The sequence below is a fragment of the Pseudomonas sp. ArH3a genome, from assembly GCF_022648765.1.
Classification (GTDB): domain Bacteria; phylum Pseudomonadota; class Gammaproteobacteria; order Pseudomonadales; family Pseudomonadaceae; genus Aquipseudomonas.
This window is the reverse complement of record NZ_CP080330.1, coordinates 56419-171508: the sequence shown is the minus strand read 5'-3', so window position 1 is coordinate 171508 and position 115090 is coordinate 56419. Positions and strand designations below refer to the sequence as shown.

Sequence of the window (115090 nt, the reverse complement as noted above, 5' to 3'; positions counted from 1 at the left end):
TCGGCTTGGGCATGATGGTGTTTGTCGGCGTGAAGGTGGAACGGCATAACGACACCGAGGCGAATGCGTTTCGTGAGGCGGTGACGGCGTTGCCCGAGGTGATCTCGGCTTTTTTAGTGTCGGGCGAGTCGGATTTTCTATTGCAGGTGGTGGTGCCGGATTTGCGTGGGTATGAGCGGTTTGTTACTGGGAGCCTGCTGAAGCTGCCGGGCGTGAGGGATATCCGCAGCAACTTCGCGATCCAGACCGTGAAAACCCCAGGCGCCTTGCCCCTGGGGCATTTGCCAGGCTGAATACTTGGAAACACCGCAAAACAACCGTGGGAGCTGGCTTGCCTGCGATAGAGGTGTATCAGTCAACAGATGAGTTGCTGACCCACCGCCATCGCAGGCAAGCCAGCTCCCACAGTTGATCCGCTTTGGGCTTGAGGGTGTATTTCTCAGGTCCACCAGTACCGCACTAGGTGAAAGAAAATCGGCGCGGCAAAACACACCGAATCCAGCCGATCCAGCATGCCGCCGTGCCCTTCGATCATATGCCCCCAATCCTTCACGCCGCGGTCGCGCTTGATGGCTGACATCACAATGCCGCCGGCAAACCCGAGCAGGTTGATCAGCAGCGCGATCAAGAACGACTGCCACGGGTTAAACGGCGTGGTCCACCACAGCGCTGCGCCGATCAGGGAGGACAGCAGAATCCCGCCAACAAAGCCTTCGACGGTTTTGGACGGTGACAGGTTGGGCGCGATCTTGTGTTTGCCGAACAGCTTGCCGCACACGTACTGCAGCACGTCCGACAGTTGCACCACGATCACCAGGTAGGCGATCAGCAACAGGTTGCGGCCTTCGTAGCCAGGGATGTCGAGGGTCAGCAGGGCCGGTACGAACGACACGCAGAACACTGCGATCATCAGGCCCCATTGCACCTTCGATGCGCGTTCCAGGAAGTGTGTGCTGTCGCCGCCCAGCGAAGCGAGGATCGGCAGCAGCAGGAACAGGTACACCGGGATGAAGATCGAGAACAGCCCGTACCAGTCGGCATAGATCAGCAGGTATTGCAGCGGCAACGCCAAGTAGAACGCGGCCACCAGCGCCGGGTAGTCACTGCGGCGGGTTGGGGTGAGGGTGAGGAACTCGCGCAGGGCGTAGAACGACACCGCGTAGAACAGCAGGATCACCGCGCCGGTGCCGAGCCAGAAGGCGATGCCAATCACCACCACCATCACCCACCAGGCGTTGATGCGGGCGTTGAGGTTGTCGATTACCGCATTTGGCGTGCCACGGGTGCGCAGCTTGAGGATCAGGCCGATCAGCGAGGCGAGCACCAGGATGGCGCCGATTCCGCCGAACAACATCAGGGTTTGGCTATCCATGTCAGACATGCTCCGGGGCAAGGGCGAGCAGGGCGTCGCGGGTGCGGGCGAGGAAGGCGGATTTGTCTTCGTCGTCTTCCAATTGCAGCGGCGCGCCGAAGCTCGTGGTGCACAACAAAGGCAGCGGCAAGACCCGGCCCTTGGGCATGACCCGGTTGAGGTTGGCGATCCACACCGGGATCAGTTCGGCCTGTGGGTAACTTTTTGCCAGGTGATACAAGCCGCTCTTGAAGGGCAGCAAGCCGTCTTCGAGATTGCGCGTGCCCTCGGGGAAGATGATCAACGAGTCACCGCCTTCCAGCGCGGCGAGCATGGGCTGCAAAGGGTTATCCACAGGGTCTTTGCGTTCGCGATCGATCAGCACGCCGTTGAACACGCGGTTGATGATGTAGCGGCGCAGCGCGCTTTTGTTCCAGTAGTCGCTGCCGGCCACCGGGCGCGTGAATTTGCGCAGGTTCTGTGGCAACGACGCCCACACCAGCACAAAGTCGCCGTGGCTGCTGTGGTTGGCAAAATAGATGCGTTGCACCGGCACCGGCGCGCAACCCAGCCACAGGCTGCGGGCGCCGGTCACGGTGCGGGCCATTGAGGTAATCAGGGTGGCAACCACGGGTTCGAACATGGGGATTCCTTATCCGGCGAAAGGTAGCCAAGGGCTGGCGAGGATCACGGCCAGGGTCAGCAATACTTGCGCGCCCAAGAGCCAGGCTTGCTTGCGCAGCAGTTTGAGGGCGCCGCGACGGCGTTCGATCCAAGGCCGGCCGACGCGTTTGGCCGATTGCAAGCCAAGGGTTTGCAGGGCTTGATCGAGGTCCGGGGTGCGCTCGGTGTCACGCGCCAGCAGGGCGAATAGATCCGCATCGAAGGCTACCCGCAGCGCCCAGTACTTTTGCAGCAGCCCGAGGGTAATCATCCACAGGCTGAGCAGCAGGCAGATCGGCGAAATACTCGCCAACAGCAGTTGGGCCAGGCCGAATAACACGCCGAGCAGCGTCAGGCCTGTGGATAACTGATCCAGCGAGCGGCCGCGACGCAGCAGGCTGGCAACCACTTGGAGTTCCATATCAGCGGGCATGGGCTAAACCCTCCAGAGCTTCACGGTGAGCGGGATGCAGGACCACGTTGGCGCGCGCTGTACGAATAACAGCCAGTGCCTCATCCACCGTTGCCGCGCGCCCGCTGTGCAGCAGCCACGCGGCGACGGCCGTGGCGCTGCGTGAATAGCCGAGGGCGCAACACACCAATAACGGCCCGCTTGCGCGCAGGCGTTCAATGGCCTGGGCGGCTTGCAGGCATTCGGCGGGTGTCGGCGCGATCAGGTCCAGCACGGGGACGCATTCATAAGAGCGGCCCTGTGGATTAATCGGCAATTCGGCGCACAGATCGACGATGGCCTTGAATGAACCTTGCTCACCCACCGTAGGGATTCGCCCAAGCCAAACGTTATCCACAACCAGGTCCGGCTGTGGATGTTTACGTGTCCACAGGCGCGAGTTGACCCACGCCGCCGCCAAGTAGGGCGCATACAGCCAGCGCGCGGCAGGCGTCAGGGTGCCGTCGGCGCGTTTCTGAAAGCCCGGCGCGCCGAGTACGAAGTAATTGGCCTTGACCAACCCCAGGGAAACCGCTGGCCACAGCAGCCACAGCCACCCACCGCCGAGCACCAACGCGAGAATCACCAAGGCCAAGGCGCCCAGGCCGTAGCGCACGCCTAGCCGCCAGCGTTTTCTATCCCGCGTAAGCCGCGCATTCAGCAGCGGGCTCGGGTGTTCCAACGGCCACAGCCACACGCTAACCCAGCCGGCGAGCGCGCCTGTGGGTAAGTCGATAAAGTGATGTTGATAAGTGGTCAGCACCGAAATACCGATCAACGCGAACCAACCGTGGACCACCCAGCGCCAAACGCCTTGGCTGTGGCGTTGGTACATGATCCACAGGATCACCAGCAATGCGATGTGCAGCGATGGCGCCTGATTGAACGGCTTGTCGAAGCCCGCCAGCACGGCAAACAGCCAGCCGAACACGCCATCCAGCTCCGGCCGTTCAAACGTGAAGCGCAGCGGCCAGATCAGGAAGCAGCTCACGGCAATCACCTGGGCCGTCAGCAGGCGCAACGCGTGTTGTTTCAGTTCATGGCGGCTATTGGGCAGCAGCAGGGAGAAGCCGTAGAGCAGGTCGATGGACCAGTAGGGCACGATGGTCCAGGCCCAGAACGGCATATGGGTTTCCCAGCCGAACACCAGCGTGCCGACGTCGCTGCGCTGGCTGGTGACCCAAGTGGCGAAGCCGTAGGTGCTGAAAAACAGCGGTGCCAACAGCAACAGCCACAGGACTGCAGGTTTCAATAAACCGGGTTCGCGCATGCTCAGATCTTCTGTGCCAGGGACACGGTGAAAATGCCCCACTCATCCACACGCTGGGTGATCTTGCGAAAGCCTGCCGCCTCGACCAGTTGATCCATCTCCGCCTGGCTGCGTCGGCGCATCACCCAGGCCTGGCCCTGGCGGTGGCTGGTCAACGCGCGGGCGATCAGTTCCAGTTGCGGGTGCCACGGCTGGCCGGTGTAGACCAGATAACCGCCGGGCTCCACGGCTTCGGCAAGGCCGGCCAACGAGCCACCGACCATGGCGTTGTCGGCAAACAATTCATACAGGCCGGACACCACCGCCAACGTCGGCTTGGGGTCGAGCGCCGCCAGGTCCGCGCGATCAAAAGCATCACCTTTGACGAACTGGGCGATATCCCCCAGGCCTTTCTCACGAATCAATGCGCTACCGTCACGCACGTTGATGTCGCTGTAGTCGCGCAGCAGGATCGATTCCGGCAACGGCGACACACCCTGCAAGGCTTCCAGAATGTAGCGGCCGTGGCCCGCAGCGATGTCGACAATGCGCACTTCGCGATCATCGCTGCGCAACTTGGCCATGGCCAGGCGCAGCAGTTCTTCGACGTTCAACTTGCGCTGGCGAATGCCGCGCCAGCCGATGGAGTTGAGGTAGTTGGTGTCGATCATCCGCCCCAACCCGCCCTTGCCGGTGGGAGTGTTGCGGTACACATAATCGAGGGTGCTGCCGGAGTCGAAGCCGGTGTCGAAGCCCAGCTTCACCCCGTCCGACAAGTTCTTGCCCAGGCCCATGCTGGCGCGGGTCATGCGCCAGTACAGGTCGCGCAGGGAATTGCGCGGCAGCGGCGCGGCGAGGGATTCGGACTCGGCGCAGGTGGCGCCGAGTTTGTCGGCGTCGAGCAGGGCGGCACGGTCCAGCGGGTGCGCAAAGTTCTGCAGGATAAAGCGCTTGGCGCTGCTCACGGCCACGGCGCGGTCGCGCTCGCCGAGGGTGTCGTGGAAGAAGCCGGGCAGGATGTGCAGTTCTTTTTTCAGGCTGCCGAGGCGGTCGAAAAATTGCTGCTGGGGTTTGCGGTGCACCACAAAGTCGGAGCCGGAGATCAGCAGTTGGGTCGGTACCTGGATCGCCTGGGCATCGGCTACAACGCGGTCGGCGGCTTCGTACAGGCCAAGCAGCACATTCACCGAAATCGCCTTGGTGATCAGCGGGTCGCTGTCGTAGGACGCCACGCGTTCAGGGTCATGGCTGAGGAACTTGGCCTTGACGTAGCTGTTGACGAAAAAGTTGCCGCGAAACTTGCGCATCAACGCCAGGCCCGGCCGTGCGAACGGCACGTAGAGCTTGACCTTGAAGGCCGGGGAGGCGAGCACCAACGCGCGGATTTTCGGCGCGTAATCGTGCACCCACGTGGCCGCGATCACTGCGCCGACGCTTTGGGCGATCACTGCGCTATTTTCTTCTTCAATGCCGTAAGTGGCGCCGATGTGGTCGCGAAAGGTCTGCACGTCGCGGGCACTGGTGGCGAAGCTGGGGCTGTCACCGCGTGCGCCGGGGGATTGACCGTGGCCACGAGCGTCCCAGGCGAAGAAGTCGAACTGCGGCAGGTCGAGTTCATCGACCAAGTGGGCAATACGCCCCGAATGCTCGTGGCCGCGATGGAACAGTAGGATCGCCTTGCGCGGCTCATCGCCAAGCGGCGCGGTGGCCGGCCAGTGCCGGTAGAAAAGCTCGACGCCATCGTGGGTACTGAAGCTGTGCTCTTGCTGTTCGCGCATCGCAAATTCCTTATGCAGAAGGGGACGTCGTTTCTTTAAGGCCTTGGCGTACACGGTTGACCAAGGTGTAGGCGAGCAGGGCGGCAACCAGCCACATCACCGTGTCGACCCAACCCGCGCCGAGCCAGCCCAAGGCCACGCCGGTGGCCAACACGCCGAGTACAAACGCGCGATCACTCTTGCCCATCGGGCCGTCGTAGCGCCGCGACGCACCGACCATTGGCCCGAGCACACCAGCGTATTCGCTGAACACCGCCAGCAACGTGACCAGCAGCACCGGCGCCAGGCTCACGCCGGGGATTAATGCAAAGGGCAGGATCAGCGCGCTGTCGGCGATCACGTCGCACAGTTCATTGAGGTAGGCGCCCAGGCACGACTGCTGGCCGAATTCGCGGGCGAGCATGCCGTCAATGGCGTTGAGGGCCATGCGCAGGATCATCCACAGCGGGATCAGCGCAAACAGCCAGAGGTGTTGGGCAAAGCCTGCGATCAGCAAGCCGACCAACAAGGAAACCAAGCCAGCCAGCACGGTGATCTGGTTGGCAGTGGTGCCGTTGTCGTAGAGACGTTGCACCAGAGGGCGCAGCAGGTTTTGAAAACGCGGCTTGAGCTGATAGATCGAAATCATGAGAGGTGACGCTTCCTAGTCCATGGACCCGCGAAAAACTGTTTGGAGTGTGCCGATTTATCCGTGCTTACACCAGTGATGGCTCGTGTTTCTGGGGGGTTAGTCACGATCTCGAATGCAATGAAGGGCAAATATGGGAGCGGGCTTGCCCACGATAGCGGTGTATCAGACTAAACATCGATAAGCGGCAGACCGCCATCGCGAGCAAGCCCGCTGCCACAGGGGGTTTGTGGTGTTTTCGAACAAAAATTTCACGCTGCGTGTTATATCGTAACGAATTGTGTGCGAGCGGGCGTTGAGTGGATGCAAGTGGATCTAGAGGCTGACGGCGCTTCGGTGGAAGGCCTGCCGCGTTTTCAGCAGGGGCTGTTTCATGCCCGTCGATTGCGCCAGGCCGGTATCAGCCTGACGGCGCTGGCCGTTTCCGGTTGGGTGCTGGCGTTGTTTGTCGCCCTGTTTGCGCCGCTGTCAATCTGGCCGGTGGTGCTGATCAACTGCGCGTCGGCCTTGTGGGTGTTGGTGGCGGGCCTGCAGTCGGCATGGTGGGTCGCCGATTGGCGGGCCCAGGCGCTGGAAGAACCGACGGTTGAGTTGATCGAACCGCCCGTTGAAGACGCCGGCTGGTACGCGCGATTTGTCGCACGTTTTGGCCGCGGCCTGCTGGCGCAGATTGGCGCGCCGGTGTTGTGGTTGAGCGGCTGGTCGTTGCTGGCGTTGGTCAGCATTATCGAGTTCTGGAACCTGGCGCTGCCCGCTGCAGCCGTAGGGCAATCGGCGAGTATTGGCGCCGCGTTGGGGCTGGCATTGGCCTTTGGTTTGTTGGTGTTCGAGCGCCGCCTGGCTCAGGAAACTGCCGCGCAATGGCCGGAGGCGTCACAGCTGGCGCAGTTGAGCCGGGTGGCGATTGCCTGTTTGGTGGTCAGTGCGATCTGCCTGCTGTTTGCCGGCGCGGAATCTGTTTGGCCATTGCGCCTGGCCGTGCTGATCGGCCTGCTGCCCGGGCTGGTCGCCGTGGAGTTTTTGCTCAGGGCCGTACTGTCGCTGTTCAGCCCACGCCAGCCGCGCCTCGAACCGCGCTTGATGGCGCAAAGTTTTATCGCCGACTTGCTGCGCTGGCCGCCACGACCCTTGCTGGCGTTGCAGCACGAATTGCACAACCGCTTCGGCATCGACCTGCGCCAGATCTGGGCGTTTACCTACATGCGCAGGGCTTTCCTGCCGGTGTTGCTGGTCGTATCGGCGGTCGGCTGGGCGCTGACCGGTGTGCATGAAGTGCCCCTGCAAGGCCGTGGGATTTATGAGCGCTTCGGCAAACCGGTGGAAGTGTTCGGCCCTGGCTTGCATGCCGGGTTGCCCTGGCCGTTGGGCCGCGTCATCAACATCGAAAATGGCGTGGTGCATGAACTGGCCACCAGCGTCAGCGACGGCTCCCCACCTGAGCTGGTTTCTGCTGAAGGCCCGGCGCCACTGATCGCCAACCGGCTGTGGGACGCCAGCCATGTGAATGACAAAGCCCAGGTAATTGCCAGCAGCAGCGGCGACAAGCAGAGCTTCCAGATCGTCAATATGGACGTGCGTTTCGTCTACCGCATTGGCCTGACTGATCAGGCCGCGCTGGCCGCCACCTATAACAGCGCGGATGTGCCGACGCTGATCCGCAGCACCGCCAGCCGTATCCTGGTTCACGATTTTGCCTCGCGCACCCTCGACGAATTGCTCGGTGAGCAACGCACCCAACTGGCCGATGAAATCGGCCGCTCGGTGCAGGCGGATTTGCAGAAACTCAACAGTGGCGTAGAAATTTTAGCCACGGTGGTGGAAGCGATTCACCCACCGGCCGGCGCCGCCAATGCCTACCACGCCGTGCAGGCTGCCCAGATCGGCGCCCAGGCGCTGATCTCCCGCGAGCGCGGCGCCGCCAGCGAACAGACCAACCAAGCCTTGCTGCAAGCCAGCACCGCGCGCGATCAGGCGTTGGCCACCGCGCGCGAAGTGAATGCCGGTGCCCAAGCGGCCGACCTGCGTTTTACCGCTGAGCAAAAGGCCTACGCCGCTGCAGGCCAGGCCTTCGTGCTGGAACAGTACCTCGGCCAACTCAGCCAAGGCTTGGCCCACGCCAAGCTGCTTATTCTGGATCACCGCCTGGGCGCCGATGGCGCACCGACGATTGATCTGCGTTCTTTTACTTTGCCGGCCGACCCGATGGCGCCGCGTAAAGCCGTTCAATAAGGAGTCTGTCTGTTGAGCGCTCATTCTCACGATCACGGTCATCATCACGGCCACCACCATCACCACCACGGTGATGAGCAAGCGGCTGGCCCGTTCCCTTGGCGACGCATGGCCTGGGCGGTGTTGCTGGTGCTGTTTGCGGTAGCAGCCGCCAGCCTGGTGCAGGTGCGTTCCGGCGAAGCCACGGTGATTACGCGGTTCGGCAACCCGTCGCGGGTGCTGCTGGAACCGGGCCTGGGCTGGCGCTGGCCGGCGCCGTTCGAAGCGGCGATCCCGGTGGACCTGCGCTTGCGCACCACCTCCAGCGGTTTGCAGGATGTGGGCACTCGCGATGGCCTGCGCATCATCGTGCAAGCCTATGTGGCGTGGCAGGTGCAGGGTGATGCCGACAATGTGCAGCGCTTTATGCGTGCGGTGCAGAACCAGCCGGATGAAGCGGCGCGGCAGATTCGCACGTTCGTCGGCTCGGCGCTGGAAACCACCGCCGCGAGTTTCGACCTGTCCAGCCTGATCAACACCGACGCCAGCCAAGTGCGCATCACTGATTTCGAGGCGCAGTTGCGCCAGCAGATTGATCAACAATTGCTCACCACTTATGGCGTGCGCGTGGTGCAAGTCGGTGTCGAGCGCCTGACGCTGCCGTCGGTGACGCTCACCGCCACCGTCGACCGCATGCGTGCCGAGCGCGAAACCATCGCCACCGAGCGCACGGCCGTGGGCAAACGTGAAGCGGCGCAGATTCGCTCCGCCGCCGAGCGTGATGCGCGCATCGTGCAGGCTGATGCCACCGTGAAAGCCGCCGACATCGAGGCGCAGTCGCGGGTCGAAGCCGCACAGATTTATGGGCGTGCCTACGCCGGTAATCCGCAGCTGTATAACTTGCTGCGCTCGCTGGACACTTTGGGCACGGTGGTGACGCCGGGCACCAAGATCATCCTGCGCACCGACGCTGCGCCGTTCCGCGCGCTGGTCGATGGGCCGAAGGATGTTCAACCATGAGTGAGCGTGACAGCCCGGACAGCCCATGGATCCAGGCTGGGCGCCTGACTTTCCTGGCGCTGTACGCGGTGACCGTGTTGGCGGCGTTGGCCTGGGCGTTTTCCAATGTGCGCCAGATCGACCCGCAGAACCGTGCGGTGGTGTTGCACTTCGGCGCGCTGGACCGTATTCAAAATGCCGGGCTGTTGCTGGCGTGGCCGCAGCCGTTCGAGCACGTGGTGCTGTTGCCGGCGGCGGACCGCGTGATCGAACGTCGCGTGGAGAACCTTCTGCGCTCCGACGCGGCAACGCAGGCCGACCGCGTGGCCAGTTTTGCCACGCCGTTGAGCGACGCACTGGCCGGCTCCGGCTACCTGCTGACCGGCGATGCCGGGGTGGTGCAGCTGGATGTGCGGGTGTTCTACAAGGTCACCGAACCCTACGCGTTTGTGTTGCAAGGCGAGCATGTGCTGCCGGCGTTGGACCGCCTGGTGACGCGCAGCGCCGTGGCCCTGACGGCCGCGCGCGATCTGGACACGATTCTGGTGGCGCGCCCGGAATTGATCGGCAGCGATAATGGCGCCGCCGAGCGCCGTGAGCGGCTGCGTGGTGATCTGGTGCAAGGCATCAATAAGCGTCTGGCGGAGTTGGCTTCCACCGGTTTGGGACTGGGCATCGAAGTGACCCGTGTCGATGTGCAATCGAGCCTGCCGGGCCCGGCGGTGAATGCATTCAACGCAGTGCTGACTGCCAGCCAGCAAGCCGACAAAGCCGTGGCCAATGCGCGTACCGACGCGGAAAAACTCACCCAAACCGCCAACCAAGAGGCCGACCGCGTGGTGCAAGTCGCCCACGCCCAGGCCAGTGAGCGCCTGGCCAATGCCCAGGCGCAAACCGCCACCGTCGCAAGCCTGGCCCAGGTCAAAGACCCGGGCTTGATGCTACGGCTGTACCGCGAGCGCCTGCCGAAGATTCTCGGCCAGGCCGGTTCCGTGACCACGGTCGATCCTAAAGACGACTCCCGTTTGATCATTCAGGGAGCCGAACAATGAGCGCGCCTATGCTGACGTCCGCCGAGCAGCGCAGTGCTGCCCGGCAATTGACCCTGGCCATGTTGGCGTTGGGCTTGCTGGTATTGGGGTTGGTGTGGCGCTGGCTGGCGCCGGACCAGAACGGTGTGAGCCAACTGCTGCTCGGCGTCGCCTCCTTACTGGTGGCCGTGCCGGTGATGCGCTCGGCCTGGTACAGCCTGCGTTACCCGAGCCTGCATGGCATCACCGACCAGTTGATCGCCCTGGCGATGATTGGCGCGTGGGCCACGGGCGACCTGCTGACCGCCGCCTTGCTGCCGATCATCATGATTTTCGGCCATGTGCTGGAAGAGCGCAGCGTCATCGGCTCCCAGGAAGCGATTCATGCGCTGGGCAAGCTGACCCGCAGCCACGCGCGTTTGGTGCAGGCTGACGGCAGCATTGTGGAAGTGGATAACGGCACGCTGAACACGGGCGATATCGTCGAAGTGCGTGCCGGTGACCGCGTGCCCGCCGATGGCGTGGTGCTGTCGGGCCAGGCGAGCCTGGACACGGCGCCCATTACGGGTGAGTCGGTGCCGCTGGAAGCCAGTGTCGGCGTGCAGGTGTTTGGTGGCGCGATCAACCTCGACGGTTTGCTGCGCCTTGAAGTGACCCGCACGGGTAATGAATCGACCTTGGGCAAGGTTATCGCGCTGATGCAGAACGCCGAGCGTTCCAAGCCGCCGATCACGCGGCTGCTTGAGCGTTACGCCGGCAGCTATATGGTGCTGGTGTTGCTGCTGGCGGCGGTGACCTGGTTTGTGACCAATGACGCGCAGGCAATGCTCGCCGTGCTGGTGGCGGCGTGCCCGTGTGCGTTGGTGCTGTCGGCACCGGCCACGGCGATTGCCGGGATTGCGGTGGCGGCGCGGCACGGGATTTTGATTCGCAGCTCGGCGTTCCTCGAAGAGCTGGCGGACCTGACGTCGTTGGTTGTGGATAAGACCGGCACGCTGACTTTTGGCACGCTGCGCCTGCAATCTGTCGAAACCACGGCGCCGGATCGGCAGGTGCTGCTGAACCTGGCGGCCAGCCTGGGTTCGGCCAGCAGTCACCCGGTCAGCCGTGCGCTGGCGGGGTTGGCGACGCAGGAACAAATGCTGGGGCTCACGGATATCCGCGAACGTCAGGGGCTTGGCGTGGTGGCGCAGACCGAGCAGGGCGAAGCGGCCTTGGGGCGCCCGGAGTTGTTTGAGCAACTGGGTATTACCACTACCGCAGTCCCGAACCATGACGGGCCGATTGCCGGGTTGGCACTGAACGGGCAATTTCTCGCCTGGCTGTTGCTGGCTGACAGCGTCAAGCCGGAAGCGCGTCAGGCACTGCAAGAACTGCGGGACTTGGGCCTGGGCCGCCAACTGCTGCTGACCGGCGACCGTCAAAGCGTGGCGGACAGCCTGGCGCTGGACGTGGGCATCAGCGACGTCGAAGCCCAGGCGCTGCCGGAAGACAAACTCAACCGCGTGCTGGGGGAAATCAGCAGCGGCTTCCGCCCGATGGTGGTCGGTGACGGTATCAACGACTCGCTGGCGCTCAAGGCGGGCGTGGTCGGCGTGGCGATGGGCGCGGGCGGGGCGGACATTGCACTCGCTTCGGCGGATGTGGTGTTGATCGGTAGCGATCTGCGCCGCCTGGGCACCTGTGTGCGTTTGAGTCGCCAGTGCCGCCATACGTTGCAGGTCAACGTGATCATCGGTTTGGGTTGGACCTTGGCCATCGTCGTGTTCGCCGCGTTTGGCTGGCTGGGGGCCGCAGGCGCGATGATTGCGGCGGTGTTGCATAACCTCAGCACCTTGCTGGTACTGGGCAACGCCGGGCGTTTGCTGCGCTTTCAGGAGCCGCTTTTGAAGCTCGACGATTAATTTTAGAAATATTTGCACACGGCTGTAACGCGGATAAGGGACCTCACTCTAGTGGTATGTCGAGACTGAACAATCCGTTCAGACCGGCTCCACTACCGATCATGAGGAATACACGATGAACATCAAATCCGCTGCTGCTGGTGCCGCCCTCGCAATGGCCGCCGCTACTATGTTTGCTGGTGTTGCCACTCAGGCTCAAGCCGCTGATACCGCTGTGCATTGCTATGGCGTCAACGCTTGCAAAGGCCAGAACGACTGCAAAACCAAAGACCACGCGTGCAAAGGTCAGGGTTCTTGCAAAGGCCAGGGCTTCCTCTCCATGAGCAAAGCCATGTGCGACCAGAAAGGCGGCACCGTCGGCGAATAACCGGCAACCAAGTGCACCCGCAGCGGATGCCCCCCCACCGCTGCGGACACTTTGCCTTGGAGTGAGTCATGTCCGCGTCCCTTCCAAGTCTGGGTTACGGCCTGGGTTTACGCAGTGAGTACTACCAGCAGATCCTTGAACAATCGCCGGCCGTGGATTGGTTCGAAGTGATCTCCGAGAATTATCTGGTCCAGGGCGGTAAAGCCTTGTATTACCTGGACGCGATAGCCGAGCGTTATCCCTTGGTGATGCACGGTGTGTCCCTGTCCATCGGTGGGCCGCATGCCCTCGATATCGATTACCTCAAACAAATCAAACAGCTCGCCGAGCGCATTCAGCCCGCGTGGATTTCCGATCACCTGTGCTGGAGCCGTGGCAGTGCGCACCAATTGCACGACTTGCTGCCACTGCCTTACACCGAAGAAAGCCTTTATCACGTAGCCGGCCGCGTGCGCCAAGTGCAGGACGTGTTACAGCGCCCATTAGTATTGGAAAATGTCTCCAGCTACGTGCGCTCCAAGGCGGATGAATTCACCGAGTGGGAATTCCTCAATGCCTTGGCTCATCTCACGGGCTGCCAGCTGTTGCTGGACGTCAACAATGTGTATGTCAGCTCGCGTAATCACGGGTTCGACGCCTGGACCTTTATCCGCAGCCTGCCGCCCGAAAGCATTCGCCAGCTGCACTTGGCCGGGCATATGGATTACGGCGATTACGTGGTCGATACCCACGACCATCCGGTCTGCGACCCGGTGTGGGCGCTTTATCAGCAAACGCTGGAGCTGTTGGGGCCTGTGTCGACGTTGTTGGAGCGCGATGACCATTTCCCACCTTTCGAAGAGCTGCTCACCGAGCTGAGCAAGGCCCGTGAACTGGGCGCTGCCGCGTTGGCCAGGAGGGCGTTATGCGCCTGATTGATTGGCAGCTGGCCTTTGAACAGCATCTATTGTGTGAAACCTCGGTGGCCAACCATTGTTTTGCCGCCACCTTGCTGGGCGGGCCGACCCTGGACGTGGACACGGGCCTGGCGATTTATCACAACGCCTATGTCGCCCGACTGCAAGAAGTGTTGCGGCATGACTTCGGCGCCATCTGGTATTGGCTGGGGGACGATGAATTCGCGTTACTGACACACGCCTATGTGCGGCGTTATCCGTCTGCCCATTACAGCCTGCGATGGCTGGGCGAGCGGTTCCCGGCGTTTCTCGTTGAGCATCTGGTGGCTGAGCAAAGCGCGCCGCTGGCCGAGCTGGCGCGGTTGGAGTGGGCGTTTACCCTGGCCTTTGACGCGCCGCAGGGCGAGCCGCTGAGCCTGAATGACATGGCGCAATTGGCACCCGAAGACTGGCCGGGTTTGCAGGTCACCCTGGCGCCGTCGGTGCAGCAGGTGCTGTGCCATTTCAACAGCGTGGCGATCTGGCGAGCCAGCAAAGATGAGTCGGATTTCCCTGACAGCCAGGCATTGGAATTGGCGCAGATTTGCCTGGTGTGGCGTCACCAGAACGTGTGCCATTACCGCAGCCTGGAGCCGGCCGAAGCCTGCGCGTTGGCGGGAATGGTGACCACTGGCTGGAGTTTTTCAGAACTGTGCGCAGAGTTGGCAGTCACTACTGGAGAGGGTGCGCCACTGCAAGCGGTTACGTGGCTGAAACAGTGGATCCAGGACGGTTTGCTCGAGCGACGAGGCCTATAGAATAGCGCTATCAATTCGATAGCCTCCTACTTTGTCTTCGGATGGTCTACCCTCAAACCAGACGTCTGAAACAAGGGGGATTACTCATGCTCGCGCAACTTCCACCGGCCTTACAGAATCTTAAGCTACCGCTACGTCTTCGACTCTGGGACGGCCATGAATTCAACTTGGGCCCCGAGCCCAGTGTGACCATCGTGGTGAAGGACCCCACGTTTGTGTCCAGTCTGACCCATCCAACGCTCGACTCATTGGGCGAAGCCTTCGTCGAGGGCAAATTGGAGCTGGAAGGCTCCATCACCGAAGTGATCCGGGTGTGTGACGAGTTGAGTCACGCCCTGATTGATGACGACGAGGGGAGTCGTCCGGTGCGCTCGATCCACGACAAGGCCACTGACGCAGCGGCCATTTCCTACCATTACGACCTGTCCAACGAGTTCTACCAGCTGTGGCTGGACCAGGACATGGCGTACTCCTGCGGTTATTTCGAAACCGGCAGCGAATCCATCGATCAAGCTCAACAAGACAAATTTCGCCATCTGTGCCGCAAGTTGCGCTTGCAGCCGGGTGAGTATTTGCTCGACGTAGGCTGCGGTTGGGGCGGGCTGGCGCGGTTTGCGGCGCGTGAGTTCGGGGTCAAAGTGTTTGGCATCACCCTGAGCAAGGAACAACTGGAGTTGGCCCGGGAACGGGTCAAAGCCGAGGGCCTGGAAGGCCAGGTGGACCTGCAACTGCTCGACTACCGCGACCTGCCGCAAGACGGTCGTTTCGACAAAGTGGTGAGCGTGGGCATGTTTGAACACGTCGGCCACGCCAACCTGGCGCAGTACTGCAAGGTCCTGTTTGGCGCAGTGCGTGAAGGCGGCCTGGTGATGAACCATGGCATTACTGCTAAACACATCGACGGCCGCCCAGTTGGCCGTGGCGCCGGGGAGTTTATCGAGCGTTATGTGTTCCCCAACGGCGAGCTGCCGCACCTGGCGATGATGACGGCGGAAATCAGCGAGGTCGGGCTGGAAGTGGTCGACGTCGAAAGCCTGCGCCTGCACTACGCGCGCACGCTGGACCATTGGAGCGAGCGCCTGGAAGACAACCTGGAAGCGGCGGCGAAGAGGGTGCCGGAGCAAGCGTTACGCATCTGGCGGCTGTATTTGGCGGGTTGCGCGTATGCGTTTGCGCGGGGCTGGATCAATTTGCACCAGATATTGGCGGTAAAACCGCATGCCGATGGCAGCCATGAACTGCCGTGGACGCGGGAAGATATCTACCGCTGACTTAGGAACACCGAAGGTCTAAAAAACGTGGGAGCTGGCTTGCCAGCTCCCACGTTTGTTCTGTTGTGTTCAGAGGATGGGTGAAATAAGCCGTGCTACCCGCATGCCCAGATGTTGCAGGCGGCGGGTCTCAAGGCTTTCTTCCTGGCTGACCTCATGGGCCAAGGCGAAGTCATCCAGCAGCATCTGCTCCACCTCGCTGGCAAAGGCTTCATCGACCGTCAGCAACATCACTTCAAAATTCAGCCGGAACGAACGGTTGTCCATGTTCGCACTGCCGATGGCGCTGATTTCGCTGTCCACCAACACCACTTTCTGATGCAGGAAGCCCGGCTTGTAGCGGAACACCCGCACGCCGGCGCGTACCGCTTCGATCGCATACAGGCTGGAAGCGGCATAGACGATGCGGTGGTCCGGCCGCGACGGCAGCAGTAGGCGCACATCCACGCCGCGCAGCACCGCCAGGCGCAGGGCCGCGAACACGGCTTCATCGGGCACGAAATACGGGCTGGTGATCCACACCCGCTCGGTCGCTGCGTGAATGGCCTCGACGAAAAACAGTGAGCAGGTTTCATACGGGTCGGCCGGCCCACTGGCGAGCAACTGGCAGAGCACACCGTCTTCGGGGTAAGCGTCCGGCAGGATCAGCGGCGGCAATTCTCGTGCGGCCCAGAACCAGTCTTCGGCAAACGACTCCTGCAGGCATGCCACTACAGGGCCTGTGACCTGCACATGGGTATCGCGCCACGGTGCCAGCGGCGGCTTTTTGCCCAAGTACTCATCACCGACATTATGCCCACCGACAAACCCGGTGATGCCGTCCACCACCACGATCTTGCGGTGGTTGCGGAAGTTGACCTGAAAGCGATTGAGCCAACCGCTGCGGGTGGCGAACGCTTTGACTTTGACCCCAGCGTTGCGCAGCGACTGCACATAACTGTAGGGCAGGGCGTGGCTGCCGATGCGGTCGTAGAGCACGTAAATATCTACGCCTTCGGCAGCTTTTTCCTTCAGCAAGGCATGCAACTGCCTGCCAAGATCGTCGTCATGAATGATGAAAAACTGGAACAGCACGGCGGTCTTGGCGTTGCGAATCGCCTCGAAAATCGCGCTGAACGTGGCTTCGCCATTGATCAGCAAGCGCACTTCATTGTTGGCCAGGCACGGCATGCGGCCCAGCTTGGGCATGGCGCGCAGGGACGCGTAGGCGCTGGAGTTGCGCGCGGCCAGGGCTTCTTCGACCCAAGGGCGCCAGTTCAGCTCGGTAATGGCGGTGTGCATTTCCTGGTTGGCTTGGCGACGGGCCTGGATGTACGCGTCGAAGGTGCTGCGGCCGAAGATCAGGTAAGGGATCAGCGTCAGGTAGGGCATGAACATCAGCGACAAGGCCCAGGCGATAGAGCCTTGGGCGGTCCTGACGGTCAGCACGGCGTGGATCGCGGCCAGAGTCCCGAGAAAATGCAGCGTGGCAATGAAGTAGGCGAGCAGGTGCGGGCCAAAAAAATCCATGAACGACGTAACTCCAGGCAATCCAGTGCCTAACAGACCATGAACAGCGGTGAATGTCGCTATTTTATTTGCCGTGCAACACTGGCAACTTTACGGCGTCTAACGCCGACAATTACCCAGGAGTTACCCGATGAATGCTCGTCTGCTTGGTTTGGCCATGGTTGTTGGATTGACGCTGCCCGTGGCGGCTCAGGCGCAGATGCTGGCGCCGGGCTTGTGGGAATTGACCACCAGCAATATGAAAGTCGATAACCAGGACTTGCCGGACCTGTCGCTGATCCTCGGTCAGCTCAAGCAACAGATGACGCCTGAACAGCGCGCCATGCTCGAAAAACAGGGTATCACCATGGCGGGTAAAGGCGTGCAGGTGTGCCTCACGCCCGCCCAGGTTGCTTCTGATTCGATCCCGTTGACCGACCCTCAATCGGGCTGCAAACAGGAAGTGACCGACAAAACCGGCAACCAATGGAAATTCCGCTTCAGTTGTCCGAAAGCCCAAGGCACTGGCGTTGCGACCTTCCGGAGCCAGCAGGAATTCACCACCACCGTTAACGGCACCTTCAATGCCACCGGCATCCAGCAGAAGGGCAGCCTGGACACGCACGCCCAGTGGCTGGGCAACGATTGCGGTACGGTCAAACCCCGCGCTTAACCCAGAAAATGCAGGGGCAACCCCTGGCAACTGTCGACCACCTGGCCGTTGTGCCACGCCAGGTGGCCGGACACCAGCGTGGTGCTGACGCTGTGGCGAAAGCTGCGCTCGGCAAAGGGCGTCCAGCCGCAGCGCGCGAGGATCGGTTGGCTGCTGACGGGTTTGCCTTCGGGCTCGGGTTTGATCAGCACCAAGTCGGCCCAATAGCCTTCGCGTAGATAACCTCGGTCCGGGATGGCGAACAAGTCGGCCACACGGTGACTGGTCTTCGCCACCAGCGTGGTCAGCGGCAAATGCCCGTCGATCACCAACTCCAACAACGCCGGCAACGCGTGCTGCACAAGCGGCAGGCCTGACGGCGCTTCGCGATAGCCCAACTGTTTCTGCGCCCAGGTATGCGGCGCATGATCACTGCCAATCACATCCAGACGGTCACTCAGCAGGGCCAGGCGCAGGGCGTCGCGGTCGGCGCGGGTCTTGATCGCCGGGTTGCATTTGATCTGGTGGCCGAGGCGGTGATAGTCGCGGTCATCGAACAGCAAGTGGTGCAGGCAGACCTCGGCGGTGATGCGTTTTTCCGATAAGGGTTTGTCCTCGAACAGGGCCAGCTCGCGGGCGCTGGTCAGGTGCAGCACGTGCAGACGCGTGCCGTGACGCTTGGCCAGTTCCACCGCAAAAGACGATGAGCGATAACAGGCTTCGGCATCGCGGATCAGCGGGTGGGCGACGGCGGGAATGTGCTCGCCGAAGCGCTCACGCAGGCGCTGCTCGTTCGCCAGGATGCTCGGCGTGTGTTCGCAGTGGGCGAGGAGGATGGTCGGTACTTCGGCAAACAGCCGCTCCAGAATCCGCGGGTCGTCCACCAGCATGTTGCCGGTGGAGGCGCCCATGAACACTTTGACCCCGGCCACTTCGCGCGGGTCGAGGGCGGCGACGGTGTCCAGGTTGTCGTTGCTCACGCCAAAGTGAAAGCCGTAGTTGGCCACCGAATTCAATGCGGCCTTTCGCTTCTTATCGGCCAGGGCTTGGAGGTTCAGGGTGGCGGGGTTGGTGTTGGGCATGTCCATGAAGCTGGTAATGCCACCGGCCACCGCCGCGCGGGACTCGCTGTAGAAACTGCCTTTGTCGGGCGCGCCAGGTTCGCGAAAGTGCACCTGGTCATCGATCATGCCGGGCAGCAGCCATTGACCCTGGGCGTCGATTTCTACCGGTTCGTTGTAGCCTTCGAGGCTGGCGGCAATCTTCTCGATGCGGCCGTTGGCGACCAGTACATCGGCATCGAACTCCCGGCCTTCATTCACCAGGCGGGCATTGCGAATCAGCAGGCGGCTCATGGTTCAGAACTCGTTTTGCAGGGCTTTGTAACCGCGCACCAGGTCGACGTTGGTGCGCGCCACGTCTTCGGAAAACTCCGAAGCGCTGACACTCACCGGCGGGAATTGCGACAGGTCGGTGTTCGGCCCGATGCGGGTGGTGGAGGGCACATAGAAGGCGGCGGGCAGGTCGCGGCCATCGACCACTGAGTTGTGGCGCACCACGCAGCCATCGCCGACGGCGCAGTTGAACAGCACGCTGTTGAAACCGATAAACACGCGGTCGCCAACGGTGCACGGGCCGTGGACGATGGAGCGATGCGCGATGGACGTGAATTCACCGATCGTCACCGCCGCGCCAGATTTGGAGTGGATGACCACGCCGTCCTGGATATTCGAATTGGCACCGATGGTGATCGGGTCCATGTCGCCGGTGGCGTCGACTTCGTCGGCACGGATCACCGCGTAAGGGCCGACAAACACGTTCTCGCCGATGATGACCTTGCCGCAGATGATCGCGGTTTTGTCGACGTAGGCCGACTCGGCAATCACCGGCAGATCGCCGGAAGGGTTCTTGCGGATCATGCAGTGGGCTCCTTTTTAAGGGGCGAGGTGATGATATGAACGTAGGCGCCGTCGATGGCGTTGTAGAAACAGGTCGGCCGGCCGGTGTGGCAGGCCGGGCCTTGTTGGTCGACGATCAGCAGTACCGCGTCGCCGTCGCAGTCCAAACGTGCCTCGAGCAGTCGTTGCCGGTGGCCGGAGCGTTCGCCTTTGCGCCACAGCTGCCGTCGCGAGCGCGACCAGTAGCAGACCTGCCCGGTGGCCAGGGTTTCGCTGAGGGCCTGTGGGTTCATCCAGGCCAGCATCAACACTTCGCCGCTGCCGTGCTGCTGGGCGATGGCAGCAATCAGGCCGTCGCTGTTCCACGGCAGGGCGTTGAGCACCGGTTCGAGTGGGAAGCGGCTGCCGATGGCAGCCGCTTCCAGGTCGGGCATGCTCAAGGTCATGGCTTGCTCAGGGCGGCGCACAGGGTGTTGAGGTTGTACTCGAACAGCCCGGTGAAGGTGCTGGCCGGGCCTTCGGCGGCAAGGGCGTCGGAGTACAGCGTGCCGCCGATCTGTGCGCCGCTTTCGTCAGCAATCTGCTTGAGCAGGCGCGAGTCCTTGATGTTTTCCACGAACACGGCTTTGACCTTGTCCTTGCGGATCTGGGTGATCAGCGCAGCGACTTCGGCGGCCGACGGCTCACGTTCAGTCGACAGACCTTGGGGCGCCAGGAACTGGATGCCATAAGCCTGGCCCAGGTAACCGAAGGCGTCATGGGAGGTGACGATGCGACGGTTGCCCGGTGGCAGCGCGCCGAACTTGGTCTTGGCTTCGGCCAGCAGGCGGTAGATTTCTTTCAGGTAGGTTTGGCTGTTGCGCAGGTAGTCCGCCTTGTTGCTTGGGTCGGCCGTCACCAGTGCCTTGGTGATGTTATTCACATAGATTTCGGCGTTGGCCAAGTTGTGCCAGGCGTGCGGGTCGGGGATGGTTTCGCCGTCTTCGTCCATGGTGTGGGAGATCACGCCCTTGCTGGCGGTCACGACCGTGGCTTTGGTTTCTGTGCTGGTTACCAGGCGGTCCAGCCAAGGTTCAAAGCCCAGGCCGTTCTTGATGATGAGCTTGGCCTTGAGCAGCGCTTTGGCGTCATCCGGCGTGGGTTCGTAGGTGTGGGCGTCAGCGTCCGGGCCAACCATGTTGCTGATCTGGATGTGGTCGCCACCGATCTGGTGGGTGATGTCATCGAGAATACTGAAGCTGGTAACCACTTGGAGCTTGTCGGCGGCCTGGGCCATCGACAAAGGCAGCAGCAGGCTGAACAGCACGAGTAGAGCGCGCATCGGGAAACACCTCATTGGGATGTAAGCAAAGGCGGGCGGCGCAGCAAGCCGTGCACCGGACCGAAGATCACGGACAGCAAATACCCACCGCCAGCCACCAGCACGATGGCCGGGCCGCTGGGCAGCGAGTAGTAGAACGACAGCAACAAACCGAACCACACCGACAGGCATCCCAGCACCGCCGATACCGCGATCAACACCGGCAGGCGCCGGCTCCAGAAGCGTGAAGCAATCGCCGGCAACATCATCAAACCCACCACCATCAACGCGCCGATGGCCTGGAAACCAATCACCAGATTCAGCACCACCAAGGTCAGGAACAACCCGTGGGCGATCGGGCCGAGACGGCTGACGGTTTGCAGGAACAGCGGGTCGAGGGTGTCCAGCAGCAGCGGTTTGTAGATCAGCGCCATGGCGATCAGGCTGAAACCGGAGACCCAAAGCATGCCGGTGAGGGTGGTTTCATCCACCGCCAGGGCTGAGCCGAATAGCAGGTGCAGCAGGTCCAGGCGCTTACCGGCGAGGCCGAGGATCAGCACACCGGCGGCCAGCGAGATGGGGTAGATGGCGGCGAGGCTGGCGTCTTCGCGCAGGCCGGTGCGGCGCGTGATCCACGCGGCCAAGCCGGCCATGCTCAGGCCCGCGCCGAGGCCGCCGATGGTCAGCGCGGGCAGGCTGAGGCCAGCAAACCAGAAGCCCAATGCGGCGCCAGGCAGGATGCCGTGGGCCACGGCGTCACCGATCAGGCTCATGCGCCGCAGGATCAGAAACACACCCAGCGGCGCGGTGCTGCACGCGAGCACCAGCCCGCCAATGAGTGCACGGCGCATAAACACGAAGTCGAGGAACGGCATCCACAAGTGGGCGGCGAAGTGCATCAGGCCACCTGCATGTGAGGTTGCGGGCGGATCAGTTCTTTACTGGGGCCGAACACGCAGCCAGTGCTTTTGATCTGCACCACGTGCTGGGTGTGATGGCGCACCGATGCCAGGTCGTGACAGACGACGATGATCGTGCGGCCTTGATCGTGCCAGGCGTGGATGTGTTTCCAGCACAGCGCCTGGCCGTCTTCGTCGAGGGCGGCGTGGGGTTCGTCGAGCAACAACACGGGCGCTTCGGCAAGGCTCATGCGGGCGAGCAGGGCGCGTTGCAGTTCGCCGCCGGACAATGCCATCAACGGGCGATGCTCCAGGCCACTGAGGCACCAATCCTCCAAGACGGCTTGCAGGCGTTCGTTGCGTTGTGGCGGGGTTAGCTGAGTGCCCCAGAAACCGGCGGCGACCAACGCCTGCAGGCTGATTGGGAACTGCCGATCCAGGTGTTGTTGCTGTGGCAGGAACGACAGGCCACCGCGGCGTGGGACCGCCACGCTGACTTTTCCCGCCAGCGGTTTTTGCAGGCCTGCGATGACTTTGAGCAGGCTGCTTTTGCCAGTGCCGTTGGCGCCGATGATGCCGGTGAGGCTGCCTTTTTCCAGGGTCAAATCCAGCGCTGGAGTGAGTGGTTGCCCAGGTGCGCCCCAACGCAAAGCGTTACAGGTGATCATGCAGAGTCTCTCGTCCAGCGGCTTTCAGCCACGGCATCGTGCGCGTGCAGGCTTTCGGCATGGATCACTTTCAGGTGGAAGGCTTTGACGGCATCCGAGCGTTTCAAGGCGAGGTTCAGGCGGCGGGCGGCGTCTTCGCAGAACATCAGGTTCTGCCCGTTGGCCAAGGCGAAGGCTTGTTCGTCCGCACGTTTCACAGCGGTTTGCACGGCGGTGCCGAGGGCGGCCTCGACATCGTCGATCAGGTTGGTGAGCGGCAAGGTGGACTGGTTGGCGTCCAACTGGATGGAAAGCTCTGCGCTGCTGCGTTGGCTGTGGGGTGTGGCGACGATGCCGTTGGCGCTGCCGAGCCAGGTCAGCACGTCTTCGTGTTGCAGCGGCGTATTGGCGAAATCTTGAACAAATTGCTGCTGAATCAATTGCCTGGCGAGCGCAGCGGAGCAGGGGCAGGTTGAGGAGTATGTAACGTCAATTTTTAGTTCCACGTGGAACATCTGGTTTTCCAGACGCGCCTCGATGCACACCGGGTAGCTTTTCCAGCCAGCTAATGGGCTGACCAGCGCCGGACGTTTTAGCAGCAAATCCGTGTGAATTCGCAGGTACGCGTTCTTAGATAAACCTTCATGACTCTCCAGAAAGCGCTGCAGTACATTACGCAGAAGTGCAGGCGTAAGAAGCTGCTGGTCGAGCATTTCCAGGGCCAGGTACAGGCGTGACATATGAATGCCACGGGCCTCGCCGTCGTCCAGGCTGACGCCCGCATCGGCAGTGGCAGCCAGGCGTTGGCCGTCGACGAGGATGGGCAAGGCGATGCCGCACATGCCCACCCAGTCGAGCGGCAAGGCTTGGCGTGAAGCCTGCGCGGCGATATCCGGCAGAGTCAGCGCATTCATGAGCAGGTCCATCGTTGGAAATAAAAAGACATGTTATATTATAACTATTGAGTCGACGATGCTTTTTCTGTTCCAGCCTTTCTTCAGTCATGTCGAGCAGGGACGCTCCTCTATTTGCGGTACATGTCATGCACAGACGTCAGCTCCTCAACCTGCTGCTGGTCAGCCCTCTGTTCACCTTTCCATTGGGGGCCTTCGCCACACAGATTCGTAATGCGCGCCTGTGGCGCTCCGACGACAAACTGCGGCTGGTGTTCGACCTCAGCGGCCCGGTGCAATACAAGACCTTTTCCCTGACCGCGCCGGAACGCCTGATCATCGACTTGAGCGGCGCCGGGCTCAGCGGTGATTTCTCGCAGCTGGCGCTGAAAAACAGCGGGATTACCTCGATCCGTTCCGGGCATTTCGGCAAAGGTGATACGCGTATCGTGCTGGACCTGGCCGCGCCAATGCAGCTCAACAGCTTCTTGTTGCCGCCGCAGGATGGCCAAGGCCATCGCCTGGTACTCGACCTGACCAACGCTACCCACGCGCCGCGCCAAATCGCCGCCGAACCGCCGCCCTTGATTGCGCCGGTGGATAAAGCCCATCCCAAGCGCGACATCATCGTGGTGGTCGACCCCGGCCACGGCGGCAAAGACCCAGGCGCGATCGGCTCCAAGGGCCAGCGCGAGAAAGACGTGGTGCTGTCCATCGCCCAATTGCTGGCCAAACGTTTGAAGCGCGAGAAGGGTTTTGACGTGAAACTGGTGCGCAACGACGACTTCTTCGTGCCGCTGCGCAAGCGCGTGGAGATTGCTCGTCAGCACAAGGCCGATATGTTTATTTCGGTGCACGCCGATGCCGCGCCACGGCTCACAGCATCCGGAGCGTCGGTGTATGCGTTGTCTGAAGGCGGCGCCACCTCCGCCACCGCGCGCTTCATGGCGCAGCGTGAAAACGGTGCGGATTTGCTGGGCGCCACTACGTTGCTCAATCTCAAGGACAAGGACCCGATGCTGGCCGGGGTGATTCTCGACATGTCGATGAACGCCACCATCGCCTCCAGCCTGCAACTGGGCAGCTCGGTGTTGGGCAGCTTGCAAAGCATCACCACGCTGCACCAGAAGCGCGTGGAGCAAGCAGGTTTCGCGGTGCTCAAATCACCGGACGTGCCGTCGATCCTGGTCGAGACCGGGTTTATCTCCAACACCCAGGACGCCCAGCGGCTGGTGACGGCGCGCCATCAACAGGCGGTGGCGGATGGGCTGTTCGAGGGCTTGAAAAAATACTTCGAGAAGAACCCGCCGATGAACAGCTACATGGCCTGGGTTCAGGAGCAGAAGAACGGCCAGGTCTAACAGCCGGTCATACGGCTGCAGGTGAACGTCGCGCGGGTGCCGCCTGAACTGGAAAACCGGTTGATCGTGGTCCAGCCCACGCGGCGCGTATAGCCGACCCACGCCTCACCATCGGACGCCAACCCGGTAAAGAACGTCAGCTGCCCATAGCGGCTGTTGGTCTGTGCCCAGTAGCGTTTGCCGATCACCTCGAAACCTCGCAAGTACGTGGTGCTGCCCACAGTCGCCACGCTATAGGCATTGCCCAACGGGTCCACACAGGCCAGCAGGTTGGCGCTGCGCGTGCAGTTTGCCAACAGGCTCGGCGCTTGGGCGCAGGCCGGTCCTGCCACCGCCAACAACAGTGCGCACACCAGGTATTTCATAGGGCTTCTCGGGACAAGAAAGTGTTCAAGCATTGCGCCCTTCGTCGTGACGAGCAAGGGAGATTGGCTTATTAGCATTGTTATACTATAACATCGTAGCGCAGCCTGACCCGTGAACCGCTCTCCATGACTGAACAAGACCTGCTGGCGCAACCGCCCTGCGACTACATGAATGAAGCCCAGCAAGGTTTCTTCCGCGAACTGCTGCTGACCCAGCGCTACGAACTGCAGGCGCGCATCCAAGCCGAGTTCCTGGTGCTACGTGAGCAAGAAACCAACAGCGACCCCGCGGATGTGGGCAGCGCCGAAGAACAGCGCCAATGGCAACTGCGCCTGCTGGAGCGTGAAAAGAAGCTGCTGGACAAGATCGACGACGCCCTGGAATTGCTCGCCCGTGGTGAGTACGGCTGGTGCCGTGAAACCGACGACCCCATCGGCCTGAAACGCCTGCTGCTACGCCCCACCGCGACCCTGAGTATCGAAGCCAAAGAACGTGAAGAGCTGCGCGAACGCCATAAACGGGCGATTTGACCGGCCACCCCTGATGAGGAATACCTGATGCCCAATCGTCTCCCCGTTACTGTGTTGTCCGGTTTTCTCGGCGCCGGTAAAAGCACGCTGCTCAACTACGTCCTGCGCAACCGCGACAACCTGCGGGTGGCGGTGATCGTCAACGACATGAGCGAAATCAACATCGACGGCAGCGAGGTGCAGCGCGACGTCACCCTTAACCGCTCCGAAGAAAAACTGGTGGAGATGAGCAACGGCTGCATCTGCTGCACCTTGCGGGAAGACTTGCTGGAAGAAGTCGGAAAACTCGCCAAGGAAGGTCGGTTTGATTACCTGCTGATCGAATCCACTGGTATTTCCGAGCCGTTGCCCGTGGCCGAAACCTTCACCTTTCGCGATGAAAACGAGCAAAGCCTGGCCGATGTCGCGCGCCTGGACACTATGGTCACCGTGGTCGATGGCATGAACTTCCTGCTCGATTATCAGGCCGCTGAAAGCCTGGCCTCACGCGGTGAAACCTTGGGTGAAGAGGACGAACGCTCGATCACCGACCTGCTGATCGAGCAGATCGAGTTTGCCGACGTGATCCTGATCAGCAAGATCGATCTGATCAGCAGCCGCGAGCGCGAAGAATTAATGGCGATCCTCGAGCGCCTCAACGCCCAGGCGCAAATCATCCCGATGGTCATGGGCGAAGTACCGCTGAACAAGATCCTCAACACTGGCCGCTTCGACTTCGAACGTGCCGCCCAGGCGCCGGGTTGGTTGCGGGAACTGCGCGGTGAACATGTGCCGGAAACCGAAGAATACGGCATCGCCTCCACGGCTTATCGCGCGCGCCGCCCGTTTCACCCACAGCGTTTTTTCGACTTTATCGACCGCCCGTGGGTGAACGGCAAGTTGCTGCGCTCCAAGGGGTTTTTCTGGCTGGCGAGCAAGCATCAGGATGCGGGCAGTTGGTCTCAGGCCGGCGGCCTGATGCGCCATGGTTTTGCCGGGCGCTGGTGGCGCTTTGTGCCGAAAAGCCAATGGCCCCAGGACGAAGAAAGCGCGGCGGCGATCATGGGCAACTGGCAGCTGAGCACCGGCGATTGCCGCCAGGAGCTGGTGTTTATCGGGCAAAACATCGACTTCACCCAGATGCGTGCCGAGCTGGACGCCTGCTTGCTCACCGATGAAGAAATGGCCCTGGGCGTCGAGGGTTGGCGCCAGTTGGCCGACCCGTTTGGCCCTTGGTTCGAGGAGGTCGCCTGATGCTGGCCCCGGTTATCCCGCTGCGCCCGGTGATCCGCCAGACTCGTGGTGAAACCCCGCTGGCGCTGGCTGACGTGCTCAATGACGGCGTGAACCTCGCGGTTTGGCAACGCCAGTTGCCCCTGCATATCGCCCAGTTTGGTGCTTTGCTGGTGGCGCTTAACGAGCCGTTGGCTGAGTCCTTGGTGATTGAACTCAATACCGAGGACGCAGTGCCGAACTTGCAGGGTTTGGCGTCCAGTTGCCGTGATCTTGAAGGCTACGACGGCTTTATCGCCGATGTGTCGTGGCTGGTCAGCGCGTTTGCCTGTTTGCTTGGCGCCAAGCGCATTGGCGTGCGTTTGCGGCTGCTGGACAAGGCCATGTGCCCGCGTTTTCACGTTGACCACGTGCCGGTGCGGCTGATCACTACTTACGCGGGCATCGGCAGCCAGTGGCTGCGCGAAGGCGTGATGGACCGCCGCAAACTGGCCCAGCCGGACGCGGAACCCACTGAGCGTATCGAGCAGATTCTCTGCGGCGAAGTGGCGATGCTTAAGGGCACCAAATGGCATGGCAACGAAGGTCATGGTTTGATTCACCGTTCGCCAGCACTCAAGGCCGATGAGCGCCGCTTGATCCTGACGCTGGATTGGCTCGCATAACCGGGTAGGATCAAACGCTCTACACGGTCTGAAAGATGCCCAACATGCTGCAGAACATTCCCACCCACGTGATTGCCGGGCCTTTGGGCGCCGGCAAGACCAGCCTGATCAAGCACCTGCTTGCCCAACGCCCGGCCAACGAGCGCTGGGCGGTGTTGATCAACGAGTTCGGGCAGATCGGCCTGGACGCCGCCTTGCTGACCCAGGATGACGACGGCATTGCCCTGGGCGAAGTAGCGGGCGGCTGCCTGTGTTGTGTGAATGGTGCACCGTTCCAGGTAGGCCTGGGCCGCCTGCTGCGTAAGGCCAAGCCGGATCGGCTGTTTATCGAACCCTCGGGCCTTGGCCACCCGGCGCAATTGCTCAAGCAATTGCGGCAGGCGCCGTGGCAGGGCGTGTTGGCGGTTCAGCCGTGCGTGCTGGTGCTGGATGCCGAGGCGCTGGCGGCGGGCAAACCGTTGCCTGATGCGCAACGCGAGACGCTGGCCAGTGCCGGGCTGTTGGTGTTGAACAAGGATGAGTCGCTGGATGCCGCGCAGCGCCAGGCCATTGAACAGCAATTACCCGACTGCCCGCTTTACTGGACGCGCCAGGCGCAATTGCCGCTCGAACGGTTGCCGGGCCTGAATGCGCAGGCCAACGCGGCTGTGGATAACTTCGACGTGCCCAAAGGCTTGGCGCAGCTGCCGGCTATCTGGACCGACCCCGCGCAGCCCATCTGCCTCAGCCAGGCTCAAGAAGGCGGGTGGAGTATTGGATGGCGCTGGCACCCGAGCCAGCACTTTGCCACCCAGCGCTTGCATCACTGGCTGACAAGTCTTGAGTGGCGCCGTGCCAAACTGGTTATCCACAGCACCGAAGGTTGGGTCAGCGCCAATGCTGTGGATAACAGCACCCTCACCTGGCAACCCAGCGAATGGCGTCGCGACTCACGTATTGAATTGATCTTTGGCCAGCCACAGGACGTGGCCGCCTTGCAGCGTGCGTTAGCGGCCTGCCGTCAGTGACGGTTCTTGCTGGCGTGGTCCTGGCGCCATTGGCTCAGCTCGATCACTTCAGCGCTGGGCAGCGGCGTTTTGATCTCGAACGGGTAGGGCGCCAGTTCGATCTGCGCGCTGTGGGCGCCAAATTGGGTGATTGTCCCAGGATGGCGGGCTTCGCCGGTCACGGTGAACTCAAAGTTATAGATGCGCGCCAGACGGCGCCGACCATTGGCATCTTTCACAAAACCGATGCGCTTTAGCGCTACTGCGCCGTCGAGCAGTTCGATATCAAGCTTGGCGCAATGCTGCTTGACCCGCTCCAGCGCCCGCTCGCGCAGGCCGTGGTTGTGCCACACCCAAGCGGCGCCGGTCGCCAACAGCATCAATACGAAGATGTTTCCCAGGGTCAGCATGCAGTGAACTCCAACAAAGTGAGAGCAGCTTAACTGTGTCGCCGGCCTGTCGTATAGGCTGTGTTTAGTCGCATACTGCGCGGCCAGAATTTCAACGGCTTTACGGAAATCTCCCGCATGAAACGCACACCTCATCTGCTTGCGATCCAGTCTCATGTGGTCTTTGGCCACGCCGGAAACAGCGCCGCCGTATTCCCCATGCAGCGGGTCGGGGTGAACGTCTGGCCGCTCAACACGGTGCAGTTCTCCAACCACACCCAGTATGGTCAGTGGGCGGGCGAAGTGTTGGCGTCGCAGCAAATTCCGGCGCTGGTGGAAGGCATTGCCGCGATTGGCGAGCTGGGTAACTGCGATGCGGTGCTGTCCGGCTACCTGGGCAGTGCCGACCAAGGCCGTGCGATTCTTACCGGCGTGGCGCGCATCAAGGCCATCAACCCCAAGGCCTTGTACCTGTGCGACCCGGTGATGGGCCACCCGGAAAAGGGCTGCATCGTGCCCCAGGAAGTCAGCGATTTTCTGCTGGACGAGGCGGCGGCCATGGCGGATTTCCTCTGCCCCAACCAGCTGGAGCTGGACAGCTTTTCCGGGCGCAAGCCGCAATCGCTGTTTGATTGCCTGGGCATGGCCAGGGCGCTGCTGGCTCTCGGGCCCAAGGCCGTGCTGGTCAAGCACTTGGATTATCCGGGCAAGCTACCGGATGGCTTTGAGATGCTGCTGGTAACGGCTGAAGGCAGCTGGCACTTGCGTCGGCCGCTGTTGGCCTTCCCGCGTCAGCCGGTGGGCGTGGGCGACTTGACGTCGGGATTGTTCCTGGCGCGGGTGCTGTTGGGCGACAGCCTGTTGGCGGCCTTTGAGTTCACGGCGGCGGCGGTGCATGAAGTGCTGCTGGAAACCCAGGCCTGCGCGAGCTACGAGCTGGAACTGGTGCGCGCCCAGGACCGCATAGCCCATCCTCGAGTACGTTTTGAGGCGACACCGATCAGCTTTTAGGGATTAGTCTGATCGAGTACCGCAAGGGGCAGCGATAGGCTTCCGGGCTTTTGGCCCCTTACGCTCAATGAGGACGACCATGTCGCATTCGTCACTGAGTTCTGCTGCGCTGGCCCTGACCTTGCTTCTGGGCGGTTGCAGCCCTCACGTCAGTGAGTCTGGCGTGACCGAGCGCCCCGTCATACCCGGTCAATTACCGGACACCCTGAAGCGTACGGCGATGATGGATAAGATCATCGAGGCCAGCGTGCAATCGATCGAGCATCGCGAGCCCAACGTTACTGATCGCCAGCCGATCTCGCCGGCACTGCTTGAGGATGAGTCCGTTGCCGATCGCAAGGCGTTCCTGGGCAGTTTTACTCTGCCTGAGGACTACTGGAATCAGTTTCGGCAGAACTTCCGATTGTTCTATAAAGGTGTCACGGAACAACACGCACGCACGTTGGGCATTTATCGCGACAAGTACCGTTCATACCTGCGCGATACCGAGAGTGCTGTGCTTGAGCAATGGCTGCAACCGGTGGGCCCTGCCGTACGCACTCGGGTAGCTGCGATCGATAGCCTCATGGCCCAGTTCTACCGTGACACCAACGAGAAAGTCGGGCGAGACACGATCGAAGATCACGTGAAACGCATGAACCAGCTGGATCAGCGCTTCGGCGTGTGTGCTCACTTTCCTCTTTGCGTGTTGGAATGAGCCTTACGGCCCGTCGGCTTTGATTTCCTGGTAGCGTTTTTCCAGCTCTTGGCGAATCTGCCGACGCTGCTGCGCCTGCACGAACCGGCGTTTGTCTTCGCTGTTCTGCGGCTGCAGCGGCGGTACGACGGCGGGTTTGCGCTGGTCGTCCACGGCCACCATGGTGAAGAAGCAGCTGTTGGTATGGCGCACCGAGCGCTCGCGGATGTTCTCGGTCACCACTTTGATCCCCACTTCCATCGACGTGTTGCCGGTGTAGTTGACCGAGGCGAGGAAGGTCACCAGTTCACCGACATGGATCGGCTCACGAAAAATCACCTGGTCGACCGACAAGGTCACCACATAGCGGCCGGCATAACGGCTCGCGCAGGCGTAGGCCACTTCGTCGAGGTACTTGAGCAGGGTGCCGCCGTGCACATTGCCTGAGAAGTTGGCCATGTCAGGGGTCATCAATACCGTCATCGACAGCTGGGCGTTTCCGGGTTCCATAGCACACTCACGGGTTGTAGGCATCGGTTGGGGAGGCACCTCTGTGGGTGCTGGAATCTTTGCAGCGCTCTCCCTTACGGGACGCCAGTGGGCGGCTTGCCGTCACGCGGGCACCGATCTGTTTCCATATATTGCACCGGCTTTTTGCCGGAAGTCGCGGTGTTAACCTTCAAAAGCCCGTCTCAGGGCATTTCTTACGACAAAGGCCGACTTTTCCTTCCGCTTATTGCGACCGTTCCAAGGTCCGGGTGGAAGTGGGAAAAGCGCCAGTACCCTTAAGGAGCCCCTCGCCATGCACGCCATCAGTTTTATCCAGGACTTGGCCGTGATCATGCTGGTGGCGGGGGTTGTCACCATCCTGTTTCACCGCCTCAAGCAGCCCGTGGTGCTGGGGTATATCGTTGCCGGGTTCATCATCGGCCCCCACACCCCGCCCTTCGGCCTGATCCACGACGAAGACACGATCAAGACCCTCGCCGAGCTGGGGGTGATCTTCCTGATGTTCTGCCTGGGCCTGGAGTTCAGCCTGCGCAAGCTGTTCAAGGTCGGCGCCACGGCGTTTATCGCCGCGTTCCTCGAGATCATTCTGATGATCTGGATCGGCTACGAAATCGGCCGCTGGTTCGACTGGAACACCATGGACTCGCTGTTCCTCGGCGCGATCCTGGCGATTTCCTCGACCACCATCATCGTCAAGGCGCTCAACGACCTGAAGATGAAAAACCAGCGCTTCGCCCAGCTGATTTTCGGCGTGCTGATCGTTGAGGACATCCTCGGTATCGGCATCATCGCCTTGCTGTCGAGCATTGCCGTGAGCGGTACGGTCAGTTCCGGAGAGGTATTCTCCACGGTCGGCAAGCTCTCGCTGTTCATGATCGTCGCGCTGGTGATTGGCATTCTGCTGGTGCCGCGCCTGCTGGCCTACGTGGCCAAGTTCGAAAGTAACGAGATGCTGTTGATCACCGTATTGGGCCTGTGTTTCGGCTTCTGCCTGCTGGTGGTGAAGCTCGAATACAGCATGGTGCTGGGCGCGTTCCTGATTGGCGCGATCATGGCCGAATCTCGTCAGTTGATTAAGATTGAGCGCCTGATCGAACCCGTTCGCGACATGTTCAGCGCGATCTTCTTTGTGGCGATTGGCTTGATGATCGACCCACAGATCCTGCTGCAATACGCGTGGCCGATCGCGGTCATTACCGTGGCGGTGGTGCTGGGCAAGATGTTGTCCTGCGGTCTGGGGGCGTTTATCGCCGGCAACGACGGCCGCACCTCGTTGCGGGTGGGCATGGGGCTGTCACAGATTGGCGAGTTTTCCTTCATCATCGCCGCGTTGGGCATGACCTTGCAGGTGACCAGCGATTTCCTCTATCCAGTGGCCGTGGCCGTGTCGGCAATCACCACGTTGCTCACGCCGTACCTGATTCGCGGCGCCGACCCGTTGTCGTTGAAGATTGCGGCGGTGATGCCCAAACGCATGAGCCGGGTGTTTGGCATGTATGGCGAGTGGCTGCGCAGCATTCAGCCTCAGGGTGAGGGTGCAATGCTTGCGTCGATGATTCGCAAGATCATCCTGCAAGTGGGTGTAAACCTGGCGTTGGTGGTGGCGATCTTCTTTACTGGCAGCTTCTTCGCGGCACGCATCGGTGGGTACCTGGAGGGTTGGATCAGTGACCCAAGTTGGCAGAAGGCGTTGATCTGGGGCGGGGCGTTGTTGTTGTCGCTGCCGTTTTTGATTGCGGCGTATCGCAAGCTCAAGGCGCTGTCGATGTTGCTGGCGGAGATGAGCGTGAAGCCGGAAATGGCCGGGCGGCATACCCAGCGCGTGCGACGAGTGATCGCCGAACTGATCCCCATCCTCTCGCTGCTGGTGATTTTCCTGCTACTGGCAGCCTTGTCGGCCAGTATTTTGCCGACCAACAAGTTGCTGGTGCTGATCGCCGTGGTGGCGGCAGCGGTGGCGGCGGTGCTCTGGCGGTGGTTCATCCGCGTGCATACGCGGATGCAGGTCGCCTTGCTGGAGACCCTGGATAACCACAAAGATACGCCGGAGCACTAGAGGCCGGGGTGTGGGGCTCAGCTTTCCAGCCAGACGTCCCGCGCCCAGTGCCACACCGATTCCCAAGTTTCTTCGGTGACCAGTTCTTCTTCGCCGGACCACAGCACCACGGTGCCGTCTTCTTCGACGCAGTAGTAGTCGTCGCCGTCCTGGCAGATCGGGATCATGCTGCGGTCAACGCCGGCATCCCAGGCGTTGGCGGCAACGTCTGGCAGGTAGGTGTGGGACTGCGGGTCGGTGACGGTCACCGGCTCCAGGCTGCCATACACCACGTCGCTGACGGTCAGCAGGAATTCGCGGAAGACAAACGGGATGTCGATGAACAGTTGTTCCTCGATTTCCACCAGTTGGTCTTCGTCAGGCAGCTCCAGAGGCACCGGGACCGGTTCGTTGGCTTCACGCAATTGTTCGATGATTTCTTCCACGGCCGGGATCCTCTTGCTAGATGGCGCGGTTAATAGGGGCGTTTTATACAGTAGCTCGCTATAAGTGCAACCGTGAAATAGAAAACCCCGGAACATGTCCGGGGTTTTTATTACCAAGTGCTCAAACGCGCAGCGATCAGCCGTTCTGGCGGATACCGGCAACCAGCCATGGCTGGTTGTCGCCTTGCGGGCGTTCCATGTTCCAGCTTTCGCTGAACACTTCACCCTGGTCGAAACGCGAAGTCTTCGACACGCCGCTGAAGGTCAAAGTTGCGATGGTCTTGTCGGCGCGATCATCCACACCTTCCAGCTGTACGCGCAGGTCGTCGATGTAAGTCGACTGGAACGCATCGCCCAGGTCAGCGCGTTCGCGCTTGAGGAACTCCAGCAGTTGCGGGGTCACGAACTCGGAGATCTTATCCATTTCGTTGGCGTCCCAGTGTTGCTGCAGGGACTGGAAGTGGCTGCGTGCCGCTTCGACGAAACGCTCTTCGTTGAACCAGGCCGGTGCGTTGATAACCGGACGAGCGGCAGCAGGTGCAGCCGAACCGCCGAAGATCGAACCCATGGCTGGTTTTTGCTCGAACGCTTCACGCTGCATCGGCGCGCCGGCTGGAGCCAAGTGCTCCTGCTGCTTGCGGCGACGGGCGGCGATAAAGCGGAAGATCAGGAAGGCGATGACCGCCATGATCAGGATGTCGAAGATCTGCATACCCTGGAAGCCGCCGCCCATGAACATGGACGCGAGCAGGCCACCGGCAGCGATACCGGCCAGAGGGCCCAACCAGCGCGAAGCACCGCCAGCTTTGGCTGCTGCGCCAGCCGCACCGGCTGCACCCGCCGTTGCCGCTGCACCGCCGGCACCGGCGGCTGGAGCCATTTGGCTGGTCTGGTGAGTCGGCGCCGAGCCCATGCTTTTGCCGCCACCGAAGCGCTTGGCGTTGGCGTCGAGGCTCATCGTCAGGCCGATGCACAACGCCATGGCGATGCTAAGAAAACGTTTCATCAAGGGAATTCCCATTTGTGGATTGCACGCGCGCCATGTTGCACAGGTGTCGTGACACTGGCTAGCGGCATAATGTTTCGGGCTTTTACGTAAGACAAATCCCGAAAGGTCTGTAGGACTAGTTACAGATATTGGCCCGCGTTCCTCAAAAACAAGGGCCAGCCTACCGATCGATCGTTCCCACGCTCCGCGTGGTAACGCATCCTGTGACGCTCCGAGTCACGAGGTTAAAGCGCGACGCAGAGCGTCCCGGGCGGAATTCCCACGCGGAGCGTGGGAATGCTCAGGTCAGACGGCTTCGAGCTTCGCGTAGCCCATCATCAGCCACTTGCTGCCTTCGGCGAAGTTCACCTGCACCCGTGCCTGGGCACCGGCGCCTTCGAAGTTGAGGATCACACCCTCGCCGAAGACCGCATGCTTGACCTGCTGGCCAAGGCTGAACGGCGTTTCCGGAATTTCGGAGCCGGCAAACATGCTGCTGGAGTTCTGCTGCTGGCCGCCGCCGAACGGGCGGCTGACGCTGTTGGACAAGCGCACTTCCTGGATCAAACCTTTCGGCACTTCACGTACGAAGCGCGACACCTTGTTGTAGGTCTCGCTGCCGTACAGGCGTCGTGTCTCGGCGTAGGTCATCACCAGGTTCTGCATGGCCCGGGTGATGCCCACGTAAGCCAGGCGGCGTTCTTCTTCAAGGCGGCCGGGCTCTTCCAGGCTCATCTTGTGCGGGAACAGGCCTTCTTCCATGCCCACCAGGAACACGTAAGGGAATTCCAGGCCCTTGGCGCTGTGCAAGGTCATCAACTGGACGCTGTCTTCATGCTCATCGGCCTGGGTATCACCCGCTTCCAGCGAAGCATGGCCGAGGAAGGCGGCGAGCGGGGTCAGCTCTTCATCGTCCTCAGTGTTCTCGAACGCGCGGGCGGCGCTGACCAGTTCCTCAAGGTTTTCTACCCGGGCCTGGCCTTTCTCGCCTTTTTCCGCTTCGTGATAGGCAATCAGCCCGGACTGTTCGATCACGGTCTGGGTCATCAAGTGCAGGGGCATTTCTGCGCACTTGGCGGCCAGGTTCTCGATCAGCTCGACAAACACACCCAAGGCACCGGCGGCGCGGCCGGTCAGGCCTTTATTGGCGATCAGCAAGCGCATGGCTTCCCACATCGACACATCGGCGTGGCGTGCGTGGTCGCGAATGGCCTCGACGGTTTTCTCGCCAATGCCACGCGCCGGGATATTGATCACCCGCTCCAGCGCCGCGTCATTGCCACGGCCCTCCAGCAGGCGCAGGTAGGCCATGGCGTTCTTGATTTCCGCACGCTCGAAGAAGCGCTGGCCGCCATAGATGCGGTACGGGATGCGCTCGCGCAGCAAGGCTTCTTCCAATACACGTGATTGGGCGTTGGAACGGTACAGAATGGCGATATCGCTGCGCGCCAAGCCGGTTTTCAGCGCGCTTTCGATGGTTTCCACCACATAGCGCGCTTCATCGTGCTCGTTGAACGCGGCGTACAAGTTGATCGCTTCGCCTTCGCCGCCGTCCGTCCACAGCTCTTTGCCCATGCGCCCGGTGTTATTGGCGATCAGTGCGTTGGCAGCCTTGAGGATGCCGGCGGTGGAGCGGTAGTTCTGCTCCAGACGGATAGTGATCGCGTCCGGGAAGTCGTCGGAATACTGGTAGATGTTCTCGATCTTCGCGCCACGCCAGCCGTAGATCGACTGGTCGTCATCGCCCACCACCATCAGGCTGTCGCCGCCTTTGGCCAGCAAGCGCAGCCAAGCGTATTGCACGGCGTTGGTGTCCTGGAACTCGTCCACCAGAATGTGCCGGAAGCGCTTCTGGTAATGGGCCAGCAAGCCTGGGTTGTCTCGCCACAGGTCGAGCGCGCGCAGCAGCAGCTCGGAGAAGTCGATCACGCCGGCGCGCACGCAGGCGGCCTCGTACGCTTCATAAATGCTGCGCATGGTGGCCAGGAACAAATCGCCGCTGGCCTGGATATGTTGCGGGCGCAGGCCTTCGTCTTTCTGACCGTTGATAAACCACTGCGCCTGGCGGGCGGGCCAGCGCTGTTCATCGAGGCCCAGCTCGCGGATCACGCGCTTGACCAAGCGTTGCTGGTCATCGCTGTCGAGGATCTGGAAGGTCTGGCTCAGCCCCGCTTCCTGCCAATGCGCCCGCAACAGGCGGTGCGCCAGGCCGTGGAAAGTGCCCACCCACATGCCGGCCGGGCTGATGCCCATCAGCTGCTCGATGCGGTGGCGCATCTCGGCAGCGGCCTTGTTGGTGAAGGTCACCGACAGGATGGAGTGTGGGGACGCGTTTTCGACCTGGATCAACCAGGCGATACGGTGCACCAGCACACGGGTTTTACCGGAACCAGCACCGGCCAGGACCAACTGACGGCCAACGGGGGCTGCTACGGCCTGGCGTTGGGCATCGTTGAGGGAGTTCAGCAAAAGGGAGAGATCATCGCGCATCGGCGCATTCTAGGGTGCCCGGGGGAGTGGGGCAAATCCCAATGCCGGGTGGTCGCAAGAAACCTCAGGAAGCGCTTCGGGCGGGGGGAAACATTCTGCCGAGATGGATGACCGGTTGGTCATAGGCTGCAGCCCGCGCAGTGCCTCGCTCGAGGTGTCTGGCTCCGGAGTTTGCGGCGGTTTGTCGCGCGGGTTTTATGACGTGGGGCAGTTTGGCCCACGCGCTTGCTTGTGTATGCTCCGTGCACGTTTCGGGCTCACCATTATAAGAACACTGCCTATGACTCTCAGTCCCGACCTGTTCGGCCCCTCGGTGGCGCCTGCGCAGATCATCCGTAAACATTACGCAACCGAGATGGCGGTCGAACGCACTCGCCTGCTGTACCAAGGGTCATTGCTGCCGACTTTATTGATGTTGGTGAATGGCCTGGTCTGCGCCTGGTTGCTGTGGAACCCCAAACAATATCTGTTGGACAGCGTCTGGCTGATCTGGCTGCTCGCGCTGGTGGCGTTGCGCGTGATCCAGGTGGCGGCCTTTGATTCGGCGATGCCCAGCCGTCAGGCCCAACCGATCTGGCGGCGCATGTTCATGCTCGGCTCGGCGGTCAGCGGCCTGACCTTAGCCACTGCCGCCATCGCCCTGGTGCCGGCGGACAGCTTCATGCAGCAGGCCTGGGTGTTCGGCCTGCTCGGTGCGGCGACGCTGTCGGCCAGCGTCGCCTATGCAGTGAGCCTGCCCGCGTTCCTGTCCTTTGCCGTGCCGTGTCTGGTGCCGGCCATCCTTTATCTGTTCTGGAAGGGCGCGCCTGCGCAACAAGGTTGGGGCGTGCTCGGCCTAATCCTGCTGGGCTCTTTGAGCCTGGTGGCGTGGCAGGTCAACCGCCTGACCCAGCGCGGGTTGTTGCGACGTTTCCAGAACCAGGCACTGATCGAGCATCTACAGCAGGCGCAGCAGCGCAGCGAACGGTTGAATCAGGAACTGGTGCGCGAAGTTGAGCAGCGGCGCCAGGTCGAACAGGAATTGCGCGAAGCCCAGACCGGCCTGCAAGACCGCATGGCGCAACGCAGCCAGGAACTGGACGCCGCCAGCCTCGCCCTGAATAAAAGTGAAGCGCGCCTGGCCATGGCCCTGCAAGCCAGCGAACTGGGGCTGTGGGACTGGAACATGCAAACCGACGAAGTCCACCACACCCAACTCAAGGAACTGTTCGGCCTGGAACCTGAATACGTCACGGCGATGCTCAGCCACCTCAAGCCGCGCCTGCACCCTGACGACTTGCCGCTGCTCAAGCGCGCGCTGGTGGAGCACCTTAAGGGCCGCAGCGAGGACTATCAGGTCGAATACCGCGTGCGGCATGGCGATGGCCATTGGGTGTGGATCGAAGACCGTGGCCGCGCCGTGGAGCGCACGCCCGGCGGACGGGTCACGCGCATGCTCGGTACTCGCCGCGACATTAGCGCCGGCAAGGTCCTGGAGGAACAGCAGCGTCTGGCGTCGACCGTGTTCGAAGCGGCCAGCGAAGGCATCGTGATTCTTGACCCGGACTACGCGCTGATCGCCGTTAACCAGGCCTTCAGCCGCGTCACCGGTTTTGAAATCGATGACATGCTCGGGCGCAACGTGGTGGAGCTGCCCAGCACTCGCGATGCCCGCCGCCATTTCCCGGTGATTCGCCAGGCATTGCTCAGCCACGGCACCTGGCAGGGCGAGCTGGTGGAAACGCGCAAGAACGGCGAGCTGTACCCGCAATGGCTGCAACTGAACGTGGTGCGCGATGCTCGGGGAAAAGTCAGCCATATTGTGGGCTTCTTCGCCGATCTTTCGGCGCGGCGTGAATCCGAGGAGCGCATGCGCTACCTCACCCACTATGACGAGTTGACCGGCCTGGCCAACCGTTCGCTGTTCCGCGAACGCCTGCGCGAAGCCCATGCGCGCGTGCGCCAAGGCGGGCGCAGCCTGGCGCTGCTGCATATCAACCTGGACCGCTTCAAGTTGCTCAACGACAGCCTCGGCCATGAAGTCGCCGACCAGTTGTTGCAGAAAATGGCGCGCCGGCTGATCAACGCCTTGCCCGAAGCCGACACCATCGCGCGTCTGTCCGGGGATGAGTTCGCCGTGCTGTTCGACGCCTATGGCAACCTGTCGAGCCTCGCGCGTGTGGCTACTCGGCTTCTCGCCAAGCTGCGCGTGCCGGTGACGGTGGAAGGGCATGAGCTGGTGGTCAGCGCCTCTATTGGCGTCAGCCTGCTGCCGGATAATGCGCGGGAAATTTCCGCACTGGTCACCCAGTCGAACATGGCCATGCAACACGCCAAGCACTTGGGCGGCAATAACTTCCAGTTCTACACCGACAGCCTGCAGGCCAGCACGCTGGAGCGTTTGCAGCTGGAGAACCACCTGCGCAAGGCCATCGAAGAACGCCAGCTGGCGGTGTTCTACCAGCCGAAACTGTGCCTGGCTACCGGCAAGCTGAACGCCGCCGAGGCGCTGATTCGCTGGGAACACCCGCAGTGGGGCATGGTGCCGCCGGCGGACTTTATCGGCCTGGCCGAAGAAACTGGCTTGATCGTACCGCTGGGCGAATTCGTGCTGCGCCAAGCCTGCTGGCAAGCCTGTGAGTGGCAGCGCCAGGGGCTGGCGCCGATTCGGGTGTCGGTGAACCTTTCCGTGCATCAACTGCGCCAAGGCAAGCTGGTCAGCCTGGTGCGTCAGGTGCTCGAAGAGACCGGCCTGGACCCGCAATACCTCGAGCTGGAGCTGACCGAAAGCCAACTGCTCGACAGTGTCGAACACATCATCGCCACCTTCCAGCAACTGCGCGACCTGGGCGTGAAGCTGGCCATCGATGACTTTGGCACCGGCTATTCGTCCCTCAGCTACCTCAAGCGCATCCCCGTGGACTACGTGAAGATCGACCAGACGTTTATTCGCGGGCTGGGCCAGGGCCGCGAGGACGCCGCCATTACCCGCGCCATCATCGCCATGGCCCATGGGCTGGCGCTCAAGGTGGTTGCCGAAGGAGTGGAAGATCAGCAGCAGTTGGATTTCCTGCGCGGGGAACACTGCGATGAAGTGCAGGGCTACCTGATCAGCCGGCCGATGGAGGCGCAAGGGCTAGCAGAATTGTTACGCAAAAATGCAGACTTTCCTTAAAGCGCGCCAGGCCGCCCGTGTGGCTACATGCCGGCCCCCCGCTGATTCAAAGGGCATCAGGGCGATTTAGTGATGCATCGGACGGGCAAAACGGTAATTCTTGTAGTATAACTACAAGCTTGCTACATCCCTGGCACCTGCCAATAACAAGAGTCCTGCCCTTTGAACCTGTTGCAACATATCGCCCAGTCGCGCCACCTGTTACGCAAATCGGAACTCAAGGTTGCCGATCACGTGCTGCTTGACCCTGCGGCCGTGATGCACAGTTCCATGGCCGACCTGGCCCACAGCGTGGGCATTAGTGAGCCGACCATCGTGCGCTTTTGCCGCGCCATCGGTTGCTCCGGGTTCCAGGACTTGAAACTCAAGCTGGCCCAGAGCCTGGCAGCGGGGGCGAGCTTCGGGCAGTTTGCGATTCACGAAGACGATTCTGTTGCTGACTACAGCCTGAAAATCTTCGACACCACTTTGCACACCCTCATGGAAGTGCGCGAGAAGCTCGACCCGGTGGAGTTGCAGAAGGCCGTGACCGCGATGTCCCAGGCCCAGCGCGTCGAGTTTTACGGCTTCGGTGCTTCCGGCGCCGTGGCTGCCGATGCCCAGCACAAATTCTTCCGCCTGTTGCTCACCGCAGCGGCCTACAGCGACCCGCACATGCAGGCGATGTCGGCGGTTACGTTGAAACCGACCGATGTGGCCATCTGCATTTCCCAGTCCGGCCGCTCCAAAGACCTGCTGATCACCGCCAACCTGGTGCGTGAAAGCGGCGCGACGCTGATTACCTTGTGCCCAAGCCAGACGCCGTTGGCGGAGCTGTCTACCGTCAACCTTGCGATCGATGTGCACGAAGACACCGAAATCTACACGCCGCTGACCTCGCGCATCGCCCACTTGGTGGTGATTGACGTGCTGGCGATGGGTGTAGCCATGGCGCGCGGGCCGAGCCTGGTCAACCACCTCAAGAGCGTGAAGCGCAGCTTGCGCAGCCTGCGGTTGTCGCCTAAGTCCGTCAAAGCCCTCGACGACTGATCAAAGGCTGAGCGCGGTCAAAAATGTGGGAGCTGGCGTGCCTGCGATTACGGTCTGTCAGTTGCCATATTGGGTGGCTGATGCATCGCCATCGCAGGCAAGCCAGCTCCCACATTGGCTTTGCGCCAATTTCCGAATATTCATCGTCCTGTAACCCGCGCGCCGCCAAACCGTCATCCCCCGCGCCCATCCTGACCTCCCCGTACTCGCATTGGGAGACTCAACATGGCCCGGCAATACGAAGACAGCAGCACCGTCAAAACCCGTCGTCAGCAGGAAGACCAGCGCCGCATGGCGTTCCGTCGTGCAATCGAAGACCGTTGTGAGGAGCGCCAATTACTCCAGAGCATCAGTGACTACCCGGAACTCCACTGGCAGGCACCCGCGGCTGCCCAGCGAAGCGTTCAGCCAACGCGCTGATCTGCACCCGCTCGCTGCGGATAAAGCCCAGGAACGCATGGGCCACTGGTGACAGGCGCTTGGCCTTGGCCTGCACCAGGCACCAGCTGCGGTACAGCGGCAGTTCTTCCACCGGCAGCTCCTTGAGCCCGCCGATGGCCAGTTCCAGGTTGACCGCGTGGCGCGTCAGCAGCGCCACGCCCAACCCCGCGCTCACACACTCACGCTGCGCCTCGGCCGACGCCACTTCCACCGTCTGGGTGAAGTGCACGCGTTTCTCCTTGAAGTACTCCTCGCAAGCCAGCCGCGTGCCGGAACCCGGCTCGCGCAGCAGCAGCGTGTAAGGCTCCAGGTCCTGCAAGCGCAGCGGGCCTTGCAGGCTCAAAGGATGATCGAGCGGCGCCACGGCGACAATCGGGTTGTTCAGAAACGGCAGAAATTCCAATCCCATGTCCTGGGGCACCATGGACATGATCACCAGATCATCGCGGTTATCCGAAAGCCGGCGAATCACCTGGGCGCGGTTGACCACCGTCAGGTGCAATTGCACTTCCGGGTGCTGGCGCTTGAAGGCGGCAAACAGGTGGGGCACGAAGTACTTGGCGCTGGATTCGATCGCCAACTTCAGCTGGCCCTGCAGCGAGCCTTGCATGTCCGACAGCTGCATATCGAGGTTTTCCAGGCGCCCGAAAATGTCGCGGCTGGCCCGTTGCAAGGCTTCGGCGGCTTCGGTCATGTAGAGCTTTTTGCCGACGTAATCGAACAGCGGCTGGCCGACCAGCTCTTCTAGCTGGCGAATTTGTAGGCTAACGGCTGGTTGTGTGAGGGACATTTCCTCGGCGGCACGGCTGTAGGAACGCAAATCACAGACTTCATTGAAGATCTGCAATTGCCGTAATGTCATACGCATCAATGACTTACGCACTATTTAAATCCTCTCGCCCCAGGCTGTCCGGCCAACTATAAGTCTTTACTTATACACAACCCAATAATTATTGATTTTTGTTAATCCTCCGGTGCGCATAGTGTGTGTCTCGCGACTGTCATGAAACATTTGGTCACGCGCCGACTCGGATCCAGCGGGTCGAAGAACGCAGCAATCGGCTCAAGGGAATTTCCAAGTGATAAAAAAGATCCTGATCGCCAACCGGGGTGAGATTGCCGTACGAATCGTGCGTGCCTGCGCCGAGATGGGCATTCGCTCGGTCGCGGTTTACTCGGACGCCGACCGCCATGCGTTGCACGTAAAACGTGCTGACGAAGCCCACAGCATTGGTGCCGAGCCCCTGGCCGGCTACCTGAACCCGCGCAAGCTGGTGAACCTGGCCGTGGAAACCGGCTGTGATGCGCTGCACCCCGGCTACGGTTTCCTATCGGAAAACGCCGAGCTGGCAGACATCTGCGCCGAACGTGGGATCAAATTCATCGGCCCGTCGGCGGAAGTGATCCGCCGCATGGGCGACAAGACCGAAGCGCGCCGCAGCATGATCAAGGCCGGCGTGCCAGTGACGCCCGGCACTGAAGGCAACGTTGCCGACATCGCTGAAGCCCTCACCGAAGGCGACCGCATTGGTTACCCGGTGATGCTCAAGGCCACCTCCGGTGGCGGCGGTCGTGGTATTCGTCGTTGCAACAGCCGCGAAGAACTCGAACAAGCCTTCCCTCGCGTGATCTCCGAAGCCACCAAGGCGTTCGGCTCGGCGGAAGTGTTCCTGGAAAAATGCATCGTCAATCCCAAGCACATCGAGGCGCAGATCCTCGGTGACAGCTTCGGCAATGTGGTGCATTTGTTCGAGCGCGACTGCTCGATCCAGCGCCGTAACCAGAAGCTCATCGAAATCGCCCCAAGCCCGCAACTCACCCCGGAACAGCGCGCTTACATCGGCGACCTGTCGGTGCGCGCGGCCAAGGCCGTGGGCTACGAGAACGCCGGTACCGTGGAGTTCCTGCTCGCCGAGGGCGAGGTGTACTTCATGGAAATGAACACCCGGGTGCAGGTGGAACACACCATCACCGAAGAAATCACCGGCATCGACATCGTTCGCGAGCAGATCCGCATCGCCTCGGGCCTGCCGCTGTCAGTGAAACAGGAAGACATCCAGCACCGTGGTTTCGCGTTGCAGTTCCGTATCAACGCCGAAGACCCGAAGAACAACTTCCTGCCAAGTTTCGGCAAGATTACCCGTTACTACGCGCCCGGCGGCCCCGGCGTGCGTACCGACACGGCGATCTATACCGGCTACACCATCCCGCCGTTCTACGACTCCATGTGCCTGAAACTGGTGGTGTGGGCGTTGACCTGGGAAGAAGCCATGGACCGCGGCCTGCGTGCCCTGGACGACATGCGCCTGCAGGGCGTGAAGACCACCGCCGCCTACTACCAAGAAATCCTGCGCAACCCGGAATTCCGCAGCGGCCAATTTAATACAAGCTTTGTGGAAAGCCACCCTGAGCTGACCAACTACTCGATCAAGCGCAAACCCGAAGAGCTGGCCCTGGCCATCGCCGCCGCCATCGCCGCCCACGCAGGCCTGTGAGGAATATTCCAATGTCTAAAAAAATCTTCGTAACCGACACCATCCTGCGCGACGCCCACCAATCGTTGCTGGCGACCCGCATGCGCACCGACGACATGCTGCCGATCTGCGACAAGCTCGACAAAGTTGGCTACTGGTCTCTGGAAGTTTGGGGCGGCGCAACCTTCGACGCCTGCGTACGCTTCCTCAAAGAAGACCCGTGGGAGCGCCTGCGCCAGCTGCGCGCCGCGTTGCCCAACACCCGCCTGCAGATGCTGCTGCGCGGCCAGAACCTGCTGGGCTACCGCCACTACAGCGACGACGTGGTCAAAGCCTTCGTCGCCAAGGCTGCCGTGAATGGCATCGACGTGTTCCGCATCTTCGACGCGATGAACGATGTGCGTAACCTGCGCGTGGCTATCGAGGCGGTGAAAGCCGCCGGCAAACACGCCCAAGGCACCATCGCCTACACCACCAGCCCGGTGCACACCATCGAAGCCTTTGTGGCCCAGGCCAAGCAACTGGAGTCGATGGGTTGCGACTCGATCGCGATCAAGGACATGGCCGGCCTGCTGACCCCGTACGCCACCGGTGAACTGGTCAAGGCGCTGAAAGCCGAACAAAGTCTGCCCATCTTTATTCACTCCCATGACACGGCCGGCTTGGCCGCGATGTGCCAACTCAAGGCCATCGAAAACGGTGCCGACCACATCGACACGGCGATCTCCAGCTTCGCTTGGGGCACCAGCCACCCGGGCACCGAGTCGATGGTTGCCGCCCTCAAAGGCAGCGAATTCGACACCGGCCTCGACCTGGAACTGCTGCAGGAAATTGGCCTGTACTTCTACGCCGTGCGTAAGAAGTACCACCAGTTCGAAAGCGAGTTCACCGCCGTCGACACCCGCGTGCAAGTCAACCAGGTACCGGGCGGGATGATCTCCAACCTGGCCAACCAGTTGAAAGAGCAGGGTGCTCTGAACCGCATGAGCGAAGTGCTGGCCGAAATCCCACGGGTACGGGAAGACCTCGGCTTCCCGCCGCTGGTGACGCCGACCTCGCAGATTGTCGGCACCCAGGCGTTCTTCAACGTGCTGGCCGGCGAGCGCTACAAGACCATCACCAACGAAGTGAAGCTCTACCTGCAAGGCGGCTACGGCAAGGCGCCGGGCACTGTGAACGAAAAACTGCGTCGCCAGGCCATCGGCAGCGAAGAAGTGATCGACGTGCGCCCAGCCGACTTGCTCAAGCCGGAAATGACCAAGCTGCGCGGCGAAATCGGTGCGTTGGCCAAGTCCGAAGAAGACGTGCTGACCTACGCAATGTTCCCGGACATCGGCCGCAAGTTCCTCGAAGAACGTGACGCCGGCACCCTGACGCCCGAAGTGCTGCTGCCGATTCCGGAAGCCGGCGGCGTGGCCCGTGCCGGTGGCGAAGGTGTACCGACTGAGTTCGTTATCGACGTACACGGCGAAAGCTACCGCGTCGATATCACCGGTGTCGGCGTCAAGGCCGAAGGTAAGCGCCACTTCTACCTGTCCATCGATGGCATGCCGGAAGAAGTGGTGTTCGAACCGCTCAACGAGTTTGTCAGCAGTGGCGGCAGCAAGCGCAAGCACGCCACCGAGCCCGGCCATGTCAGCACGGCGATGCCGGGCAACATCGTCGACGTGCTGGTCAAGGAGGGCGACGTGGTGAAAGCCGGCCAGGCCGTGTTGATTACCGAAGCCATGAAGATGGAAACCGAAGTGCAGGCTGCGATTGCCGGCAAGGTCAGCGCCGTTCATGTGGCCAAGGGCGACCGGGTAAACCCTGGCGAAATACTGATTGAAATCGAAGGCTGATTAACAGTCTTCGAGGCTAACGTTTAATCCTCGGGGGGGCAGGTGCCCCCCTTTTTTTTCGCCTGCGTATTGAGGGCGTGCTCGGTTAAGTGTGGCTTGCCTGCGATGGCCTCGACGCAGTGCCTGACACTGCGAGGTGCCTGCATCGCAGGCAAGCCGGCTCCCACAACAAAGCACGTCTGCCTTGACTGCCCGGCGGGTTTAAAAACTCATTTTCCACTGCCCCATCAGGCCCTGGCTGCGGCTGTTGGTACCGGCTTGGGCGCTGTAGGTTAGACCGACGCTATGTTGTGTCGACAAGGCAAGGTCCAGGCCGGTTTGCAGGTCCAGGCTGTTACGGTCCAGAGACGTACCTGTGATGGTGAACGCATCAATGAGCGGCGCAGCGCGAGAGGATTGGCGTACTTGGCTTTCGACTTCGCCGTAGAGGTGTTTCCAGCTCGTACTCAAGTGTGGTGTGAGGCTCATCCGGTTGTCGAAGTGGTACACCGTGGCCAGGCGCAGGCCGAAGGTGCTGCTCAGGTTTTTCTGAGTTTGTGAGCCAACGTTCAGTGCGGCCAGGCCACCTGTCTCCTTGAAGCTGTCGCGGTGATAGCGCTGAAACCCAAGGCCTGCGAAGGGCTCCATGTACAAGTCTTCACTGCCCAGTAGATAGCCCAGCTCGGAGAACACGGTTTGGCTTTGGGCGTTGTAGTTGCCCTTGAGCTGCTCCTTGTATTCAAACAGGGTGACGTTGCGCTTGTTCTGCCCGGTATGGTCGCTGTAGACCGCACCCAGGCGCAGGGCCAACGGCCCATCCTGACGCACGGCGTATCCACCCAGGTGCCAGCTGTCCAGGTCGGCGGAAAAGCGTTTTGCGTCAAAGTGGCTGGTGGATTTTGCACCCATCACACCTACGCGCCAGGCGTGATCCAGCGCCCAGTCGGCGCCCAGCAACAAACCTTGGGTGCCATATTTCAGACCGGCGCTGCCGCGTTGTTTGTCGAGGCTGGCGTCGTTGCCAAGGCCTTGCGCCCAGAAATGTCCGTTGTCGTCAGTGGGCAGGGTGCGCAGGGTTGAGAGCAGTTGGGTACCGAGCTGCTGCGTGGCGTTTTGGGTGGCGGCAGCCAAGTTGGCATTCTGGCTGCCGGCTAACTGTTCGAGGATGGCGCCGATCCCACCGGGGTGTTTGCTCAACGTGTCCGTGAGTGTCTCTAAGTCCTTGAGGTCTTGCGAGTCCAAATCATCAGGCTCCAGCAAGCCCATCAACGCAGGTTCCAGAACCTTCGCGATTTGCAGGCCATTGTACGAGGTGGCCTGGCCGGTAAGGTCCCCTTTGACCGGTGCTGCTTGCTGTGGGGGCTTTTGCAGCCAGTTGTCGTCAATCGCGTCGTAGGGGTGAGATGTGTACGGCGCGTACTCGATATCGCCTCGCGCCTGTGCGTAGGGAAGGCTGGTGGCGCTGAGCGCAAGGGCCAGGACAAGGGCAAGTCTGTGATGTGTAAAGGGCATGTAATCCCAACCTCTGATGAGTGAGGCCGGGAATTTAGCGAGATGGCGAGGTGATAACTGTCAGGTCATCGACCCCTGTTTTGCGGGAGTTGTCTCTAGTACGGCGCGATTAAAAACGCATCAGCCATTGGCCTGTCAGCGCATGGTTGCGGCTGTTGCTGCCCAGTTCGCTGGTGTAGCCAAGGCCCAGGCTGTGGCGGGCCGACAAGCCGACGTCCAGCCCGGCTTCGAGCAGCAGGCTGTTGCGGTCCAGGGCGCTGCCTTCGACGTTGAACGCCGTGCCGCCAGCCAGGAAAGCCTGGCGCGTGTTGCTGTCGACATCACCGTAGGTGTGCTTCCAGCCGGCGCTCACGCGTGGCGTGAGGCTGATGCCGTTGTCCAGCTGGCTCAGGTGCGCCAGGCGCACACCGAACGTGCTGCTGAAATTATCCTGGGTCTGGCCGTCGACATGCAGCGCGGCGGCGCCGCCTTTTTCGTTGTAGCTGTCACGCTGGTAGCGCTGGTAGCCGAGGTTGGCAAACGGCTCGGCACTCAGGCGGCCACTGCCCATGGCGTAACCCAGTTCGGCGAAGGCTTGCTGGCTGTTGGCGTCATAGTCGCCTGTGGGGCGGTCGCTGAAACCGTTGAAGGCCACCGTGCGCTTGCTGTCGCCCTGGTGCCCGCTGTAGGCCGCGCCCAGGCGCAAGGCCAGCGGCCCGTTTTGGCGCAGGGCGTAGACGCCGGCGTGCCAGCTGTCGACACTGCCATCGACACCGGTGGTGTTCAGGTCGGTTTTCGAATAGCCACCCAGCACGCCCACGCGCCAGTCGCTGTCGAGCGCCCAGTCGGCACCGAGCACAGTACCTTTGGTACGTTGGGTCAGGCCATTGCTGCCGTGGTCGCCGTCGAGTTTGCCGTAGCTCCCGATGCCTTGCAGCCACAGACGGCCACGGGCGTTCGGGTCGTTGAGGTTGCGTGCTTGCGCGGGTACACCAGTGGCGGCGAGCACGGGTGTGTCTTTTTGCTCAAGCCCGACCAGCAAGCCTGCGCCGCCGCCTAGCTGGTGCATCGCCGCCAGCATGCTGCTGCCCACTTGGGCACTGGCACCGAGGGTGGCGCTGGTGAGGTTGGCGGTGCTGCTGCCGGCCAGTTGCTCGATGGCTGAGCCTGCGATGGCCGTGGTGGTATTGAGCAGGGCGTTGTACAGCGGGTTGTTCTTGCCCAGCCCCGCCAGGCTGTTGGCCGCGCTGGCACCGTTACTGGTGCTGGCGAACTGGCTGAAAGCGATGTCATTACGGGCGTACGTCAGGCCGACTTGGGTGGGGCTGTAATCCAGGCTCGGGGTCAGGAATGCATAGTCGCTGGTGACCTTGCCAAAGGTGCCGTTGATGCTGGCGGCTTGCAGCACGGTGTAGTGGCTTTGCCAGGGGTATGTGCCCTCACCGGGGTTGACCGCCAAGGTCGCGCCATTGAGGTTGGCCGTGCCGCCGACCTTGATCGGTGCGCTGCTGCCGTCGGCGTTCACACCATAGGCCAGGGTGGCGCCGCTGCCCAGGGTCAGGTCGCGGGTGATGGTCGCGGTGCCCAGCGCCGTGTTGGTCTGCAGCGTGCCATTGACCACCAGGCTGCCCACCGTGCCGCCACCGGCATAAATACCGCCGGCATCGACCGTCACGTGACCGGCAATGCCGCCTTGGTTGATCAGCTTGGCGCCACTGAAAATCTCGCCGCCATCGCTGAAATCGCCGCTGCCGGTGAGGGTCCAAGTGCCTTGTTTCACGTCCAGCCATTCGAAGTTGCGGCTGTCACCGAAACTGCCGCCTGCGGCGTCATCCATGCTCAGCCGGTCATAGCCGGCGCCACCGTCCACCAGCCCGACAAAGCGGCTGCCGCCGAGCAACACCAACGTGTCATTGCCGCCGCCCAGATCCAGGGCCAGGCCGTTGCTGCCGCTGATGGTGCCGCCGTTGATCACGGTGTCGGCGAAGTTGCCGACGAACTTCACGCCAAAGCCGTTCAGGCCTTGGATGGTGCCGTGGTTTTCCAGCGTGGTGGCGGCAAGGCCCGGGCCGTCGCTGCCGTCGTCCACCAGAATCGCGTTATTGGCGCCGCTGACCAACGCGCCGCCGGCGTTGTACACATAGCCGCCGCCCAGGGCGATGCCTTCACTGCCGTTGGCAAAGCCGTTTTTGTCGACGCCACCGGCGCCGATGCCTTGGATGATTCCGTAGTTTTCGACATGCGCGATTTTGTCGATGTCCACGCCATCGCCGTCGCCGTCCGGTTGCAGCCCGGAGTAGGCGCCGGTGATGGTGCCGTGGTTGATCACCGTGCCGTCGCCATCAGAGCCAAAGCCCGAACCGTTGCGGCCGATCACCGTGCCGTAGTTGGTCAGCGTCGCGCCCAGGTCGGTGGTGATGCCGTGGCGGCCACCGGAAATCAGGCCATAGTTGGTCACCGTCACGCCGGTGGCGGAGTCGATATCGACGCCGTCGAATTTGTCGTCGCGCGAGAACGTATCGCCGGTCGAAATCTCGCCATCGTTGGTGATGCTGGCGTTGGCGCCGGTCTTCATGCCGTCACTGGCATCGCCACGAATCAACCCGCCTGCGCGGTTGATGATAGTGGTCGTGACGTTGGCGCTGCGGATCGCATCCAGGTCCAGCCCTTGGCCGGTGGCCGAGCGAATGGTGCCGCTGTTGTCGATCAACAATCTGCCGCTGGCAAAGTTGCTGTTGATGCGCAGCGCGTCGTTGGCGCCCTGAATCACGCCACCCGCGAGGTTATAGAGGCTGTAGTTGCGCGCCCCGGTGATAGTCCCCGAACTGTCGATACCACGCCCGCCGGAGGAGACCAGCTTGCCCGCGTTGGTGATCACCACGCCCGCGCCGCTGGTGCCATCCTTGAGCGTGACGGCCACGCCGGGCGTGGTAATGCTGCCCGGCCCCGAGGTCGTCAACGAATCACTGCCGGTCAGGGTTTGCGCCGTGGTGGTCGGTGTGTCGATCTGCAAGGTTTTGGTCGGCGTGGGCGCCGCCTCAGCGAGACCGCTGGCCAATAAAGTGATGGCGAGTGCGAGGCGGTGGGGCGACGGTGGCATGGCAGACGACCTTGTTATGGAAACGAGTCGACCTGTATAGCGGAGGGGGATTGCAGGAGTGTGTCGGGGAGATGACAGGGGGTAATCTGCAATATAATGCAGATATCCGTGCTTGTTTGATCTCGCAACTGCATTACATTGCAGTTTTTCCGTCAGCCTCCATTGATACGAGAAAGTTGCTGCCTTATGACGATGAGTATTGATGAGCGAATGCTGTTGATGGATAGCATTCTGGAGGGACTTTCTGAAGGAACTATAGAGATCGGTGAAGCAGTTCGCCGTCTACGTGTCGAGGTGACGGCGTTGAATCAAATTAAGTTTGCGCGAATGTGCAAAATCTCGGTGCGTACTTTGGTGCATATCGAACAGGGCGAGGGAAATCAGACGTTGAAGTCGCTGAATGCCGTGTTCCGCCCCTTTGGATGGAAGATGGGTGTGATGAAGGTTCGCAGAAGTTTGTAGGAAAAGGAGTTATCTGCGTTTATCGTCTCCTTGGGCGTTTGTATCCCTTCATGGCTCACCTATAGTTCAGTCGTCGCCGAATTATCGGTGACCGACTTTAGCCGGTCGGGAAAAAATGATGCACAAGCGCCCGTTCAGACGTGGCGCTTTTTGTTGCCTGGCAGTTTTGTCTATGGCGGCTGTGCGCGGGACACCTTCGGGTGTGCCGGGTTTTTCATTTTTCCCGGTCGGCTAACCCTCGTACAGCTGCCACCTAATTTGTTTAGCCGCAATGGGTGGTCGTTTTCATTTAAATAAATGAGATAGAGCCATGCCTACCTACACCCCGCTAGACAGCAATATCAGCTGCAATCCCGTTTTCTTCATCAATGACGACGTCGAAGCCTGTGAGTTGTTTGAAACCGCCACTCAGCGCATTCAGGCGGCCCGCGATCTGCTCAATAGCATCACCTGTTTAAGTACCGAGTTGGCCGAAGGCGCTGACCTGCAACATGTCGCTTCGGCAGCGCATCTGTTGTTGCAGTATGGGTGTGATGCCTTGAAGGCGTTGGGCTGGAAGGTGGGTAAAGGCGGCTGAGCCCAAAGCTTGGAATCGCTGAAATCTAATGTGGGAGTCGGGCTTGCCCGCGATGGCGGTGTGTCAGCCAGCATCTGCAGTGCTGACCGGCCGCCATCGCGGGCAAGCCCGGCTCCCACATTAATCTAGAGTGTTTTGCAACGTCAGGCTCGGCACTCGGCCAGTGTTTTCAGTTGGCCGGAACCACTCTGGTTCGCCTGCGACAACCACTCCTCAAACCCTGCCCCAACCGTCGGCCATTCCGAATCCAGGATCGAATACCATGCGGTATCGCGGTTCTGCCCCTTGACCACCATGTGCTGGCGGAACACGCCTTCAAAACTGAAGCCCAAGCGCTCCGCCGCGTATTTGGAGCGGGCATTGCCGTTGTTGCACTTCCATTCCAGGCGACGGTAGCCCTGCTCGAACGCGTACTTGGCCAGCAGGTAGACCGCCTCGGTGCTTTTCGGCGAGCGCTGCATCGGTGCGCCGAAGGTGACGTGGCCGATTTCGATGCGGCCCTGGGCCGGGACGATGGACATCAGGCTGAGGATGCCCTGCACGTCGCCGCTTTGGCGGTCGATCACGCTGAAGAAATACGGTTCGCTGTGCTGGGCATGGTTGTTGAGCCAGGCATCGAACGCGGTGCGTTCGGCAAACGGGCCGTAGGGCAAATAGTCCCAGAGCTTCGGGTCGGCGCCGGGGCCTTCGAGGGCTTGCCACAGGCCGTCGCCATGGCGCGCGGGGTCGAGTTTTTCCAGGCGGATAAAACGCCCTTCGAGCAGTTCAACGGTGGGCGCTGGGACGCCTTTCCAGTCGGCGGGTGAGATAGGCATGCTGCGCTCCTTAAAGACCTTTGCGAAATTGGATAAAGCCAGGACGTTCGGCAATGCGTTCGTAGAGTTGGATCGCCGTGGCATTGGTCTCGTGGGTCAACCAGTGGACCTTGCAGCAACCATCGGCCTTGGCGGTGGCGTAGACGAATTCGATCAGCTTGCGGCCCACGCCGGTGCCGCGTTGGGCCGGGTCCACCAGCAGGTCCTGCAGGTAGCAGGAATTCTCGATGCTCCAGTTGGAGCGGTGGTAGATGAAGTTGACCATGCCCACCGCCTTGCCGTCCTGCCAGGCCAGGGCCGAGTGCGTCGGCTCGTTGGCATCGATCAAGCGTTGCCAGGTGCTTTGGCTAACGGCGTCGGGCAGTTCGGTGTTGTAGAACGTCAAGTACGCCTGCCACAGCGGCAGCCACGCGGCGTGGTCGGAGGCAGTGACCTGGCGGATGTCGATCTGGCTCATTCTGAAGCTCCTTGGGGAATAAAGCGCGCGAGGGTCTGGTCGCGCACATCGATGCTGGCAGCCAGGCCCTCGCGCACGCCGTTGATATCGGCTTGGCTGCGGTTCTGGCTGAGTTTGCGCTTGCCGATCAGGCGCTCGATGGGCAGGGCGAAACCGACGATGGCCTTGAGCATGCCGTCAATGTAGTCGGCCGGGGCGTCGCTGACTTTCCACGGCTGGGCGCGGCCGCCTTCGTGGCGATCGGTGAGTGCCGTGACCAAGGCGAGTAAACGCTCGGCGTCGGTAAATACTTCTGCCTTGCCGTACGCATGCACCGCGATGTAATTCCAGGTCGGCACCACTTTGCCGTGCTCGGCCTTGGCCGGGTAGAACGCCGGGCTGATATAGGCATCGGCGCCGGCAAAAATGACCAGGGCTTCGCTGCCGTTTTGCAGGTCACGCCACTGCGGGTTGGCTTTGGCCAGGTGCCCGTAGAGCGTGCCGTTCGGGCCTTCATCAGGGTTCAGCAGCAGCGGCAAGTGGCTGGCTTGCAGGCCTTGCTCACCAAAGGTCACCAACTGCGCCAAGCGCGCGTGCTGGATCAGCTGGTGCAGTTCGGGCAAATCGTCGAGAGCAAAAGCGCGGGGTCTGTACATGGAAATATTCCTTGGCGAATGCCTGCATCCTAGGCAGGCTAATGGTTCGTTGTAAGAGCCATCTAGCGCCAATTTCATAGGTCCAATATGCCGTCGATCTCGCCGCCACTGTCATTCAACCCCGCAGGTATCGAGCTGGATCGCCGCCAGGGGCTGACGCGCCAACTGTATGACGCCTTGCGCCAGCGGGTGCTGGATGGGCGGCTGGTCAGCGGCACACGCTTGCCCGCCACCCGTGACTTGGCGGCCGCGCTGTCGATCTCGCGTAACAGCGTGGTGCGTGCCTACGATCAGCTGTATGCGGAGGGGTTTATTGAGAGCCGGGTCGGCGATGGTACTTATGTAGCCCAACTGCCCACGGCAAAAAAACTATCCACAAAACTATCCACAGGGTTTTCAACAGGCTTATCCCCAACCTTATCCACAAAGTGGGCGGATTTGCCGGAAGATCTGGACAGTGAAGTTATCCACAGCGCGGGTTTGACGCGGGTAAAAAATAACCACCTGTCCCTGCCTCCCTCGGGGCCGCCTCGGGCGTTTCGTGTGGGTGTGCCGGCCTTTGATCTGTTTCCGTTTGAGGTATGGGCCAAGCTGAATGGGGCATTCTGGCGCAAGCCTGACTTGCAACAGCTCTGCTACGGTGACCCGGCAGGTGACGGCCGTCTGCGCGGTTTGATCGCCGCTTACCTGCGCAGCTCGCGAGGCATGCAGTGCACCGCTGAGCAAATTGTGATCACCTGCGGCGCGCAACAGGCAATTAGCCTTTGTGCACAGTTGCTGGTAGAGCCCGGCGATGGGGTGGCGGTGGAGAATCCGGGCTATCGTGCGGCAGGCCACGCGTTCGCTTTGGCCGGCGGGCGATTGCAGGGTGTGCCGGTGGATGGCGAGGGCATCGACTGCCAGGTGCTAAACACGCTCAAGGATTGTCGTGTGGCGTATGTCACGCCGTCCCATCAATACCCATTGGGCGTGGTAATGAGCCTGGCGCGACGTTTGGAATTGCTGGCCTGGGCCGAGCGTGCAGGCGGCTGGATCATCGAGGACGACTACGACGGCGAATACCGCTACAGCGGCGCGCCTCTGTCACCTTTGGCGGCGCTGGATCGCAGTGGGCGAGTGCTGTACGTCGGCACCTTCGGCAAGGTGGCGTTCCCCGCCTTGCGTCTGGGTTACCTGGTACTGCCGCAAGGATTGGTGGACGCCTTTACCCGCCGGCGCGCCGTGGACATGCGCCATTCCGAAGTCAGTACCCAGGCGGTGATGGCGGAGTTCATGGCGGCCGGGCATTTCCAGCGGCACATTCGCCGGATGCGGCGTGCCGCATTGAGCCGACGCAACGCCTTGCTCGCCGGTTGGCCCAGTGGCTTGCCAGGTGTCGGCGAACTGCCCAGTGTCGCCGCCGGGCTGCACTTGACGGTGCGCGTGGACAGCTTGGCGCGCGAGCAGCAATTGCTGGCCCAGGCGCATGCGGCGGACGTCGAGGTCAACGGTTTGAGCAGCTATTGGCTACCCCAATCCACCACGCCCGCCGATCAGCGTGCCGGGCTGGTGCTGGGCTTCGCCGCGGTGCCTGAGGCGGACATCGCCCTGGCGCTGACGCGCTTACGGCAGGCATGGGGCACCCGCCGTTCGCCTATCGGTTCAGGTCCCTGACTTGATCTTGGTCCAGGCCCGCGTCCGGGCTCGTTCCGCGTCACGCCCCAGTGGCTTGAGGGTGTAGAGCGTGTTCATGGCGGCTTCGGTCGGGTACAGGTTGGGGTTATTGCGGATCGCCGGGTCGACCAGTTCGGTGGCGTCCTTGTTCGGGTTGGGGTAGCCGACAAAGTCGCTGACCGGTGCGATCACCTGCGGTTGCAGCAGGTAGTTGATAAAGGTGTAGGCGTCCTGCGGGTTTTGCGCGCCCTTGGGAATGGCGAGCATGTCGAACCAGATCGGCGCGCCTTCTTTGGGCAGGCGCATGTCCACGGTCACGCCATTTTTGGCCTCTTTGGCGCGGTTGGCGGCCTGGGAAAAACTGCCCGAATAACCAACAGCCACGCAGATGTCGCCGTTGGCGATATCGGCCATGTATTTGGACGAGTGGAAGTAGGTGATGTACGGGCGGATCTTCATCAGCAGCGCTTCGGCCTTGACGTAATCCTTGGGGTTGCTGCTGTTGGGGTCCAGGCCCAGGTGCTGCAAGGCCAGGGGCAGGATCTCCGAAGGTGAATCCAGCAACGCCACACCGCATTGCTTGAGCTTGCTGATGTTCTCTTCCTTGAAGATCAGGTCCCAACTGTTTACCGGCGCGTTATCGCCCAGCGCTGCTTTGACTTTGGCCGGGTTGAAGCCGATGAGGATGGTGCCGTACATGTAGGGCACGGCAAATTTATTGCCGGGGTCGTTAGCCTCGATCAGCTTCATCAGCTTGGGGTCGAGGTGGTTCCAGTTCGGCAACTGGCTGCGATCCAATGGCTGGAACACGCCAGCTTCGATCTGTTTGGCCAGGAACACATTGGAGGGCACCACCACGTCATAGCCGGAGTTGCCGGTGAGCAGCTTGGCTTCCAGGGCTTCGTTAGTGTCGAAGATGTCGTACACCAGCTTGATCTTGGGGTTCTGTGCCTTGAAGTCTTCAAGCGCCTTGGGCGTGATGTAATCGAACCAGTTGTAGACCTTCAGGGGTTTCTCTTCGGCGTGGGCCGCGCCGCCGATAACCGCAGCACAGAGGACGAGCGACTTGAGCATGTTCATTGGGCGGACTCCTCAAAACCTTCGAGCACGTTGACGGCGTTGATGCCGATTTCTTCCACGGCGTAGCCACCTTCCATCACAAACAGCGTCGGCTTGCCCAGTTGGGCGATGCGCGCACCCATCGCCAGGTAGTCGGGGCTGTCGAGTTTGAACTGTGAAATGGGGTCGTCCTTGAACGTGTCCACACCCAAGGACACCACGATGACATCGGCGCCGTAGCGCTCGATCTCCCGGCAGGCTTGCTCTAGGGCTGCGCTCCAGCGCTCCCAGCCGGAACCTGCGGCCAGCGGATAGTTGAAGTTGAAACCAACGCCTGCGCCTTCACCCAGCTCATCGGCGTAGCCCAGGAAGAACGGGAACTCCGCCTCCGGGTGGCCGTGGATCGAGGTGAAGAGCACGTCGCTGCGGGCATAAAAAATCGACTGGGTGCCGTTACCGTGGTGGTAATCCACATCGAGGATCGCGACTTTTTTATAGCCTTGGTCGAGAAACGCCTGGGCGGCAATCGCCGCGTTGTTGAGGTAGCAATAACCGCCCATCAAATCGCTGGCGGCGTGATGCCCAGGCGGGCGACACAGGGCAAAGGCGGCGTTGGCACCTTGCGCGATGGCCTGCTGTGCCGTGAGCGCCACTTGCGCCGCGCTATACGCCGCTTGCCAAGTGCCGGCGGTAATCGGCGCGCCGCCATCAAAGCTGTAATAACCCAGCTGGCCGTGCAGGCTGGTGGGGATTACCCGGCGCAAGGTGCGGGCGGGCCAGGTGTAGGGCAACAGGTCGCCGTCCTTACCGAATTGGGTCCAGCGCTGCCAGGCACCTTTGAAAAAGTCGAGGTAGTCGCGGCTATGAATGCGGTGCAGCGGCGCCAGGCCAAAGTCCTGCGGCGCCTGCACCGGGCCCAGGTCGCGGTCCTTGACCCGTTGCAGCACATGGTCGGCGCGCGAGGGCATTTCGAAGCAGGGCATCAGTTGCCCGTCCATCAATTCGCAACGGCCGTGATGCAGGTGGTGATCGTCCGAGTAGATCGTCAGCATTTGTTGTTCTCCGCAGGCTGTATCAGTGGATGCAGTCTTGCGGCGGATGCGGTTTATGAGAATGGCAGGAGCGGCCAAAAGGGGATGAATATGGCCAAATTGTCTGTCCGAAATTCGCCCCTCAATGGGGCATCATGGTCGAAATTGGCTCGGCGCCACGCCGCTCCAGCGCACAAAGGCATGCCTGAAACTGGCGGTTTCACTGAAGCCCAACAGCTCGGAAATTCGATAGATCGGCAGTTCATCGGCGCCCAGCAACTGTTTGGCGCGTTCAAAGCGCAGGTCGTCCAGCAGCCCCTGATAGCTGCAACCCAACTCATGCAGGTGTCGGCGCAAGGTGCGCGGTGAGCAGTTCATCTGCTCGGCCAGCCCATCAACACCTGGCGCGGCGTGCAGCTGTGCGCTGAGCAATTGGCGAACCCGTTCCAGCCACGCCTGGCGCCCGGTGAACTCGGTGTTCTGTTTGCGGCAGCGTTCGGCGATTGCCCGGTGGGTGATGGCATCCGCCAACGGCAGCGGGTGGTCGAGCCAGCGCCGATCGAAAGCGAACCCATTGGCGTGGGCTGAAAATTCCAGCGGGCAGTCGAAGTACTCTGCATAACGCCCCTGATAGTCGGGGCTTGAGTATTCAAAACGCGCGCGCAGCAGCGGTAGAGGCTGGCCGAGCAGGTCGTCACAAATGACTTTCAGCGAGACCAGGCACAGCTCGACATTGAACGCAGCCAGCGCGGGGGCCTCGCGGTAATCGCTGGCGGTGAACCAGATGCGTTGTCCGTCTTGCTCCAGGCTCAATTCAAACAGTGTTCCCAGTAGCGCCGGGTAGCGCAGCGCGAGGCGCAAAGCGTCACCGAAGGTGGCACTGGTGAGCAGGGCGTAACCGAGCATGCCATAGGACGACACATGCATGCGTCGCCCCAGTTCCAGGCCAACGTCCCGGCGCAAGGCCACTGCGTTGGCACACACGCGCATCTCTTGGTGGGTGGTGATACGTGTGTCGGCGCGCTGCAGGTCGGCGCTGCAGATGCCGCTGCCGGCCAGCAACGCTTCGAAGGCCACGCCTTCGGCCTTGAAGGTGTCCAACACCCGCGAGACGGCATTGAGGGTAGTCAGGTGTGAATGCAGCATGCTGGCTCCAGCCCGGGTTTACCTGGCTGGAGCAAGTTATATGCCGTTACCGCAGGCGCCTGTTATTCGGGCTTAAGGCGGAAAAACAAGCGCTTGGCTTGTGTCAGGTTAATGGTACTGCGGTAGAACGCGACTCGTTGCTGTGCGTTGAGCCCTTGAACATCATCAGCCGCCGTGCCCTGTGCTTGCTCTTGTGGGGTTTTCAAGCGGGCGGATAAAAATCTATCGGCCGGTGCGTCGGTGCTTGAGTAATGGAAATGCGCATACCAGAGGGTTGTGCCGGTGGTCTCATCGGTGAGGGTGTACTCATCCAAATAATCTTTCTTGGCACTTTTGAGACGGTGCCGCTTTACGGTTTTTTTGATAGTGATGATGTTGTTGTTCTTGAGCCATTCAACACCTGACAGGGTGGGCGCCTGTTGCATGATCATCTTCTGCACCTGCTGTTTGGCTTGCTCGTAAAGCGCTTGAGCTGCGGTGTCGAGTTGTTTGCGCAGCCTGGCTGCCGACGGCTGGTGGCTTTCCGTGACATTGGCTTGGGTCAGCGCATCTTCGATGGCCTGATCGGCCTTCTCAAGCACTTGGGCATGTTGATGAAACATGTGTTCGATGCCGATGGGTGTGCGCGAGGGTTTGTTTATTTGCTCATCGGCACGCGCCTGAAACGTAGGCAGTTGGTCCAATAACGCTTGGCCGTTGGCCAGACTGGTTTCAATGGTAGGTGCGGCGGGTGCGGGCGTGGTGTGGCCCTCAATGTGCTCGACCCACACTCCTGGGGTTTTCTCATGAAAGGTGGCCAGGGTCTTATGGGTCAGCGGAGACTTGATATCGACAAATTCGGTCTCCAGACCCACTGCGGTCAAGCGCGGCTCGCCTATCAACACACCGTTGAAGCGTGTGTGAATGAACTGTTTGACTGCTCTTGGCGGTGTAGGCGGCGGTGTGGGGCGGATGCGCCGGTGCTCCTGCTGAACGTGCAGAGGCGCAAGTTCGGCGGTGGCCCTATCAGCGAAGCTGCGGAGCATTTCACGCAGGTTTCCAACAGGCGCGGTCAGGGTTTGTTCGGAATAGTCCTCAGGAAAATCCTGCAGGCGCTCATCAATGAATTGGAATTGCTCGACCAGGCTGCTCAACGTTTCAATACGCTCGTCCAAACGTACTTCGCTACGTTCTTGCAGGGCGTCACGCAGGGTCTGCACGGCAAGGTCTGCACCATCGACAATGTCGCCGATCAGGGTCCAGGCCGCAGGTTCAGTAGTGATGGAGTGCGGTTGCAGGCATAAATTTCGCGCCAGCGTCACTTTCAAGGCTCGAAGGTCGTCGCTGGTGTAGGTGGGCAGCCGGCTTTTGCTGCTCTGAATCATGTGCAAGCCTTGGCGTGCCAGGGGCCGTAGCTCAGCGAAGCGCGATTTTGCGTAATCCAGGCGCATGATGATGTCGTCACTCATGTCAGTGACTAATCGCGCGTCCGCTACGCGGCTTGCCTGGCTTGATGCTGACGGGGTTTCGAGCTGGTCCAAGACGGTATTGAGTTGCGGAGTGAACGTGGTTTGCAGCTCTCTGAGGCCCGCCTCGTTGAGCTCCATTTGCGCCTTTACATAACCCAGCGCTGTTTTCTGAAAGTCAGCGACCGGGGTAAAGACATGCAAGGTCATCAGCTGTTGTCGTGCCTCTTCGTAGTCCGAACGTTGACTGTCGAGTTTACCCAGGTAGGCCTGGCGTTTGGCCTGGGCCTGGGCCGAAGTGCTGGGGCCTTCGGTCATGGCATCGAAAGCCTGTTGCAGGTCGCGCTGTGCAACTTTTTTGGTGGTTTCGAATGCTGCCAATTTTGTGCGTAGCTCAATGGCCTTGGCCTTTGCCTCCTCCAAGGCGCTTTTCTGTGTGCTTTTACGCCCGCCACCGCGCAGGCGTAACCGGGTGTCGATGAACCACTCGCCCTTGGCACTGTTAATCAGCGGTGGTCCCGTCCGATTGGGCTGCTTGGGGTCGACGATAACGACGGTATCGTCGCCGTCCAGCGTCACTTCAAACCAGCGTGTGCCCACTGGGGCGTAGTAGTGGTTTTCCAGCAGATAAAGATGTCGGTATGCACTGCCTTCTGCGGTGATGACTGCGGGCAGGTCAGTGGGTCTGTCAGTGTTGAAACTGTCCAGCAAGGTCGCCAGGCTGCTGGCGGTACGAGTGAGCGCGCCACTGTTGTTCAGTGCGAGTTCGTGACCAGAAGGCGCCTGTTCTGTGGTGCGCGTAGGTAATTGCTCTACGGTAACCGGCTTTTCAGCGGGGAGATGAGGTGTTTGTGGCTCAACCTTAGTAGAGGCCGCGCCAGGATGGGCACGGGTGGCGACATGTAAGGTGATGGCCATGCCCAGGTTGAGCAATACATCGGTAAGCGCCGACCATTGCGCTTGCTGTTCGTCGTGTTCATGTGCGTCGACCAGCGTTTGCACTTGATCGACGATCTGCCAGATCCAGGCCCCGGTGCCGGCGATACGGCCCAAAAACGGCAAGGCTGAATTGAAGATCAGCCAGCCGGCCTGTTTGAGCGTGGCCCAGCGGTTTTCGGCATTGGAGACCGATTGGCGGTCCGCCAGCTCGACCAGTGCCTGGGCGTTGGCATCAAACAACGTGGTGAACGGATCGTCGTTGAGGGCTTGTTGGCCAAGGCTCATGGGGCCGGTGAAGGTCCAGAGCTTGTCAGGTTCTACCAGAAGATCGGCCACGGCCCAAGGTGACGGCAGGTCGCCGGGAAATACGTAGTTGGTGTAATCAGAGCGCACCGAGTCCGGCAGCCAGGCGAGCACCGAGTTTCGTAGATCCCGAGACTGTGCGATGGCGTACAGCAGGTTTGCCTGTGACGGATATTGAATCAGCACCGGATCGAACAGCGGGCGATACAGCAGGCAGGGACCGGCTTCGGCATTTTGTGGGCCGATGACGTACATGTTGCTCACCACGTCCTGGACACTGGGCTGCCGACGTTTGGGCACAAAGGCCAGATACCTGATGACGATGGCTTGCCCGTCGACATAACGGTCGCTGGCGTCAGCTCGCATGACGGCGGCCACATAGCGATAGCCACGCTCGTCGATCCCGGCTTCTTGGCGGATTTTGTATTGCAAAGCCAGCAGCGGCAGTTGGATGCGCAGGTGTTGGGTGTACAAGATTTTACGCCGCGCCGATTCGGCAGCGTCGTCTATCAATTTGCGGTGTATCAGTGCGGGGTAGGCGGTGCCGATATCGACTTGGGCAATGAGCGTTTTCACGTAGTCGACGGTCAGCCACACAGGCAGGGCTTTGCGCGTGTGCATGCGCAGGCTTTGGTTACCGACGGGCAACGCGATCAGGTTTTGCAGGGCCAGATCGGCCAGGCTGAAGGTGGTGGTTTCGAACTGCCCCGGGACTGTGAACAAGCCCCAGACAATCAGGCTTTTGATCTCGATGGTCAGGGTGTCCAGGGGCAGGTTCGCAGCGTCGGGATGTTCCTTGATGATCTGAGCCTTGAGCCTGTCCTGAGCGTACCGTTGGATAGAGGGGATGTCGTCCTGGTAGGTTTTTCCCGCATTCAGGCTGTTCAGCGCGGCCAGGTCCTTGAGATGCCGTGAATAAAACGCCTGGTCCGACGTGGAGGCCTGGGCGAGCCAGTCCGGCAGTGATTGCTGATACCACGCAAGATCCGGCCCCTTGGGAGTTACCTGTCCAGGCGTCCCCGCCAGTGCGCCCAGTGGGTGTGTGCTCGGCGTGGCCGACGTGCCAGGGGAGGTGGTGGTGAGAGCGTCGATTTGCAATGCGACCAGGGAGCAGGCCAAGTGCTCGAAAAAATTCTCGGTGGGTTCGTACAGTTGCCACTGCAGGCGCTCATAGGGTACGGGCTGGTACACCAGCGTCGCCAGGTACTCGCCCAGTTGATCCAAGGTGGCGAATTTTTTGTATCCATCGAGCGAGTGGCAGAGGATGACGGGTTTCCCCGCGGACTGCCCCAGCAGCACGGCGATAAATACCTGTGGGGTGTGGGTGACTTTGGTGCCGCTCATAAGGTCAACGTCGATCATGCATGCGCGAAGCTGCAGTGGATCGTCGGGCTTTCGGTTCGCCGGTGTGGGAGAGAGGTACAAACTGCGAGCCAATTGACAGTCTGCGTCGGTCCACTCGTCCACGTGTTGCACATTCCAGGCTTTGCGCAGTGTATTGGCAAGTTCTCGCCAGCGAGGGCCACTGCCGTTGCTGGTGTTCCAGAAAACCACCAGCTGTTCCTTGAGCGCCTGGAACAGGACGGGTGCCAACCTGTTGATCGTGTTGGCGACTTCAACAATGCGTACCGGCAAGTTAACTGCAGGTTCGGTCAGCGGGAGCCGGGTGAGAAAATGTTCGCCTTCGATGCACAGCGTCGGCACTTGCCGCACGGCTTGCCTGGCCAGCACAGCGCTGAGGGTTTGATAATGCGCGGGGGCAGAGATGATCTTGTCGTCGACGAGCTCCCAGGCCGGCGTACCCAGTACAGTGGTATCCGGGTTGATATGCAGGTCTGGATACTGTTTGTCTAACGCTTCGCGCAGCAGTTCGCCAGCAGCCTCCGTTATCGAGGGACCGACACACAGCTGGGTGATCAGCTTCTGTGTGATGTCTTCGGACTCTGCATCCTGCGTGGTGGTGCTTGGAGTGGTCATGGTGCATCCCTGTCTTGCCGATTGATGGGAACAACCCGGTAATTACGCTCGGGGTTTCCATGCTAGAAAGCGGCAAGACGGGATGGGAGGTACTTATCTAGGGTGCGAGTCCGTACCCAGGTCCAGCTCCACCAAGCGGCGGATTTCGTGTGTGGCAAGGCCTGCGCCGATCAACGCATGGAGCTTGCCGAAGGCTGCTTCGCGGGTCATGCCGCCGCCGGACAGTACGCCAACGCCGCGCAAACGGCTGCCGGCTTCGTACACATCCAGCTCCACGCCGCCTTCATGGCATTGGGTGATTGCCACCACTGCAATCCCTTTATCCCGTGCGCGCTGCAGGCCGGCGAGAAACGCCGGGTTGTCGCTGGGCCCTGTGCCGCTGCCAAAACATTCGAGGACCAACGCCTGGATGCCACTGTCGATCAACGCATCCAGTTGCCCGGCGGCGATGCCTGGTACCAGCGGCAATACACCGACGTTGGCCAGGGCCTTGGGTTGGCGATAATCCAGAGCTGCTGGAAGTGCATCGGCCTTGGCTGCGCCGCCGTTGCGTTGCAGTGCGGCAAATGGATGGCGGCCGAAGCTGCGGATTTTTGCGCAGCGGGTCGGCGCCATCAGCGCGCCGTGGAAGTACAGGTGCACGCCCGGTGTCAGGCCTTCGCCCAAGGCTTGCAGGGCGCCGCTGACGTTTTCCCAGGCATCGCTGTCGGGCACGCCGGCGGGCAACATGGAGCCGGTGAACACCACCGGTGCCGGCAGGCCCAGCAATTGGAAACTCATGGCCGCTGCGCTGTAGGCCAGGGTGTCGGTGCCGTGCAGGATCAGCACCGCGTCGCAGCCCTCGTCCACGGCCTCGATCACGGCGACGCGCAGGCGCTGCCAATAGGCCGGGGTCATGTTGGCGCTGTCAATCAGTGGCGACATTTCGCGAAAGCGCCAGGTGGGCACTGGCAGGTTGGCAAGCTGTTCGCGCATGCGCGCTTCAAAACCCGACGCAGGCGCCAGGCCGTTGGCGCTGGCCTGCATGCCGATGGTGCCACCGGTGTAGAGCACCATCACGTTGTTAGCTGGTTGCATTGAACAATCTCCTGAACGAAAAACGCCGCCGGGCCCTGAGCATGCCCAAGGCCGGGCGGCGTGTCATCTATCTAGGCTTACGACGCTTAGCGTTGCGCTTGAGCGTTGAGTTCAGCCGATGCTTGAGCGCCAGGCTCAGGCTTCGCCGGGTTCGCAGGCCAGGCCTTGCGGTCCAGGTCCAGGTCAGGGAACTGGCTGGAGTCGAACACCGGGGTCTTGATGCCCGCTGCGCGCTGGTTGTCGTAGTCATTCAGGATGCGCATGGCGATCTTGAACAGGAACGCCAGGGCGAACAGGTTGACGAACGCGAGCATGGTCATGGTGATGTCGGCGAAGGCGAACACGGTGCCAAGGTTCTCGATGGAACCCCAGAAAATCAGCACCAGCACCAGTGCGCGGTAGCCCATCAACACCTTGCGGTTGTTGCCGACCAGGAAGCGCAGGTTGCTCTCGCCCAAGTAGTAGTTGTACATGATCGAGGTGAATACGAACAACGCCAGGGCCACCGAGATGAACATCCGGCCCCAGTCGCCGACCACGGCCGCCAGGGAGTTCTGGGTCAGGGCAATGCCGTCGCCTTCAAAGCCTGGGGTGTAGAAACCGGAGAGCAGGATCAGCAGCGCGGTGCAGGTGCAGATCACGAAGGTGTCGAGGAACACGCTGAACGCTTGCACCACGCCTTGGGCGATCGGGTGTTCTACCGAAGCCACTGCGGCCACGTTAGGCGCACTGCCCAAACCGGCTTCGTTGGCGAACACGCCGCGCTTCACGCCCATGATGATCGCGCTGCCTACCAGGCCACCGAAGGCTTGGTCGAGGCCGAACGCGCTCTTGACGATGGTCGCGAGCATGGCCGGCACGTGGTCGAATTGCAGCACGATCACGTACAGGGTCACAGCGATGTAGACCAGGGTCTTGACCGGCACCAGCAGGTCGGCAATCGAGGCGATGCGCTTGATCCCACCGATGAACACCAGGCCCAGCAATACGGCCAGCGCGAGGCCGGTGTAGGTGGTGTCGAGGCCGAAGGCGTTGTTCAGCGAGTGCGTCACGGCGTGGGCTTGCAGGCCGTTGAAGGCGAAACCGAAGGTCACCAGCAACAGGAACGCCATGACCATGCCCAACCAGCGTTTGTGCAGGCCGTGCTGAATGTAATAGGCCGGGCCGCCACGGTAAGTGCCTTCAGCGTCAGTGCGCTTGTACAGCTGGCCGAGGGAGCATTCGATAAAGCTCGAAGACATGCCCACCAGTGCGGTGACCCACATCCAGAACACGGCACCCGGGCCACCCAGGGTCACGGCAATGCCGACACCGGCGATATTACCGGCACCCACGCGGCCGGCCAGGCTGAGCATCAGCGCCTGGAACGAACTGAGTTGGCCGGCGCTGCTCTTCAGGCTGTCTTTAAACACCGAGAACATGTGGAAAAAGTGACGCAACTGTACGAAACGCGAGCGGATCGTGAAGTAACCGCCGAGCCCGACAATGAGCACGATCAGTACTTTCCCTGAGAGGAAGTCGTTGATGACTTCGAGCATGGAGTGTTCCTCGCTGATTTTTCTAATGGCAAACGCAGGACGGTTCGACGCATCGCTCAGCACCAGGCAGTGCACGACGCTTCGACCCAATCCTTTTGCGGGTGTTGTTATTCATGCGGTTTCGCGCTGTATCCGGGCCTCGTTACCGACGGCCGCAGACGCGAAGAGGGGCGGCACTATACCTAGGCGAGCGTGATCCGTCTGCACGGGGCGATTAAAGGTTTCAGCCAAGCTGTTGCAGGCAAGGAGGGTTTGCAGGGCGATATTGGAGTTTTTATGCGCGTCATTTCACAACCTGGAGGCAAAAAAAAGGGCCTGAAGAACGAGCCTTCAGGCCCTCAAAAGGTGAGAGGTGTCTAGTCCCTCATCCTGGTGAGCAGTGCAACAAACGTTAGGCCTTCAGCGGGACCAAACGTGGGGCAATCATGTTTTCGGGGCGCAGGATGTCGTCGAGCATGGCGTCGTCGAGCAAGCCTTCTTCGCGCACCAGTTCCAGCACGCCGCGGCCGCTTTCAAGGGCGATGCGGGCGATGCGGGTGGCGTTTTCATAGCCGATGTACGGGTTCAGCGCAGTCACCAGACCGATGGAGTGCTCCACCAGTTCGCGGCAGCGCGCTTCGTTGGCGGTGATGCCGACGATGCAGTGTTCGCGCAGCATGTCCATGGCGCGTTGCAGCAGGCGGATCGAGTCGAAGATCTTGAAAGCGATCAGCGGCTCCATCACGTTCAGCTGCAATTGGCCGCCTTCGGCTGCCATGGTCAGGGCCAGGTCGTTACCGATAACTTGGAACGCGACTTGGTTGACCGCTTCCGGGATCACCGGGTTGACCTTGCCGGGCATGATCGAGCTGCCTGGCTGGCGTGCCGGCAGGTTGATCTCGTTGATGCCGGTGCGTGGGCCGCTGGACAACAGGCGCAGGTCGTTGCAGATCTTCGACAGCTTCACCGCAGTACGCTTGAGCATGCCGGAGAACAGCACGAAGGCGCCCATGTCGGAGGTGGCTTCGATCAAGTCGGCAGCCGGTACCAGCGGCTGGCCGCTGATCAGGGCCAGGCGCTGTACGGCCAGGGCCTGGTAACGCGGGTCGGCGTTGATGCCGGTGCCGATGGCGGTGCCGCCCAGGTTAACTTCGGTCAACAGCTCCGGAGCCAGGGTTTTCAGGCGGGCCAAGTCTTCACCAAGGGTGGTGGCGAAGGCACGGAATTCCTGGCCGAGGGTCATCGGCACGGCGTCTTGCAATTGGGTGCGGCCCATTTTCAGCACGTGGCTGAACTCGACGCCTTTGGCGGCGAACGCCTGGATCAGGCTGTCGAGGCTGGCGAGCAGCGCGTCATGGCCCAGCAGCAGACCCAAACGGATCGCAGTCGGGTAGGCGTCGTTGGTCGACTGCGCCATGTTCACGTCGTTGTTAGGGTGCAGGTACTGGTACTCGCCCTTGTTGTGGCCCATGGCCTCCAACGCGATGTTGGCGATGACTTCGTTGGCATTCATGTTGGTTGAAGTGCCAGCGCCGCCTTGAATCATGTCCACCACGAACTCTTCGTGGAAATCGCCGCGGATCAGGCGGGCACAGGCTTCGCTGATGGCAGCGTGCTTGGCTTCGCTGAGCTGGCCCAACTCGCGGTTGGCGTCAGCGGCTGCCTGCTTGACCATTGCCAGGCCGACCACCAATTTCGGGTAATGCGAAATCGGAACGCCCGAGAGGCGGAAGTTATTCACCGCTCGCAGGGTTTGGATGCCGTAATACGCTTGAGCAGGTACTTCAAGTACGCCAAGCAGGTCTTTTTCTGTGCGGAATGATGCAGCGGAGGACATGACGGAAATCATCTCGATATGGACCCGGAACTGGCCGGAACGCTGCGAATGCTAGGCTTGTGGGAGTTTTTGGGCCAATGCTGTTAAACACTGGCCTATGCACAAACGGCATAATGTAGGTGTGACCCAGCTATCATGACGGGCGTGTGTGCCAAAATGGTGCGTACCCGTGGGAGGAAGTGATGAACCTTGAGAGCAAATGGCTGGAAGACTTCAGCGCCTTGGCGGCTACCCGCAGCTTTTCCCAGGCGGCGGAGCGGCGCTTTGTCACTCAGCCGGCGTTCAGCCGACGTATCCGCAGCCTGGAGGCCGCACTGGGCCTGACCTTGGTCAACCGCTCGCGCACGCCAGTCGAACTGACGGCGGCGGGGCAACTGTTCCTGGTCACCGCGCGCACGGTGGTCGAACAGCTCGGTGAAGTCCTGCGCCATTTGCATCACTTGGAAGGCGGTCAGGGCGAGGTCATGCAAGTGGCGGCGGCCCACTCCCTGGCGCTGGGCTTCTTCCCGCGCTGGATCGCGCAACTGCGCAACGAGGGCCTCAACATCGCCACACGGCTGGTCGCCACCAACGTCGGCGACGCCGTGCACGCCCTGCGCGAAGGCGGCTGCGATTTGATGCTGGCGTTCTACGACCCCGACGCGGCCTTGCAGATGGACCCGGAGATCTTCCCGTCGCTGCACTTGGGCAATACCGAAATGCTCCCGGTGTGCGCCGCGGATGCCGAGGGCAAGCCATTGTTCGACCTGGAAGGCGAGGGCAGTGTGCCGCTGCTGGCCTACAGTGCCGGTGCATTTCTCGGGCGCTCGGTGAACCTGTTGCTGCGTCAGCGCGCCCTGCGGTTTACCACTATCTATGAGACCGCCATGGCCGACAGCCTCAAGAGCATGGCGCTAGAAGGGTTGGGCATCGCCTGGGTGCCGCAACTGAGTGTGCGGGCAGAGTTGGCCCGAGGCGAGTTGGTGGTGTGTGGCGGCCCGCAATGGCACGTGCCGCTGGAGATTCGCCTGTATCGCTGCGCGTTGGTGCGTAAGGCGAACGTGCGGTTGTTGTGGCGCAAGTTGGAAGGTGGGGCGGCGCAGAGTCCTCCCGTTGAGCGCGGTTAGTGTGGGCGCTGGCTTGCCTGCGATGCGCGCACCTCGGTACATCAGGCATATTGAGGTGATGCTATCGCAGGCAAGCCAGCTCCCACATTGATCCCGTTCCCATGGTTTATCGGCGGTGTTTTCGCTGACCTGAAAGTCAATAAAACCGCCGGTTTGCACGGCTAGACAGATGGTCATTCCAGGGGCTGTTTATCTGAATTATTACGGTATACTGCGCGGCCTTCGGCCGGTCCAACCGGCCAAATTTCGTACAACAAGCCACGCCGGATTTCCCGCGTGGCTTGTTGTTTTTTGACGCGCCTGCGGGCGCCCAGAGAGAAGAGGCACGACGATGAGTGCATTGGTTGGCGTGATCATGGGCTCCAAGTCCGATTGGTCCACCCTTAGCCACACCGCCGATATGCTGGAAAAACTCGGCATTCCGTATGAAGTGAAAGTGGTCTCTGCCCACCGCACCCCGGATTTGCTGTTCCAGTATGCCGATGAAGCAGAATCCCGTGGCATCGAGGTGATCATCGCCGGTGCCGGCGGTGCAGCGCACCTGCCAGGCATGTGTGCGGCCAAGACCCACCTGCCGGTGCTCGGTGTGCCGGTGCAGTCGTCGATGCTCTCGGGTGTGGATTCGCTGTTGTCCATCGTGCAGATGCCCGCCGGTATTCCAGTGGCCACCTTGGCGATCGGCAAGGCCGGCGCGATCAACGCGGCTTTGCTGTCCGCCAGCATCCTGGGCGCCAAGCACCCGCAGTTCCACGCGGTGCTGAAAAAATTCCGTGCTGAGCAGACAGACAGCGTCCTGGACAATCCAGACCCACGCATCGCCTGAGGTTATTGATTGATGAAAATCGGTGTAATCGGTGGCGGCCAACTGGGTCGCATGCTGGCTTTGGCGGGAACCCCGTTGGGGATGAACTTCGCTTTCCTGGACCCGGCGCCGGACGCTTGCGCGGCGGCCCTCGGTGAACACCTGCGCGCTGACTACAGCGACCCGGACCATCTGCGCCAACTGGCCGATGAAGTCGACTTGGTGACTTTCGAATTCGAAAGCGTCCCGGCCGAAACCGTGGCCTTCCTGTCGCAGTTCGTACCGGTGTACCCGAGCGCTGAAGCCTTGCGCATCGCTCGCGACCGCTGGTTCGAAAAGAGCATGTTCAAGGACCTGGGCATTCCGACCCCGGCCTTCGCCGACATCCAGTCCCAGGCTGACCTGGACGCTGCTGTTGCCAGCATCGGCCTGCCGGCTGTGCTGAAAACCCGCACCTTGGGTTACGACGGCAAGGGCCAAAAAGTCCTGCGCACCGCCGCCGATGTGGTCGGTACCTTTGCCGAATTGGGCAGCGTCGCCTGCCTGCTGGAAGGCTTCGTGCCGTTCACCGGTGAAGTCTCGCTGATCGCCGTGCGTGCCCGTGATGGCGAAACCCGCTTCTACCCGTTGGTGCACAACACCCACGATAGCGGCATCCTCAAGCTGTCCGTGGCCAGCACCGACCACCCACTGCAAGCCCTGGCCGAAGACTATTCCAGCCGTGTGCTCAAGCAGCTGGATTACGTCGGTGTGATGGCGTTCGAGTTCTTTGAAGTCGACGGTGGCCTCAAGGCCAACGAAATCGCCCCGCGCGTGCACAACTCCGGGCACTGGACCACCGAAGGCGCCGAGTGCAGCCAGTTCGAAAACCACCTGCGGGCGGTGGCGGGGTTGCCGTTGGGCTCCACGGCCAAGGTCGGCGAGAGCGCCATGCTCAACTTCATCGGTGTTGTGCCGCCGGTTGAGCGTGTGATTGCGATCGATGACTGCCACCTGCACCACTACGGCAAGGCTTTCAAAGCCGGGCGCAAGGTCGGTCATGCCAACCTGCGCTGCAAGGACCGCGCGACGCTGCAAGCGCAAATCCTCAAGGTCGAAGCGCTGATCGCCGAGCAATAAGCCAAGGGTCGTCGGGAACCATTGGTCACCGTCGTCTCTCTGATTGCAGGATGCCAAAGCCTGACTAGGCTTTGGCATGGCTCACATTCAATCAGAGGGAAATGCCATGGGTATCATCGGAACCATCTTCATCGGCTTGATCGTCGGTCTGCTCGCGCGTTTCCTTAAGCCTGGCGACGACAGCATGGGCTGGATCATGACCATCCTGCTGGGTATCGCAGGTTCCTTGGTCGCCACTTACGGTGGCCAGGCTCTGGGCATCTACCAGGCGGGCCAGGGCGCAGGCTTCATCGGCGCGCTGATCGGCGCCATCGTGCTGCTGGTGATCTACGGTCTGCTGCGAAAAAAATAATTTAGCCACAAAGCCCTCTGCGCTGCGCAGGCGCAGAGGGCTAGAATGCTCGCCACCTGTATTTGTCGAGCCTTTCCATGCGCCGTCTTCTGTTGACTCTCCTCTTGCTGGGCTCTGGCCTGGCGCACGCTGGCGAACTGCCGGAAACCGACTGGCTCGACCTGATGCCGCTGTCGGACCAGAAAGCTCTCGAAGCCATGCCCGAGATCGACCACAACTCGCCCGAAGCCCAAGGCACGTTCACCGACACCGGTGGCTTGAAACAAAGCAAGGGCTTGCCGGCGGTGATGTATTCGACCAAAACCGTGGCCGCCATGAACGGCAAGAACATCCGTATCGGCGGCTACCCGGTGCCGCTGGAAACCGATGCCAAGGGCCGCAGCACGCTGTTCTTCCTCGTGCCGTACCCGGGTGCCTGCATCCACGTGCCGCCACCGCCGCCTAACCAGTTGGTGCTGGTGCGTTATCCCAAGGGGCTGAAGCTGGATGATATCTACACGCCGCTGTGGGTCACCGGCACCTTGAAGGTGGAGAAGGTCAATAACGACCTCGCCGATGCGGCGTATGCGTTGGATGCGGGGAAGGTGCGGGTGGTGAAGGAATCGGATCTCTAAGCCCACAACACCCCTCTATGTGGGGGCAGGCTTGTGTGGGCGCTGGCTTGCCTGCGATAGCATCGCCTCGGTCTCACTGATGCACCGAGGTGCCTGCATCGCGGGCAAGTCGAAGCGCCGAACCGCCGGCTGCCACACAAGCCAGCTCTCACATTTTTGATTGGGTTTACAGGGCGATACCGGCGATGCTCACGCCAAGCGTATGGCTTTCACCCGGCGCCAAGCTCACCACGTCATCCAGCACATTCGCCGTCTCGATGCACAGCATGCCCTGCCAGCCATCATCGGCCATGTCGTCAAAGGCCTTGGCACGTTCGGTCCAGGGGTTCCAGACCACCGTCGAGTTCGAACCCTGGCTGGTCAGCTGGATGCGGCGCTGCCAGTCTTTATCGACAATGCTCAACTGCGCCGGGGTATCCAGGTAAATACGGTCGGTCTCGGCACTGAAGTGCAGCAGGCCGGATTGCTGTTTGTGGCTCCAGCCATCGGCGGTGTCGATATACGCCCGCCCGTCGAGGCCTTCGACCTGCACGTTGCGCACATCGCTCACGGCGAAATAGGTGTGCAGCGCCTGGCTGAGGGTCACCGTGTCGGTGCCACGGTTGTGGCTGGTCAGGCGGATATGCAGTTGCTCGTCCAGCAGCAGGCTCAGCTTCAGGTCGACCTGATGCGGCCAGGCAGGGAAGCCGCCCGCAGGCACCGGCAGTACCAGGTCGACGCGCAATGCCTCGCCTTCAAACGCGGTCCCGGCCAGTTCCCACAGTGCCGTGCGCACAAAACCGTGGGCACCGGCAGGCTGATCGCTCTGGCGCATCGCCTTGACGCTCTGCGGGTTGCGGTCGAACACGCCAAACCACGGCCAGCACACCGGCACGCCGGTACGAATGCCTTTGCCCTGTTTGAACACGGCCTCAGGGTTAGGCCAGATCAGCGGCTGCTCGCCCTGGCGCTGGTAACTGAAGATGTGCGCGCCTTGTTGGGCCACCATCACTTCGGCGCCGTTGTGGCGGATGCGCCAGCAGTCCAGCGCGTCGATTTTCACGGTTTCAACGTGGGGCGTAGGCATAGCAGTGCTCTCAAATGGCAGGCAATGGGGCAATTGACCGTCAAAACCCGGCGATGTTTAACGCGCGCGCGATGGCACCGAGCGCGTACGGCCGCTGCCGTCGATGGCGACGAACACAAAAACCGCCTCGGTGACCTTGCGCCATTCGCTGGACAACGGGTCGTCGCTCCACACTTCGACCATCATCTGGATCGAGCTGCGGCCGATTTCCAAGGCCTGGGTATAGAAGGACAGTTGCGCGCCGACGGCTACCGGCACCAGGAACGCCATGCGATCTATCGCCACGGTGGCAACACGCCCACCGGCAACCTTACTGGCCATGGCCGTGCCGGCCAGGTCCATCTGTGAGACCAGCCAACCGCCGAAGATATCGCCAAAACCGTTGGTTTCACGCGGCAGCGCGGTGATTTGCAGGGCGAGATCGCCTTGCGGAATTGGATCTTCTTGTTCGAGTTCGATCATGCGAGGGTGCCTCTGACCCGTGACGCGTCATGGGTAGTTCAAGTGGATAGCCGTCTTCTGGAAAAACGTTTCAGCACCAACATACACCGCTCGATGCGTTTCTCGTAAGGCGTACTAAAGGGAAACTCTGCCAAATCGGCTGGATGGCACCAACGACGTTTTGGCACAGCAGCCTCTCAAGACTGCGGGTCTTGCGCTTGCAGGGGCCGAGTATATCGAGACGCCGGCGCCGCGACGACCTCCCGATACTCATTTGGTCGGCAAATCGCGGCTGTTATGCGGCTTTTTCGCGCAACTGTGTTTCTGATTGCGGTGAAAGCGCAGGAATGGGGAATATTTCGCCCTTCTGAACTGTTATTCGGTAGGCGCTGTGCTTTTTCAAGCGATTTGCTATCTTGCCAAACCTGCCGCAAGTCCCGGGCTTGCCGTTCTGATTACTATAAGAGAAGCCTTGCCATGTCCTCCGTGCCCGCAAGCAGCGCGCAACCGTCGCGCCCGCTGACCCGCAACGACTACAAAACTCTGTCGCTGTCTGCTTTGGGCGGGGCGCTGGAGTTTTACGACTTCATCATCTTCGTGTTTTTCGCCACCGTGGTCGGAAAACTGTTCTTCCCCGCCGACATGCCTGAATGGCTGCGCATGATGCAGACCTTCGGCATCTTCGCAGCCGGCTACCTGGCACGCCCGCTGGGCGGCATCATCATGGCGCACTTCGGCGACCTGCTGGGCCGCAAGAAAATGTTCACCCTGAGCATCTTCATGATGGCCGTGCCGACCCTGATCATGGGCCTGCTGCCGACCTACGCGCAGATCGGCCTGTGGGCGCCGATCCTGCTGCTGTTGATGCGCGTCATTCAGGGCGCGGCGATTGGCGGTGAAGTACCGGGCGCCTGGGTGTTCGTCTCCGAACACGTGCCGCCGCGCCACATCGGCTACGCCTGCGGCACCCTGACCAGCGGCCTGACCGCGGGCATCCTGCTGGGCTCGCTGGTGGCCACCGCCATCAACACGCTTTACAGCCCGGAGCAGGTGTCGGATTACGCCTGGCGTATCCCGTTCCTGCTGGGTGGTGTGTTCGGCCTGCTCTCTGTGTACCTGCGCCGCTGGCTGCATGAAACGCCGATTTTCGCCGAGATGCAGCAACGCAAGACCCTGGCTGCCGAACTGCCGTTGCGTGCGGTATTGCGCGATCACCGTGGCGCCATCGTGCTGTCGATGCTGCTGACCTGGTTGCTGTCGGCCGGTGTTGTCGTGGTCATCCTGATGACGCCAACCGTGCTGCAAACCGTCTACCACTTCAGCCCCACCGTTGCGTTGCAAGCCAACAGCATGGCCATCGTCACCCTGAGCCTGGGCTGCATCGCCTCCGGCGCCCTGGCCGACCGCTTTGGCGCGGGCCGTGTGCTGGTCAGCGGTTGCCTGTTGTTATTGGCGACGTCATGGACGCTGTACCACAGCCTTCTTGACCACCCGACCTGGCTCTTCCCGCTGTACACCCTGACCGGCCTGTTTGTTGGTGTGATCGGCGTGGTGCCTTACGTGATGGTGAAAGCCTTCCCGCCGGTGGTGCGTTTCAGCGGGTTGTCGTTTTCCTACAACGTCGCCTACGCCGTGTTTGGTGGTTTGACGCCGCTGGCAGTGTCGCTGCTGATGAAGGAAAGCCCGATGGGCCCTGCTTACTATGTCGCCGTGCTGTGCGTGATGGGGATGTTGGTGGGTGGGTACCTGTGGAAGCGCGGACGCTAACCCGCAGCTTGAAGACCATTCCTACACAGAGGTGTAGGAATGGTCATAGATTACAGCGTATTTCTGAAACACCGCTTCAAGCGCTCCAACCTCCTCGCAAGCCCCAGCTCTATTGATCTTTATCCTTCCTGCCAGGTTTTTCACGAATACTGGCCTTTCATCTAATTGTCACATTCCGGACATAGAGTGTTCACACGGCCTACCGATACTTGGCCCCGATCCAACTATCCCTATCTGCTAGGAGCAAGGCATGAAACTGAAACGTTTGATGGCGGCAATGACTTTTGTCGCTGCTGGCGTTGCGACCGCTAACGCGGTAGCCGCTGGTGTTGACCCGGCAATGCCGGCTTACACCAAGACCACCGGTGTCTCGGGCAACCTGTCCAGCGTTGGTTCCGACACTCTGGCTAACCTGATGACCCTGTGGGCTGAGTCCTATAAAAAGGAATACCCGAACGTCAACATCCAGATTCAGGCTGCCGGCTCCGCCACTGCTCCACCTGCGCTGACTGAAGGCACCTCTAACCTGGGCCCGATGAGCCGCAAGATGAAGGACACCGAACTGGCTGCCTTCGAGCAGAAGTACGGCTACAAGCCAACCGCTATCCCGGTAGCTGTGGATGCCCTGGCCGTGTTCGTGCACAAGGACAACCCGATCCAGCACCTGACCATGGAACAAGTCGACGCGATCTTCTCCTCGACTCGCCTGTGCGGTGCTAAAGCCGACGTGAAAACCTGGGGCGACCTGGGTGTGACCGGCGACCTGGCCAACAAGCCAGTTCAGCTGTTCGGTCGTAACTCGGTATCCGGCACCTACGGCTACTTCAAAGAAGAAGCCCTGTGCAAAGGCGACTACAAGCCAAACGTGAACGAACAACCAGGCTCGGCTTCGGTTGTGCAGTCGATCAGCTCCTCGCTGAACGGCATCGGTTACTCGGGCATTGGCTACAAAACCGCTAGCGTGAAGACAGTAGCCCTGGCCAAGAAAGGCAGCACTGACTTCATCGAAGACACCGAAGAAAACGCCCTGAACGGCAAATACCCGCTGTCGCGCTTCCTCTACGTGTACGTCAACAAAGCCCCGAACAAGCCTCTGGCCCCGCTGGAAGCTGAGTTCGTGAAGCTGGTTCTGTCCAAACAGGGCCAGGAAGTTGTAGTCAAAGACGGCTACATCCCACTGCCAGCCAAAGTGGCCGCCAAGGCCCTGGCTGACCTGGGTCTGAAAGAAGGTAACTAAGCCTGTAATACCTGGTGTAGACGCATGCTTTTCGGTGGGAGCGGGCTTGCCCGCGATGCTGGCGACGCGGTTTAGAGTTGAAACCGTATTGACGCCATCGCGGGCATATCCACCCCCAGACTACCCGTCTACACCCCTAATTTTTTAGTCCGCTGCCAGCTCTGCTACGCGGCGGATTTCTTGCGTCACTGCATTGTCATCTTTCTGTCATACAGGATCGCTAGGGTGTGCGCATGAATGATCTGGCCAATTCCACCATGACGACGACTTCTCCCCCCAAGCGCATTGACTTCAATACGCCTGAGTTGCAACGCAAGCGCCGCATTCGCGCGCTCAAAGATCGCCTGACCCGTTGGTACGTGTTGATCGGCGGCCTCGCCGTCCTTGGTGCCATCACCCTGATTTTCTTCTTCCTTGCCTACGTCGTCGCGCCCTTGTTCCAAGGTGCCTCGCTGACCAAGGAAGACGCGCTGACGCCCGCCTGGATCCAGGACGCCGGCAAGCCGTTGATGATCTCCCTCGAAGAGCAGAACCAGGTCGCCATGCGGGTTTCCGACAAGGGCCAGGCGCTGTTCTTTAATGTGGAGACCGGCGCCGAACTCAAGCGTGTCGACTTGCCGCTGCCGGCAGGCGCCAGTGTTGCGTCCATCGGTGAAGACCAACCAGGCAGCCCGCTGGTGATCCTCGGTCTCTCCAACGGGCAGTCCCTGGTGTTCCGCCACACCTATAAGGTGTCTTACCCGGACGGCAAAAAAACCATTACGCCGGCAATTGAATACCCTTACGGCGAAGCGCCGATCGTGCTGGATGATGCCGGCCGCCCGCTGGAACACGTCGCCCTCAACGCCACTGACTCCTCGCTGGTGGTGGCAGGCTCCGCCGGTTCGCACCTGAACGTGCTGGCCCTGAGCCGCGAAGAAAACATGATGACTGGCGAAGTCACCAGCGAGCAGAAGCGCATCGAGCTGCCGCAAATGACTGAGCCGGTGAAGGCGATCTTCATCGACCCACGCCAGCAGTGGCTGTATGTGATCAACGGTCGCGCCCTCGCCGATGTATTCAGCCTGCGCGACAAGAGCCTCAACGGTCGCTACAAACTGCTCGAAGACGGCAATGCCGAAATCACCGCCAGCACTCAACTGGTGGGCGGTATCTCGCTGATCGTCGGTAACTCCAAGGGCGGCCTGGCCCAATGGTTCATGGCCCGCGACCCGGATGGCGAGCAGCACCTGAAACAGATCCGCACCTTCCAGATGGGCACCACGCCGATCGTGGAAATCACCGCTGAAGAACGTCGTAAAGGCTTCACCGCCCTCGACGCGTCCGGCAAGTTCGGCGTGTTCCACAGCACCGCCCACCGCACGCTGTTGGTGGACCCGGTGGTCGACGGCCAAGGTGTGTTCGGCCTGTCGCCACGCGCCAACCGCGTGATCGTCGAAGCCGGCGGCAAGCTGCAACCGCTGCTGTTGGACAACCCGCACCCGGAAGTGTCCTGGAGCGCGTTGTGGAGCAAGGTCTGGTACGAAAACTACGACGAGCCTAAGTACGTCTGGCAATCGACCGCCGCCAACACCGACTTCGAACCCAAGATGAGCCTGGCACCGCTGACCTTCGGTACATTGAAGGCCGCGTTCTACGCCATGCTGCTGGCCGCACCCCTGGCCGTTGCCGCCGCGATCTACACCGCGTACTTCATGGCCCCGAGCCTGCGCCGCAAGGTCAAGCCGGTGATCGAACTGATGGAAGCGATGCCGACGGTGATCCTCGGCTTCTTCGCCGGCCTGTTCCTGGCGCCGTATGTCGAAGGGCATCTGCCGGGGATTTTCAGCCTGCTGATGCTGTTGCCGATTGGCATCCTGGTGGCCGGTTTTGTCTTCAGCCGCTTACCTGAGTCGATCCGCCTGCGCGTTCCCGATGGCTGGGAAAGCGCAATCCTGATCCCGGTGATCCTGTTTGTGGGCTGGCTCTCGCTGTACATGAGCCCATACCTGGAAACCTGGTTCTTCGGCGGCGACATGCGCATGTGGATCTCCCACGACCTGGGCATCACCTACGACCAGCGCAACGCCCTGGTAGTCGGCCTGGCCATGGGCTTTGCGGTGATCCCGAACATCTACTCCATCGCCGAAGACGCCGTGTTCAGCGTGCCGCGCGGCCTGACTCTGGGCTCGTTGGCCCTGGGCGCCACGCCATGGCAGACCATGACCCGCGTTGTCATCCTGACCGCCAGCCCGGGGATTTTCTCGGCGCTGATGATCGGCATGGGCCGCGCAGTGGGTGAAACCATGATCGTGCTGATGGCCACCGGTAACACACCGGTGATGGAGATGAACCTGTTCGAGGGCCTGCGCACATTGGCGGCCAACGTCGCGGTGGAAATGCCTGAGTCGGAAGTCGGTGGTAGCCATTACCGCGTGCTGTTCCTCTCGGCGCTGGTGCTGCTGTTGTTCACCTTCATCATGAACACCCTCGCCGAGCTGATTCGTCAGCGTCTGCGCAAGAAATACTCGTCGCTTTAAGAAAGGTAGAAGTCTGTGAAACAGAACTCCCTGAATGGATGGTTCAAGAGCGGCGCCCCAGGCGTCTGGATCAGCGGTGGCGCGGTGTCCATCGCGGTCATCATGACCATTGGTTTGCTGGCCGTGATTGCGGTGCGTGGCTTGGGCCACTTCTGGCCGGCTGACCTGATCCAGGCCAACTACAACGTGCCGGGCCAGGAAAACCATATCGTCATCGGCGAAGTGGTGCAGAAGGAAGAAGTACCGCGCGAGCGCCTGAAAAGCGCTGGCCTGCCGGTGCCCGACCAAGGCCCGGAATTCATGACACGCGAGCTGATCAAGGTCGGTAACCGCGACCTGAACGGCAATGACTTCACCTGGATTGTTGGCGAATGGCTCAAGGACCAGACCAAGCCTGCGAACCTGATGGCGATCGAGCGACGTGAGTGGGGCAACTTCTACGGCACCCTGGTCAACGTCAAGCAGGACGGCAAGGTCATCGCCGAAGGCGAGGCCGCGTGGCCAGAGCTGCAAGCCCGTGTCGACCGTGTGAACAAGTTGGCTGCTGAGCTCAAGAGCTTAGAAAAAACCGACATCGGCGCGATCAACGCCGGGCTGGAACGCATCCGCCTGCACGGCCGCAAGCTGGAGCTGGAAGGCAAGCTCGATGCCACCGCTCAAGCGGATATGGACAGCGGCCGCGCCGAATTGAACGCCCGTTACCAGGACATCGAAGCGCGCCTGGCCGATTTGCACGCCCAGTTCAACCGTGACGCCCTGACGGCTCGCGATGGCAATGGCAAAGAAGTCGAAATTGGCATCGGCAAAGTGGTGCACGCCTACCAGCCGAACGCCATGGGCACGATGACCAAGATCGGCTTCTACTTCAGCAAGGTCTGGGAATTCCTCAGCGACGACCCACGTGAAGCCAACACCGAAGGCGGGATCTTCCCGGCGATTTTCGGCACCGTGATGATGACCCTGATCATGGCGATGATCGTGACCCCGTTCGGCGTGCTGGCGGCCGTGTACCTGCGTGAGTACGCCAAGCAGAACACCCTGACCCGGATTATCCGCATCGCGGTGAACAACCTAGCGGGCGTACCGGCCATTGTTTACGGTGTGTTCGGCTTGGGCTTCTTCGTGTATGTACTGGGTGGCTCGGTTGACCGTCTGTTCTTCGCCGAAGCCCTGCCGGCACCGACCTTCGGTACGCCGGGCCTGCTGTGGGCCTCGCTGACCCTGGCGCTGCTGGCGGTGCCGGTGGTGATTGTGGCGACTGAAGAAGGGTTGGCGCGAATTCCTCGCACCGTGCGTGAAGGCTCGCTGGCGCTCGGCGCGACCAAGGCGGAAACGCTGTGGAAGATCGTGCTGCCGATGGCCAGCCCGGCGATGATGACCGGCATGATCCTCGCCGTGGCCCGCGCCGCCGGTGAAGTGGCGCCGCTGATGCTGGTAGGTGTAGTGAAACTGGCGCCGTCGCTGCCGTTGGATGGCAACTACCCGTACCTGCACCTGGACCAGAAGATCATGCACTTGGGCTTCCATATTTATGACGTCGGCTTCCAGAGCCCCAACGTCGAAGCCGCACGACCGCTGGTGTACGCCACCGCCTTGCTGTTGGTGCTGGTGATTGCCACGCTCAACTTGTCGGCGGTGTGGATCCGTAACCACCTGCGCGAAAAATACAAAGCGCTGGACAGCTAAAGCTATTAGCCACAAGCGGCAAGCTACAAGCCGCTTTTGCTCAAATCTTGCAGCTTGCAGCTAGAAGCTGGCAGCTACGAACGGAGTGAGACCATGCAACACGAAACCCACACCCACGGCATCAACATGTCGGCCCTGGGTCGCGACAAGCAGAGCCTGAGCCTGGCCCAGGAAACCGTGGCCATCGAAGTGCCAGGCCTGAGCCTGTACTACGGTGAAAAGCAGGCGCTGTTCGACGTCAGCATGAACATCCCGAAACAGCGCGTGACCGCCTTCATTGGTCCGTCCGGCTGCGGTAAGTCGACGCTGCTGCGTACCTTCAACCGCATGAACGACCTTGTCGACGGTTGCCGCGTAGAAGGCGCGATCAACCTCTACGGCACCAACATCTATCGCAAAGGCGAAGACGTGGCCGAGCTGCGTCGTCGCGTGGGCATGGTGTTCCAGAAGCCCAACCCGTTCCCCAAGACCATCTACGAAAACGTGGTGTACGGCCTGCGCATCCAGGGCATCAACAAAAAACGCATCCTCGACGAAGCGGTTGAGTGGGCCTTGAAAGGCGCCGCACTGTGGGACGAGGTCAAAGACCGCCTGCATGAATCGGCACTCGGCCTGTCCGGCGGCCAGCAGCAACGTCTGGTGATCGCCCGTACCATCGCCGTGGAGCCCGAAGTACTGCTGCTCGACGAACCGTGCTCGGCACTCGACCCGATCTCGACGTTGAAAGTCGAAGAGCTGATCTACGAGCTCAAGTCCAAGTTCACCATCGTCATCGTGACCCACAACATGCAACAGGCGGCGCGGGTTTCCGACTACACCGCGTTCATGTACATGGGCAAACTGGTGGAGTTCGGCGACACCGATACCCTGTTCACCAATCCGGCGAAGAAGCAGACCGAAGACTACATTACCGGTCGTTATGGCTAGTTGAAGCAGCTGCGAGCCGCACGCTTCAAGCGGCAAGTAAAAGCAGTTCAATGCAACGACACATATCAACTTGCGGCTTGTAGCTTGCGGCATACAGCTTTTGTGGAGCAAAACCATGATTTCGAAGGAAGGCTTAACCCATCACATCTCCGCGCAGTTCAACGCCGAGCTTGAGGAAGTGCGCAGCCACCTCCTGGCGATGGGCGGGCTGGTGGAGAAGCAAGTCAACGACGCCGTCACTGCGCTGATCGAGGCCGACTCGGGCCTGGCCCAGCAAGTGCGTGAAATCGACGACCAGATCAACCAGATGGAACGCAACATCGACGAAGAATGCCTGCGCATTCTGGCGCGTCGTCAGCCGGCGGCGTCCGACCTGCGTTTGATCATCAGCATCTCCAAGTCGGTGATCGACCTGGAGCGCATCGGTGACGAAGCCACCAAAATCGCGCGCCGCGCCATCCAACTGTGCGAAGAAGGCGAAGCGCCGCGTGGTTACGTGGAAGTGCGCCACATCGGCGACCAGGTGCGCAACATGGTGCGCGATGCACTCGACGCGTTTGCCCGGTTCGACGCCGAACTGGCGTTGTCGGTGGCTCAGTACGACAAGACCATCGACCGCGAATACAAGACCGCACTACGCGAGCTGGCCACCTACATGATGGAAGACCCGCGCTCTATCTCGAGGGTCTTGAACATTATCTGGGTACTGCGTTCACTGGAGCGTATCGGCGACCACGCGCGCAATATCTCGGAACTGGTGATCTACCTGGTGCGCGGCACCGACGTACGGCACATGGGCCTCAAGCGCATGAAGGCCGAAGTTGAAGGCACGGCTGATCAAATTCCTAATGTTCCGGGCAAATCTGACGATAAGTAAGTTGCCCGAGAAATTAACGCCCGGCCTTTGGTCGGGCGTTTTTGTTTGTGGCATCTGAATTTTTTGCGCAGTGGGCGCGATAAAGTCCCTCTGTGACCAGCGAGTTTTGGCAAAATGCCACCTGTCAGGCGTTCTGCGTGCCGAAGTTTTTATAGGATGAAGGGTCGATGAGTAAAGTCAGTGTGTTGGTGGTGGATGACGCCTCGTTTATCCGCGACCTGGTGAAGAAGTGCCTGCGCAACTACTTCCCGGGGATCAAGATTGAAGACGCGGTGAACGGCAAAAAGGCGCAAACCATCCTGATGCGCGAGACCTTCGATCTGGTGCTGTGCGACTGGGAAATGCCCGAGATGTCCGGCCTTGAACTGCTGACCTGGTGCCGTGAGCAGCCTCATCTCAAAGCCATGCCGTTCGTGATGGTGACCAGCCGTGGCGACAAGGAAAACGTGGTCCAGGCGATTCAGGCCGGGGTTTCCGGCTACGTCAGCAAGCCGTTCACCAACGAACAGTTGCTTAACAAGGTCAAACAGGCGCTGCACAAGATCGGCCGCCTCGACGCGCTGATCGCCAGTGCGCCGACCAAGATGAACTCGGCCTTCGGCAATGACTCCCTCAGCGCCCTGACCGGCGGCAAGCCTGAAGCGGTCAAGCCGGCACCGGTAGCGGCGGCGCCAAGCAAAGGCATGCTCAACAGCCCGTCCGTGCAAGCGGCTCCAACCGCCCCGCCGGCTGGCGGTCGTGGCCAGGGCCAGTTGCGCCTGCCCAGCGGCACCCAGCAATGCGTGATCAAGGCGCTGAGCATCAAGGAAGCGCTGCTGGTGGTGCGTCGCGGTGAAGTCCTGCCTCAGGTACTGGAAAGTGCAGTATTGGACCTTGAGCAAGGCGACAACGCCGAAGTCGCACGCCTCAACGGCTACCTGCACGCCATTGTCGCCTACGAGCCCAAGCCCGACAGCGACTGGCTGCAATTGACCTTCCGGTTCATCGACCAGGACGCACAGAAGCTCGATTACATCTCCCGCCTGATCGCCCGTGGCACGGCGCAGAAGCACTTTGTGCCGGGTGCGTGATCACCTCAATTGCGGGAATCGACCGACCGTCTGATTCCCGTTAGCTGGATTGATTTATATCTGTTTCGATAGAGCCTCTCGATAACGCATCAATGTTAACGAGTCTTTGCTATGCCTTGAAACAAAGCGCCACTTTTCAGTTGGACCTTTTGCAGCAGGGCGAACAGCCTTTTGATTGCAAGCCGATGAAAACCATTGGGAGGGGCGTCAGTGATATTCGGATCACTGAGGACTCAGGAGCGTTTCGAGTGTTCTATGTGGTCAATCGGCCGCAAGCGGTCTATGTGCTGCACGCGCTGCGCAAGACCACACAGAAAACCGAAGGGCGGGATATAGAACGGGCTCGTGCCAGATTGCAGGACATAGGTTAAGCCCATGACAGACTCAAAAATCTACACCGAACGTTTCAGCTGCGTCTGGGATACTCCTGAGCAAGCCGCCAATATGCGCCTGCGCTCAAAATTACGGGTGGAACTGTGCAACACCATCCGTCGCTGGGAGTTCTCTCAGGAGGATGCGGCGCAAAGGCTCGGTATTAGCCCGCCTGACGCTCACTTAGAGTTGTCATGATCCCTTGCAAGCCTGCGGTTCAGTCATCCCGGAAGGTTCAGGCCATGCTTTTGCGCTTAATGCTGTTTTGCGGGCTGGCCTCGGTCGCCACCTCGACCCTGGCCATGACCTTCTACAAATCCACCGATGCTCATGGGGTGGTGGTTTTCAGTGACCGGCAAACCCCGGGCGCCCAGGCGTTTGTGATCCAGGAACGCAGGGTCGATCGGGTGCGGCGGCCAGTGCTGGATGTGCCAAAATCGAGTTATCCCCAGCAAGCCTATCGCTATCCTTTGCCCTGGCGCGGAGGCCCGTTTCGCTTGACCCAAGGCCCCAACGGCAGCTTCAGCCACACCGACGCCAAGAGCCGCTTCGCCATGGACATCGCCATGCCCGAAGGCACGCCGATCATTGCGGCGCGTAGCGGGATGGTGGTGAAGATCGAGAATAGCCAGGCAGGACGCGGCGGTGACGCGTCAGGGAATTTCGTGCGGGTGCGCCACGATGACGGCAGTGAGGGCGTGTACCTGCATCTCAAGCGAGGTTCGGTGAGTGTCACGCCAGGGCAGCGTGTCGCGGTGGGCAGCTCGCTGGCGTTGTCGGGCAATACCGGCAACAGCAGCGGGCCGCATCTGCATTTTGTGGTGCAGCGCAGTACCGAGGCCGGGCTGGTATCGATCCCTTACGAGTTCAACCAGCCGGTTGGCACATTGCCCAACTTTGCGTTGGGCAATTGAGGGTCAATCCAGCAACAGCACTTTGGCCAACACGATCTTCGGGCCTTTCATCTTCTTGATGATGATCCGTAAGCCTTCAACTTCCAGCACTTCTTCCTCTTCAGGCACCCGCTTCAGGGTGTCGTAGATCAGCCCGGCCAGGGTTTCGGCTTCGATGTGGTCCAGGTCGACGCCCAGCAGGCGTTCCACTTTGAACAGCGGCGTGTCGCCACGCACCAGCAGTTTGCCCGGCTGGTAGGCGAGGATGCCGCGCTCAGCCTTGCGGTGTTCGTCCTGGATATCGCCGACCAACACTTCCAGCACGTCTTCCATGGTCAGGTAGCCGATGATCTTGCCGTCAGCTTCCTCCACCAGGGCAAAGTGCGCGCCGCCTTTGCGGAACTGCTCCAGCAGCTGCGACAACGGCATATGCCGCGATACGCGTTCCAGCGGGCGGGTCAGCTCGGCCAGGTTGAACGACTCGGGGATGTGGTCCAGCGCCGCCAGTTCCAGCAGCAAATCCTTGATGTGCAGCAGGCCGACAAACTCGTTACGCACGGCGTCATACACCGGGTAACGGCTGAATTTGTGGCGGCGGAACAGCGCCAGGATTTCTTTGAGCGGGGCGTTGAAGTCCAGGGTGACCAGGTCTTCGCGGGAGTTGGCCCAGTCCACCACTTCCAGCTCGCCCATTTCCACGGCGGAGGCGAGTACACGCATGCCTTGGTCGCTCGGGTCCTGGCCACGGCTGGAGTGCAGGATCAGCTTGAGTTCTTCGCGGCTGTAATGGTGCTCATGGTGCGGGCCAGGTTCGCCTTGGCCGGCGATACGCAAGATGGCGTTGGCACTGGCGTTGAGCAGGTAGATCGCCGGGTACATCGCCCAGTAGAACAGGTACAGCGGCACCGCGGTCCACAGCGACAGCAGCTCGGGTTTGCGGATGGCCCAGGATTTAGGCGCCAACTCACCGACCACGATGTGCAGGTAGGAAATCACGAAGAAGGCGGCAAAAAACGACACGCCCTTGATCACTTCCGGCGACTCGACGCCTACGGCGCCCAGCATCGGCTCGAGGATGTGCGCAAAAGCCGGCTCACCGACCCAACCCAGGCCCAGGGAGGCGAGGGTGATACCCAGCTGGCAGGCTGACAGGTAAGCGTCGAGCTGGCTGTGCACGGTGCGCAGGATCTGCCCGCGCCAGCCGTTCTTGTGGGCGATGGCTTCGACCCGGGTGGCGCGCAGTTTGACCATAGCGAATTCCGCCGCAACGAAGAAACCGTTGAGCAGTACCAGGATCAGTGCAAAAAGAATCATGCCGAAGTCGGCGAAGAGTGTAGCGAGGGTGATGCCAGGGGAAGGGTCCATGATGGGGTTTTGCAGGTTCCGTGTGTTCAATAAGGGTGACAGACAGGCCTGAAAGGCAGGCGCAAGTCGGCCAATGTAGCGGCTGATGGGGCGCTTGCCTAGTGCCCGCTGCCGGGCGGGACCTGCAATGCATTCCTGGAAACGATACAAATCCAATGTGGGAGCAGGCTTGCCTGCGATAGCGGACTGTCAGTCGGCGTATTTTCAGCTGACCCACCGCCATCGTAGGCAAGCCAGCTCCCACACTTAGTCCAGTGTCGTTCTCAGGCTATTCATCTGTGCCGATCACCCGCGAACGCGTCACCTGCGCGGGTGGGAAGTGGCAGGTAAACGTGCTGCCCTGCCCCAGCACGCTGCTGATTTCCAGGCGCGCGCGGTGGCGCAGCAGCACGTGTTTGACGATGGCCAGGCCGAGCCCGGTGCCGCCGGTGTTGGAGTTGCGGCTGGAATCGACGCGGTAGAAGCGCTCGGTCAGGCGCGGCAGGTGCTTGGCGTCGATGCCGATGCCGGAGTCCTGCACGCTCAGGTGTGCGCCGTGCTGGTCGGCCCACCAACGGATGCGGATATTGCCCTTGTCCTGGGTGTACTTCACGGCGTTGAACACCAGGTTAGAAAACGCGCTGCGCAACTCGCCCTCGCTGCCTTTGAGCAGCACCAGCGGGTCGGCTTCCAGGGTGATCTGCTGCCCGCGCTCGCCGGAAAGCGCCTGGGCGTCGTTCTTGATGGTCTGCAACAGGCTTTGCACCGCTACCGGATGGTTGTCTGACGGGTAATCGGTGGCCTCAAGCTTGGCCAGCAACAGCAGGTCGTTGAGCAGGGTTTGCATGCGCGAGCCTTGCTGCTGCATCTGCTGCAGGGCACGGCTCCAGCGCGGGTTGATCTCCTCGACGTTGTCCAGCAGCGTCTCCAGATAGCCGCAGATTACCGTCAACGGCGTGCGCAGCTCGTGGGAGACGTTGGCGACGAAGTCTTTGCGCATCTGTTCCAACTGGTGGATGCGCGTCACGTCGCGCACCAGCATCAGGTGCTCATTGTTGCCGTAGCGAGTCAGGTACAGCTGGATGCGCACGCGGTCGTTGGTGGGCGAGGGGATTTCCAGGGCTTCTTCGTAGTTCTCCTGTTCGAAGTACTCCTTGAAGCGCGGGTGACGCACCAGGTTGGTCACCGGCTGGCCGCTGTCCTGGGGCGTCTTAAGGCCCAGCAGGGTTTCGGCCGCGCGGTTCCACCATTCCAGGTTGCCGTCGCTGTCGAGCATGATCACCGCGTCTTTGAGCGCGGCGGTGGATTCCTGCACCCGGTCGATCACCGCCTGCAGGCGCCCACGCACGCGTTGGTCGCGGCGTTGCAGGTGGTAGATGCTGTCGAACACCTCGCCCCACAGGCCGTAGCCGTCGGGAGGTGCTTCTTCGGGTTTGTGCTGGCGCAGCCATTCATGCAGACGCAGCAGCTGTTTGAGGGTCCAGCCCAGGTACAGGCCGATACCCACAGCCAGGCTCCAGCCGTAATAGCCGCTGACCAGGCCTACCACCAGGCAGCCGGTGATCAACAGCAGCATGTGGCGGATCAGGGTGCCATGCCAGTTCTGGTTCACTTAAACGTGCGTCCTTGTCAGCTGTTAAGGAAAGGGAGGGCTGGCTCAGCCTTTGGTGGAAAAGCGGTAGCCGGTGCCGCGCACGGTTTGTACCAGATTCTCGTAGGCATCGCCCAAGGCTTTGCGCAGGCGGCGGATATGCACATCCACGGTGCGCTCTTCCACATACACGTTGCCGCCCCACACTTGGTCCAACAGTTGGCCACGGGTGTAGGCGCGTTCCTGGTGAGTCATAAAAAACTGCAGCAGGCGGTATTCGGTCGGGCCCATCTCGGCCGGTTTGCCGTCGATGGTCACACGGTGGCTGATCGGGTCCAGAATCAGGCCGTCGACTTCGATCGGCGCTTCGCCATCAGTCGGTCCGGCACGGCGCAGTACGGCTTTGAGGCGCGCGACCAGTTCCCGTGGGGAAAAAGGCTTGGTGATGTAGTCATCAGCGCCGACTTCCAGGCCCTGGATCTTGTTGTCCTCTTCGCCCTTGGCGGTGAGCATGATGATCGGGATGTCCCCAGTCAGCTCGTCACGCTTGAGGCGCCGGGCCAGCTCGATGCCAGAGGTGCCGGGCAGCATCCAGTCCAGCAGGATCAGGTCCGGCTTGCGGTCGACGATAATGGCATGGGCCTGCTGGGAGTTCTCCGCCTCCAGGCAGTCGTAGCCGGCCATTTCCAACGCAACGGCGATCATCTCGCGGATGGGCGCTTCGTCGTCAACAATCAGAATGCTCCTGCCAACCATGCTCAAAATCCTCTTGTCATTTAACTGTCTTGCGCCGCATTAGATAACGGAATTATTGCAGTCGTGTGACAGTAATTTAGTCGCTTGGGCAATTATTGGCACTCTGGACTACCCTTTGGGTCCGAATCCTGACAACCACAAAAGGAAGGTTCCGATGACTCAAAGTACTTTCTCCTGGAAAGCCCTGCTGGTAACGGCCGCGTTGACGCTGCCGACACTGGTATTTGCGGCTGAGCCAGGGATGACCAAAGACGGGATGTTGGTGGACCACAATGGCATGACGCTCTACACCTTTGCCAAGGACGCCGATGGCAAATCTATGTGCAACGACAAGTGCGCCACCAACTGGCCGCCGCTGATGGCTGAATCCACCGACACTCCCATGGGCAAGTGGACCGTGATTACCCGTGACGATGAAAAGAGCCAGTGGGCCTACAGCGGCAAGCCGCTCTACACCTTCGTTATGGACAAGAAGGCCGGTGACATGACCGGCGACGGCAAAATGGACGGAGCCTGGAAGGTCGCCAAGCCCTGATCGCTTAGCGGCTAGCGAGCTTATCGTTGCAAGCGGGCAAGCCCTAATGCCGTTCAGTTAAGCGCAGACCCCCTGTGGGAGCGGGCTTGCTCGCGAAAGCGCTGGGTCAGTCAACATCAATGTTTGCTGGGCCGACGTCTTCGCGAGCAAGCCCGCTCGCCACAGGATCAACGAAACCCATAATCCGCCACAATCCCTACAAAAATCGCCAACCCCGCCCAGTGGTTATGCAAAAACGCCTTGAAGCATTTCATGCGGTCCTTGTCCCGTGTGTACCAGAACTCCCAGGCAAAACAGCCTGCCGCCGCCAGCAACCCGAGGTGGAACCAGCCGCCGAGCTCGAACCGCATGCCTGCCAGCAACAGGCAGACCAGCGATAAACCTTGCAGGGTAAGAATGATCACGCGGTCGGCATCGCCGAACAGGATCGCCGTGGACTTCACGCCGATCTTCAGGTCATCGTCGCGGTCCGTCATCGCGTAATAAGTGTCATAGCCCACCGTCCACAACAAATTGGCGATGTACAGCAGCCATGCCGTGGCAGGCAGGTGGCCGGTCTCGGCGGTGAACGCCATCGGCATGCCCCACGAAAACGCCGCGCCCAGCACCACTTGTGGGTAATAGGTGTAGCGCTTCATGAACGGGTAGCTCGCCGCCAGCGCCAGGCCGCCCAACGACAGCAGGATGGTCGTGGCGTTGGTCAGCAGCACCAGCAGGAAGCTGATGCCCATCAGCACCGCAAAAAACACCAGCGCTTCTTTGGAACTGATCTTGCCGCTGACCAGCGGGCGTTGCTCGGTGCGCTTCACATGGCCGTCGACCTTGCGGTCAGCCCAGTCATTGATCACACAGCCGCCGGCGCGGGTCAGCACCACGCCCAGGACGAAAATCACGATGTTGATAAGAGAAGGCGAGCCTTTACCGGCGATCCACAGCGCCCACAGTGTTGGCCACAGCAGCAGGTAGATGCCGATGGGCTTGTCCATGCGGGTCAACTGAATGAAATCCCAGGCCCTGGGGTTCAGGTGGTTCAGGGACTTGAGCAGACGTTGATACATCAGCAGTTCTCCGGATGGTCATGCAGTGCATGCCAAAAGCTCGGCAGGAAGATTTCCGCCACCAGCACGCTCAGCGGCCCGCGATCAAAGCGCGAGCGGCGCCCCCACAGGCCGTCGGCCTGGTCCGCGGGCGGCAGCCATTGCCTTGGGTAGTGGCACACCTCGATGGCCTGGCGGGTGAAGGCGTGGTCGCAGAACAGCAACTCGCCCAGCGAACGGCTGCCCAGCTCGTCCATGTGCAAGCCGTCGCCCTGCAAGGCACTGCGTGCCGCCACGCTGCGGGCGAACACCCACGGCTGGCCGTGCCCGCGCAAATACACCTCGCGCACCCATCCGATGCTAGCAGGGGCCAAGCCCAGCGCTGCGCATTCATCCTCGCGCAACGGCTGCCAGCCTTCGAACAACGGCGTCACGCTGAAACCGTCGTTGGACAGCCACGTGAGCCGGCGTGTCAGCGAGCCTTCGTCGAACAGCCAATTGAGTGCCAAGGGCGCGGGCAATGGGCTCAGAAGGCTCTGGGTCAGCCATTGGCAAGCATCGGGCGGGGCGATTGAGTGCGGCACGGTGAGTCAGTATTGGCAGCAAAAGAGGCGGCGAGCTTACCATGGCGTCCTGAGCTTTTGCCGTGCTGAACCGGCCGTTTGCGCCGAACATGCTTGCATCTGCCGGCCCCGATCAGTACAAAACGCCCTGAGCCGCACGGCAACGTTGGTCTATCGACCGTCGGCCAAGATGCCTGGACCCTGAGGAAGTAAGTAATGAAGAAGTGGCAATGTGTAGTGTGCGGCCTGATCTACGACGAAAAAGACGGCTGGCCGGATGACGGTATCGCTCCGGGCACCCTGTGGCAGGACGTCCCGGAAGACTGGCTGTGCCCGGACTGCGGCGTGGGCAAAATGGATTTCGAAATGATCGAAATCGGTTAATCATCGATTTAAGAAACGTACTACAAGGAGAAAGGAATGAACGCACCTGTCGTGATCATCGGCACAGGGTTGGCCGGTTACAACGTGGCCCGGGAGTTTCGCAAGCTCGACAGCGAGACCCCGTTGCTGCTGATCACCGCGGATGACGGGCGCTCCTACTCCAAGCCCATGCTCTCCACCGGCTTTGGCAAGAACAAGGAAGCCGATGGCTTGAGCATGGCTGAACCGGGCGCCATGGCCGAGCAACTCAAGGCCGAGGTGCGCACCCACACGCGCATCAGCGGCATCGACCCGGGCCACAAACGCCTGTGGATCGGCGAGGAAGCCGTGGCCTACCGCGACCTGATCCTGGCCTGGGGCGCAGAAACCGTGCGTGTCCCGGTCGAAGGCGACGCGGCTGAGCTGATTTTCCCGATCAACGACCTCGAAGACTACGCGCGCTTTCGTGCCGCCGCCGCCGGCAAACGCCGTGTGCTGCTGCTCGGCGCCGGTCTTATCGGCTGTGAATTCGCCAACGACCTGATCCTCGGTGGCTATGAAATCGACTTGGTGGCCCCGTGCGAGCAAGTCATGCCGACCCTGCTGCACCCGGCAGCGGCCGCAGCCGTGCAAGCCGGGCTGGAAGGCCTCGGCGCGCGTTTCCACCTAGGCCCGGTGCTCAACCGCCTGCAGCGCACGGCTGATGGCCTGGAAGCGCACCTGTCGGACGGTGAAGTGATCCACTGCGACCTGGTCGTCTCGGCCATCGGCCTGCGCCCGCGCGTGGACCTCGCCGCCGCCGCCGGCCTGCAGATCAACCGTGGGATCATGGTGGACCGTCACCTCAAGACCTCCCACGCCAACATCTACGCCCTCGGCGACTGCGCCGAGGTCGATGGCCTGAACCTGCTGTACGTGATGCCGCTGATGAGCTGCGCCCGTGCCCTGGCCCAAACCCTGGCAGGCAACGCCACGGCGGTGAGCTACGGACCGATGCCGATCACCGTGAAAACCCCGATCTGCCCACTGGTGGTTTCCCCGCCGCCACGCGGCACCGAAGGCGTGTGGAGCGTCGAAGGGCAGGGCGCCGACATCAAGGCCTTGTGCCGCGACGCCAGCGGCCGCCTGCTCGGCTACGCGCTGACCGGCAGCGCCGTGATGGAAAAACTGGCTTTGAACAAAGAACTTCCGCCGTTACTGGCGTAAATACCGGTCGTTCTGTCGGAATCAGCACGTTCTTACCCGTAGAAAGGTCGCCTCGAGACTGGCGGAGCGTGCGAGGGCATGCCATCCTCACTCCCGTCTGCCGCAGAGTAGAGCCTGCGGCGCCTTGGGCGCTGCTCCATAAGAGAGCAGCACGGACATAACAACAAAAAACCGTCAAAGAGGCTTCACTTATGCGTAAACCAGAACTCGCAGCCGCCATCGCTGAAAAAGCAGACCTCACCAAAGAACAGGCCAACCGCGTCCTCAACGCCGTTCTCGAAGAAATCACCGGCGCCCTGCACCGCAAGGACAGCGTCACCCTGGTGGGCTTCGGCACCTTCCTGCAACGCCACCGTGGCGCCCGCACCGGCAAAAACCCGCAGACCGGTGAGCCGGTGAAGATCAAGGCGAGCAACACCGTTGCGTTTAAGCCGGGCAAGTCGCTTAAAGACAGCGTCAACCCGTAAGAGCGGTACCGTCTGAAGGGAGGCGGGATGGGGAAAAAATGGGCACGCCGACTGGGTCGGGTGCCCATTTTTTGTTAGAGACGCTTTGGATGAGAAGGCCGGGTGGGTCTCATCCTTTTGGCATGATCTTAGTTGATCAGAAAATCATGGTGGCTGGTCACCGTGACAGGTCGGCCTTTTAATAGGTCGTTAACAATGGCGTGTTGTGCGTCAAACTCTTGTTTTAACGTGGGGTTCCACACCGTTTCATCTTCCGTTTGCGCATAGTGGTCGATCAGATTGATCACAACTTCCAGCGCATACGCGAGACTCTCGATATCGTCTGCACTGTTAAGGGCAGCGTTGAAGGCTGCCAGTGCATAGGACTCGTAAGCTTCTAACTCCTCGTGACTAGCCGAATACTCGTCCATGCTGTCCAACAACTGTTGAAGTTTTTGCTGGTAGGGAGAAATATCGCGTTGAAGGATATGTCCGACAATTTTATCTTTCGTATCGTCAATGCCTAACTTTTGTTGAATGACAGGCAGCGTATTTGGCAAGCTGAGTAGCCCATTGGTGCACCATGCAGATAAAAAAGTAACTTGCTCATCTGACAAAGTTTGAAGGGCGCCTAGGATAAAGGCTTGATAGTTGTCTATCTCGTCAACAATGTTGAACATGGTAAGCGTCCTGTAAGTTTTTAATCGAAAACGCCACCAGACGCTTCAACATGAGGCTGGCAGTTTGAACAGGAAGCGTTGGTTTGTTTACCACCCCAAGACACTCCCCATTTTTCGACCTTCGCACCTTCCGGCAGGTTTCTGATGATAACCCGTTCTGCGTGGTTTTCTAGTTTCGCTTGAGCGGGGTCTGCGTGGCCACTGCGCACTTTGGTGCCTGACAATATGTTTTCAGGAGGTATGCCCATTTCTGCGGCGAGTTTTCTCTGTGCTGGAGACAATGTGCCCGCGCTGCCGGCTACGTAGTGTGTGGTTTTTCCGTTGATAGTGACCTCGGCAATGGCTACCGTGGAATTGCGTTTGGCAAAGGGATCCCTCGCCAAATCATGTATCTTGCGCGCTTTGGCACTCAGGGAGCAGCTCAAACCCAGCGGGTCGATCCAACCCAGCGGATTGGGCGCGTACTGGTAGAGGTTGAGTCCGCCCGCCAATCCGATTGGATCTCGCGTTGTAAACCGCCCCACATCGGGATCGTAAAATCGAAAAGTGTTGTAGTGCAGGCCGGTTTCCCTGTCGAGGTACTGGCCTTGAAATCTCAGGTTTTGCCTCTCAATGAAATAAGACTCCTGCACTTCTTGCGCGGTATTACCCCATACCTTGTAGCTGGCTTCCCAGACAGTGCTTCCGTTAACTTCGGTCAGCTGAAGGGGTAATCCATTTATGTCGTTATGGTAGTACCTGATTTTTTGCTGGTCACCTTCGCCGTCGATACGAGCCAGTGGTTCATAGCCGTTATTGGCGTACAGGTATAAACTTTTCTGGTTGTTAGATTGTTCTTGAAGTAATTTTAATCCGTCCCATAAAAAAGTAGTTTTACTCAGCTCGACGCCTTGGCGCAATTCGCTTTTTTCCTGGCGTCTTCCCAAGGGGTCGTAGTTCATGCGCACGACGGTTTCGCCCGTAATACTGTGATTTCGGACCTCAATCAACCGGTGTTCGGCGTCGTAACTAAACCGTTGTGTACCGCGCTGGCCGCTTCTTTTTTCTATTACCCGGCCCCACCCATCGTAACGGAAGCGTTTGTCCTGATAGGTGATCAATTTGTTGTGTACGACCAGGCCTGCGCCTTGTTGTGACCCATCCAGCAAGTTGGCTGCAGCGTCGTAGGCAAATATTTCTGCCTGCCCTTGGGTATCGCCTTGACTGGCAATGATTCGCCCAGTGGCGTCGTAATGCAGGAGTTGGTGACGCTGCCCTTTGGCGTGTTGATCCAGCTTTGCGACCAGATTGTTTGCGAGGTCGTATTCAACTTTGCTGTGTTCCGCGCTCAGCAACTGCGAAGGGTGTTCAGTGTATTTACGTTGGCGCGATCTCAGCCTGCCACTGCGGTCGTATCCCAGATACGTACTGATTTGTCCTTGGGTGCGCATGACTTCACGGTGCAGGCGGTCACGCTCAAAATCACTGATGGTGTGCCCGTCCACATTGATTTGATGCAGGTGGCCACTTCCGTACAGCAGGCGATTTATCCAGCGTCCATCAGGAAGTTGGGTTTGTATCAAATTGCCCAACTCATCGTAGTGATGATGCAAGCTTCCGGCCGGGCTGCTTTCTTCCAATAGCTGGCCGAGAGCGTCGTACGAAAAACTCAGTGCTTGCGAGTTGCCCTGACAGTCCGTGAAGGTCACGGCAATCAGCTGGTTGAATACGTCGTAGGTATATTCGGTTCGGCCGTCATCGGTGATTTTGGCAGTCAGGCGCCCGATCGCGTCCCGTTCCAATCGGTGAATGATGGGTTCAGTCGTTGTCTGCTGCACGATCGACAGACCCGCGCCGTAAAGTGCAGGAACAGATGCCACGCTTGCCAGATTGTCCAGCGCGTCGTACGTGTAATGCTTGGCGCTGCCGTCGAGATCTTGCTGTTTCTCAAGCCGGTCGCCGGCGTCCCAGGCAAACAAGTAGCGTTCGCCATTTTCGTTTGTCAGTGCCTTCAGTCTTCCATACGCATCGTAGCCAAACTCTACTGTGCGGCCATGCGCATCGGTGCGCTGGAATACTTGGCCGCGGCGATTACGCTGATAGTGCGTGGTGTTGCCGGCAGCGTTGGTGTAACTGACTAACTGACCGTTTGCATTTCTTTGAAAGTATTCCGTTCGGCCATCCGGCAACTGGCTACTCAGCATCCGGCCTCTAGCGTCAACGTTGAAGTGCGATCGTTCACCCAGGGCATCCGTAATCGTCTGCAAGAAACCACGATCGTCATAGCTGAAGCGTGTCGGATAGCCAGAGCAGTCAATGTACTCGATGAGTTGGCCAAAGAGATTCCAACGCATGCGCTTGCTCTTGCCAGCAGCATCAATGATTTCGACGATTTGGCCATGATCGTCATAGCGGTATTGAGTGCTATGGCCCAGAGGGTCCGTTTCGCGGATGCAATTGCCCCTTGGGTCGTACTGATAGTTCCAACTGTTTCCCGCAGCATCCACCTGAATCCGTGGCAGCGCCCAGTGCTCCAACCACAGGGTAGAGTCAATGCGCCCCAACGGGTCGTGCTCGCCCAGCAGGTTGCCTGACTCGTCATAACTGAACGCATATCGCCCGCCTAGCGGGTCGGTCGCACTGAGCAGTTGACGCTCGTCATTCCACTCAAAAAGCCAAGTTTGTCCTACGTTGTCGGTGTAAGAGATGATCTGGTACTGGGTATTCCACAGCCGCGTGCTGACGCGATGCAGGTTGTCGGTGATGCGCGTAATGCCAGCTTGCAGATCGTAGTCAAACAGGTACTCGTCACCTTCGTCTGTCCAGTGCCGCACAACGCGCCATTCAACCCCGTCTACCAGTGCCCACTCATAGAAACAGCGTAAGCCGGTAGGTAGCTGATGTTCGACCATCCGCCGGCCGCTGTCATAAGAGAAGCGTCGCTGAATCTGCTCAGTCGCATCACTGACAATCGTCAAATCGCCCGCTGTGTCAAAACTATAGCGAGCAAGCGTTTCTCTACGATGATCGGCGTGCACACGTTCGATGTGGCTGACGCGGCCGTGTTCGCGAGTCAGTTCAACCTGTATACGATCAAACGTATCTCGCAGCCGAAAAAGCAGGCCTTTCTCGTCATAGTCCAGATAAATACGGTTGCCGTTACGGTCGCCCAGCTGGCTCAAACGCAGCAGCGATGTGTTACCCGGGGTGATGTCGAACAGGCGATACAGACCCTCTTCACTCTCTATCAATACCTGCCCATTGCGGTGCCGCCGAACAGCCAAGCCTTCGCCTGCACTGAACATTGCGCTGCCCGGCAAAACCGAGCCCAGGTTGATGCGTCGGCCCTGTTCGTCTGTATAGACCAGCTCCTCGCCGCCGTCTGAATGGGGCAGGATCTCGATGCTTACTTCATAGGTAACGCTCCAGCCCGCGCCAAACATCCCATTACGACGCTTATCCCGGCTGTTGTAAAACCGCTGCCAATCGATCGGCAAAACACCCGGTAATACAAAGTCCAGCTCGGTAATACTCCCCAGCACCTTCGCGCCGGTGGCCGCATGCACCGGATTGGGCGAGCCCATCGTGGCATTGGCCGCTGCGCCCATTGCCTGGCTGACCGCGTAGGAAGTCACGCCGCTGAGGAGCATGCAGGGCAAGTCGCTCAGGGTTTTTCCTTTTGCCCCCTTCAACAACATCAGCGCCTCAATCGCCAATCCCACGCCGGGGGTTTTGCCGCTACGAATCTCCTGCACCACCACCGTACCGCCACCAATCGTGACATTGGGTGAGATCAGCCCCGAGGACACCACTGTTGCATCACACATGCTGCGGTCGCCGCTACGCACCGCAGGTTGACCATTGATAGTGACTTTATCCGAGCCCTCGGCCAGAAGTTGCGGCGGCATCGGCGGGTGACGAGTGCACACGACCAGGTCCGTGAGTGCAGGCACAACGCCTGGGGCGGGCGTGGCGACGGTTGGACGCCATAGCTGGGAGAAAAACCCCTCGGCCATGTCCAGGAAGCCTGGCTCAGGTTGAGGTGCGGGGTCGGGCTCGGGTGGTGCTTGCTCAAGCTCAGTGCCAGCGGGCGAAACATGGGATGGGATCGAACCGGCCGCGCGTGCAGCGGGAATGTTGTTGACGAACGTGTCGGTGGAGCCCACGGCAATATTTGCCTGCACCGTGGGCGGGAATAACGCGTTGCTGAAATCCTCGCATATCTTGCTGAGGCCTTTATCGGCCCCGGTCTTGCTCATGGCCATGCCGACTACGACGCCTACCACCATGCCGAGAATGCAGCCACCAATACCCGCGGTGGCGACAGTCACACCAATCGCTGCAGCGACCGCAGCGGTTGCCAGCGCAGTAATCGCCACGTTGGCTGCCACCTCCAGCACGCCGCCGAGAATGTCGGCCATCATCGAGGTGTGCGTCAGCGCATCGCCCATCCGGGCAGCCCAAAGAGCGTCAGACATGTAGGCAGCTCATCAAGAAATAGCGTCGAACGACAGTGAGTTCTTAATCATCGCCCAATGCCCCGCCTCAGCATCCCCAAGCTTGTCCGCCTTCACATAACTTAAGGCGAGCATCTTGCGCGTACCCGGCAACACCAGGGCCAACTGGTACTGGAACACTTTGTCGTTGCCTTTGTTGAACTGGCTGCGCAGCTCAATCCCTTCCACCTCTTGGGCGGCGCCCAAACGCACGGTAACGCTCGGCTGGCAGCGTAAATCCTGCACCTGTTTTTCCAGGCGCTTGAGCTGGTCGTCGAAGTTGCTGTGCAGGGTTTCGCCTTCGCTGAGGAAGCTACGGCTGATGATCAAGGACGTGCCAAGTTCGGGGAACTTTAGGATATTGATCGACGCGTCCTGCAGCTCGCCCTCAGGCAGTTGAAACTGGAATTCGTTGATTCGGTACGTCATGGCAAGCAGGTCTCGTCAGGAGCTTTTAGGCGTGGGGAATGCGGCTTTGATGTTGGCGTCGATGCTGGTTTTCATGCCCTGGCCATCGGGCGTTGCGCCGGGGCCGCCGCCGTTGTTCAGGTGCAGGACGCCGCCGGTATTGAATTCGGCATCGCCGCTGGCGTGGAAGCTGATATTGACGCCGCTCAGGTTGATCTGCCCGCTGGCGTTCAACTCCAGAATGCTTTTACCGCAGACCAGGCGCAGGTTTTCGCCCACTTCAATCACGTAGCTCTGGCTGACGCTGTCGGTTTTCCTCTGGCCCACAGAAAGGATGTCTTCGTGCTTGACGATGCGCACACGGTTATTCCCAATCGTCACCGTCTCGTTATGCCCAATACTCTTATTGCGGTCATGCCCGACGGAGTGGCTTTCATCCACCTCCACCACGATGTCCTGATTCCTCTCGGCATGGATATACAACTGCTCCAGCCCCTTCTTGTCCTCCATGCGGATTTCATTGAAGTTGGCCGGCGTGCCGCCCTTGCTCGAACGGCTTTTCATCCCGCTCTGGGTGGCGTTTTCCGGCAGGTCGTAGGGCACGGTCTGCTCGGCGTTGTACACCCGGCCGGTGATGATCGGCCGGTCGGGATCGCCCTCAAGGAAGCTCACAATCACTTCCTGGCCGATACGCGGAATCTGCATCGAGCCCCAGTTCTTCCCGGCCCAGGATTGCGACACGCGAATCCAGCACGAGCTGTTTTCGTTGGATTGGTCGTGGCGGTCCCAATAGAAGTGCACCTTCACGCGGCCATACTGGTCGGTCCAGATTTCTTCGCCTTTGGGGCCGACCACCAAGGCGGTTTGCGGGCCTTTGACGATGGGCCGGTGTGTATTCGCCAGTGGGCGGAAGCTTTGCTGGGCGTCGATGCAGGTCAGGCTGCTTTCGAACTGCGCCGAGCCCGAGCCGCCGCCACTTTCCAGGCTTTCCTGGACGATGTAGTAGCGACAGCCGACGATCAGGTATTCGCGGTTCTGGTCCTGGCGGCTGAAGCCGGTAAGGCTGAACAAGTGGCCGGAGCCGAGGCCACGGGCGTTGCCGCTGAACTCGATCTGCTCATGCAGGGTTTGCAGGGCTTCGATGCGGGTGCGTGCGTAGTGTTCGCCGTCTTCACTTTGAACATACGTGCCGGGGTAGTCGTACAGCGGGTAGTCGCCGGCGGTGTGCGGGCGCGGCATTGCCGAGCGTACGTCGATACTGGCGCTGGGGCGTTGGAAGTCGTAGTCATTGAGCTCCAGCGAGCCCGGCTGTACTTCGTGCGCCAGGTGCCAGTTGTGCATATGGTCGCGTTCGCGCTGCTGCTCGTCCTTGGGGTAGTACGGAATCGACGCGTAGCCCGGCACCGTGGTGTGGGCGCCGTAGGCGTCGGCCAGCACCAGCACATGGCGGTCCTGTTCATGGCGGAAGAAGTAGTAGATGCCTTCCTGTTCCATCAAGCGGCTGACGAAATCGAAGCTGGTTTCGCGGTACTGCACGCAGTATTCCCACTCGCGGTACGGCCGGCTCAGGGCGTCTTCGAAATCGGAAAAGCCCAGGTCGCGGAACACTTGCTTGATGATCTGCGGGATGCTCAGGTTCTGGAAAATCCGGCAGTCCGAGGTGCGGCTGAGCAACCAGAACCACGGCCTCAAGGTCACCTGGTAACTGGCGAACTGGCCCTGGTCGATGTTCTGACTGCACCGCGCGACGATGCCGTGGAAGTGCCGCTCGCTACCGTCCGCCAACTGCACGCCGACGCTCATCGGCTTGCCGAGCAACTGGTTGAGGTCGATGTTGGCGTCCAGCGAGGTCAGTTGCAGCTCATAGTTGAACAACCTGCCCAGCTCTTCACCGCCGCCCATTTCATTGAGCAACAGCACATCCGGCCCCAGAGGGCTGGTGATCTTGGCCAGGCGTGAGGCTTGGTTGAATAGCATCGGGCGTCTCGTAAATGACTTAATAACTGAAGAAACCGAATCCAAATGTGGGAGCTGGCTTGCCTGCGATGGCGGTGGATCAATCAACATCAATACTGAATGTCAGATCGCTATCGCAGGCAAGCCAGCTCCCACATTGACCGTATTCCAACAGTCGTTATTCGGCGTCGCTGAAGTCGTAGTGCAATTCATTATCCCGGCTGCTGATACGCACACCCGCCAGCGCCTTACCTTCGAGCATGCGCGTGAGGAACTCACGGCTCATGTCTGGCAGCAGGCTGTTGGTGAGGATGGTGTCGATCATGCGGCCGCCGCTTTCGGTTTCGGTGCAGCGCGAGACGATCAAATCGACCACCGCGTCGTCGTAGTCGAAGGCAACTTTGTGCGTAGTTTCCACGCGCTTTTTGATGCGGTTGAGCTGCAGGCGGGTAATCGCTTTGAGCATCTCATCGCTGAGCGGGTAGTAAGGAATCGTGACCAAACGGCCGAGCAGCGCCGGTGGGAAAATCTCCAGCAGTGGTTGGCGCAGTGCCTTGGCGATTTCTTCCGGCTCAGGGATATTCGCCGGGTCTTTGCAGACCTGGGAAATCAGCTCAGTACCGGCGTTGGTGGTCAGCAGGATCAGGGTGTTTTTGAAGTCGATCACTCGGCCTTCGCCGTCCTCCATCACGCCCTTATCGAATACTTGGAAGAAGATTTCATGCACGTCCGGGTGGGCTTTTTCCACCTCGTCCAGCAGCACCACGCTGTAGGGTTTGCGCCGTACCGCTTCGGTCAGCACGCCGCCTTCGCCGTAGCCGATATAGCCCGGTGGCGCGCCCTTGAGGGTCGACACGGTGTGGGCTTCCTGGAACTCGCTCATGTTGATGGTGATCACGTTCTGCTCACCGCCGTACATGGCCTCGGCCAGCGCCAGCGCGGTTTCGGTCTTGCCCACACCCGATGTGCCGGCCAGCATGAACACGCCAATCGGCTTGCTCGGGTTGTCGAGCCCGGCGCGGGAGGTCTGAATACGCTTGGCGATCATCTGCAGGGCATGGTCCTGGCCGATGATGCGTTTTTTCAGGTGCTGGTCGAGGTTGAGCACCGTCTCCAGTTCGTTGCGCGCCATGCGGCCCACTGGGATGCCGGTCCAGTCGGCGACCACCGAGGCCACCGCCTGGTAATCCACGGTCGGCAGGATCAGCGGGGTTTCGCCTTGCAAGGTGGTGAGGCGTTCTTGCAGGTCGACCAGTTGCGCGCGCAATTCGTCGCTCTCGTTGCTACCCGCATCGCTGTCCACAACACCGGCTTTCTCGCGCAAGGTCGCGCGGGTGGCGAGCAGCTCGTCTACCAGTGTTTTTTCTTCGGCCCAACGGCTTTCCAGGGTTGCCAGGCGTTCACGCTCGGCACTCAGCAAAGCTTCGCTATTGGTCTGGCGTGCGCCGATGGCGATGCCGATGGCATGCTCGCGGCCGATGATTTGCAGTTCGGTTTCCAGCGCTTCGATGCGACGGCGGCTGTCGTCCACTTCGGCCGGCACTGCGTGCAGGCTGATGGCGACGCGGGCGCAGGCGGTGTCCAGCAGGCTCACGGATTTATCCGGCAGCTGGCGCGCAGGAATGTAACGGTGCGACAGCTTCACCGAGGCTTCCAGGGCTTCATCGAGGATCTGCACCTGATGGTGTTTTTCCATGGTCGACGCCACGCCTCGCATCATCAACAGCGCCTTGTCTTCCGACGGCTCCGCCACCTGCACGACTTGGAAGCGGCGGGTCAGGGCCGGGTCTTTTTCGATGTGTTTTTTGTACTCGGCCCACGTCGTGGCAGCCACGGTGCGCAACGTACCGCGCGCCAAGGCTGGCTTGAGCAGGTTGGCCGCATCGCCCGTCCCGGCGGCGCCACCGGCACCCACCAGCGTGTGGGCTTCGTCGATAAACAGGATGATCGGCTTGGGCGAGGCTTGGACGTCTTCGATGACCTGACGCAGGCGCTGCTCAAACTCGCCTTTCATGCTGGCGCCAGCTTGCAGCAGGCCCACGTCGAGGCTGCGCAGCTCCACGTCTTTGAGTGCGGGCGGCACGTCACCGGCGACGATGCGCAGGGCGAAACCTTCAACCACGGCAGTCTTGCCCACACCGGCTTCACCGGTGAGGATCGGGTTGTTCTGACGACGACGCATGAGGATATCCACCAGTTGGCGAATTTCTTCATCACGGCCGACGATGGGGTCGAGTTTGCCGCTGCGCGCCTGTTCGGTCAGGTCTACGGTAAAGCGCTTGAGCGCTTCCTGCTTGCCCATCGCGCTCGGCGCCATCGCGCCACTGGCTTCGCCCGGTACAGCACCGGCATTGAAACCGTCACTGGCACTCAACGCATTCTCGGGCGAGTCGCCGACGTATTCGTCAAAGCGTTCGCTCAGGGCTTCGGCCTTGATCTTGTCGAATTCGGCAGACAAACCCAGCAACGCATGGCGCAGGCTCGGCGTCTTCAGAATGCCCAGCACCAGGTAGCCTGTGCGCACCTGGCTTTCGCCAAACATCAGGCTGCCGTAGACCCAGCCGCGCTCCACGGCTTCTTCCACATGGGACGACAGGTCGGTGATTGACGTCGAACCACGCGGCAGGCGGTCCAGGGCCTCGGTCAAGTCACGGGCCAGGCGCGCCGGCTCCACGTTGAACTGGCGAATGATGCGGTGCAGGTCCGAGTCCTGCAGTTGCAGCAATTGGTGAAACCAGTGGGCCAGTTCCACGTACGGGTTGCCCCGCAACTTGCAGAACACGGTGGCGGCTTCGATGGCCTTGTAGGCCACGCTGTTGAGTTTGCCGAACAGTGCGGCGCGACTGATTTCACCCATGCTCTGGATTCCTTGAGGTGGTGGCGTGGTCGGCGTAATGCCGAGCCAGGATTAGGTCGTTGGCGTCATGCTCGGGTTGGCCGAGCCAGGTGTTGAAGCCCAGGCGGAACTGGCCATTGAGCTGCAGCGCCGGTACTTCGGGTTGTTGCAAAACCAGGTTCAAGTCCCAGTCCAATTCATGGCCCAGGTACTCGGCCACCCACGCCACCAGCTCGTTGAACGGCTGGCTGCCGGGCAGCATGCCCATGTAGTCATCCAGCTTGAGCGGGCCTAAGCGGATGCGGAATTTATGCTGGCGATCCCACACGTGGCTGCCCAGGCAAAAGTCCACGCCCAGTTGGTTGGCGCTGACACTCACGCGGCTGCGTTCGGGCAACTCCAGCCATTGGCCGACGTATTCTTCGATTTCCACCGGCAGGCCGAAGTACTCGCTGAGAATCGCCTTCAGGCCGTCCGGGTAACGGGTTTGCGCCGACAGGTGGCCGCTGTAATGCAGCTTCGCCGTGTCGGGAATCAGCCCCTGGTTGAGCAGGCTCGGCATGCCCCGGCCGCTCAGGGCGGCGAGGCGCGCCGACCAATAATCGTCATCCGGGCGATCGTGGCTGACCGTCGGCCGCGCTTCGGCCCAGGCCCGGTAAAAAAGGCTGAGCAGGCGGTGGTGGAACACATCCAAAAACTGTTTGCTGGTGCTGTCGGCGTTGTTGCGCTGACGCTCGCGCACGTACTCGGTGATGTGCAGCGGCAACGGGCCGTTGGGGCCGCCTAGGCCGAAGAAGAACTGCTCCAGCCGCGCGGGTTTGCCGTCGCTGCCGGGGTCGACCGAGGCCAACGTGGCCGGGGCGAAGGTGCAATCCGCCTGTTGCCCCAGGCGCAGCGGGTCATCTGCCAGGCGCAGGGAATGGCCCAGGCGCGGCAGCTGCGGCGCTTCGCACTCGATACGGCGCAGCGCCTGGAAGAAATCGTATTCCCAGGGCTGCTGATGCATCGCATCCAGTGTGTTCACAGGGTCGGACGACGCCCGGGCTTGGCTTTCCATCGCATGATCTCGCCGCGTTCGGTGGTACGGATCACCGTCTCGGTAAAACTGTTGATCGACACGTAGCGTGCCAGGAAGCGCTCCAGCACCGCACCGAGCAGAAACACGCCGGTGCCGCGAAACGCGTTTTCATCGAATTCCAGGGTGATTTCCAGGCCGCGGCCAAACACAATCGGGCCGGGCATCGGCAGGCGACGGGTCACGGCTTTACTGCTGACTTCGCGCAGGCCTTCGATCTGCAATTGCAGCGCCGCGTCGTTGCTGTCGCCATACAGGCGCAACAGTTCGCGCAAGGCGCCGGCGCCCTGGCCTTGTTCGCTCAGCGACAGGTAGTTGAGCGACAACTGGCTGATCAGGCGCCAAGCCTTGGCATCGTGGGCGTGGCTGGCGCGCGGGCGGCTCGGCCCGGCGACGCAGCGCACCGACAACACCGGCGCGCTGTCGGCCAAGGTGAAGTCGGTCTTGCCGCTGCCTACGCTCATGAACAGCGGCAAATCGCGGTTGGTGCACAGCGCCGTCACGCCGAGTTGGCGCAGGTCGTGGCGGTACGGCGCTTGCTGGCTGTCGACCAGGCTGACAAAGGTTTCGCTGCCCACATAAGTGGAGCGCGGGCCATTGCGGCGCTGGTCGCTGGACAACACGCGGGGCTCGCGGCGCAGCGTGTAGTAAGCCTGATCGCGCCCATAGCGTGACGGGTCGCGCACCGCATAGAACGGCAGGAACGGCTGCTCCGGCCCGGTGCCATGGCCGGCGATGCCGCTTAGCGAGTGAATCTCAAAATCCATCGGCCGCGTGCGGTCGGCGATCACATGGTGTTCGTTGACGCGGTCGGACAAATGAATACGGTCCACGCGTTTGGGGAACAGGTTGATCGCCGGGGTGCAGAACGGCATGAACTGCGCCGCGCCGACACTGCCTTCCAGGCTCGGCTCGTGGCGGTCGAACAGCACGATCAGCTCCAGCTCCTGGCCGTCGCAACGTTTGACTGCGCGGCTCAGCTCGGCAAATTCGACGAACAGGAAGCGGTGGGGCAGGGCGAAGTATTCCTGCAACAGCCGATAGCCCTGGAACGCGCGGGCCACCACCGGCATAGCCGCGTCGGCGTCGTCAAAGCCCTTGGAACGCAGGGCGTCTTGCGGCAGGCGCTCGACCCAATCACCGCCGGGCTTGCGCGCAAACACCGCGCAGGCATTGCCCAGCAGTTGTTCGTAGAGGCGGAACGGCTGTTCATCCGCGCCGCTGAGGTACAGCGGCAGGCTGTCGAGGTTGAGGCTGTTGAACGGCAATTCGGCGCCGGTGCGCAGGGTCAGGCGCAAGCCGGCCTTGGCTTTCGGCTCGCTGGCGGCCAGGCGGCCGAGCACGGCGGCGGGGTTGCCGAAGTACTCGGCGCCGCTGACCTGCAACGGCCACAACGTCACCGGGTGTGCGGTGCGGTACTCGCAGCAGGTCTGGGTTTCGCGGCCCAGCGCGGCACGCAAGACGGTGTCGCGCGGCAGCGGAAAGCCGCTGGCCAGGGAGCCTTCGTCGGGGTCGGTCTGCAATTGCACCACGGTCATCGATGGCGTGGGCGCCAGGTAGTGCGGGTAAGCGATTTCCAGCAGGTTGTGGGTGAAGGTCGGGTACTCGGCGTCGAGCTTGAGTTGCACGCGGGCGGTGAGGTAGGCAAAACCTTCGAGCAGGCGTTCGACGTACGGGTCGGCGCAGTCCATACCGGACAGGGTCAGCCGACTGGCGATCTTCGGGTATTCCTTGGCGAACTCGGCGGCGCTTTCGCGCACGTGGTGCAGTTCCTGGTTGTACAGCTCCAGCAGGCGCGGGTTCATGGGCGCCTCCGCTGGTCGGCATTCACTACGCGCACATGGCCGGATTCCAGGTCGAGGTCGGTTTGCAGCAACAGGCGCAGCGGCACCGGCTGCGCCCACAGGTCGCCTTCGATCTCGAAACTCAGGGCGTTGTGGTTCATCTCGCCATGGCCGACGCGGGCTTTGACGCGCAGGGTGTGGCGCAAAATACGTGGCTCAAACGTGGCGATCGCCTGGTAAATCAGGGCTTCCAGGGCCTTGATGTCGACACTGGAGACGCTGTTGCCCGCGAGTGCCGGTAGGCCGTAATTGACCACCGAAGTACCGGCCGGGGTGTGCAGCGTGGCATCGGCATCCAGCAACGACGTGGTGTTGAGCAGCCACGCCAGGTCGCGCAGAACCGAGGCTTTCAATTGGGTCAGGGACAGCACGCGTTTGTCGGCGCTTTCCTTGGGATTGGTCGGGTCGTCGTCAGTCAACCGGTCCAGCAGGGACGGTTGCAGACGGTCGCGGGAAGCGATTTCAGTTACCACCAAAGCAGCTCCACGGACGGGTTGTGAGAGGGACGGTTTTTGCGCGGGGCATATGCCAGTGGCCGTGGCGGGGAGCCACGGCCGCCAGGGCTATCAGCGCTTGGTGTTGGAACGGATGTTCCAGCCAAACTTGATCGCGCCGCCGTCTTTGGTGCCGTCGGCTTTCTGCGGCTGGTAGTCGACCATCACTTGGGCGAAGTTCAGGGTGACGTTTTCAGTCAGGCGATCATCAGTGCCCGAGCCGCCGGTGCTCAGGGACGTGACCAGTACTTCTTCCAGGTTAATTATCATGTACTCGACCTGGCTTTCGCCCCCGGCCTTGCGCACGGTCAGCTTGACCTTGTCGATGTGCTTACCGCTGGCGCAGTGCATCATCAGGTTCGGCGAGGCTTTGTCGACGTACTTGGTCAGCGACAGGTCCTGGATATTCACCTTGCCTGCGCCGCCGCCACCGCCAACATGCATGTTGCCGGACTGGGCCATGCCCCAGCTCCAGTTCAGCACGTCGATTTCGTCCTTGTGGGCTTTGTCCATGGACTCGCCCTTGATGTCGCCGATCTTGATGAAAATATCAACAGCCATGTTTTCTCCCTGTGTGGTCTCAGCCACAGAATTTATTAACGCTGATCGTTCCCACGCTCTGCGTGGTAACGCATCCTGTGACGCTCTGCGTCACTGGGACGCGGAGCGCCCCGGGCGGCATTCCCACGCAGAGCGTGGGAACGAGCGAGTTACGCGCTTTTCGCCGAAGGCAGCTTCGATACCAGGCGCAGCGACACGGTCAGCCCTTCGAGCTGATAGTGCGGGCGCAGGTAGAACTTGGAGTTGTAGTAACCCGGGTTGCCTTCGACGTCTTCCACGATCACTTCAGCGGCAGCCAATGGGTGCTGGGCCTTGGTGGTTTCGGTGGAGTGCGCCGGGTCGCCGTCGACGTAGTTGAGGATCCAGTCCTGCAACCAGCGCTGCATCTCGTCCTTCTCTTTGAAGGAACCGATCTTGTCGCGCACGATGCACTTCAAGTAGTGGGCGAAACGGCAGGTGGCGAACAGGTACGGCAGGCGCGCGGCCAGGTTGGCGTTGGCGGTGGCGTCCGGGTCGTCGTATTCGGCCGGTTTCTGCAACGACTGGGCGCCGATGAAAGCAGCGAAGTCAGTGTTTTTCTTGTGCAGCAGCGGCATGAAACCGTTCTTCGCCAGTTCCGCTTCGCGGCGGTCACTGATGGCGATTTCGGTCGGGCACTTCATGTCCACGCCACCGTCATCGGTCGGGAACGTATGGGCGGGCAGGTTTTCCACTTCACCGCCGGACTCCACGCCACGGATGCGCGAGCACCAGCCGTAGTGTTTGAACGAACGGTTGATGTTCACCGCCATCGCGTACGCGGCGTTGGCCCAGGTGTATTTGGAGCTGTCGGCGCCGTCGGTGTTTTCTTCGAAGGCGAAGGCTTCCACCGGGTCGGTCTTGGCGCCATACGGCAAGCGTGCCAGGAAGCGCGGCATGGTCAGGCCGATGTAGCGCGAGTCTTCCGATTCACGCAGCGAGCGCCAGCCGGCGTATTCCGGGGTGGTGAAGATCTTGGTCAGGTCGCGCGGGTTCGACAGTTCTTGCCACGAGCCCATGCCCATCACGGTCGGCGACGCCGCAGCGATGAACGGGGAGTGCATGGCGGCGCAGACTTTCGACAGCTCGCCCAGCAGTTCCACGTCGGGTGGCGACTGGTCGAAGTAGTAGTCGCCTACGAGGCAACCGTAAGGTTCACCGCCGAACTGGCCGTATTCTTCTTCGTACATCTTCTTGAAGATCGGGCTCTGGTCCCACGCGGTGCCCTTGAATTTCTTCAGGGTCTTGTGCAGGTCCGGCTTGGAGATGTTGAGCACGCGAATCTTCAGCTGCTCATCGCTCTCGGTGTTGTTGACCAGGTAGTGCAGGCCACGCCAGGCGCTTTCCAGCTGTTGGAAATCCTGGTGATGGATGATCTGGTTGACCTGGGCGGTGAGCTTGGCGTCGATGGCGGCGATGATCGATTCAATCGACTTGATCGCGTCATTGGACACCAGGTCCGTCTGTGCCAAAGCCTGTTCGGCCAGGGTGCGCACAGCGGTTTCAACGGCTTCGCGGGCACGCTCGGTCTTGGGTTTGAATTCTTGCAGCAACAGCGATGCGAACTCGCTGGTTTCCTCGGTTGCGCCCAGGTTCTGAGCGCCTTCGCGGGCGGTATTCTCGGTCATGATTATTGATCCCCAGCAGGCTTCGGCGCGCTCGCAAGGGCCTGCAGCAGTGCCGGGTCCTTGATCGCTTTCATGATTATTTCTTCAGCGCCGGTCTTGCCGTCCATGTAGGTCAGCAGGTTGGCCAACTGGGTACGGGCTTCGAGCAGCTTGTTCAGCGAGTCGACCTTGCGCGCCACGGCGGCCGGGCTGAAGTCGTCCATGCTTTCGAAGGTGATGTCCAGGCTCAGGTTGCCTTCGCCGGTCAGCTCGTTCGGTACGTGGAACGCCACGCGCGGCTGCATGGCCTTGAGGCGCGAGTCGAAGTTGTCGACGTCCACTTCAAGGAACTTGCGGTCGGCCACGGGCGCGAGCGGTTCGGCAGGCTTGCCGGCGAGGTCGGCCATCACGCCCATCACGAAGGGCAGCTGGACCTTTTTCTCGGCGCCGTAAAGCTCGACGTCGTACTCGATCTGCACTCGAGGCGCGCGGTTGCGCGCGATGAATTTCTGAGAACTTTGCTTCGCCACGTTGCTGCTCCTGGTCGCTTGAGCGACGGTGTTGTTACTGCACAGCCGGGCGGCTTACTCGCCGTCCGGGCCACGCAGGTTTTCAAATTGGGACATGCCGTCGGGAATCAGATTGCGCACGATGGCTGCAAAGTCGGCATGCACCAGATTCTTCGCCCGGTTTAACAGCACCGGCAGCGGGCTCGAAGGCTCGTGCCGGGTGTAGTACGCAAGGATCTTGTCGAGGCTGCGCAGCACGTCATCGCGGTTGGCGATGTCGCCGGTCGGGCGTGGTGCTGCGGGGGCAACGGCGTATTCAACCGAGGGGGCATTGTCGTCACTGACGGCCTCGGGCTCGCTGCTGGTGTCGCTGTTCGGTACGAATTGGTTGAGGACTTGCAGCGCCTGCTTGAGCGGTTGCTTCAACAGGCTGAGGTCCACGCCCTGGGCCGAACCGACCTGGTCGCTGACTTGTTGTTCGATGGCTTCGCAGGCGGCACGTGCGGCGCTCACGGCGTTGCGGGTGGCTTGCAGTTGTTCGGGGTCGCTGTCGAGGAACGCGGCGTTGAGTTGCTGGGAGCCGAGCTGTTCGTCGGGGAAACTCATCAAGCCGCTGGCGTTCAGCGCGGCGCGCAGGCTCACGGGGCCGAAGGTGCGCGAGCGCGTGAGGATGCTTTCGCGCAGCAGGCGAATGGTCGCGTCGCTGGTCAAGCCGGACAGGGCATTGATGCGTACGGTGGGGTCGTTATCGTCGTCGGCATCCAGGCGCGGGTGCAGGTCGGCCCAGTATTCGCGCAGCAGGGCGTTGATCAGCGTGAGGGCATCGGCCAGCCCGGCCACGCCTTGGAGAGCGAGGGAGCTTTGCAACAGGAAATGGGTGATGCGCAGGTCTTTGCTGCGCTGCAACAAGTCGAGGCTTTGCTGCTGGATGCTGCGCCAATCCGGCGGTTCAGCGGGCAGGATAGAATCGCCCATGCTGCGCTCGGGTTGGCCCTTGGCGGCACGCTCCAGGTGGAGAAAGTCCGCGTCATATTCCATGTCTTCGCCACACGGCGAAGTCGCGGAAACGGCGGTGAGCAGCAACGGCACATCCACTGAAATTGATCTCCCTATCAGCCCGTTAAATGGCGGGCAATGCATGCACTAGTTGCACGATGAACTAGGCATGTTTTCTTGGACATACTGGAACTTTGAATTCGAGTTGATTTCAAAGTGCCATCATTGGTATTCAAGAAGTTGTGCATTTTTGGTGTAGTAGTTAGGCCTTGTCAAGGTAAGCTATTCGCCCTCTGTGACAGATGTGCGGTGTTTAACAACCTGCGCGACTGGTGAGTCGAGTGGTGCACCAGAATAGGATTTTTGTCATGGAGCCCAGTTAAGATCAGCGATCATGCTGGCATTAGCAGGCTGTGAGGGTCGATTTCACGACCTAGTGGGGTCTCTGGGGAACCGTCGCCCCGGGAATCGACTGCGCGCGAAGTATCAGCAAGGAGGCAAGATGTCGCTGTGTTTGACTATTACTAGTTATCACAAGATTACCCCTGGGCAGTGCCCCGAAAAGTCCATGAACCAGGGCTCGATGGCTATCGGCCGCAGCTCGGATAATGACTGGGTATTGCCTGATCCAGAGCGCCTGGTTTCCTCGCAACACTGCGTTATTCAATACAAAGATGGCCGTTATTATTTAACCGATAACAGCACCAACGGCGTTGAGCTGGTTAATGCCGGTGTCCGTCTGCGCAGGGGCAACAGCGAGCCGCTGCAAGATGGTGAGCTGATCCGCATCGGCGATTACGAAATCCAGGCGCGCATCGACTTCAACGTGCAAGCCGTCGACAGCCAGGCATTTGCCGGTGATTCGCCGAACAGTTTTGAAGCGCTGATGGGCGCTGTCGCCAGTACGCCAGCAGCCACACCGGTGATCGCGCCGCAGTTCCAAGGCGCCTCGTCGATGGACACGCTGCCGGACCTGTTCGACTTCCTCAGCCCCACCGCCGTGCCACCACCGACCGTGGCGGACCACGTGCCTTCCGAGCAACACGACTTCCGCCCGCCGACGCCGGTTGCCGTGCCGGTGGTTGAGAGGCCGTTGATTGAGAGACCGGTGGTATCCGGTTCGGTGATTCCCGAAGACTGGGATCTGTTTGGCGACACGCCGGCACCGGTCGTCAGTGCACCGCCGCCGGCATCGTCGCCACCACCGCCACCCGCTGCGGTCATCCCGCCGCCACCTGTGGTCGAGCCCGCGCTCCCCGTGGCCGACAGCCAACAGCCCGACCTCCTGCAAGCCTTCCTGCGCGGCGCTGGCCTCGACCAATTGCGCCTCGACAAAGCCGACGCTTGCGCACAGATGGAAAGCATCGGCCGCAGCTATCGGCTGATGGTCGAAGGCCTGATCGACGTGTTGCGTGCCCGCGCCAGCCTCAAGGGCGAATTCCGCATGCAGCAGACGATGATCCAGCCAGCCGAAAACAATCCGTTGAAATTCGCACCGAATGCCGACGAAGCCTTACTGCTGCTGCTTCGTCATGGAAACCAAGCGTTTATGGCGCCGGACATCGCCGTGCGCGACAGTTTCGATGACCTGCGGGCCCACCAGTTGGCGGTGATGGCCGGTGTGGAAGCGGCGATCAAACACCTGCTCGCGCGTTTTGAACCGGCGCAGTTGGAGGAGCGCATGGGCAAGCCCGCCGGGCTGTCGAGCCTTTTCAACGGCTCACGCCAGGCCCAGTACTGGCAGCAGTTCACCGAGCTCTATAGCAATATTTCCCGCGAGGCCCAGGAAGATTTCCAGGACCTGTTCGGCCGCGAATTCAGCCGAGCCTACGAAGAGCACAGCGCACGACAGCGTCGTTAACGCGGGGTGCGGTAATGGATAGAACGGATAGCTAAGTACGTCATTGAGGACGCAGGATGATTCCCAGGTTTTTACTCGCAGCCGCCACGGCGCTGCTGCTGACGGCGTGTGCCAAGGATGCCGCTAAGCCCGAGGCGGCCGCCGAAGCTGAGGCCGACACCGCCGCCATCGAGCTGCATTTTCACGCGATTTCCGGGCTCAACCCTGGCGCCAACGGCCAGGCCGCGCCGGTTCGCGTGCGCATCTTCGAACTGAAAAACGCCGCCACCTTCAGTCGCTCCGACTACTTTGCGCTGGCTGATCGTGCGCAATCCACCCTCGGCCTAGACCTGCTGGACCAGGACGAAGTGATGGTGCAACCCGGCCAGCAACTGAGCATCCAGCGCGACCTCGACCCGTCCACACGCCAGATCGGCTTGCTGGTGGGCTATCGCGAGTTGGACCGCGCGCAATGGCGCACGGTGCTCACCGTGCCGGCGCGCCAATACACCGAATACCAGATCAGCCTCGATGTACGCGCCGTGCGCGCCGACGTCGTGGTTCCCCCATCCAGCCCTGCCCAATAACAAGCAATCGGAGCCCCCATGTCCTGGAACAATCGCGTGGTCTGGTCGGAAGGCATGTTCATCGGAACGCAGCACTTCCAGCAGCATGACCGTTACCTGGAAAACCTGATCGACGCCCGCAGCCGCCCGTTGTCCGCCGGCGCCTGGGGTTTCTCCGAGTTGCTGGTCGACCAGGGCCTGCTGGCCCAGGGCAAGCTGGCGATTGTGTCGGCGCGCGGCCTGTTGCCGGATGGCACGCCGTTCAATATTCCCCAGGACGACCTGGCGCCGAGCCCGCTGAATATCGACGACAACTTGCGCGATGGCCTGGTTTACCTGGCCTTGCCGCTCAAGCGTGCGGGCGCGCGTGACACGGTGGACGACGGCGAAGACCTCGGCGCCGCCCGCTATGTCAGCCAGGTACGCGAAGTGCGCGACGACAATGCCCCGTTCGAAAACCGTGCGCCGGTGGCCGTCGGTTCCCGCGCGTTGCGCCTGCTGACTGCGCAAGATGGCATCAGCGACTACGCCGCCATCGGCTTGGTGCGCATCAAGGAAAAACGCGCCGACCGCGCGCTGGTGCTGGATGACACCTACATCCCGCCGGTACTCGACGTGGCCGCGAGCAAACCGTTGACCGCGTTTCGCAGTGAACTGCTGGGCCTGCTGCATCAACGTGGCGAAGCCTTGGCCGGCCGCGTGGTCGCCTCGGGCGCGGGTGGTGCGTCGGAGATTGCCGACTTCATGCTGCTGCAACTGGTCAACCGCGCGCAGCCGCTGCTCCAGCATTTCAGCCAGTTGAGCCCGCTGCACCCGGAGCGGTTTTTCAGCGAACTGGTGAGCCTGGCCGGTGAGTTTTCCACCTTCTCGACGTCAGGCCGACGCCCCCAGGAATACCCGCAATACCAGCACGACGACCTGGCCCTGAGCTTCACCCCGGTGATGGCCGCCTTGCGTGAGGCGTTGTCGATGCTGATCGACAGCAAGGCCACGCCGATTCCGATTGTGGAGAAAGCCTACGGCGTGCACGTGGCCATGCTCGCGGACAAAACCCTGCTCGACAGCGCCAGTTTCATCCTGGTGGTGCGTGCCGATGTGCCCGGCGAAACCCTGCGTGCGCGCTTCGGCCAGCAGAGCAAGGTCGGCTCGGTGGAACACATCCGCGACTTGGTCAACCTGCAACTGCCGGGTATCGGCCTGCTGCCGCTGCCGGTGGCGCCACGCCAGATTCCGTATCACGCAGGCTCCACCTATTACGAATTGGACCGCGGCAGCGAGCACTGGCAACAGCTGAACAACTCCGGCGGCTTTGCCTTCCACATCGCCGGGCAGTTCCCGGGCTTGAACCTGGCCTTCTGGGCGATCCGAGGATAATCCGCGATGCATCCCAATGATGATGACCGCACCCAGTTCATGCCGCGCCCGGGTGGCCGTGCGCCAGAACCTGCGCGTGCAGAACCTGCGCCTCTGTCGATGCCGGCCGCGCCGATCCTCACCGGCAAAAGCCAGGGCCTCAACCCGCTGGAAAGCGCCGCCGGCCCGTTGCTGGCGCTGTTGACGCGCCTGCGTAACACCATCGCCCACCCGGCACCGGCCAGCCTGCGTGCGCAGTTGCTGGCCTACCTGCGCCAGTTCGAAGAGCGCGCCGAAGCCGCCGGTGTGGCGCGCAACGAAGTACTGCTGGCACGTTACGCGCTGTGCACCGCGCTCGATGAAGCGGTGCTCAGTACGCCGTGGGGCAGCACCAGCGACTGGGGCAAGCAGAGCCTGTTGATCACCGTGCACAACGAGGCCTGGGGCGGCGAAAAAGTCTTCCAGTTGCTCGATCACTGCCTGCAAAGCCCGCGCGAGCGCCTCTACCTGCTGGAGCTGTTGTACCTGTGCATGTGCCTGGGTTTCGAGGGCCGTTACCGCGTGATGAACGACGGTCGCAGCCAACTGGAAGCTTTGCGTGAGCGCACCGCCGCCGCCATTCGCAGCGCCCGTGGCGAACACGAGCGCGAACTGTCGCCGCACTGGCGCGGCGTGACCGTGGCGCGTGACCGCCTGGCGCAATTCATGCCGCCGTGGATCGCCGTGGCCATCGGCCTGGCGCTGTTGTTGGCGCTGCTGTTCGGCTTGCGCATGAAACTGGCGTCGGATGCCGAGCCGGTGTTCAAGAACATTCATGCCCTGGGCGAGATCCCGGTGCAGGCCATCGACCGTCCGGTGGCGCAGCCGAAAGTCATCGAACGGCCGCGCCTGGCTGGTTTTCTGGTGGAAGACATCAAGGCTGGCCGCGTGGCGGTGGAAGATAAAGTCGACCGTTCCGTCGTGACGATCAGGGGCGACGAGCTATTTGCGTCCGCCAGTTCCAGCATTGTTGATGACTACCAGCCGCTGATGCTGCGCATCGCCGACGCCATCCGCAAGGTCAAGGGCCAGGTGCGCGTCACTGGGCACAGCGATAACCGCCCGATTGCTACGCTGCGTTTCCCGTCCAACTGGGCGTTGTCCGAAGCTCGCGCCAAGTCGGTGTTGGAGATCCTGGCGGCCAAGACCGGCCAGGCGGACCGCTTCAGCGCCGAAGGCAGAAGCGACACCGAGCCTGTGGCCACCAACGCCACCGCAGAAGGCCGTGCCCGCAATCGTCGGGTTGAAATCACCGTATTGGCGGAGGGCGTCGAGTGAAGGCGTTTTTCAGTTTCATGATTCGCTGGGTGATCCCCGTACTGGGCCTGATCGCCCTGAGCCTGATCATCTGGTTTGTGGGGCCGTTGCTCGACGTGTTGGTGCCGGAAGGGCGGCGCTGGGCGCTGATCATTTTGGTGTTCGCGGTGTGGATCGCTTTCCGCGTATTCCGCATCATCCAGGCCCGCCGACAGGCCGCCGAAGTGATGCGCAGCCTGGCCGCGCAAACCCCAGTCGACCCTAACAACGCCGCGACTGCCGAAGAGTTATCGACCCTGCGCCAGCGCATGGACGAAGCCCTGGCGCTGCTGAAAAAGGCCAAGCTCGGCGGTGATGAACGCCGCAACCTCTACGAGTTGCCGTGGTACGTGATCATCGGCCCACCGGGTTCG

At 61.0% G+C, this 115090-nt stretch carries 102 protein-coding genes (2 of these 102 running past the window's edge); 50 read left to right on the top strand and 52 right to left on the bottom strand.

The genetic code is table 11. The annotated features are described in order from the left end of the window. On the top strand, window positions 1-293 hold the 3' portion of the coding sequence (locus K0P33_RS00765; protein ID WP_016978705.1) for an Lrp/AsnC family transcriptional regulator. Its footprint begins 190 nt before the window's first position; the window shows 293 of its 483 coding nt (coding positions 191-483); the start codon falls outside the window, past its left edge; it ends in the stop codon at window positions 291-293. Window positions 294-439: 146 nt separating this feature from the next. On the opposite strand, the gene K0P33_RS00760 is transcribed toward K0P33_RS00765, so the two are convergent. Genes K0P33_RS00760 through K0P33_RS00735 form a run of 6 tightly spaced genes read right to left on the bottom strand, consistent with a single transcriptional unit; the run spans window position 440 to window position 6120 of the window. Beyond that, on the bottom strand, window positions 440-1372 hold the full coding sequence (locus tag K0P33_RS00760) for a phosphatidate cytidylyltransferase (protein ID WP_094949046.1): 933 nt from the start codon (window positions 1370-1372) through the stop codon (window positions 440-442). 1 nt (window position 1373) lies between these two features. Next, window positions 1374-1994, bottom strand: coding sequence for a lysophospholipid acyltransferase family protein (locus K0P33_RS00755; RefSeq protein ID WP_094949045.1), 621 nt, complete (start codon window positions 1992-1994; stop codon window positions 1374-1376). A gap of 9 nt (window positions 1995-2003) precedes the next feature. Then, window positions 2004-2447: a hypothetical protein gene (locus K0P33_RS00750; RefSeq protein ID WP_094949044.1), complete on the bottom strand. Its 444-nt coding sequence runs from the start codon at window positions 2445-2447 to the stop codon at window positions 2004-2006. Continuing rightward, on the bottom strand, window positions 2437-3735 hold the full coding sequence (locus tag K0P33_RS00745) for a phosphatase PAP2/dual specificity phosphatase family protein (RefSeq protein ID WP_242153583.1): 1299 nt from the start codon (window positions 3733-3735) through the stop codon (window positions 2437-2439). Before K0P33_RS00745 ends, K0P33_RS00750 begins: the two co-directional genes overlap by 11 nt. Window positions 3736-3737: 2 nt before the next feature. Beyond that, a complete protein-coding gene (locus K0P33_RS00740; protein ID WP_242153581.1) occupies window positions 3738-5492 on the bottom strand; it encodes a bifunctional alpha/beta hydrolase/class I SAM-dependent methyltransferase in 1755 nt (584 codons plus the stop codon). Between the two features lie 10 nt (window positions 5493-5502). Next, window positions 5503-6120, bottom strand: coding sequence for a CDP-alcohol phosphatidyltransferase family protein (locus tag K0P33_RS00735; protein WP_242153580.1), 618 nt, complete (start codon window positions 6118-6120; stop codon window positions 5503-5505). A gap of 303 nt (window positions 6121-6423) precedes the next feature. Here K0P33_RS00735 and K0P33_RS00730 point away from each other — a divergent pair, with 303 nt between their 5' ends. From K0P33_RS00730 to cfaB, 8 genes are all read left to right on the top strand, one after another. Further along, window positions 6424-8349 carry a protease modulator HflK gene (locus K0P33_RS00730; protein ID WP_242153578.1) on the top strand — a complete coding sequence of 642 codons (1926 nt, stop codon included), beginning with the start codon at window positions 6424-6426 and terminating at the stop codon, window positions 8347-8349. Between the two features lie 9 nt (window positions 8350-8358). Next, entirely contained in the window at window positions 8359-9348 is a 990-nt protein-coding gene (locus tag K0P33_RS00725) for a protease modulator HflC (protein WP_242156156.1), read from the top strand. Next, window positions 9345-10379, top strand: coding sequence for a protease modulator HflK (locus tag K0P33_RS00720; protein WP_242153575.1), 1035 nt, complete (start codon window positions 9345-9347; stop codon window positions 10377-10379). Before K0P33_RS00725 ends, K0P33_RS00720 begins: the two co-directional genes overlap by 4 nt. After that, window positions 10376-12262 (top strand): cation-translocating P-type ATPase, encoded by a 1887-nt coding sequence (locus K0P33_RS00715; protein ID WP_094949037.1) that lies wholly within the window; start codon window positions 10376-10378, stop codon window positions 12260-12262. The genes K0P33_RS00720 and K0P33_RS00715 overlap by 4 nt, the downstream gene beginning before the upstream one ends. Before the next feature lie 115 nt (window positions 12263-12377). Beyond that, entirely contained in the window at window positions 12378-12629 is a 252-nt protein-coding gene (locus K0P33_RS00710; protein WP_094949036.1) for a hypothetical protein, read from the top strand. Window positions 12630-12697: 68 nt separating this feature from the next. Beyond that, entirely contained in the window at window positions 12698-13543 is an 846-nt protein-coding gene (locus tag K0P33_RS00705) for a DUF692 domain-containing protein (RefSeq protein WP_094949035.1), read from the top strand. After that, window positions 13534-14322, top strand: a complete 789-nt coding sequence (locus K0P33_RS00700; protein WP_094949034.1) for a DNA-binding domain-containing protein — start codon at window positions 13534-13536, stop codon at window positions 14320-14322. The genes K0P33_RS00705 and K0P33_RS00700 overlap by 10 nt, the downstream gene beginning before the upstream one ends. Before the next feature lie 86 nt (window positions 14323-14408). Further along, the gene (gene cfaB, locus K0P33_RS00695; protein ID WP_094949033.1) at window positions 14409-15593 is read left to right on the top strand and encodes a C17 cyclopropane fatty acid synthase CfaB; all 1185 of its coding nucleotides are present in this window, start codon (window positions 14409-14411) and stop codon (window positions 15591-15593) included. 69 nt (window positions 15594-15662) lie between these two features. Here the strand turns inward: cfaB and cls are convergent, their stop codons facing one another. Beyond that, window positions 15663-17102 (bottom strand): cardiolipin synthase, encoded by a 1440-nt coding sequence (gene cls, locus K0P33_RS00690; protein WP_242153573.1) that lies wholly within the window; start codon window positions 17100-17102, stop codon window positions 15663-15665. 130 nt (window positions 17103-17232) lie between these two features. Between cls and K0P33_RS00685 the strand changes: the two genes are divergently transcribed. Further along, a complete protein-coding gene (locus tag K0P33_RS00685) occupies window positions 17233-17754 on the top strand; it encodes a DUF3617 domain-containing protein (protein ID WP_094949031.1) in 522 nt (173 codons plus the stop codon). Here K0P33_RS00685 and K0P33_RS00680 read toward each other — a convergent pair. From K0P33_RS00680 to folE2, 7 genes are read right to left on the bottom strand one after another with little or no spacing between them, the layout of a single operon-like run. After that, the gene (locus tag K0P33_RS00680) at window positions 17751-19088 is read right to left on the bottom strand and encodes a dihydroorotase (RefSeq protein ID WP_242153571.1); all 1338 of its coding nucleotides are present in this window, start codon (window positions 19086-19088) and stop codon (window positions 17751-17753) included. The genes K0P33_RS00685 and K0P33_RS00680 overlap by 4 nt on opposite strands. Window positions 19089-19091: 3 nt before the next feature. Continuing rightward, on the bottom strand, window positions 19092-19652 hold the full coding sequence (locus K0P33_RS00675) for a DapH/DapD/GlmU-related protein (RefSeq protein ID WP_017135756.1): 561 nt from the start codon (window positions 19650-19652) through the stop codon (window positions 19092-19094). Beyond that, window positions 19649-20077: a phosphoribosyl-AMP cyclohydrolase gene (gene hisI, locus K0P33_RS00670; RefSeq protein ID WP_242153569.1), complete on the bottom strand. Its 429-nt coding sequence runs from the start codon at window positions 20075-20077 to the stop codon at window positions 19649-19651. Before hisI ends, K0P33_RS00675 begins: the two co-directional genes overlap by 4 nt. Further along, a complete protein-coding gene (locus tag K0P33_RS00665) occupies window positions 20074-20952 on the bottom strand; it encodes a metal ABC transporter substrate-binding protein (protein ID WP_242153567.1) in 879 nt (292 codons plus the stop codon). The genes hisI and K0P33_RS00665 overlap by 4 nt, the downstream gene beginning before the upstream one ends. An 11-nt stretch (window positions 20953-20963) precedes the next feature. Beyond that, the gene (locus K0P33_RS00660; RefSeq protein ID WP_094949027.1) at window positions 20964-21830 is read right to left on the bottom strand and encodes a metal ABC transporter permease; all 867 of its coding nucleotides are present in this window, start codon (window positions 21828-21830) and stop codon (window positions 20964-20966) included. Then, a complete protein-coding gene (locus K0P33_RS00655; protein WP_242153565.1) occupies window positions 21830-22498 on the bottom strand; it encodes an ATP-binding cassette domain-containing protein in 669 nt (222 codons plus the stop codon). The genes K0P33_RS00660 and K0P33_RS00655 overlap by 1 nt, the downstream gene beginning before the upstream one ends. Then, complete coding sequence (gene folE2 / locus K0P33_RS00650; RefSeq protein ID WP_094949025.1) at window positions 22495-23391, bottom strand: GTP cyclohydrolase FolE2; 897 nt, start codon at window positions 23389-23391, stop codon at window positions 22495-22497. The genes K0P33_RS00655 and folE2 overlap by 4 nt, the downstream gene beginning before the upstream one ends. Before the next feature lie 128 nt (window positions 23392-23519). Here folE2 and K0P33_RS00645 point away from each other — a divergent pair, with 128 nt between their 5' ends. After that, entirely contained in the window at window positions 23520-24731 is a 1212-nt protein-coding gene (locus tag K0P33_RS00645; RefSeq protein WP_242153564.1) for an N-acetylmuramoyl-L-alanine amidase, read from the top strand. Here the strand turns inward: K0P33_RS00645 and K0P33_RS00640 are convergent. After that, complete coding sequence (locus tag K0P33_RS00640; protein ID WP_094949024.1) at window positions 24728-25096, bottom strand: glutamine synthetase; 369 nt, start codon at window positions 25094-25096, stop codon at window positions 24728-24730. The two genes, K0P33_RS00645 and K0P33_RS00640, sit on opposite strands and share 4 nt — an antisense overlap. A gap of 126 nt (window positions 25097-25222) precedes the next feature. Here K0P33_RS00640 and dksA point away from each other — a divergent pair, with 126 nt between their 5' ends. The 4 genes from dksA to K0P33_RS00620 are packed head-to-tail and all read left to right on the top strand — an operon-like array spanning window position 25223 to window position 28511. After that, the gene (gene dksA, locus K0P33_RS00635) at window positions 25223-25627 is read left to right on the top strand and encodes an RNA polymerase-binding protein DksA (protein WP_242153563.1); all 405 of its coding nucleotides are present in this window, start codon (window positions 25223-25225) and stop codon (window positions 25625-25627) included. 27 nt (window positions 25628-25654) lie between these two features. Then, the gene (zigA, locus tag K0P33_RS00630) at window positions 25655-26860 is read left to right on the top strand and encodes a zinc metallochaperone GTPase ZigA (RefSeq protein ID WP_094949022.1); all 1206 of its coding nucleotides are present in this window, start codon (window positions 25655-25657) and stop codon (window positions 26858-26860) included. After that, window positions 26860-27504 carry a DUF1826 domain-containing protein gene (locus K0P33_RS00625; RefSeq protein ID WP_242153560.1) on the top strand — a complete coding sequence of 215 codons (645 nt, stop codon included), beginning with the start codon at window positions 26860-26862 and terminating at the stop codon, window positions 27502-27504. Before zigA ends, K0P33_RS00625 begins: the two co-directional genes overlap by 1 nt. Before the next feature lie 44 nt (window positions 27505-27548). Continuing rightward, a complete protein-coding gene (locus K0P33_RS00620) occupies window positions 27549-28511 on the top strand; it encodes a CobW family GTP-binding protein (protein WP_242153558.1) in 963 nt (320 codons plus the stop codon). Here K0P33_RS00620 and K0P33_RS00615 read toward each other — a convergent pair. Further along, window positions 28505-28900 carry a DUF3301 domain-containing protein gene (locus K0P33_RS00615; RefSeq protein ID WP_083356039.1) on the bottom strand — a complete coding sequence of 132 codons (396 nt, stop codon included), beginning with the start codon at window positions 28898-28900 and terminating at the stop codon, window positions 28505-28507. The two genes, K0P33_RS00620 and K0P33_RS00615, sit on opposite strands and share 7 nt — an antisense overlap. 117 nt (window positions 28901-29017) lie before the next feature. Here K0P33_RS00615 and pdxY point away from each other — a divergent pair, with 117 nt between their 5' ends. Together pdxY and K0P33_RS00605 are read left to right on the top strand one after the other, a co-directional pair. Further along, on the top strand, window positions 29018-29890 hold the full coding sequence (gene pdxY, locus K0P33_RS00610) for a pyridoxal kinase PdxY (protein WP_242153556.1): 873 nt from the start codon (window positions 29018-29020) through the stop codon (window positions 29888-29890). 79 nt (window positions 29891-29969) lie between these two features. After that, window positions 29970-30587 carry a hypothetical protein gene (locus tag K0P33_RS00605; protein WP_094949017.1) on the top strand — a complete coding sequence of 206 codons (618 nt, stop codon included), beginning with the start codon at window positions 29970-29972 and terminating at the stop codon, window positions 30585-30587. Window positions 30588-30590: 3 nt separating this feature from the next. Here K0P33_RS00605 and K0P33_RS00600 read toward each other — a convergent pair whose 3' ends face one another. Continuing rightward, window positions 30591-31076: an acyl-CoA thioesterase gene (locus tag K0P33_RS00600; protein ID WP_094949016.1), complete on the bottom strand. Its 486-nt coding sequence runs from the start codon at window positions 31074-31076 to the stop codon at window positions 30591-30593. A 292-nt stretch (window positions 31077-31368) separates the two neighbouring features. Here K0P33_RS00600 and K0P33_RS00595 point away from each other — a divergent pair, with 292 nt between their 5' ends. After that, window positions 31369-33132 (top strand): cation:proton antiporter, encoded by a 1764-nt coding sequence (locus K0P33_RS00595; protein ID WP_242153554.1) that lies wholly within the window; start codon window positions 31369-31371, stop codon window positions 33130-33132. Between the two features lie 17 nt (window positions 33133-33149). Here K0P33_RS00595 and K0P33_RS00590 read toward each other — a convergent pair whose 3' ends face one another. From K0P33_RS00590 to uvrD, 3 genes are all read right to left on the bottom strand, one after another. Further along, entirely contained in the window at window positions 33150-33557 is a 408-nt protein-coding gene (locus tag K0P33_RS00590) for an SMI1/KNR4 family protein (protein ID WP_017739032.1), read from the bottom strand. A 136-nt stretch (window positions 33558-33693) separates the two neighbouring features. After that, entirely contained in the window at window positions 33694-34563 is an 870-nt protein-coding gene (locus tag K0P33_RS00585) for a Tim44 domain-containing protein (protein ID WP_242153552.1), read from the bottom strand. A 288-nt stretch (window positions 34564-34851) separates the two neighbouring features. Beyond that, on the bottom strand, window positions 34852-37035 hold the full coding sequence (gene uvrD / locus K0P33_RS00580) for a DNA helicase II (protein WP_242153550.1): 2184 nt from the start codon (window positions 37033-37035) through the stop codon (window positions 34852-34854). 280 nt (window positions 37036-37315) lie between these two features. On the opposite strand from uvrD, the gene K0P33_RS00575 reads away from it, so the two are divergent. The 3 genes from K0P33_RS00575 to K0P33_RS00565 all read left to right on the top strand — a co-directional run bounded on the left by K0P33_RS00575 (window position 37316) and on the right by K0P33_RS00565 (window position 41638). Next, window positions 37316-40189, top strand: coding sequence for a GGDEF domain-containing phosphodiesterase (locus tag K0P33_RS00575; protein WP_242153548.1), 2874 nt, complete (start codon window positions 37316-37318; stop codon window positions 40187-40189). Window positions 40190-40351: 162 nt separating this feature from the next. Beyond that, window positions 40352-41218 (top strand): transcriptional regulator HexR, encoded by an 867-nt coding sequence (gene hexR, locus K0P33_RS00570; protein ID WP_010168370.1) that lies wholly within the window; start codon window positions 40352-40354, stop codon window positions 41216-41218. 225 nt (window positions 41219-41443) lie between these two features. Next, on the top strand, window positions 41444-41638 hold the full coding sequence (locus tag K0P33_RS00565) for a hypothetical protein (RefSeq protein ID WP_082895969.1): 195 nt from the start codon (window positions 41444-41446) through the stop codon (window positions 41636-41638). Here the strand turns inward: K0P33_RS00565 and K0P33_RS00560 are convergent. Then, window positions 41568-42542 carry a LysR family transcriptional regulator gene (locus tag K0P33_RS00560; RefSeq protein ID WP_094949011.1) on the bottom strand — a complete coding sequence of 325 codons (975 nt, stop codon included), beginning with the start codon at window positions 42540-42542 and terminating at the stop codon, window positions 41568-41570. The genes K0P33_RS00565 and K0P33_RS00560 overlap by 71 nt on opposite strands. Window positions 42543-42738: 196 nt before the next feature. Between K0P33_RS00560 and K0P33_RS00555 the strand changes: the two genes are divergently transcribed. Both K0P33_RS00555 and oadA read left to right on the top strand, forming a co-directional pair. Next, entirely contained in the window at window positions 42739-44154 is a 1416-nt protein-coding gene (locus K0P33_RS00555; protein ID WP_003213442.1) for an acetyl-CoA carboxylase biotin carboxylase subunit, read from the top strand. 11 nt (window positions 44155-44165) lie between these two features. Then, window positions 44166-45974, top strand: a complete 1809-nt coding sequence (gene oadA / locus K0P33_RS00550) for a sodium-extruding oxaloacetate decarboxylase subunit alpha (RefSeq protein ID WP_094949010.1) — start codon at window positions 44166-44168, stop codon at window positions 45972-45974. A gap of 201 nt (window positions 45975-46175) precedes the next feature. On the opposite strand, the gene K0P33_RS00545 is transcribed toward oadA, so the two are convergent. Both K0P33_RS00545 and K0P33_RS00540 read right to left on the bottom strand, forming a co-directional pair. Next, window positions 46176-47465 (bottom strand): autotransporter outer membrane beta-barrel domain-containing protein, encoded by a 1290-nt coding sequence (locus tag K0P33_RS00545; RefSeq protein WP_242153546.1) that lies wholly within the window; start codon window positions 47463-47465, stop codon window positions 46176-46178. Between the two features lie 109 nt (window positions 47466-47574). Beyond that, window positions 47575-50544 carry an autotransporter outer membrane beta-barrel domain-containing protein gene (locus tag K0P33_RS00540; RefSeq protein ID WP_242153544.1) on the bottom strand — a complete coding sequence of 990 codons (2970 nt, stop codon included), beginning with the start codon at window positions 50542-50544 and terminating at the stop codon, window positions 47575-47577. Window positions 50545-50730: 186 nt separating this feature from the next. Between K0P33_RS00540 and K0P33_RS00535 the strand changes: the two genes are divergently transcribed. Together K0P33_RS00535 and K0P33_RS00530 are read left to right on the top strand one after the other, a co-directional pair. Beyond that, entirely contained in the window at window positions 50731-51006 is a 276-nt protein-coding gene (locus tag K0P33_RS00535) for a transcriptional regulator (RefSeq protein WP_242153542.1), read from the top strand. A gap of 310 nt (window positions 51007-51316) precedes the next feature. Further along, complete coding sequence (locus K0P33_RS00530) at window positions 51317-51583, top strand: hypothetical protein (RefSeq protein ID WP_242153541.1); 267 nt, start codon at window positions 51317-51319, stop codon at window positions 51581-51583. A gap of 143 nt (window positions 51584-51726) precedes the next feature. On the opposite strand, the gene K0P33_RS00525 is transcribed toward K0P33_RS00530, so the two are convergent. The 3 genes from K0P33_RS00525 to K0P33_RS00515 are packed head-to-tail and all read right to left on the bottom strand — an operon-like array spanning window position 51727 to window position 53490. Further along, window positions 51727-52398, bottom strand: coding sequence for a GNAT family protein (locus K0P33_RS00525; protein ID WP_242153539.1), 672 nt, complete (start codon window positions 52396-52398; stop codon window positions 51727-51729). Window positions 52399-52408: 10 nt separating this feature from the next. After that, a complete protein-coding gene (locus tag K0P33_RS00520) occupies window positions 52409-52855 on the bottom strand; it encodes a GNAT family N-acetyltransferase (RefSeq protein WP_242153537.1) in 447 nt (148 codons plus the stop codon). Beyond that, complete coding sequence (locus tag K0P33_RS00515) at window positions 52852-53490, bottom strand: FMN-binding negative transcriptional regulator (RefSeq protein WP_094949004.1); 639 nt, start codon at window positions 53488-53490, stop codon at window positions 52852-52854. The genes K0P33_RS00520 and K0P33_RS00515 overlap by 4 nt, the downstream gene beginning before the upstream one ends. Before the next feature lie 87 nt (window positions 53491-53577). Between K0P33_RS00515 and K0P33_RS00510 the strand changes: the two genes are divergently transcribed. Next, entirely contained in the window at window positions 53578-55143 is a 1566-nt protein-coding gene (locus tag K0P33_RS00510) for a PLP-dependent aminotransferase family protein (RefSeq protein ID WP_242153535.1), read from the top strand. Here K0P33_RS00510 and K0P33_RS00505 read toward each other — a convergent pair. The 7 genes from K0P33_RS00505 to aspA all read right to left on the bottom strand — a co-directional run bounded on the left by K0P33_RS00505 (window position 55132) and on the right by aspA (window position 67474). Then, window positions 55132-56223, bottom strand: a complete 1092-nt coding sequence (locus tag K0P33_RS00505; protein ID WP_242153533.1) for a polyamine ABC transporter substrate-binding protein — start codon at window positions 56221-56223, stop codon at window positions 55132-55134. The genes K0P33_RS00510 and K0P33_RS00505 overlap by 12 nt on opposite strands. Further along, entirely contained in the window at window positions 56220-57254 is a 1035-nt protein-coding gene (locus K0P33_RS00500) for a histone deacetylase family protein (protein WP_242153531.1), read from the bottom strand. Before K0P33_RS00500 ends, K0P33_RS00505 begins: the two co-directional genes overlap by 4 nt. A 132-nt stretch (window positions 57255-57386) precedes the next feature. Then, window positions 57387-58379: an AraC family transcriptional regulator gene (locus K0P33_RS00495; RefSeq protein WP_242153529.1), complete on the bottom strand. Its 993-nt coding sequence runs from the start codon at window positions 58377-58379 to the stop codon at window positions 57387-57389. 62 nt (window positions 58380-58441) lie between these two features. Next, the gene (locus K0P33_RS00490; RefSeq protein WP_242153527.1) at window positions 58442-63043 is read right to left on the bottom strand and encodes a hypothetical protein; all 4602 of its coding nucleotides are present in this window, start codon (window positions 63041-63043) and stop codon (window positions 58442-58444) included. Window positions 63044-63136: 93 nt separating this feature from the next. Further along, window positions 63137-64120 (bottom strand): asparaginase, encoded by a 984-nt coding sequence (locus K0P33_RS00485; protein ID WP_094948998.1) that lies wholly within the window; start codon window positions 64118-64120, stop codon window positions 63137-63139. Between the two features lie 86 nt (window positions 64121-64206). Further along, the gene (locus K0P33_RS00480) at window positions 64207-65658 is read right to left on the bottom strand and encodes an alanine/glycine:cation symporter family protein (protein WP_094948997.1); all 1452 of its coding nucleotides are present in this window, start codon (window positions 65656-65658) and stop codon (window positions 64207-64209) included. A gap of 391 nt (window positions 65659-66049) precedes the next feature. After that, on the bottom strand, window positions 66050-67474 hold the full coding sequence (gene aspA, locus K0P33_RS00475) for an aspartate ammonia-lyase (RefSeq protein ID WP_053258714.1): 1425 nt from the start codon (window positions 67472-67474) through the stop codon (window positions 66050-66052). A gap of 182 nt (window positions 67475-67656) precedes the next feature. On the opposite strand from aspA, the gene K0P33_RS00470 reads away from it, so the two are divergent. The 5 genes from K0P33_RS00470 (at window position 67657) to K0P33_RS00450 (ending at window position 71467) form a co-directional block, all read left to right on the top strand. Further along, window positions 67657-68580 carry a LysR substrate-binding domain-containing protein gene (locus tag K0P33_RS00470; RefSeq protein WP_094948996.1) on the top strand — a complete coding sequence of 308 codons (924 nt, stop codon included), beginning with the start codon at window positions 67657-67659 and terminating at the stop codon, window positions 68578-68580. Window positions 68581-68911: 331 nt separating this feature from the next. Then, window positions 68912-69403, top strand: a complete 492-nt coding sequence (purE, locus tag K0P33_RS00465; RefSeq protein WP_003195648.1) for a 5-(carboxyamino)imidazole ribonucleotide mutase — start codon at window positions 68912-68914, stop codon at window positions 69401-69403. A 12-nt stretch (window positions 69404-69415) separates the two neighbouring features. After that, window positions 69416-70501: a 5-(carboxyamino)imidazole ribonucleotide synthase gene (locus tag K0P33_RS00460; RefSeq protein ID WP_083356067.1), complete on the top strand. Its 1086-nt coding sequence runs from the start codon at window positions 69416-69418 to the stop codon at window positions 70499-70501. A 106-nt stretch (window positions 70502-70607) separates the two neighbouring features. Further along, window positions 70608-70853, top strand: coding sequence for a GlsB/YeaQ/YmgE family stress response membrane protein (locus K0P33_RS00455; RefSeq protein WP_010168336.1), 246 nt, complete (start codon window positions 70608-70610; stop codon window positions 70851-70853). A gap of 77 nt (window positions 70854-70930) precedes the next feature. Further along, complete coding sequence (locus tag K0P33_RS00450) at window positions 70931-71467, top strand: DUF3299 domain-containing protein (protein WP_094948995.1); 537 nt, start codon at window positions 70931-70933, stop codon at window positions 71465-71467. Window positions 71468-71633: 166 nt separating this feature from the next. Here K0P33_RS00450 and K0P33_RS00445 read toward each other — a convergent pair whose 3' ends face one another. Together K0P33_RS00445 and K0P33_RS00440 are read right to left on the bottom strand one after the other, a co-directional pair. After that, a complete protein-coding gene (locus K0P33_RS00445; protein WP_242153525.1) occupies window positions 71634-72533 on the bottom strand; it encodes a D-hexose-6-phosphate mutarotase in 900 nt (299 codons plus the stop codon). A 57-nt stretch (window positions 72534-72590) separates the two neighbouring features. Then, window positions 72591-72995, bottom strand: coding sequence for an acyl-CoA thioesterase (locus tag K0P33_RS00440; RefSeq protein WP_010566936.1), 405 nt, complete (start codon window positions 72993-72995; stop codon window positions 72591-72593). A 456-nt stretch (window positions 72996-73451) separates the two neighbouring features. Here K0P33_RS00440 and K0P33_RS00435 point away from each other — a divergent pair, with 456 nt between their 5' ends. The 10 genes from K0P33_RS00435 (at window position 73452) to K0P33_RS00390 (ending at window position 84343) form a co-directional block, all read left to right on the top strand. After that, window positions 73452-74741, top strand: coding sequence for an MFS transporter (locus K0P33_RS00435; protein WP_242153523.1), 1290 nt, complete (start codon window positions 73452-73454; stop codon window positions 74739-74741). 250 nt (window positions 74742-74991) lie between these two features. After that, window positions 74992-75978 carry a phosphate ABC transporter substrate-binding protein PstS gene (locus K0P33_RS00430; protein ID WP_094948992.1) on the top strand — a complete coding sequence of 329 codons (987 nt, stop codon included), beginning with the start codon at window positions 74992-74994 and terminating at the stop codon, window positions 75976-75978. Between the two features lie 485 nt (window positions 75979-76463). Further along, window positions 76464-78497 carry an ABC transporter permease subunit gene (locus K0P33_RS00425; RefSeq protein ID WP_176462889.1) on the top strand — a complete coding sequence of 678 codons (2034 nt, stop codon included), beginning with the start codon at window positions 76464-76466 and terminating at the stop codon, window positions 78495-78497. A gap of 15 nt (window positions 78498-78512) precedes the next feature. Beyond that, window positions 78513-80183, top strand: coding sequence for a phosphate ABC transporter permease PstA (gene pstA, locus K0P33_RS00420; protein ID WP_094948990.1), 1671 nt, complete (start codon window positions 78513-78515; stop codon window positions 80181-80183). A 93-nt stretch (window positions 80184-80276) separates the two neighbouring features. Then, a complete protein-coding gene (gene pstB / locus K0P33_RS00415) occupies window positions 80277-81110 on the top strand; it encodes a phosphate ABC transporter ATP-binding protein PstB (protein ID WP_056860879.1) in 834 nt (277 codons plus the stop codon). Window positions 81111-81225: 115 nt separating this feature from the next. Continuing rightward, on the top strand, window positions 81226-81987 hold the full coding sequence (gene phoU, locus K0P33_RS00410; protein ID WP_094948989.1) for a phosphate signaling complex protein PhoU: 762 nt from the start codon (window positions 81226-81228) through the stop codon (window positions 81985-81987). 167 nt (window positions 81988-82154) lie between these two features. Further along, window positions 82155-83057, top strand: coding sequence for a response regulator (locus K0P33_RS00405; protein ID WP_242153521.1), 903 nt, complete (start codon window positions 82155-82157; stop codon window positions 83055-83057). A gap of 92 nt (window positions 83058-83149) precedes the next feature. Further along, window positions 83150-83428: a type II toxin-antitoxin system RelE/ParE family toxin gene (locus tag K0P33_RS00400; protein WP_094948987.1), complete on the top strand. Its 279-nt coding sequence runs from the start codon at window positions 83150-83152 to the stop codon at window positions 83426-83428. A 4-nt stretch (window positions 83429-83432) separates the two neighbouring features. Further along, complete coding sequence (locus tag K0P33_RS00395) at window positions 83433-83627, top strand: XRE family transcriptional regulator (protein ID WP_318654894.1); 195 nt, start codon at window positions 83433-83435, stop codon at window positions 83625-83627. A 44-nt stretch (window positions 83628-83671) separates the two neighbouring features. After that, the gene (locus tag K0P33_RS00390; protein ID WP_094948985.1) at window positions 83672-84343 is read left to right on the top strand and encodes a peptidoglycan DD-metalloendopeptidase family protein; all 672 of its coding nucleotides are present in this window, start codon (window positions 83672-83674) and stop codon (window positions 84341-84343) included. Between the two features lie 3 nt (window positions 84344-84346). Here K0P33_RS00390 and K0P33_RS00385 read toward each other — a convergent pair whose 3' ends face one another. The 3 genes from K0P33_RS00385 to phoB all read right to left on the bottom strand — a co-directional run bounded on the left by K0P33_RS00385 (window position 84347) and on the right by phoB (window position 88013). Continuing rightward, complete coding sequence (locus tag K0P33_RS00385) at window positions 84347-85687, bottom strand: hemolysin family protein (protein ID WP_083356076.1); 1341 nt, start codon at window positions 85685-85687, stop codon at window positions 84347-84349. A gap of 268 nt (window positions 85688-85955) precedes the next feature. Then, a complete protein-coding gene (gene phoR, locus K0P33_RS00380; protein ID WP_242156154.1) occupies window positions 85956-87242 on the bottom strand; it encodes a phosphate regulon sensor histidine kinase PhoR in 1287 nt (428 codons plus the stop codon). Between the two features lie 81 nt (window positions 87243-87323). Continuing rightward, window positions 87324-88013, bottom strand: coding sequence for a phosphate regulon transcriptional regulator PhoB (gene phoB / locus K0P33_RS00375; protein WP_003195617.1), 690 nt, complete (start codon window positions 88011-88013; stop codon window positions 87324-87326). A gap of 154 nt (window positions 88014-88167) precedes the next feature. Here phoB and K0P33_RS00370 point away from each other — a divergent pair, with 154 nt between their 5' ends. Then, window positions 88168-88548: a hypothetical protein gene (locus K0P33_RS00370; RefSeq protein ID WP_094948983.1), complete on the top strand. Its 381-nt coding sequence runs from the start codon at window positions 88168-88170 to the stop codon at window positions 88546-88548. Window positions 88549-88715: 167 nt separating this feature from the next. Here the strand turns inward: K0P33_RS00370 and ubiA are convergent, their stop codons facing one another. Both ubiA and K0P33_RS00360 read right to left on the bottom strand, forming a co-directional pair. Further along, a complete protein-coding gene (gene ubiA, locus K0P33_RS00365) occupies window positions 88716-89606 on the bottom strand; it encodes a 4-hydroxybenzoate octaprenyltransferase (RefSeq protein ID WP_094948982.1) in 891 nt (296 codons plus the stop codon). Continuing rightward, complete coding sequence (locus K0P33_RS00360) at window positions 89606-90169, bottom strand: chorismate lyase (protein WP_094948981.1); 564 nt, start codon at window positions 90167-90169, stop codon at window positions 89606-89608. The genes ubiA and K0P33_RS00360 overlap by 1 nt, the downstream gene beginning before the upstream one ends. A 195-nt stretch (window positions 90170-90364) precedes the next feature. Here K0P33_RS00360 and K0P33_RS00355 point away from each other — a divergent pair, with 195 nt between their 5' ends. The 3 genes from K0P33_RS00355 to K0P33_RS00345 all read left to right on the top strand — a co-directional run bounded on the left by K0P33_RS00355 (window position 90365) and on the right by K0P33_RS00345 (window position 92184). Beyond that, entirely contained in the window at window positions 90365-90532 is a 168-nt protein-coding gene (locus tag K0P33_RS00355) for a rubredoxin (RefSeq protein WP_003213373.1), read from the top strand. 36 nt (window positions 90533-90568) lie between these two features. Next, entirely contained in the window at window positions 90569-91717 is a 1149-nt protein-coding gene (locus tag K0P33_RS00350; protein WP_058421114.1) for an FAD-dependent oxidoreductase, read from the top strand. Window positions 91718-91908: 191 nt separating this feature from the next. Next, window positions 91909-92184 carry an HU family DNA-binding protein gene (locus tag K0P33_RS00345; protein WP_003213368.1) on the top strand — a complete coding sequence of 92 codons (276 nt, stop codon included), beginning with the start codon at window positions 91909-91911 and terminating at the stop codon, window positions 92182-92184. A gap of 128 nt (window positions 92185-92312) precedes the next feature. Here the strand turns inward: K0P33_RS00345 and K0P33_RS00340 are convergent, their stop codons facing one another. The 12 genes from K0P33_RS00340 to tssA all read right to left on the bottom strand — a co-directional run bounded on the left by K0P33_RS00340 (window position 92313) and on the right by tssA (window position 109721). After that, window positions 92313-92843 (bottom strand): hypothetical protein, encoded by a 531-nt coding sequence (locus K0P33_RS00340; RefSeq protein ID WP_242153518.1) that lies wholly within the window; start codon window positions 92841-92843, stop codon window positions 92313-92315. A 20-nt stretch (window positions 92844-92863) separates the two neighbouring features. Continuing rightward, window positions 92864-97300 (bottom strand): RHS repeat-associated core domain-containing protein, encoded by a 4437-nt coding sequence (locus tag K0P33_RS00335; RefSeq protein WP_242153516.1) that lies wholly within the window; start codon window positions 97298-97300, stop codon window positions 92864-92866. A 12-nt stretch (window positions 97301-97312) separates the two neighbouring features. Continuing rightward, a complete protein-coding gene (locus K0P33_RS00330; protein WP_094953197.1) occupies window positions 97313-97747 on the bottom strand; it encodes a DcrB-related protein in 435 nt (144 codons plus the stop codon). A gap of 15 nt (window positions 97748-97762) precedes the next feature. Continuing rightward, window positions 97763-99703, bottom strand: a complete 1941-nt coding sequence (locus K0P33_RS00325; protein WP_094953196.1) for a type VI secretion system Vgr family protein — start codon at window positions 99701-99703, stop codon at window positions 97763-97765. Window positions 99704-99860: 157 nt separating this feature from the next. Then, complete coding sequence (tssH, locus tag K0P33_RS00320; RefSeq protein ID WP_242153513.1) at window positions 99861-102539, bottom strand: type VI secretion system ATPase TssH; 2679 nt, start codon at window positions 102537-102539, stop codon at window positions 99861-99863. Continuing rightward, window positions 102532-103575 (bottom strand): type VI secretion system baseplate subunit TssG, encoded by a 1044-nt coding sequence (gene tssG / locus K0P33_RS00315; protein WP_242153510.1) that lies wholly within the window; start codon window positions 103573-103575, stop codon window positions 102532-102534. The genes tssH and tssG overlap by 8 nt, the downstream gene beginning before the upstream one ends. Further along, window positions 103539-105398 carry a type VI secretion system baseplate subunit TssF gene (gene tssF / locus K0P33_RS00310; protein WP_094953191.1) on the bottom strand — a complete coding sequence of 620 codons (1860 nt, stop codon included), beginning with the start codon at window positions 105396-105398 and terminating at the stop codon, window positions 103539-103541. The genes tssG and tssF overlap by 37 nt, the downstream gene beginning before the upstream one ends. Beyond that, window positions 105395-105910, bottom strand: a complete 516-nt coding sequence (gene tssE, locus K0P33_RS00305; RefSeq protein ID WP_005792513.1) for a type VI secretion system baseplate subunit TssE — start codon at window positions 105908-105910, stop codon at window positions 105395-105397. Before tssE ends, tssF begins: the two co-directional genes overlap by 4 nt. Before the next feature lie 93 nt (window positions 105911-106003). Further along, window positions 106004-106492, bottom strand: coding sequence for a type VI secretion system tube protein Hcp (locus tag K0P33_RS00300; RefSeq protein ID WP_078739799.1), 489 nt, complete (start codon window positions 106490-106492; stop codon window positions 106004-106006). Between the two features lie 149 nt (window positions 106493-106641). Beyond that, complete coding sequence (gene tssC, locus K0P33_RS00295) at window positions 106642-108138, bottom strand: type VI secretion system contractile sheath large subunit (protein WP_242153507.1); 1497 nt, start codon at window positions 108136-108138, stop codon at window positions 106642-106644. Window positions 108139-108140: 2 nt separating this feature from the next. Continuing rightward, complete coding sequence (tssB, locus tag K0P33_RS00290; protein WP_010168268.1) at window positions 108141-108647, bottom strand: type VI secretion system contractile sheath small subunit; 507 nt, start codon at window positions 108645-108647, stop codon at window positions 108141-108143. A 54-nt stretch (window positions 108648-108701) separates the two neighbouring features. Next, window positions 108702-109721 carry a type VI secretion system protein TssA gene (gene tssA, locus K0P33_RS00285; RefSeq protein ID WP_242153504.1) on the bottom strand — a complete coding sequence of 340 codons (1020 nt, stop codon included), beginning with the start codon at window positions 109719-109721 and terminating at the stop codon, window positions 108702-108704. Window positions 109722-110124: 403 nt separating this feature from the next. Here tssA and tagH point away from each other — a divergent pair, with 403 nt between their 5' ends. The 5 genes in view from tagH to tssM are tightly spaced (at most 56 nt apart) and all read left to right on the top strand, a layout consistent with a single transcriptional unit that may run on beyond the window. After that, window positions 110125-111483, top strand: coding sequence for a type VI secretion system-associated FHA domain protein TagH (gene tagH, locus K0P33_RS00280; protein WP_242153503.1), 1359 nt, complete (start codon window positions 110125-110127; stop codon window positions 111481-111483). 56 nt (window positions 111484-111539) lie between these two features. After that, the gene (tssJ, locus tag K0P33_RS00275; RefSeq protein ID WP_094948686.1) at window positions 111540-112049 is read left to right on the top strand and encodes a type VI secretion system lipoprotein TssJ; all 510 of its coding nucleotides are present in this window, start codon (window positions 111540-111542) and stop codon (window positions 112047-112049) included. An 18-nt stretch (window positions 112050-112067) separates the two neighbouring features. Beyond that, window positions 112068-113402, top strand: coding sequence for a type VI secretion system baseplate subunit TssK (gene tssK / locus K0P33_RS00270; protein WP_242153500.1), 1335 nt, complete (start codon window positions 112068-112070; stop codon window positions 113400-113402). A gap of 6 nt (window positions 113403-113408) precedes the next feature. Further along, a complete protein-coding gene (locus K0P33_RS00265) occupies window positions 113409-114698 on the top strand; it encodes a DotU family type VI secretion system protein (protein WP_094948688.1) in 1290 nt (429 codons plus the stop codon). Beyond that, on the top strand, window positions 114695-115090 hold the start of the coding sequence (gene tssM, locus K0P33_RS00260) for a type VI secretion system membrane subunit TssM (protein WP_242153497.1). 3105 nt of this gene lie beyond the right edge of the window; only the first 396 of its 3501 coding nucleotides appear in the window; its start codon is at window positions 114695-114697; its stop codon lies beyond the right edge, outside the window. The genes K0P33_RS00265 and tssM overlap by 4 nt, the downstream gene beginning before the upstream one ends.

Bases quoted from the DNA above. Each gene is read 5' to 3' on its own strand.
- K0P33_RS00760 (WP_094949046.1), bottom strand. From the start codon at position 1,372: ATGGATAGCCAAACCCTGATGTTGTTCGGCGGAATCGGCGCCATCCTG.
- K0P33_RS00755 (WP_094949045.1), bottom strand. From the start codon at position 1,994: ATGTTCGAACCCGTGGTTGCCACCCTGATTACCTCAATGGCCCGCACC.
- K0P33_RS00750 (WP_094949044.1), bottom strand. From the start codon at position 2,447: ATGCCCGCTGATATGGAACTCCAAGTGGTTGCCAGCCTGCTGCGTCGC.
- K0P33_RS00745 (WP_242153583.1), bottom strand. From the start codon at position 3,735: ATGCGCGAACCCGGTTTATTGAAACCTGCAGTCCTGTGGCTGTTGCTG.
- K0P33_RS00740 (WP_242153581.1), bottom strand. From the start codon at position 5,492: ATGCGCGAACAGCAAGAGCACAGCTTCAGTACCCACGATGGCGTCGAG.
- K0P33_RS00735 (WP_242153580.1), bottom strand. From the start codon at position 6,120: ATGATTTCGATCTATCAGCTCAAGCCGCGTTTTCAAAACCTGCTGCGC.
- K0P33_RS00730 (WP_242153578.1), top strand. From the start codon at position 6,424: ATGCAAGTGGATCTAGAGGCTGACGGCGCTTCGGTGGAAGGCCTGCCG.
- K0P33_RS00720 (WP_242153575.1), top strand. From the start codon at position 9,345: ATGAGTGAGCGTGACAGCCCGGACAGCCCATGGATCCAGGCTGGGCGC.
- K0P33_RS00715 (WP_094949037.1), top strand. From the start codon at position 10,376: ATGAGCGCGCCTATGCTGACGTCCGCCGAGCAGCGCAGTGCTGCCCGG.
- K0P33_RS00710 (WP_094949036.1), top strand. From the start codon at position 12,378: ATGAACATCAAATCCGCTGCTGCTGGTGCCGCCCTCGCAATGGCCGCC.
- K0P33_RS00705 (WP_094949035.1), top strand. From the start codon at position 12,698: ATGTCCGCGTCCCTTCCAAGTCTGGGTTACGGCCTGGGTTTACGCAGT.
- K0P33_RS00700 (WP_094949034.1), top strand. From the start codon at position 13,534: ATGCGCCTGATTGATTGGCAGCTGGCCTTTGAACAGCATCTATTGTGT.
- cfaB (WP_094949033.1), top strand. From the start codon at position 14,409: ATGCTCGCGCAACTTCCACCGGCCTTACAGAATCTTAAGCTACCGCTA.
- cls (WP_242153573.1), bottom strand. From the start codon at position 17,102: ATGGATTTTTTTGGCCCGCACCTGCTCGCCTACTTCATTGCCACGCTG.
- K0P33_RS00685 (WP_094949031.1), top strand. From the start codon at position 17,233: ATGAATGCTCGTCTGCTTGGTTTGGCCATGGTTGTTGGATTGACGCTG.
- K0P33_RS00680 (WP_242153571.1), bottom strand. From the start codon at position 19,088: ATGAGCCGCCTGCTGATTCGCAATGCCCGCCTGGTGAATGAAGGCCGG.
- K0P33_RS00675 (WP_017135756.1), bottom strand. From the start codon at position 19,652: ATGATCCGCAAGAACCCTTCCGGCGATCTGCCGGTGATTGCCGAGTCG.
- hisI (WP_242153569.1), bottom strand. From the start codon at position 20,077: ATGACCTTGAGCATGCCCGACCTGGAAGCGGCTGCCATCGGCAGCCGC.
- K0P33_RS00665 (WP_242153567.1), bottom strand. From the start codon at position 20,952: ATGCGCGCTCTACTCGTGCTGTTCAGCCTGCTGCTGCCTTTGTCGATG.
- K0P33_RS00660 (WP_094949027.1), bottom strand. From the start codon at position 21,830: ATGCACTTCGCCGCCCACTTGTGGATGCCGTTCCTCGACTTCGTGTTT.
- K0P33_RS00655 (WP_242153565.1), bottom strand. From the start codon at position 22,498: ATGATCACCTGTAACGCTTTGCGTTGGGGCGCACCTGGGCAACCACTC.
- folE2 (WP_094949025.1), bottom strand. From the start codon at position 23,391: ATGAATGCGCTGACTCTGCCGGATATCGCCGCGCAGGCTTCACGCCAA.
- K0P33_RS00645 (WP_242153564.1), top strand. From the start codon at position 23,520: ATGCACAGACGTCAGCTCCTCAACCTGCTGCTGGTCAGCCCTCTGTTC.
- K0P33_RS00640 (WP_094949024.1), bottom strand. From the start codon at position 25,096: ATGAAATACCTGGTGTGCGCACTGTTGTTGGCGGTGGCAGGACCGGCC.
- dksA (WP_242153563.1), top strand. From the start codon at position 25,223: ATGACTGAACAAGACCTGCTGGCGCAACCGCCCTGCGACTACATGAAT.
- zigA (WP_094949022.1), top strand. From the start codon at position 25,655: ATGCCCAATCGTCTCCCCGTTACTGTGTTGTCCGGTTTTCTCGGCGCC.
- K0P33_RS00625 (WP_242153560.1), top strand. From the start codon at position 26,860: ATGCTGGCCCCGGTTATCCCGCTGCGCCCGGTGATCCGCCAGACTCGT.
- K0P33_RS00620 (WP_242153558.1), top strand. From the start codon at position 27,549: ATGCTGCAGAACATTCCCACCCACGTGATTGCCGGGCCTTTGGGCGCC.
- K0P33_RS00615 (WP_083356039.1), bottom strand. From the start codon at position 28,900: ATGCTGACCCTGGGAAACATCTTCGTATTGATGCTGTTGGCGACCGGC.
- pdxY (WP_242153556.1), top strand. From the start codon at position 29,018: ATGAAACGCACACCTCATCTGCTTGCGATCCAGTCTCATGTGGTCTTT.
- K0P33_RS00605 (WP_094949017.1), top strand. From the start codon at position 29,970: ATGTCGCATTCGTCACTGAGTTCTGCTGCGCTGGCCCTGACCTTGCTT.
- K0P33_RS00600 (WP_094949016.1), bottom strand. From the start codon at position 31,076: ATGGAACCCGGAAACGCCCAGCTGTCGATGACGGTATTGATGACCCCT.
- K0P33_RS00595 (WP_242153554.1), top strand. From the start codon at position 31,369: ATGCACGCCATCAGTTTTATCCAGGACTTGGCCGTGATCATGCTGGTG.
- K0P33_RS00585 (WP_242153552.1), bottom strand. From the start codon at position 34,563: ATGAAACGTTTTCTTAGCATCGCCATGGCGTTGTGCATCGGCCTGACG.
- uvrD (WP_242153550.1), bottom strand. From the start codon at position 37,035: ATGCGCGATGATCTCTCCCTTTTGCTGAACTCCCTCAACGATGCCCAA.
- K0P33_RS00575 (WP_242153548.1), top strand. From the start codon at position 37,316: ATGACTCTCAGTCCCGACCTGTTCGGCCCCTCGGTGGCGCCTGCGCAG.
- K0P33_RS00565 (WP_082895969.1), top strand. From the start codon at position 41,444: ATGGCCCGGCAATACGAAGACAGCAGCACCGTCAAAACCCGTCGTCAG.
- oadA (WP_094949010.1), top strand. From the start codon at position 44,166: ATGTCTAAAAAAATCTTCGTAACCGACACCATCCTGCGCGACGCCCAC.
- K0P33_RS00545 (WP_242153546.1), bottom strand. From the start codon at position 47,465: ATGCCCTTTACACATCACAGACTTGCCCTTGTCCTGGCCCTTGCGCTC.
- K0P33_RS00540 (WP_242153544.1), bottom strand. From the start codon at position 50,544: ATGCCACCGTCGCCCCACCGCCTCGCACTCGCCATCACTTTATTGGCC.
- K0P33_RS00535 (WP_242153542.1), top strand. From the start codon at position 50,731: ATGACGATGAGTATTGATGAGCGAATGCTGTTGATGGATAGCATTCTG.
- K0P33_RS00530 (WP_242153541.1), top strand. From the start codon at position 51,317: ATGCCTACCTACACCCCGCTAGACAGCAATATCAGCTGCAATCCCGTT.
- K0P33_RS00525 (WP_242153539.1), bottom strand. From the start codon at position 52,398: ATGCCTATCTCACCCGCCGACTGGAAAGGCGTCCCAGCGCCCACCGTT.
- K0P33_RS00520 (WP_242153537.1), bottom strand. From the start codon at position 52,855: ATGAGCCAGATCGACATCCGCCAGGTCACTGCCTCCGACCACGCCGCG.
- K0P33_RS00515 (WP_094949004.1), bottom strand. From the start codon at position 53,490: ATGTACAGACCCCGCGCTTTTGCTCTCGACGATTTGCCCGAACTGCAC.
- K0P33_RS00510 (WP_242153535.1), top strand. From the start codon at position 53,578: ATGCCGTCGATCTCGCCGCCACTGTCATTCAACCCCGCAGGTATCGAG.
- K0P33_RS00505 (WP_242153533.1), bottom strand. From the start codon at position 56,223: ATGAACATGCTCAAGTCGCTCGTCCTCTGTGCTGCGGTTATCGGCGGC.
- K0P33_RS00500 (WP_242153531.1), bottom strand. From the start codon at position 57,254: ATGCTGACGATCTACTCGGACGATCACCACCTGCATCACGGCCGTTGC.
- K0P33_RS00495 (WP_242153529.1), bottom strand. From the start codon at position 58,379: ATGCTGCATTCACACCTGACTACCCTCAATGCCGTCTCGCGGGTGTTG.
- K0P33_RS00490 (WP_242153527.1), bottom strand. From the start codon at position 63,043: ATGACCACTCCAAGCACCACCACGCAGGATGCAGAGTCCGAAGACATC.
- K0P33_RS00485 (WP_094948998.1), bottom strand. From the start codon at position 64,120: ATGCAACCAGCTAACAACGTGATGGTGCTCTACACCGGTGGCACCATC.
- K0P33_RS00480 (WP_094948997.1), bottom strand. From the start codon at position 65,658: ATGCTCGAAGTCATCAACGACTTCCTCTCAGGGAAAGTACTGATCGTG.
- aspA (WP_053258714.1), bottom strand. From the start codon at position 67,474: ATGTCCTCCGCTGCATCATTCCGCACAGAAAAAGACCTGCTTGGCGTA.
- K0P33_RS00470 (WP_094948996.1), top strand. From the start codon at position 67,657: ATGAACCTTGAGAGCAAATGGCTGGAAGACTTCAGCGCCTTGGCGGCT.
- purE (WP_003195648.1), top strand. From the start codon at position 68,912: ATGAGTGCATTGGTTGGCGTGATCATGGGCTCCAAGTCCGATTGGTCC.
- K0P33_RS00460 (WP_083356067.1), top strand. From the start codon at position 69,416: ATGAAAATCGGTGTAATCGGTGGCGGCCAACTGGGTCGCATGCTGGCT.
- K0P33_RS00455 (WP_010168336.1), top strand. From the start codon at position 70,608: ATGGGTATCATCGGAACCATCTTCATCGGCTTGATCGTCGGTCTGCTC.
- K0P33_RS00450 (WP_094948995.1), top strand. From the start codon at position 70,931: ATGCGCCGTCTTCTGTTGACTCTCCTCTTGCTGGGCTCTGGCCTGGCG.
- K0P33_RS00445 (WP_242153525.1), bottom strand. From the start codon at position 72,533: ATGCCTACGCCCCACGTTGAAACCGTGAAAATCGACGCGCTGGACTGC.
- K0P33_RS00440 (WP_010566936.1), bottom strand. From the start codon at position 72,995: ATGATCGAACTCGAACAAGAAGATCCAATTCCGCAAGGCGATCTCGCC.
- K0P33_RS00435 (WP_242153523.1), top strand. From the start codon at position 73,452: ATGTCCTCCGTGCCCGCAAGCAGCGCGCAACCGTCGCGCCCGCTGACC.
- K0P33_RS00430 (WP_094948992.1), top strand. From the start codon at position 74,992: ATGAAACTGAAACGTTTGATGGCGGCAATGACTTTTGTCGCTGCTGGC.
- pstB (WP_056860879.1), top strand. From the start codon at position 80,277: ATGCAACACGAAACCCACACCCACGGCATCAACATGTCGGCCCTGGGT.
- phoU (WP_094948989.1), top strand. From the start codon at position 81,226: ATGATTTCGAAGGAAGGCTTAACCCATCACATCTCCGCGCAGTTCAAC.
- K0P33_RS00405 (WP_242153521.1), top strand. From the start codon at position 82,155: ATGAGTAAAGTCAGTGTGTTGGTGGTGGATGACGCCTCGTTTATCCGC.
- K0P33_RS00400 (WP_094948987.1), top strand. From the start codon at position 83,150: ATGTTAACGAGTCTTTGCTATGCCTTGAAACAAAGCGCCACTTTTCAG.
- K0P33_RS00395 (WP_318654894.1), top strand. From the start codon at position 83,433: ATGACAGACTCAAAAATCTACACCGAACGTTTCAGCTGCGTCTGGGAT.
- K0P33_RS00390 (WP_094948985.1), top strand. From the start codon at position 83,672: ATGCTTTTGCGCTTAATGCTGTTTTGCGGGCTGGCCTCGGTCGCCACC.
- K0P33_RS00385 (WP_083356076.1), bottom strand. From the start codon at position 85,687: ATGGACCCTTCCCCTGGCATCACCCTCGCTACACTCTTCGCCGACTTC.
- phoR (WP_242156154.1), bottom strand. From the start codon at position 87,242: ATGCTGCTGTTGATCACCGGCTGCCTGGTGGTAGGCCTGGTCAGCGGC.
- phoB (WP_003195617.1), bottom strand. From the start codon at position 88,013: ATGGTTGGCAGGAGCATTCTGATTGTTGACGACGAAGCGCCCATCCGC.
- K0P33_RS00370 (WP_094948983.1), top strand. From the start codon at position 88,168: ATGACTCAAAGTACTTTCTCCTGGAAAGCCCTGCTGGTAACGGCCGCG.
- ubiA (WP_094948982.1), bottom strand. From the start codon at position 89,606: ATGTATCAACGTCTGCTCAAGTCCCTGAACCACCTGAACCCCAGGGCC.
- K0P33_RS00355 (WP_003213373.1), top strand. From the start codon at position 90,365: ATGAAGAAGTGGCAATGTGTAGTGTGCGGCCTGATCTACGACGAAAAA.
- K0P33_RS00350 (WP_058421114.1), top strand. From the start codon at position 90,569: ATGAACGCACCTGTCGTGATCATCGGCACAGGGTTGGCCGGTTACAAC.
- K0P33_RS00345 (WP_003213368.1), top strand. From the start codon at position 91,909: ATGCGTAAACCAGAACTCGCAGCCGCCATCGCTGAAAAAGCAGACCTC.
- K0P33_RS00340 (WP_242153518.1), bottom strand. From the start codon at position 92,843: ATGTTCAACATTGTTGACGAGATAGACAACTATCAAGCCTTTATCCTA.
- K0P33_RS00335 (WP_242153516.1), bottom strand. From the start codon at position 97,300: ATGTCTGACGCTCTTTGGGCTGCCCGGATGGGCGATGCGCTGACGCAC.
- K0P33_RS00330 (WP_094953197.1), bottom strand. From the start codon at position 97,747: ATGACGTACCGAATCAACGAATTCCAGTTTCAACTGCCTGAGGGCGAG.
- K0P33_RS00325 (WP_094953196.1), bottom strand. From the start codon at position 99,703: ATGCTATTCAACCAAGCCTCACGCCTGGCCAAGATCACCAGCCCTCTG.
- tssH (WP_242153513.1), bottom strand. From the start codon at position 102,539: ATGGGTGAAATCAGTCGCGCCGCACTGTTCGGCAAACTCAACAGCGTG.
- tssG (WP_242153510.1), bottom strand. From the start codon at position 103,575: ATGGAAAGCCAAGCCCGGGCGTCGTCCGACCCTGTGAACACACTGGAT.
- tssF (WP_094953191.1), bottom strand. From the start codon at position 105,398: ATGAACCCGCGCCTGCTGGAGCTGTACAACCAGGAACTGCACCACGTG.
- K0P33_RS00300 (WP_078739799.1), bottom strand. From the start codon at position 106,492: ATGGCTGTTGATATTTTCATCAAGATCGGCGACATCAAGGGCGAGTCC.
- tssC (WP_242153507.1), bottom strand. From the start codon at position 108,138: ATGACCGAGAATACCGCCCGCGAAGGCGCTCAGAACCTGGGCGCAACC.
- tagH (WP_242153503.1), top strand. From the start codon at position 110,125: ATGTCGCTGTGTTTGACTATTACTAGTTATCACAAGATTACCCCTGGG.
- tssJ (WP_094948686.1), top strand. From the start codon at position 111,540: ATGATTCCCAGGTTTTTACTCGCAGCCGCCACGGCGCTGCTGCTGACG.
- tssK (WP_242153500.1), top strand. From the start codon at position 112,068: ATGTCCTGGAACAATCGCGTGGTCTGGTCGGAAGGCATGTTCATCGGA.
- K0P33_RS00265 (WP_094948688.1), top strand. From the start codon at position 113,409: ATGCATCCCAATGATGATGACCGCACCCAGTTCATGCCGCGCCCGGGT.